Raw genomic sequence first — 115343 nt, 5'->3', positions numbered from 1 at the left:
TTCCTGAAACCGAGCGCAAAGCAGGTTGGTGCAGCAAATCCCGTGGAGATTATCGGCTCACCATTCTTGCAGGATGCGCTTAGCGCTTCTCTTGCAGTTATGGATGCAAACGCAAATCGGGGAGTGGTTGTTGCTGCTCCAACAGCTGGAAGTTCTGGCATCGTACCAGGCACGCTATATTCCTTGAAACAACAAGGTGTTGATCGTGAAAGGATTATCGACGCCCTTCAAGTCACAGCACTTGTGGGAGCTGTTTTTGCTGAACACGGAAGTTTTGCCGCTGAAACGGGAGGATGCTCAGTGGAGACTGGTGCGTCAGCCGCGATGGTCTCAGCTGGATTGGTCCATCTGTTTGGAGGAACAGCACAACAAGCCTTTAATGCGGCATCACTTTGTCTGATGAATACGCTTGGTTTGGTTTGCGACCCAGTTGGTGGGGAAGTGGAAATTCCCTGTCATGCGCGCAATATCGCTGGGATCGCGCATGCGCAATCGTCTGCGGTTGCTAGCCTTTCTGGTTTTGACGCTGTTTTGCCATTTGATGAGATGGTCATCAGCACACAAAAAGTAGGCAAACAGATGAACTCTGACTTGCGCTGTACAGCTCGCGGTGGATGTGCGGCAACACCGACCGCCTGTGCAATGTGCGGATGAGGTTGATCCATAGATATCAATTCCTTAACCGCTAATACTCCCCTCAACCGTCTACTTAGGAGCTTCATCATCTCAGCGTTGTCCAGGTTGCCACCTAAGACAGCTAGCGCATCAACCACCATCTGCCGGACGGCGCGTTAATCCGCGTCATTGACTTGCCAGCTCCACGCTCAACCGTGCCACCTTCGATAGCAAGAAGCTGGACACCCTCTACATCACCAGCGCCTGCCTATCCAAAGCTTCCCTCTCCGGCGATCTCTTCACCTACAAACCGGGTGAGAAGGACATTCATAGATCGGACTTTGAGGTGAAGAGGGAGCTCCTCTCACCCCTCTCAAACAAACCAGATCAGGCCAAGCCAGATCCAGAGGGGGGCTGGGACTATGGCCCAGATGAAGATGGCGGGGAGGTACTCGTAGATTTTCATGGGGCTCTTCCGATTTCTGTCAGATCAATTCAAATGCTTCTGCCAGTGTCACAACGCAGGCGACTGATATGCCGAGTGTTACGAAGATACGAATGTGTTTGAAGAAAGCTAGCTCTGCCTTGGGTTTCACGCCGGAGCCATATCCTCTGCCATCCAGGTAGATGCTTGTGATCATCGTCAAAAACAGTAGGAACCAGAGAGCAACCAATCCTTCTGCGATCAAGACAATGGCGGGCAACATAACAGATCTCCGTAGTTTAAAAGTTTCAGAGCAGGCGGTGGCACATCAGAGCAATCAGTGTTCTTTACGGGGAAGAAATTGACAGCTTAATTCGATGCCAAACACTGGTGAAACCGCCCCTGCCCTCTATCGTGACAACTTTCCGACTCATAATATCTATTTTATATATATCTTTATCATCGCACATAACAAAAGACATATATTATTTGCATCTTTTCTTAGAAAGAGCTGAGCTGGCGATAAATAATGTGTTATTTCATACACTTAAAATATACACAGCACCACATCGCTTTCGGTGTTCAGCACTCTCTGATTTTATGATATACGCACGATATATCTTTGGAGCATCACTATGCGTTTAAATCAGGCAAGCGATTTTGCTTTGCGGCTCGTTATGCAATGCGCCATGCAACCAGACATTCTTCAGCGCATCGATCAGGTCGTTCTGCAGCAAGGTTTCTCTCGAGGCCATGTAATGAAACTCGTCAACCAACTCTCCCGTGCCGGTATTCTGGAGACCATGCGTGGTCGTGGTGGAGGGTTTAAACTGGGCCGTCTCGCACAAGACATCAGCGTTGGAGATGTTGTTCGCGCGGTAGAGAATGATTTTGCCGTGGTCGAGTGCCTGCGACAGAGCGAATGTGGAGAAATCCAATGCTGCTTCCTCCCCTCTTGTCGCCTCAAACCATTGATGCAAAGAGCATCCAGCGCCTTCCTGAGCGTGCTCGATGAAATGACAATTGAGAGTGCAGTTATCGATTTGCCCGTACCAGCAGAATTTAAGTTCTGAAAGCTAGCAGGAAGAATACTTCTGAAACTCTATTGATCTTCTCATATGTATTTTTGACCAATCCTATATTGAGTTCACAATTAAATCTAATTTAACAAATAAAAACTCTATTAATGACTATATTCGATTCAGTTAATCTATAGCTCATGAGAAGAGTATTGCGTATCACTTCATAGCTCCTCAGTAGAATACAGCATAATTGTGTAGCGCGAAGAAATCTTAACGGATTACTAATGTGATTACTCACACTGAAGCTGCGTTTTGCTCTGCGCAACCTTCGGTAACGGCTGTGCTCGACTGAACAACTGTCTCAGAACTGCTGTAACTGGCAAATGTGTGAGGGTTGAAATGTGGTATAGTGAGCGTCTTCTGGGAACAACTGCACTTGCAGGCCTCGCGTTTGCCTGTCTGTTCAGCCTTCAGGTGGAACGGGCAGATGCACAGACGGTTATTACCGGTACTATTAACAACCCTCCCTTCACAATCAATGGCTCAAATGGTTTACGCATTGGCCAAAACGGCTCTGATGGAACATTGAATGTATTCGCTGGAACCACAGTCCCCATCGGGCAACTTGTAGAGATTGGCGTTGTGAACGCGAACGGCACATTGAATGTTTTTGATAGTGCTGTGGTTTTCCAATCAGGATCGTTCGCGTTCATAGAGGTTGCAAACGGCGTCAACGAGGGCACCATAAACCTTTACAATAACGGCCAAATTTTTGCTCCCACATCTGACATGGTTTTAGAAGGTAAAGGCACCATCAATATAGGTGGACAGGAAGGCGCTGGTGCTCTTGCCACCGGTTTCCTGGAAGTCGACGACCTTTACATGCTGAACGGCTCAAAAATTGTGATCAACACCACGAGCACGGGAGGCGATCATCTTGTCGCAGATCTAACTTCAGTCACGTCGGGTGCTGGCGAAGTCCTTTTTGAAAATGGCTCCACTCGCCTGATTGGAAACAACAGCCAGTTTTCAGGAAAAATGTTCTTTGATGAAGGTGCAACCGTCTCGTTCACAAGCACCAATGCGGTTGGAAATGCACAGCTGGACTTTATCGGCGGCACTTTTGTTTCAAATAGCAGCCTAACCGTAGAAGGCGACATTGAAGTCACCAATGTGGGCGCTACAAACGATGCAACCTTTGCAACCTCGTCAGGCAACCTCACCCTTGCAGGGGATATGTTTGGCAACGGCAAAGTCAGGTTTGAAGGCAATGGCGTAACCATTCTGTCGGGCAACAATTCCTGGACCGGCGGAACGGACATTAATGGCACAGAAGTTCAGTTTTCAAACGCGTCCAATCTGGGCAACAGCGCGATTGAACTGAACAGCGGCCACCTCACATTTACCGGCTCTTCAGCAACAATCAACAACCTCATCGATCTGGATGGAACCTCCTCAATTGAGGTTGGCACGAACGACACCCTCACTGTCAGCAATGATATCAGCGGGTCTGGTCGCTTAAAGAAACTGGGCAACGGAACGCTCGTTCTTGATGGAGCGGGTAGCAACTTCAGTGGTGGGCTGGATCTGGCAGACGGCACCGTAGAGTTTGGAGCAGCTGCCAACATCGGCAGCGGAAACATCATTTATTACGGTGGTGATCTGAGCTATATTTCTGGCTCGGATGCAACCATATCGAACACGTTTGAGATGCATAATAACGGCAATCTTGACGTGCAATCAGGTCGTACTTTGACGATTACAGGTGACATCGTTGATGGCGGCGGTTCACCCGGCAAACTGACCATCGGCTCCGGCGGCACAGTTGACCTGCAAGGCACCAACACATTCTCAGCCGGTCTGGTCGTTCACGAAAACAGCACAGTTGGCTTCTCTGACTCTGACGATCTTGGCAGTGGCACTGTTGAGCTCGACAACGGCAACCTCACCTTTAACGGAACCACTGCAACGATTACCAACCTGATTGATCTGGACGGCACATCATCCATGACAGTTGGGTCCGGTGACACGCTCACCGTCAGCAATGATATCAGCGGGTCTGGGCGGCTGAAAAAGTTTGGTGATGGAACGCTGGTTCTTGGTGGAGCGGGCAGCAGCTTCAGTGGTGGGCTGGATCTGGCGGATGGAACTGTGCAGTTTGGAGCGGCTGCCAACATCGGTAGCGGAAACATCATCTATTACGGTGGTGATCTGAGCTACGTGTCCGGCTCGGATGCAACCGTCTCAAATACGTTTGAAATGCACAATGACGGTACCCTTGACGTGCAATCAGGCCGCACCCTCTCAATCACCGGCAACATCGTTGACGGCGGCGGCTCACCCGGCACGCTGACCATCGGTTCCGGTGGGACAGTCAATCTGCAAGGGACCAACACATTCTCGGCAGGCCTTGTCATTCAGGAAAACAGCACTGTCGGTTTCTCAGATTCCAATGATCTGGGCACTGGCACAGTTGGACTCGACAACGGTAACCTCAACTTCACCGGAACCTCCGCAACAATCGCAAATACGATTGAACTGTATGATGATAGTAGTCTTGACCTGCAATCCGGGCGTACTCTGACAATCACAGGCAACATCGTTGACGGTGATGGCACACCGGGCTCCTTCACCATCGGCTCCGGCGGCACAGCCAATCTGCGAGGAACCAACACGTTCTCAGGCGGTCTGATCGTTCAGGAAAACAGCACAGTTGGCTTTGCAGACTCCGATGATCTGGGCACAGGCGCGATTGAACTCGACAGCGGTAACCTCAATTTCACCGGAACAACCACGACGATTGCCAATCTGATTGATCTGGATGGAACATCATCCGTGACGGTGGGCTCTGGTGATACCCTCACTGCCAGCAATGACATCAGTGGTACTGGGGTGCTGAAAAAACTCGGGGCAGGAACGCTGGTTCTGGGTGGCGCGGGCAGCAGTTTCAGCGGTGGTTTGGATCTGGCAGCCGGTACTGTGGAGTTTGGAGCGGCAGCCAGCATCGGCACAGGTGAAGTTCTCTTTTACGGTGGTGATTTGAGTTATATTTCTGGTGCAGATGCGACCATCGCCAACGATTTCAAGATGCATGATGATGGTACGCTTGATGTGCAAACCGGACGCACCTTGACACTGACTGGTGATATCACAGATGGAGGCAGTACACCGGGGACTCTCACCATTGGGTCTGGCGGCACGGTCAACCTGCAGGGCGACAACAGTTTCTCTGGTGGCCTCATTGTTCAGGAAAACAGTTCCATCGAGTTTACCGATCCGGACCGCCTTGGGCTTGGCACAACCATCCTCAGCAATGGTAACCTGTTCTATCAGGGTACCACAGACGTCAATCTCTCAAGGATTGCTATCGCCAGTGGCACAAGCAACACAATCGACATTGATGACAATACGGTCGATCTGGAAATCTCCTCCAACCTTTCCGGTTCAGGCAACTTATCTATCGATGGAGGTCAAACTGCTACCCTTACTGGTACCAACAGCTCATGGACTGGAGATCTTGGCGTAACCGATACCGAGTTGATCTTCAACGACGGCACCAACATCGGCAATGGTAACGTTGGCATCACGCTGAACTCCTCAACCCTGACCTACACCGGCGGCAGCACGGTCACCATCAATGAGCTGGCATTTTCCGGAGCCGGAAACGTAGTTGGAACGACTGACATCGTTGGCCAGATCAACATCATGTCCGGTTTGACAGGTTCTGATCAGATAGTCTTCACTGGCCCCGGCGAAGTCAACCTGCTTGGCGACAACTCAGGCTACACAGCAGATATTGAAATCGACACAGGCACAGTCGGTCTGGAAGGCTTCTCCACCTCGGCTATCGGGTCCGGCAACGTAATCGTAAACGGCGGAACTCTTTTCTATCTGGGCACAGGCAGCGAAACTGTCGATACGACCAAGCTGCAGGTAGATAGCAATGACAATACCATCGACATGGCAAACGCAGATGCAACCCTCACCTGGACAGGAGATGCCACTCCCGGTGGAGGTACCTTCCTAAAGAACGGCGCAGGTACGCTTATCCTATCAGACGGCACTAAATCGCTGGTCAGCTCCACCATCAACGGCGGCACCATGCGGATTGGTACGTCCTTAACGGATAGTTCTACTCTTTCAGGTGATCTGACCGTGAACGCGGATGGTCGGCTCGAAGGGTACGGTACAGCCAGCGGCAGTGTGACACTTAACGGCGGCATCATCGCACCCGGAGCATCCTTCGGCACAATTACGCTCGGCAGTCTGGATGCGACGGGCACTGGCGGCACGCTGGAGATGGAAATCGGCTCTGATCCGGTTTCTGGAATGGCAAACGCGGATCAGATCCAGATCCTCGCAGGTGGTAGTGTGGACCTGAATGATGTTGCGCTTGATCTCGTTAACGTTATGGGTCCAACACCGGTCAAAATCGGCGATGAGTTCGTCATTATCGACAATCTCTCCACTCCGGGGACAGAGCCACCGACTGGTACATTCAGTTCAGTCAGCCACGATATGTTTATGCTCGATGTGAACGTGCTCTACGGTATTCCCGGAGACGGTAACGATGTCGCGATCCAGTTCATCCGAAGTTCCAATGACTTCAATGACCTGGCAAATACGCGCAACGAACATGCAGTCACACAGACATTGGACTCCATTAATGAGAGTGGCGATCTCTTCACACAGCTCGCTCCCATGAACAACGCTCAGATTAAAGCTCTTCTCGATCCCCTCGCTGGTGAGATCAACGCTTCAACCCGTGCAATCCTTCTTGCCGACAGCCGCTTCCTGAGACAAGCGGTGAATGACCGCCTTTACAAGGCCCACAGCGCCTTCGCTGCAGACCTGGATGACGATACCGTTTCCCGCAAAGTTGGCCCCTTTGAGATGTGGGGACAGGTCTACGGCAGCTGGGGTCAATTCTTCTCCGATGGCAATGCCCGCACCACAGGCAGAAGCGTCGGCGGCGTTCTGGTTGGTGTTGATGCGACCTACTTTGACATGGTGCAGCTGGGTGTGGTTGCAGGTTTCGGCAGAACCTCCATCGACATCAGTTCCATCGACGCCTCATCTGACAGTGACAGCTACAGTGTCGGCGGCTACGCCAGCGCAAATCCAATTGACAAGGTCAAGCTGCGTGGAGGTGTTGCAGGTACATGGTACAACATTGCAACTGATCGCGATGTAAGCCTCTTCCCGGAAGAAACACTGTCATCTGACCAGTTCGCCGGTTCTGTTCAAGTGTTTGGTGAGCTTGGGTATACGTTGGAAAGCGCTTATGGCAATCTGGAGCCTTTCGCAGGGGTTGCCTATGCTTACCTGTCCGGCCCCGGCTTCAACGAAACCGGCGGTGCAGCAGCTCTCAAAGCAGATGGACAATCCAACTCCCTCACCTTTCTGACGCTGGGAACACGCGGCGAGTTTGATCTTTCCAACTACCTTTATGGGGACACAAGCTTTGTTGGCTTGGCAGCCTGGCAATACTCTTCCGCCGATACGCTCGACTACACCCAAAGCTTCATCGACAGCGGCAACCCTTTCACCGTCGCCAGCGTCCCAATCGCCCGCAACGTGGCCCTGATCGAAACCGGCCTTGAATCCCGGTTGGCCGAGCACATCCAACTCAACATCAACTACTACGGCCTCCTCGCCGACCAAACCCTAGACCACGGCGCCAACGCAAGACTATTCGTGCAGTATTGAGGGAAGAAGAAGGCTTAAGCAAAAAACGCGGCCCCGAAGAGCCGCGTTTTGCAAAATTCAAAGGATGTAAGAGCTTTAGCCCAGGGCAGCAAGGCGCTCCAGAGCGGCATCCATCTTTTCCTTGCGCTCAGCAAGTTCAGCCACTTTTTCTTTTTCAGCAGCAACAACGTCTTCCGGAGCTTTTGCAAGGAAACGTTCGTTTTCAAGCTTCTTGGAGATCTTGGTGAGCTCACCAACAATCTTATCCAAAGACTTGCCAAGACGAGCCTTTTCAGCATCCAGATCGATAACACCAGCAAGCGGCAGGCAAACGGTCGCTTCGCCGACAACAATCTGAGCAGAGCCCTGTGGGATCTCATCAGCAGTAGTGACCGTTTCAGCACGCGCGTTCTTCATGATCGCCGCTTCGTGGATTTCCAGACGAGCTTTGGTCTGCTCAGAAGCACCACACAGAACAACAGGAACCTTCGCCCCAGCCGGAACGTTCATTTCAGAACGAACAGAGCGGATCTGGACAATCATGTCGATCAGCCAGTTGATCTCAGCAGCAGCCTCGCCATCTTCACCAATGGAGGTCGGCCAAGCAGAAAGCGCCAGAAGCTTCTCACGCTTGTTCTCGCCATCTTCAACCGTACGCATCCAAAGCTCTTCCGTGATGAACGGCATGAACGGGTGCAGAAGCTTCAGGATCTCATCACGAGCCCAGGCTGTTGTGGCACGAACTTCTTCCTTAGCCGCTTCATCATCGCTGTAGAAGATCGGCTTGGTCAGCTCAACGTACCAGTCACAGAATGTGTTCCACACAAAGCGGTATGCACCACCAGCGGCATCGTTGAAGCGGTATGTATCAATCGCCTCAGAAACTTCGCGAATAGCACGGCTTGTTTCAGTCACGATCCAGCGGTTCACGGTTTGCTTAACAAGCGCAGGGTCAAAGCCGTCTACAGCATGACACTCGTTCATTTCCGCAAAGCGGCAAACGTTCCAGAGCTTGGTGGTAAAGTTGCGATAACCAGCAACGCGAGAGGTCGCCAGCTTGATATCGCGTCCCTGTGCCGCCATGGCAGCAAGCGTGAAGCGCAGAGCATCTGCACTGTATTCTTCAATCAGCGCCAGCGGATCGATCACATTGCCCTTGGACTTGGACATCTTCGCGCCCTTCTCGTCACGGACGAGGGCGTGAATGTAAACCGTGTCGAATGGCTCGGTCTTCATGTAGTGCTTGCCCATCATCATCATGCGGGCAACCCAGAAGAAGATGATGTCGAAGCCGGTAACCAGAACAGACGTTGGGTAGTAGCGTGCGAGCTCAGCGGTTTTATCTGGCCAGCCCATAGTCGAGAACGGCCACAACGCAGAAGAGAACCAGGTATCCAGAACGTCTTCATCGCGGTACATGGCAACAAAGTCAGCCTCGCCTGCATCATGCGCAGCAAGAGCATCGTTCTGTTCCATCAGCTTAACAGGCTTGCCGTAAAATTCTGCAGCAGCAGCCAAAGCTTCTTCTTCGCTCTTTTCAACGAAGAACTTACCTTCCGGGCCATACCACGCAGGAATACGGTGTCCCCACCACAACTGACGGGAAATACACCACGGCTGGATGTTTTCCATCCACTCGTAATAGGTCTTGTCCCAGTTGGCAGGAACGAACTTGGTGCGACCTTCACGGACGGATGCAATGGCAGGCTGTGCCATGGTCTTGGCATCAACATACCACTGGTCAGTCAGCATAGGCTCAATCGGAACGCCGCCACGGTCGCCATGTGGAACCATGTTGACGTGATCAACAACCTCATCCAGCAGACCGCGCTCTTCCAGCATGGAAACAATCAGTTTGCGTGCTGCAAAGCGCTCAACACCTTCAAGTGTTTCCAGTGTTTTGTTGAGCTCATCGGTCAGTTCCAGACCATCCATAAAGCCTTCTGCTTCACGCAGAACAATGTTGGCTTCACGGTCCATGATGGAAATCTGACGCAAGGAATGACGCTTACCAATGTCAAAGTCATTGAAATCGTGCGCAGGCGTAACCTTCATCGCGCCTGTGCCGGTTTCAAGATCAACATAGTCATCAGCAAGGATTGGAATACGACGGCCAACCAGCGGCAGGATAATATCTTTGCCCTGCAGCTCTTTAAAGCGCTCATCATCCGGATGAACAATAACAGCCGTATCACCCAGCATGGTTTCCGGGCGAGTGGTCGCAATCACGATGTAATCACGCGTCTCAAACTCGGTCGCCTTGCCGTCTTCATCAAACGCAACAGGGTGCTGGTACGTCACACCATCCGCCAGCGGATAGCGGAAATGCCACATGTTGCCCTGCATTTCCTTCTGCTCAACTTCCAGATCAGAAATCGCAGTCAGAAGTTTAGGATCCCAGTTCACAAGGCGCTTGTCCTTGTAAATCAGATCCTCTTTGTAAAGAGAAACAAACACTTCCAGAACAGCCTTGGAAAGGCCTTCGTCCATGGTGAAACGCTCACGGGACCAGTCACAAGACGCACCAAGGCGCTTAAGCTGGTTAAAGATCATCCCGCCGGACTCACCTTTCCATTTCCACACACGTTCAATAAACGCTTCACGGCCAAGGTCACGACGCGTGACATTGCCGCCGTCAGCAGCCATCTGGCGCTCAACGACCATTTGTGTCGCAATACCTGCGTGGTCCATACCCGGCTGCCACAAAACGTCGCGACCACGCATACGCTGGTAGCGAACCATAATGTCCTGCAAAGTGTTGTTGAGAGCATGGCCCATATGCAGAGAGCCTGTCACATTCGGCGGCGGAATCACGATTGAGTAGGTCGCAGCTCCATCTTCTGCGCCCGCACCTGCCTTAAAGGCCCCTGCCTGTTCCCAAGCGTCGTAAATCCGCGGCTCAACAGAGGCCGCCTCATATGTTTTATCCAGCATACCTAAAAGCTCTTCCACTTATGGAGTTTGTCTGGTGTAAATCGGATGCACTCGCCTAAGTCAACCTTTCATGCAGCTGAAGGACGCAAATTATGCATCAGACGCGTGTTGTTCACCGCTCCAGCAGGCCCAAACACAACTCAAGGACCTAAACCTGAGATTATTGAAAGTTGACACTTCCGCAGAGCGAGTGCTGATAGATAAACGCAAACTGTCGGTTAGGCAAAACTTATAGAATCCGTATATAAAGCTTTCCTGATCATTACGAATGAAACTAGGCATACGCCTGATCTTTACAAACATCAGCAGCCAACAAAAAACATCACGAGCGAAATGATATTTTGCAGAATGAGAGACGCAGCCTTTGGACACCAACAGAAAAAAGGTCAGAGAGCCTCCGACCTTTTTCTTTCAAGATCTGCCGCTTAACTTAACCGGCATCTTTTGCGTTTTTGAGGAGGAAGTCTAGGACTTGGGCTTTTTCTGTGTCTTCTAGTCCTGCGCGTGGGAACATGGATTGGGTGATGCCTTTCCACTGGAGCTGTGTGAATTGGGATGGGTCGCGAGGGCCGTGGCACACGGTGCAGCGTTGATAGAAGAGTTTTTCACCTTCACTCATGTCTGCGTAAAGAGCTTCCACAAGACCATCGATGCGATCAGAATTCACTGCTTCTTCTGTTACCGCGGAGAAAGTTACATCCTCGAGAATTGCAGGTGGTTCATAGGCACGGTTTGGACCTTCTGGGTCTTCACATTTGCGCAAAGATACCAGACAGGTGTTTGCCGTGGTTGCCTGACTGAGACCACTTGAGCGCCGGGACGAAGTTACGAAGTTGATTAAACCAGAGTTACAACGACCTTTGGAATCGACCTGCGGCCAGCCACCTTCATAGATTGAGACAACACCCGGCATAATTTCATCGGAAACCACCGCGCCCGCGATCACGGTTCCACGGTCATTGTAAAGCTCTACCAAGTCACCATCAGCAATACCGCGCTCTTCTGCATCCTTTGCGCTAATGCGGACAGGTTCGCGGCCTTGCACCATGTAAAGTTCACGCAGGCGCTCGGAGTTGCCCATCTGTGAGTGCAGGCGATACCATGGGTGCGGGCTCACTACATGCAGCTGGCCTTCCTTCGCGTTGCCAAGATACTCTGCAGGTTCCATCCACACAGGCATGCCAGGGCAGTCATCCAGCTCCATTTCAGCAATGCTCTTACAGAACATTTCCACCTTGCCAGACGTCGTGTGCAGTGGATGTCCTTCTGGATCCTCATAGAAGTCGCCATGACGAACCCACTTGCGAGCTTCTACAGGGACATCCATCCGCGCATAGCCTTTTTCCCAGAACTCTTCAAAGCTCTCGGTCGCAGAACTGCGTGCGTAGGCTGCTTTGATGTGATCCATGTATTCAAGGCTCTCAGTAAACTGAGTGTCGAGCACAAAGATTTCTGCGAGGCGAGCGAAAATCTCGTAATCGCTCAGGCTCTCACCAAGTGGCTCAATCACCTTTTTCATGGCGTAAACGCGATCATTTGAGTAAGTGCCGCCGGATGTGATGTCATCACGCTCAAGAGACGTAGATGCAGGCAACACAATGTCTGACCAACGTGTGGATGCGCACCACCAAGGGTCCTGACAAACAACTGTATTCACTGTCTGAAGTGCATTGATCAGTTCGTTTGTATCCTGCTGGTGAGACATGAAGTTGTTACCAGCGTTATAGATCATCTTAACAGTTGGGAACGTGCGCACAGAACCGTTGTGCGTGAACTCCTTGCCCGGGTTCTTCAGCATTTCAGAAATACGAGATGCCGGGCAAATTGCGCTGACTAAATTGCGGCCTTGAGCCAAGCCGGATGGTGTCGATTTACCAGAGGTTGGCATACCGCCATTGCCGTAATGCCAAGAGAAACCAACGCCTTGGCCTGGCTTACCGATTTTACCAGTCAGTGCTGCAAAATTAATGATTGCCCAGTGTGTCATTTCACCATGGTGAGCACGTTGGAGTGACCATGCACCGGCAATTTCGACTTTCTTGGAAGCGAAGAGTTCCGCAAGCTCTCTGATTTTATCAGCAGAAATACCTGTTATAGAGGAAGCCCATTCAGGTGATTTTTCAACGCCATCGTCTGTACCCATCAGGTAGTCGATGAACTTGTCTGAGCCTTCTGCGTATTTTGCAAGATAGGCTTTGTCGTGCATATCTTTTTTCACCACGTGGTAGGACATGGCGTTGAACAGGGCGACATCTGTGTTTGGAATGATCTTGAGCCATTCCGCATCGAAGAATTCATCAGATGCAGTGCGCTGCGGGTTGATGGAGATGAACTTCACACCGTTGTCGCGAATTTCTTCCCAATGTGCATACATGCCATGGTCAGCAACACGGAATTCAACACGGTTGTTTTTAATCGGATCACAGCCCACAAGCAGGAAGATCTCGGTTTCATCCCGAATGACTTCCCAGGAAGTTTGTGCGGAATACACTTCCATGTCGCCAATCACATGCGGCAGGCTGATCTGAGAGGCGCCACCGGAGTAATCGCCTGCGGTCATGGAACAACCACCGAACAGATTGAAGAAGCGACCTTGCAATACGTTTGGCCGCATTACGCCCGCATGAGACCAACCGCCGTAAGATGAAGAGAAGATACCTTCGTTGCCATAGTGCTCAATGGTGTCAAGAATAGCTTTGGAAGTGAGACGGAGAGCCGTGTCCCAATCTACACGGACAAACTCTTCCTTGCCGCGTAGCTCTGGTCTGATTTCGCCAGTCTCCCAGCCTTCCAGATAGGATTTACGCACCATTGGATAAAGAACTCGGGTCTTATCATAGGTCCGGTCAATCACACCGTATGTCAGCATTTCAGTGGGACGAGCATCCAGTTCGATCATTGGTGCCATGCCAGAGATCTTGCCATCTCTTACAATAGCCTCGAATGGACCGTAGTGCGTTGCATGGAACACGCGGCGGCTGTGAGAATTTGGGTCGATTGAAGCCAATGCGGAACTGCTGAGCAAGCTTGATGCAAACAGAGCAGAACCACCTTTGAGAACTGACCGGCGACTGACGTTGAAAGTAGTCATTTTTCTTCCCTACGATTTGAATGACTGTGTTTTCAAAAGCATCGCAAATTTGATTGAACAGGTCCCACGCAGCCCATGAACGGATGGTTCGATTTTGTAACAGAATGTAAATCCGCCTATCGTAATCAGGATGAGTTCGGTAAAGTCCTCTCATGAGTGACACTTTTCATATCGTGATTGTTGAAGATGATTTGGTGACCCGTAAGCGCCTGGGCGCGTTGTTACGCCAGCAGCGGTACACTGTGAGCGAAGCAGAAGACGCTGATCAGATGGAAAGGATTATCGAACGAGACAATCCAGACTTGCTGCTTGTTGATATCAACCTTGATGGAAAAGATGGCTTGCAGATTACGCGCGAGCAACGTGCCCAATCTGATATCGCGATAATTTTGCTGACAAGCCGCAGCGATCAGGTCGACCGGATTATCGGACTTGAGATGGGCGCGGATGATTATGTAACCAAGCCATTTGATGCACGCGAGTTGTTGGCCAGAGTGAAAGTGCTGCTTTATCGTGTGGGGCTGCATCGCAAAACACAGGCACAGCAACTTGAGCCATGTACGATGTTTGGAAACTGGACTTTTGATCCCAAACGCCGACGGGTCGTACAGGAAGATGGAACAGCTGTTGTTCTGACACGCGGCGAGTTTGAGCTGTTAAATGCCTTCACTCAGCATTCAGGGCAAGTCCTCTCCCGGTCACGTCTCCTCCAATCCGTGACGCATCGACAATTCGTGTCTGACACTCGTATCGTTGATGTGCTTGTTGGCCGCTTGAGGCGTAAAATAGAACAAGATCCACCTCACCCAGAGCATATTATTACCGTTCATGGAGAGGGTTACTTGTTCATCGGGGATGATCCATAAGCAATCAGAAGATCAGTCTTCAAAGGGTTTAAGTCCGAGATGTAAAGCCGTCTCCTGTAAATGGCTCAGCTCCTCATCCAGCATTGACAATACCGGAGTAAGCGTGATTTCATCGGCAGATAGGTCTCCGGCCATCACTTCAAGATCTCCAAGTAATTGCACGCTTCGAGTAAGATTGAAGTTGGAGACAGCTCCTTTCAAGCGGTGAGCGAGATGCGCTAACATCTTCATGTCACCAGCTGCGAAAGCCTGCTTTAGCTCTTCAACATCCTGGGGTGTCTTTGCGAAGAAGTCGGCAAGAATGGCCATAACATTGTCCTCGCCCATGTATCGAATGTCCTCAATCAGACCGGTTTTCACGGCATCGATAGAAGGAGCTGCGTCACCAATATCTTCTGAGAGCAGTTTATCCGCACTGACGTTTTGAAGAGCCGCAACAAGATTGCTCGGAGATATTGGTTTTTGAACAAACTGCGTGATGTTTGCTGCTTCCAGCGCACTCATATCTCTGAGTTTGTGAGCCGTAACCGCAATCAATCGAGGGAGTTTTTGATTGGCGCTTGTAAGCTCATGCATTCTGCGGGCGGTTTCAACACCAGTGATATCAGGCAGGTCCAGATCAAGCAGCACAGCATCAAACTGCTTTTCCTCATAAGCCTTCAAAGCTGCAGCTCCATCTTGCGCTTCGGTGACTTCACATCCCATCTTTTCCAGATAGCCACGAGCAACCATGCGACTGACAGAGTGGTCTTCCACGACCAGCACGCTCAGCCCCAAATTTTGCTCAATCTCATTCTCCTGATCACTGGCAATTTCTGAAAGTGCTCCTTCTTCAACAGGCACGATCAGTTTAAAACAAGACCCGACTTCAGGTTCGCTTTCAACGGTCAGAATACCCGAAAGCGCTTCGGTTAAACGGCGGCAAACTGTAAGCCCTAAACCTGCGCTGAAGCGTTTGCTACCGTAGCTGTTTGGTTGATGCTCATAAACATCGAAGATGTGCTCCAGCTGGTCCGCTGCAATGCCGATGCCAGTATCTGTAATTGAGAAGATGAGTAGGAATGTGCCTTCTTCTTCACTAGGTCGTTGATCTATCTCCCAAAAAACCCGGCCAGACTCAGTGTACTTGACTGCATTGGAAAGCAGGTTAATCAATATCTGCCTCAACTTGGATGCATCCCCAAAGACAACGCGTGGGACGAGCGGAGAGATTTTGATATCTAGGTGCAGGCCTTTCTCTATCGCATCCGTTTTTGCCAGATCAGCCACCTGCGCAATAAAGTCATCCAGTGAAAAGTGTAGTTTGTTGATATCAACGCGCTCTTCTCGGTATCGCTCGTAGTTCAGCAGATCATTAGCAATCGCCAGAAGATCTTGCGCAGATTTTCGTGCGATAGTCATGCGACCTTTGATTGGATCAGATACGTCATGTTCGATAAGGCGGAGCATGCCAATCACACCATTCAGCGGTGTTCGGATCTCATGGCTCATCACTGCAAGAAATTCAGATTTAGACCGTGTTGCCTGCTCCGCCTGCGCCCGGGCTTCATCACTTTGTCGAGCTTCCTCTAAGTATTGCTGGGTGCGTTCTTCAACTTTGTCTTCCAGCTCTCGTTTGCTCGTTTGCAGGTCTAACTTCAACTGATGGTTATGACGAACCTTGCCATAGAGAATTTCCACCGCACGCTCCAGTCCCCCAAGATCATCTCGGGAGGTTCTGTGAATCGCCTGCGTGAAATCATCTCTCGCAAGTGCAACCACCCCAGAAGCGATGGATCGCAAACGTGCAACAATTCTTCGATTGGCAAAAATGAATATGGAAGCTGCGATGCCAAGCACAATCAGCACAAGGCCCGAAAAGCCAATCAGGATCCATTCCACCTTATCGCTCAGGTTCTTTTGTTGGCTTTCTGCGTATTCCTGATTGAGAACAATCAGAGATCCCAAACTCCGAGTCAGCTCCTGAGACCTGATGCTCACGCTTCTACTTGTATCGAGCGCCTTTTGCCGCAAATCGATCTCACCCATCAGAATTTCTGTAAGTTCAGAGGGAGAGAAAATATCATTGAGTTCACTCAATCGTCGCCCAACCTGAGCGGTCCAATCCGGACCGCGAATGAGCAAGGCACGCCCTTCAAGCCGCTTCAATTGTGCAGTTGCGTCTTTCAGGAATTTTTCGCGTTCCTCTTTCGCAAAGGAAAAGCGTACGGTCTGCAAAAGGCTCTGAAGCGTGATTGCGGCCTGTCTGAATTCGATCATTCGTTCCAAAAGAAAGAAATCTTCATCAACCAGCTTATCAAGCTTCTGCTCTTTTTTTTCCTGACTTTGCTGGTCATAAAGAGACGTAATATCGATCGAAACACCCACTCGCGCATTGGAAACCAGATTATCACCAATGACTGTCAGTTCAGACAGTGCTTCAAGCCCCTCCCGGCTCAGGGTTTTTAACCGGACATCGAACGCTTTGATTTGGCGGGACAACCCAAGAAGGTTTTGTGTTTCTTTAACAAGAGCTAGTGCGTTATCACGAACAACCGTTGTATTGAACTTCGTCGCCTCCAAAGCAGAAACAGAGGTCAGATTTTGCTGTATGGTAACCGCTTCACTTTCAAGCTCACCGCCAAGGCGAATAATCTCACCTTCATGTTGTGCAAGAGAAAACTCGCGAGACAGCTGGGCCACTGTTTCTGATGAACGCCCCAATGCACCACTCGCCGTGGTCAGACGAATATTGCTTTGCATCAACGCCTGATAGGTTTGGCTCAGATACAGTACACTTCCAAATGCCAGAATGGCGGTAAGAAGGGAGAGGCCTGCAAGTGTTGAGAAGATCAGCTTAATCTGTCTATCAAATCTCACCTTAGGCTCCTGATATTCAATGAAGTTTCCAGTAACTCAATTTGGCCAGTGCATCATCGCGACTGCAACACTATTGCTGTGCCTCCTCTCATTTGTAGGCCAAAGTACAGCACAGGACTTTGATTTACCTATTGAAGCCCACAAAATACCGTTTGATTTTTCAAGCCCTGCCCAATCGGCTACATACAACCCCTCCAAGGCTTCTGGAAAAGGCTTCTCAGTTTGCGTTCTCGTCCCTCATATGAAAGATGAATACTGGATAAGCGTTCACTCTGGATTTCAGGAGAAGGCAAAACAACTACAGCTGAGCTTTGATTGGCATGAAGCAGGTGGCTACCTTAATCTAGACCGTCAGGTAGAACAGATCCGCACCTGTGTTTCCAAAGGACACGATGCAATCTTAATTGGTGCTGTCAGTGCAAATGCGCCTAAGCTTCTTAAAGCTGTTTCAAAGGCTGCCCAACAAGTACCGGTTATCGCCCTCGTGAACGATCTTGCCTCTCCTGATTTGAGTGCAAAAATAGCTGTCTCCTGGGAGCGTATGGGGCAGATGCTGGGAGAGAAGATCGTCAGCGACTTGCCAAAAGGACCAGACCGTCAGTTCACGGTCAGAATGGTGTCAGGCCCCTCATCTTCTGGTTGGGCTCCAATTTTAGAAAGAGGCCTTAGAGAAGGGTTGAAATCTGATCGCATCACCGTCATCAAAAACTTTGAAGCAGACAGCGACTACCACAATCAATTCCAGCAGGTAGAAGCTGCTGTTGCAGAGTGCGGCCCCAACGACATCCTCGTCGGCAGCGCCCCTGCCGCAGAAGCTGCCATGTCCCTCATCAACCTTATCCCCTGCGCATCAAAGCCAAAGATCTACGCAACCTATTACTCTCATGCCGTAAAACGCGGCCTCCGCTCGGGCAAAATCGCCGCATCAGTCGTAGACTTCCCCGTCCTCCAAGGCTGGCTCGCCGCCGACCAAGCAACAAAATTGCTGACTGGCTCTCTAAAAAACAAGCAAGTAGGCCCAAAAATTCAAATTACGACACCCAAAACACTTCCAACAGACAAGTGGGCCATTGTTTCGGAAGCTTTGAGGTAGTTTAGGTGTGCTATTAATGCCATTGACGTTAACTCATGATGCTTTTGCGCTCACCAAGACATTCACCTATCAAGTGATGGGTGGGCGGATGACTTTTCCTTTTTCGTTGATGACTTGGACGCTGGCCCATTGTTCTACGGAGAATAAGGCTTTCCATTTTTCTTCTATGCGTGCACGGTTTACGTTTGCTTGCGAGAAGTTTGCGTTGGTGAGGTCGGCGTCGTCGAAGACACTGTCCGTTAATAAGCAATAGCTCAGGTCGGGGCCATGTGTGCTTGATTTGCCAATCAGACCACCACTGTTCTTCATACCCCGGAAATATGCTCCGGTTAGATCCAGCTGAATGCTTCTGTCTTTCTTTCTGAGCAACTTTCTCAGCTCAGATACCTTTTGGACTGATGCAATCAGCTCCCCGCGGGCACGAGCATGTTCTTTGCCCGCCATCAAGTTTGAGCGTTGTGCAGAGCTTGTGCTGCGAATGTGAGCGGCCAGAAGTTGCAAGACGTCCTGAAAGTGTTCATTTGGATTGGACTTTGCGATTTCGGAAAGGATCACAACACCGGCTTCACGCAAAGCGCCATTCCCGGATTCAAGGAGTTCTGCGGCTTTGGTGAACTGCCCCAAAACGTAGTTTCGCCGTGTTGCCTTAACTGCTGCGAAAGCTGAACTGGCGATGTATGCGAGCAATAAAAACGCTGGAATTGCGACAAAAACAGTGAAGAGTGCACTCAGACCAGCTGCAACATTGTAAAATACCGATGTTTGCTCAATTGGGGTGTAAGGCACGCCTTTGGGGATGGGTAACTGACTTCTAAACGTTTCAATCTTACCACCCGCAAGTACGACAAGGTTGCGCACCATGGAATACTCATCAGGAATGAGATTGAGATAGTCGCAAATCAAATAGGCTGGAATTGTCAGAAACCCGAGGGTTACCAGTATCACAGCAATACGGAAACTATGCTTCATTGGAAAAATGCCTGTCTCAAAAAATCAAATTCCTACCAGTGACACGCCTTGCGAAGAGGCGGTAGCATGTCCTGAAGGTTTGCCAAGTCGAATAGGTAGGCACGCGAGCCATCATCTGACACAACATCAAGCTGCACCCGATCTACGTTGGCCCAACGATTAATGTGTGCGATGCTGGTCAATCCACGCGGGCTGATAAGAATGCGTTTGCTTTCCGCGCTCTGCCAGACATCGTTGTCGACACGCTGATCGCGCAGCATAACGCGGATTGGAACCCGGCGTTTAACGTGTGGCTCATTAAGCACCAAGGCAACTGTTGTGATGTCTTCAACACAGGATAGCAGCAAGATCGCAGGCTTTTTCTCGATACCAGCATCAACAGACTGCACAGCTTTCATACTGAGGTAGACATTGGTTTCACCTGGCTGAATGACCGGTTGCTGTCCTTGTTCAGTTTGCAGTGCCTGTGCCTTCTCAGGGATTGCCCCATCACGTTGCTCCAGTGGTTGAGCAGGCATGCTCTCTTCCTGGATCTCATCCCACCTGAATATCGCGGGATGTCCGACAGCCCCAAAGCGAAACTGCCAGGTTAAATCCCCTGAAGATCGCACTCGCTCCATCGTTTTCGCCTGTCGCTCCAAGCGGCCTGCAGGTGCATTCACATTCTCAACGAATTCTGGATTGGGTTCTCCTGCAGATAAGACCTCAAGCGGGGTCTTAAGCAACTGGTCAAAGCACGACAAACGATTAACCCGGCCAATGGTGAGAGTGCATTTTTCAACCACCTGTTTTTCCAAGGTGATCGTTTCTGCATAAGAGGTCGATGATAGAGAAATACTGCTAGGAGCCGCTATCAGGCCGGCCAGCGCTGTTGCAAAAATCGGGTGAGCAAACCTGCTAGTTCTCATGGTCGAATTCCATCGTTGGACAATTGAATTTGCTGAGTTTGTTGGCAAGGGTACGTTTTGGTATTTGTAGGAAATCCGCCATTTTGCTCCGATCCCCTTTGAACTGGGAATACGCGCTCCGTATCAAGTCTAGCTCGAAGTTTGAGACAACCGTGCGAAGTCCTTTTTCTGCCAGTAACAGATCATCGTATCCGTTCTCACCTGCAAAAGAATTACTCTGAGGCCCGGACACAACAGCAGTATCGAGTTGCTCATTCATGGCTTGTTTGAGAATACTTCCTGAAATTTCGTCAGTGTCATAAGCGAGAAAGACGGCCTTGATCATGCAGTTCTGCAGCTCACGGACATTGCCTTTCAGCTCTGCGGTTTCCAGCAGGGAGACGGCTTCTTCACTCAGTGCTTTGGAGGTGTCTGCGTTACTAACAGCAATCTCCTGCAGGAAGTGGCGTGCGAGATGAACTCTATCACCTTCGCGGTTGCGCAATGGTGGTACGTCTATGGTGAGCTGCGTGATACGGTAGAAAAGATCGGCCCGGAACTTTCCGTTCTCAATCGCTTTTTTCAGGTCAACATGGGTGGCACAGATGAGGCGGAAATCGACAGGCTCGTCTTTACTTCCTCCCAGCGGTCGAAGCTTTTTCTCCTGAAGAATACGAAGCAGTTTGACCTGAAGATCAATCGAGAGATCACCAATCTCATCAAGGAACAATGTCCCGCCAGAAGCTCTTTTTACAAGACCGTCTCTGTTTTCAGTTGCCCCGGTGAAAGCACCCTTTTTATAGCCAAACAACTCGCTCTCAATAAGGTTCTCTGGCAGAGCTGCAATATTTTCTGCAATGAAAGGTCCATCAGAAAATTGTGAGAGCCGGTGTAAGGATCGCGCAACGACTTCCTTGCCTGTTCCCGTCTCCCCGTGCACCAAAACCGCGTACTTGTTTTGTGCGTATTGGGCGATTTTCTCTCTAACCTGGGTTATCTGCGGTGAGCGTCCCACGAGGTTATCTGAGAGCATGGAGTCGACCTGCCCTTTTTGGTGCTTCGACTTTTCAACCTGCGTTTCTTCGGTTTTCAGCAGGTTCTCCAGAGAGACAAGCAAAGGGGACAGGTGGAAATATGAGCGCCACAACACATGCAGCGTGTGGTGCTCCTCCTGAAGTCTTGGAGTACTACCCGCTGAAGCGAGCAGGAAAACGTAGACTTGATTGTATGCGTTATGACCTTCTGACGTTTCCAGCAGTATCCGATGGGCAACGAGAGAGCCATGACGACAGAACAGAGCTGAGCTCAGATCTTGTGTCTTCGCAGAAGATGGCGTCTTCCCAAAATAGAATGGCTCAGTCTGCAAGACATCCAGCTCACGGAAGCGCTCGGTGCCGACTTCATTGTCAAGCTGTGGAAGGCGGGCTACCGGTAGCCCGCCATCACATGCAAAAGGTATCAACTTACGACCAGTAATATCTGGCAAGTAAACAGCGATAGCTTGTGCTCTGGTTGACGCCAACACAGTCTTCAACATCATGGCGCGCAGTTCATTTTCTGACCTGCACGTCATCAATGTCATCAGAGCGTCTGTTGTAGAAGATGCCTCCATATCAATACTAATGCGCCTCTTCCAAAGCGAGGCCTTCGGCTGGTTCCTCGTCAGCATCTGCCTCGTAGGCCGCTGCGAAAGTGAAGCCGTCTTCACCTTCCGGGCTGTCAATGGCAATCGCGGAAATCTGTTCACCGCGATGGCCAGCTTCTAACAGCTCAATAGACAACGTAGGCAATAGCTGGCGTTGAATAACCTGATCGACAAGCCGGGCACCATTAGAGGCCACTCGGCACATTTGCGTTACACGCTCATAGGCCTCTTCACTAATGGAAAGCGCAACCTTCTGTGTGTCCTTCAAGAGCTGGATGAGATCAGCAAGACGCATTTGCACAATGTCTGCCAGTACTTCTTCAGATAGTGGCAGGTAAACCAATGGTTCCATCCGCGCGAGGAGTGCGGGTTTAAAGTGCTGCGCAAAGAGCGGTGTAAGAGATTTCAGCATCGAGCCATGGCTTGGAACCTGACCATCTTCGGCACTTGCAACCCAGTTCTCAATCTGGTCTGAACCAAGATTACTGGTCAGGAAAAACACTACATTGCGGCAATCGATGAGGCGCCCTTCCCCATCAGCAAGCTCTCCCTTATCAAATGCCTGATAGAACAAGTTCAGCACGTTCGGGTCGGCTTTTTCCACTTCATCAAGCAGCACGACAGAGTAAGGCTTCTTACGAATGGCCTCTGTCAGCACACCACCCTCTCCATAACCGACGTAACCGGGAGGTGAGCCGATCAACCGGGAAACCGTGTGACGCTCCTGGTACTCAGACATGTTGATGGTGGTAATGAACTCTTCGCCACCGAATAATCGGCGCGAGACCTCAAGGGCTGTCTCTGTTTTTCCGACGCCGGAAGGTCCAGCAAGGAAGAACACACCAAGCGGTTGGCCTTTCTTGTGAAGATCAAGCCGCGATGCGCGCAAGCGAGCTTCAATGGCATCAATGGCGTGGTCCTGACCTTTGATTGCTTTCTTCATAGTTTCAGCAAGGGTCAGTAGACGATGGTAATCATCCTGCACCATGGAGTTGATCGGAATACCTGTCCAATCGCTTATGATTGCAGCAATCTCTGAAGGTCCAACCTCTACCGAAATCAGCGGCTCTGCCCCAGCTTCTGCGATCAGCGCATTCTTGTGGCTTGCAAGATTTGCTCGGACTTCATCCAAGGCGTCTTCGTCGAGTGTTTCAGGTTGCTTCTGAAACAGATCTTCGCGGGCAAAAATGAAGTTTTCAGCTAAGGAAACCTGCGTTTCCAGACGTTGCGAAAGCTCCGCCTTACGTGCTTCAAGCTCATTCAACTGGTCTGCGATGGCTTTGAGACGCTCTAATTGCTCAGGCTCCAATGGGCCTGTGTGCTGGTCGCGCTCCAGGCCTTCTCTTTCCCAGCTCAAGGTTTGGAGGCTTTGCTCAACATCTTGTAGTTCGACAGGAGGCGTATTGGCCCCAGCTCGCACACGCGCACAGGCTGTATCCAGCACATCAATCGCTTTGTCTGGAAGCTGGCGGCCAGTGATGTAACGCGCTGCAAGGCGAACAGAAGCGCCAATCGCTTCTTCGGTGATGTAAACACCGTGCGCATCTTCGTAGGCTTTTTTGAGCCCACGCATGATGATGATCGCTTCATCAATGGTCGGTTCATCCAACTTCACCAATTGGAAGCGACGGGTCAGTGCAGGGTCTTTCTCAAAGTATTTTTTGTACTCAGACCATGTTGTTGCGGCAATTGTTTTCAGCTCGCCTCTGGCCAGAGCAGGCTTCAGCAGGTTCGCAGCATCAGAACCACCTTGATCACCACCGGCTCCAATCAGAGTGTGTGCTTCATCAATAAACAGGATAATCGGTTCAGGACTGGAGCGGACTTCGTCGATAACACCTTTCAGGCGCTTTTCAAATTCACCCTTCATAGATGCGCCAGCTTGCAGCGCTCCGATATCCAGCCCCCAAAGGGAGACGTTGGCGAAATCTGCTGGGACTTCACCATTCGCAATGCGCAGGGCAAGACCTTCGGCCAGTGCGGTTTTACCTACACCAGCTTCACCAACACAAATTGGGTTGTTCTTACGGCGGCGGCACAAGATTTCGATAATCTGGCGGATCTCATTATCGCGGCAGAAGATCGGATCAATCTTTCCATCTTTCGCCAGCTGAGTGAAGTTGGTGCCGTATTTTTGAAGGAAACCGTCTGCCCCCTCTCCTGCACCTGATGCAGCCCCCGGCATGGCACGATGATCTTTTTCGAAAGAGCCAGCCGTCAACGCTTCGAAATCGCGCAGCAAAACATCAGATGAGACGCGTTCGAGCAGCGGATAATAGTCCATCTGCATATAACGGCCACGCTCATTGAGCAGGGCAATGAGAACAGCACCAGAGCGGACGGTTTTCTCACCTTGCTCAACGGAGGCAATCAACCATGCATCCTGCAAGAGATCCTGAAGCAGCGGTGAGAACGTTGGCGTGCGATCAGCTTCAACTCTGCGATATCGGTTGAACGTTGCACGAAGGGCCTCGTTCAACTTGTCTGCATCCACATTCTGGCTTTGTACCAGTAATCTAATATCCACCGCAGGTTGTGAAATAAGAGAAATGAGGAAATGCTCAATTGTCACTTCCTGATGCGAGTTCGAAACGCAAAGGCTGGCAGCTTCTTCAATTGCCTGACGACAGCATGGGTTGAGACGCTCAATCAGCGCCTTGATTTCCAGTCGAGCCATACTCGATCTCCAAAATTAAAGCATTTCACGCAGCTGAGTGACGACCCCATCGGTGTATTGGTCTATCTGCCAATAAAACCCGGCGTAGGTCAGCGCGCATAAAATAAAAAGGCTAATCCAAACAAGAGAAACAGGTGTATGCCAATGAACGACATGCGCTTTCTCAATCACTTTGTTCTCTGATTGACCAAGTTCGAAATTCCCCTCACCCCGCTCCTGCCGGATGACGTGGTGAACATCACGCATGATTTCTTCGAGCTGCAGCTTGCCATTGTGCATCACTCGATACTTGCCTTCGAAACCAAGCCCGAGCAGTAAATACAGGAACTCAATCAACTCAATGTAACGAACCGGATCCCTCATCAGACGACTGAGAACTATAAAAAATTTCTCACCGCCCCAGGTTTCGCTATGAAACAACGCCAGCAAACTGCGCTCGGACCAGTCGGAATTCTGCCCCCAGGGAGAGCACATCACCGCCTCATCAATTGCAGAACACAGGCAATAGCGGTGCGCCAGAATGGTGGCACGATCAAAACCCTCACGTTGAAGCTCCAGCTCAAGGGATTCAATCTCAGCCCGAACATCCTTGTGCAGGTAGTCCAACTTGTTGTTTTCAGAGACTTCCGGAATGCGTGAAATCAAGGCAAGTAAGGACTGGCTTGCATCAATGATTTTATTGATGCTGTGTCCACGCATGGGGAAACTGATGTGCTGCACTGGCCTTGGAGAAACATCCTTCAAATTCTGAGGCACTGTTTCAGCACTTGCAATTGGCGCGTCTTCAACAACTTCAGGATCACCAGAGTCAAACAGATTTGCAACTTCACTCATCATGTCGTCCTTTCATTGCGGATAGCCCAGAACTGCAGCTGCAAATCAGCAAATTCACCCGCGATGTGGAAGGCAAAACCACTCGCGTTTTCAATGTATTGCCAACCTGCTGAGTTAGCATCCAGCTGGAAGTAGGAGAACCCTGCATGATATGGCAGTTGCCGTGGCGGAGAAGGAAGCCTTTGAAGCACGACCCCGGGCAAATGCAGATGGATCAACTCGCGAATTCGCTCAATGGACGACACCTTGGTTTGCGCCGGGAACGACTTTGCCAGTTCTTCCAGCTCCATACTGGCTTTCACTGCAACAACAAAAATTGCTGAGTTTAAAAGAGACCGATCACTAAGCGGAGACGTGATGATGCCGTACTTCTGCTTGTTCAGCGGCAGTGCGATTGCGTTTGCTTCAAAGATGGTCGATAGCGACTGGCGTAAAGAGCTAATCACTGGATCGAAGCAAATCTGCGGTTCTTCATGATGGTAGGCTGGCCACGTTGTTGGCATGCGTTGTTCATGCGTAAACGTTGCCAACTCTCCGGCCGCCCCAGAGAACATCTTATAGAGCTCTTTTGGGTGCACGCCTTTGAGGGAGGACATGTGCCGGAATTCCGGCCATAAACGGTTGATCGTTTGCAGCATCAGGAAGTCAGAAACATCCGAGACACCTCGCTGACCCGGTGTACCCATGCGGCTTGAAATGTGAGAGGCACGCTGGCGCAGCAGTCCTACGAGATCATCAAGGGTTTTACGCAGGCGGGGTTGAGCATCAATGGTTGAGGCCATTGGTAGAAACTCATCATCCAGCACCACGCTACCGTCTGAGTTTTTGTTCCGGATACGCGTTAGAGGTAGACACGTGAAGGCAGAACGGTCTTCACGTTCGAGCATCAGTCGCAGGCGATACTGAGCCACATCCACCAGAAACGCTTCAGAATCTGAACTGGTGTTGTTGCGCACATCCTGAGAGAACGCACGCATTCGAGTCGCATCCTGAGGGTTGAGCGGGTCTTCTACTTCGGGAACACCATTTGAGCGCAATGGCAAAGCCAGATATACCGTCTGCCCGACTACATTTTCACCGCTCACATCCAAAGGCGCAGGCGCCATTGTTTCGCCAGGTACATCAATCGTTGTACCGTCAGGGAAAATTCCCAGCGCATAGTCAACCAGCAACTTACCGTGCAGCAGGCTTTCCTTATTGATCTCCAACCGGCTTACCCCGTGCTGATAAGGATCAATCGCCTCGCTGCGAGAGCGGATAAGATGTTCTAAATATCGTTGTTGCTGCTGAAAATGGTGGGGCTTCAAAAACAGGCCATCCCGCCAAATTACATGGTTTCGCAGTGACATAATCTAAATAAACCTATTTGCTCTCAAACCTACCGATGAAGGTTCGTGATAATTTTTTTTCTGCTGATGACAGCAAGCAGCTTGTAAGTTTCTCCCTTGGGCTTGACCTGCTCAACGACGCGCCAATCGACTTTCTCAGGCTTCGCGTAGCCGCCCACAAGGCCAATGAAGACCGTGTCTTCATCCAACTCAAGCTCACTCACGACCTTGGATTCACCGGGCATGACCTGAACCTCCTTCACATCAATGAAGGTGGTTCCAAGAGCGTTCTCGTAGTCTTCGGTTGCCTCTTCAAAAGAGGACTGCAGCAACTTGCCATCGTCACCCAGTTGGAAGACCCAAACATCAATCGGCACGCTCTCGCCCAGATCATTCTTGTTCGATCCTGGTTCTGAGAAGATGGTCACATCAATCAGTGTCGGCTGGTCCTTAGGCTCTCCAACCGGAATGCCTGGATCCATGACAACCTTGAAAACCTTCTCAGGAATTTTCTGTGCTTCGCATGCACTCAACGCCAGCAGAGCAGCTAGTGCAAAGGCAAGATGAGAGCTCTTTCGCAGGAGCGCGTTTAGTGTCCAACCCCAGTTCATCGTATGCCTACCGCCTCATTCTTCCCAAAGCTGGACACCTTCAAATCTTCGCTAGCCATCAAACGTCACTCAGCTGCATACAAGTGCTGGCTCCGCATTTCGCGGTCATAGACTTGCCGGAAGATCTCCCAGAACATGCGCGTCAATCCGCGTTGGCGACCAGAGCGCATTTCTTGGTAGTAATGCTCGTACATCTGCCAATTCCAGCAATCCAGATCGCCTGTCCGCGGGGCATGTCCTTTGTAGCGTGCAAACCGGTTTTTCAGGTTCTCAGGAGAAAGGCCGAGAAGAACCGCTTCCAGAGCTTCATCCGCCGCAATACGGCTTGCCTTCTCATGCAGTTCAATCTGCATCAGACTCTCTTCAATGGCAGAGGGAGCGTTCAAATGAACTGGGCTTTGAACAAGCAAAAGGTCCTCAATCGCCTGCTCAGGGCTTTGAGCCAGTCGGATCGGGTTATCTTCCACCGGATGCAGGTGAGTGTCGTTCATTGACGAACGGTCTTCCCACTGCTGCGTATGAATGGCCATCAACCCAGCAATTGCCGTTTTCAAGGCTGCGCCAACATCCTGAGTGATACGGTTTGCCTCAGGCAGACTCATGTTGCCAGCCGGTAGTCCCAGTGCTGTCAGAAGAGGTCGCAGCACCACATGATCTACCATGCCCTCTTCTCCGGATTCAGAAAGAGCAACAGAACCATGCCAACTTTCGGTCTCCTGAATATCGCTGACCAACATTTCTTGCCCGCCCGAGTTCGTCAGAGACTCAAGATAGCTGTCCATATCCGGATCAACCGGCTCTGTACCTGTATTGGTCATTGTATGGTTTCCTTTTGCTTGGGGCATGACCATCAAACGGTGATGTGCTTGAGGATCATCCACACCCAGTGCCTTACCGCTGTTTTCAGGCTGTAGCCCCAGAGTGCTCAATAAGTCCTCGTCCAACTCTTGTTGGTCGGGCTTGCTGTCATGATTTAATTGAGAGAGCGGGTCTTGATTGCCCGGCAGGCCTTCATCATCCTGCTGGTCAAGAACCTCTACAGGATCGCATGCAAGGGCCCCTGCCCGCTGATTGCCTGCGAAGAAATCCTCACTGAGGTCACTCTCCAACCGGTCCGCGAGGATGTATTCGATGTTATCTTGTGTGTGCTCGTCTTCGTCCTGCAAGCGTCCGGACACAATTGTGTCTATGGCTGCAAACCGGCCTGCCCACTGCTCGCTTTGGTCTTCCAGTTCGCTGCCTTCAGCAACCACATAAGTGGTCAACTTGAACGCCCCAACCTTCCAGACATCACCGTCAGAGACACGAAATCTCTGACCCGTTGGGATTGGCCGATTGGAACCATTTACGATGATGCCTTCATCACTCACGGCTTCCGCACAATAAACACCGTCTTGAAAAAACACGCGTACATGCTCACGAGAAACAGAGTTGCGGCGGTCCAGCAGCTGCCAGTGACACTGTTCACCAGAGCCGATGTTTCCACCTGCCTTGTCAAATGTGGCAGTGGCTTTACTGCCGTTTTCAAGCGTAGACGTGTTGTTGATGACCAGGACCAGTTTCATACCACCCTCCTACAACCGCGCAGAGATCAGGACTTCGCGCGAGCGTCCATCACCCTTGTCCAGAAAGGTTGACCAACCCAGTCGTCCTTCATATTCGTCAGTAAGCATGACCGGTGAAGCTTGGTTTTCCGCCAGTTCCAACTTGATGTCATAGGCATGTTGATCACGCAGCATGAATTCCACCAGATCTCGCAAGGCCTTGTAGTCTCGTCCATGAGGGAGGAAGTCCTGAAAACGTTCAAAGCTCAAATTCTTAATGAAGATATTGAATTTGCTGGAGATATCAGAAACGCTATCTCCAATAATGGTGTCTTCACCGAGCAACATGTTGTGCTGGCCCAGCTCAGAGCGTTGCCCTTCGGGAATATCCACTCTTCGTTGAACCCATTCCTCCACTTCCACTTCTTTATGAAAAAAGGCGTGAGACACGACACTTGCGATCGCAGCAGGTGAACGATTGCGAGACGCCAGAACGCCTGCGAACGTAAGCAAGCGTGCCCAGTTGATGGGTGATTTTTGCCGCGACTCCCGATCTGATAATCCAAAAACGCAGAACACCCATTGCGAGAATGGATCCAACGCACCCGGCTCATAACGCACATAGAAGCGGTACTTGCGCATGGAACGGTGTAAGAGGCCAACCAGACGATTATGGAAGAAATCAAAGAACCCCTTCATCAAGGAGCCTTGTGCATCATATTTGGCTATGACCTCTTGATAATAAGAGGGCAATGGCGAGCTTGAACCGTGCAGGCCGAGAAACGTCACTTCCATATTAAAATCGACATAGTCGACCGGTTCGACGTTCGTCTCCTGATCACCCTGTCTTTCAATGCTGGCGATATCAGACAGCGGAAAGCCAAGCGAATGCATGACGCTGAAGTTGATCTTCTCATCTTTCGGCAAAAGATGCGTACCAACTTCATTGCGCTCATCATAACAACGCTGGATCAGCTCAACAGCTTGGAAGAATGACCAGCTGCGAGCATTAAACTGTAGGTCGCCTCTTAAATCAGAGGTTGTCGCCCAATTTTCGCTGGCCATTGATAGACTTCATTGTTTTGTGTTCCATTTACGATGAGTTCGTGGAACGAATTGACACTTGAATAGAGAGAAAAGAATTCTGCGAGCACGCTGCAGAACAAGAACATTTCGCCCTCGCTCTGGAACGCGTCTTCGCTGAGGGACATGACAGTTTTCAAACCTCGAACGGCCTGTCCTCGAAATAACTTGTCGACTGGTTTGGTTTCGATAGAGATGATGCCATCAATACGCTGCTTACTGACACGCTCGTCCTGCCGGTTCAGGCGAGCCTGAAAATCATAGGTCGCAATCACGGTCTTCAGAGCTTCTTTTTCAAGCAATGAAACGTAATTAAGAGAAAGATTAGAGATCAGGTTCCAGTAAAGCGATCCATCCAGCGGTGGGTAGACTGGTGCACTGGGCTGGCTCAGGTTCTTAAATGTCACGAAGCTCGGCGTTTCACCTGTTGGCTCACGCACATCACCTGCGCCCAACTCCATGGCATGTTTGGGATGGAAGCACTTCAGATCAGCAGAGAGAACTTCATGTTCCGGGATAGCGCGCTCATTATCGTGGCGCACGAATGAAACCAGATGCTCCATACCGCGCTTGCCCAACGCTTCGCGAAGTCTCAAACGATAATAAATCTGAGTTAGACCATCCGCACGCTCGACCTCATGATGGAAAGATTCAAACGAGGGATACTCACGCAGATGAGAACCACTTGTTGGATCCTTCGCTGCACGCCAGCTCATAATCCGATCGATGGAAAAGATGTCTATGGCACCACGACCATTTGCTGTCGGTCGGATTGGATACCGCATCTGACTATGATCGATCTTCATCGGCTCAGCATCATAATCAAACAAATTCACTGCTGGAACACAGTAGAGGCGGAACGTTCCCGGACGCACTTTCACATCAGGTGGCAAAGGTCTGGAAAAAGTGAACTCTAATGAGAAATCTGTTTCTTCACGATTGCGGAAAAAGGGCTCTAATCCGTCAATATCATAACATTGGAATTTTGCAGGAAAGACAAAGTATTCCTGCAAGAGCCGGTAGCCTTCATAAGCAGAATTCTCATTGGGCAGCAACGCTTCAGAGCCGCCGAAACCACCTGGCTGCAGTGCTGAGGCTGGAAGCTTGTAACGGCTAACACCGTCTTCATTGTCCCCATCAGCACGAAAGCAAACCGTGACGTCTTTCAGGTATCGGCCCATCCACAAATAAAGCATCTGGGCGGCGACTTCATCGCCAGCAATCCATAGACGTAGGTCATTAAAACTCAGCCGGGACAGAGGCAGGCCCGACAATGTCTGGAACTGCAATGTCAGAACAGTGCTTTCGCGAGAACGCTGAACATCCTGATCGACAATATCGAGCGGATAGACCGTTACGTCTGCTGTTGTCTGAAAGGGACAGACAATACCATCCACTGGGCGAGACAAGATCTGCGAGCCTGACGGCAATACCTGACGCTCTGTAATCGCTTTTTCGACGGGGACCATCTGCATAAGTGTGGTTGATGGAAACGCCCGTAGGAAATTCGGAATAAGCAGCTGCACAAGTGAATGGGTAAGCTCTGGAAGCTCATCATCCAACTTTTCGCGCAATTTTGACGTTAAAAACGCAAAGCCTTCCAGCAGCCGTTCCACGTCTGGATCCGTGGAGGCATCAGACAAATATTTTGACAACCGCGGATTGCGTTCGGAAAAAAGCCGACCGCTCTCTCGCAGATAAGTCAATTCGTCTTGAAAGTATGAAGCTTTCACAGCTGGTTGCCTGCTTGACTAAACAATATGAGCGACATGCCCATCTTTCATAAGAATATCGATTTGCACCTGCTCCCCCTGGCTTAAGGCTGGCATGAGCAGAGTTGCCTTGAACCGCAGTTCTAATGGGCGGTCAGGATCACGAACGAAATGGACGGACCGCACCTGAACGCGCGGTTCATATTTTTCAATGCATTGGCGGATAGAGGCCGCAATATGTTGCGTAAGGTCGTTTGTCGCCACGCTGGACAAGTTGAAATCAACTAGTCCCAAATCTGGTGTAGCAGCAGAAGCCCCTGCTCTCGCATTCAACAGCTTGGCTAGATGACGCTTGATAGAGTTTACTTTTGCTTCCAACAGATCGATGTTCTGAGGAGGAGAAATCTCCTCCTCATCAGCAATCAAACGCTCGAACAAACTGCCACGCGCTGTACGAAGCCTGCTGTCCCAAACAACGGGTTCATCGCGCTTTCTCATGGGCAGCCCTTAGCTATCCTTGTCCAGCTTACCAACGAGCGACAATTCAAAATTCGCTCCCATGTATTTGAAGTGCGGACGTACTTTCAAAGACACCTGGTACCAACCCGGATCACCTTCTACATCAGAGACGATAACCTCTGCTGCTCGCAGTGGACGACGTGAACGTACATCTTGAGGTGGGTTTTCCTGATCAGCTACATACTGCCGGAGCCAGGTATTAAGCTCACGCTCCAGATCTTCACGCTCTTTCCATGACCCGATTTGTTCGCGCTGCAGCACTTTAATGTAGTGAGCAAGGCGGTTGACGATCATCATGTAAGGAAGCTGAGTGCCAAGCTTATAGTTGGTCTCCGCTTCTTTACCTTCCTTGGTGTTCTGGAAGATCTTTGGCTTCTGAGCAGAGTTTGCGGAGAAGAACGCCGCATTGTCAGAGCCTTTGCGCATCGTCAGTGAAATGAAACCTTCTTCGGCAAGCTCAAATTCACGGCGATCTGTAACCAGAACTTCCGTTGGAATTTTCTCTTCGAGCTGACCAAAGGCTTCAAACACATGTACCGGCAAGTCGTGAACAGCACCACCTGATTGCGGACCAATGATATTTGGACACCAACGATACTTGGCAAAACTCTCTGTCAGGCGGGTTGCCATCAGGAATGAAGTGTTACCCCACAGATAGCTCTCATGCTCTTCTGTCACATTCTCATTATAGACGAACGCATCAACCGGATTTTCTTCCGCATCATATGGCATGCGAAGCAAAAAGCGTGGGCATGTCAGGCCAACGTAACGGGAGTCTTCACTCTGACGGAAGCCCATCCATTTGCGGAAACGCGGTCCTTCATAGATGGAGAACAGATCTTTCTGCGCAGGCAGATCCACGTACTCATCAACGTCGAACATTTTCGGACCAGCTGCCGCAATAAACGGAGCATGGGCCATTGCGCCAACGGAGGCAGTAAACTGAAGCAGCTTTACATCGCGGGCACCAGGACCAAAGTCATAGTTGGCAATCATTGCGCCTACAGGCTCGCCACCAAACTGGCCATAGCCACTGGAGTAGACGTGTTTGTAAAGGCCAGATTGTACGACTTCCGGGCTGGTTTCAAAATCTTCCAGCAACTTGTCTTTAGAGACAGAAAGCACATCAATCTTGATGTTCTCACGAAAATCTGTCCGGTCAACCAGCAGTTTCAGACCGCGCCAGGCAGACTCGAGTTCCTGAAATTTTTCATCATGCAGAACTTCATCAAGCTGCGCTGATACTTTCAAGTCCAGCTCTGCAATCATACGGTCAACCAATACGCGGTTGATCCGTTGGTCAACTTCCTGGCTCGCAAGGAGGTCAGAAATAAACGCTTCAACGCCTTTACGCGCTATGGAATAGCTTTCTTCGTCTTCAGGGCGAATGCGGGTCTCTTCCATGATCTGGTCAAGAAGAGAAATCGCGGCCCCCGAACCGGCAACATCTGGCTGGCCGGTAGAAGCTGATACATCTACCATGTCATCACATCCATGTTTTTACTTTGAAATGTACTTGCGGATCAAAACGAACGAGCTCCGCAGTTGTGTATAAAATCTATTGATAATGACGTAGTGTCAGCTGTTCTCTTCCTGAGACGAAACCACTGCATCCAACTCTGAAAGAAGCTTCTCACGCTGCTCTTTATCTTGTAGCAGCTGCTCTAGTCGGTTGCGGAACGCAGGAATATTTCCAAGCGGCCCTTTAAGAGCAACAAGAGCCTCACGCAGATCGATTAGCTTTTTAAGCTCAGGAATTTGCTTCACGATAGAATCTGGCTCGAAGTCTTTTAGTCCTTCAAACTTCAGATTGACCGCAAGCTGTGCATCTTCTTCCTCAACAAGCGTATTTTTGACCGTTAGCTCACGCTCCAGCCCCGCTTCTTTCATCACCGATGCGAAGGTATTCTTATCAACTGAAAGCAATTCGCGCTCTTCAAGAGGCGTATCGTCTTCTTTGCCGTTGTAATCACCCAACATGACAAGACGCAACGGCAGTTCGACTTCTTCCTGTTGGTCACCAGTTGCAGGAACATAGCGAATGTTAATCCGCTCTTTGGGTGCAACAGAACCTTCCTTGCCAGCCATTAGCCTTCCCCACTCTTCTTAATAAAACTGAAAACATCTTAGAAACTACCTAAGATTGTACTTAAATTGAAAATTGAAAACTTTAGCGTCAATTCGACTCTAAATTTCCCTTAGGCCTATCGGAAAGAAAAACAGACGACAACCCAAAAGTAAAACTTCCGTTATTAGACTTTAGTAATATTGATTAGCAAAGTAAATATTTCGAGAAAAAAGATAATATTGCCTGAAAATGCGATTCGACCTGATTAATACAAACCAGAGAAACGTAATGATAATTAGAGCTCTCTCAATAATCAAAACTATACTATTATCGATTATTAAATTAACTACATCATATATATTTATAAGCTCGATATTTCTAATTTTACTCGTTTTAAGTGTATTTTTCTTCAGGGATTTAGTATTCTCCTTCGCAGGCTCAAGCGAAAGAAAATTAATCTACAGCGCCCTTGCAATGGCAGTGTTTTCCATCATTTGGGGTGCCAGTAACTTAATTTATGTAAGCATAAAGAAGAAGAAAGTTGATTTAAGTAAAAATAAAGATAAAAGAGAAAAACCTAAAACACCTGATCTATCCTATCTGAATGAGTTCGAGCGTGGCTTCAACCAAGCCCTGCAAACCATCAGCAGAAACTGGGCAGGCAAGGGTTCTCGCAGAAATGGAAAGAACCTTTACGCACTACCCTGGTTTGTGGTTTTGGGATCTCCAAGTTCGGGCAAGACATCCCTTATTGTTGAATCGAATTTAAAGTTTCCACTTGCACATCTTTTCTCTCAGGAAGACGCCAAGCATGTGCAACCGACAAAAGACGTTGATTGTTGGGTAACCGACGAGGCGGTTCTGTTTGATGTTGCTGGCCAGTTTGTTGAACATGTAAACGGAAAGCAATCTGACACTCATGAAACACATTACGCAGGTTTATGGCGCCGCTTTCTCAAACTCCTGCGTGACAACCGACCACGCAGACCTATCAACGGCGTTGTCTTATGTCTCGATCTATCAGAGCTTATTTCGCTCTCCTCTCAGGAGCGAAACACGAAAGCAGCACTTATTCATGCTCGCCTGAGCGAAATGACAGAAGTGCTGGGCACGCGCTACACCGTCCATGTCGTACTTACCAAGTTCGACCTCATCGATGGTTTCCATGAGTTCATTGGATGTCTGCCCACAGCAGAAAGGGCAAAGCCATTTGGCTTTACATTCGACCTTCATAGTGGTCGGGATCAAGACAAGTGGTTAGACGAGTTTAATGCAGCTTTTGCCAAACTGCTGGAAAACCTCAATCATACCACTGTCGATCGTATCTCAGATATTCGTTCAGCACACAAACGTCGCCAACTCTATCTGTTTACCCGTGAGATGGCTGGCTTGAGCACAATTTTGAGTGGGTTCCTCGGCAAAGCTCTGCATCAAGACAAGTTTTCAACCGCCCCTCATATTCGGGGCATTTTCTTCTCATCAGCCCGGCAGGAAGCCATCCCAACAAATCCTGTTTTGCAGGCAACCTCACAAAAGTACGAAATAGCGCCGCCAATCCTGCCCATTCACAGTGGCCCATCCAAGCAGTACTTCTCGTCTGCCCTGTTTGATCAGGTGGTCTTCAAAGAAGCGGGGCTTGCTGGCGACAATATCAAGATTGAACGCGCGAAGCGTTTCGCCCTCATCGGCTCAGGCCTTGCAGCTTCATTGTTGTATGTCGGCTTTTTCAGCGCTTACTGGATGGGCTACGAAAGCAACCGCGCACGGGCAGATCAGGTCGTTGATATCACTGAGAGCTTTGAAGAGCTGCTCCAGCAAGGACCAGCACAAAACTCTAACGCGTCCGGGCAAAATTATATTCGTTCTCTTGGAGCTCTTACATCGGCAAGCGACATTTTTGGCAATTACCGCAGTCGAAACTGGCTTATGTCTCAGCTTGAGCTTTATCAGGGGCACAAAATAGGCCCGGAAGTTGAGAAAGCATATGTAGACATGCTCGCACGCTACTTTCTCCCGGAAGTGGCAGCGTACGTGCGAGATGAGATCGCAAAACTCGGAGAAGACGAGACCGGTAGAGACAGCAATGAACGCCTTGAAGCTTTGCGCGTCTATCTCATGCTGGGAGATGCATCGAGACGAAATGAGCTGCTGGTCAAAGCCTGGATGGAACAGAAATGGCAAGAGCAGTTTGAAGGTGATCTAAAGCTGCAAAAAGCTCTTCGTGATCATCTGGTCTTTGCCATTGAGACTGCAGGGCTAGAAGCCGCACTCGACAAAGATCTGGTGGAAACCTCCCAAAGAGACTTAAGAGAAGTTCCGAGAGACCTTCGCCTTTACCGCAATATTGAACAGGTCAGCGACAGACAGCTGGCCTCATCAGTCAATTTCCGAAATGATATCGGACCTGCTTACAACATCGTTTTTGATGGCACCAGGAGCAGCAGCGGAAACGATCAGCCGATTGGGGTGAAAGAGTTTTTCACAAAAGACGCTTATCTGGACTATTTCGTAAAAATGAATGACGGCCTTTCTGTCGTCGCTGTTGAAGATGCATGGGTCGCAGATGAGCGCGATACGGTTGAGTATTCTCAAGCCGACCTGAAAGAATTCCGTCGCAAGATTGTGTCCCGCTATGCGACCAACTACATCTCCAGTTGGAACACCGCGTTGAACCGCCTGGAAATTACTGATTTCAGAAATCTGGATCATGCGGTTGATATTCTTGAAACCCTGACTGGCCCAGACCGACCGCTGAACCGGCTCATCAACCGCGTTAAAAGGGAAACTGAGATCTATGAAGGCAAGCTTATCGAGCTGAATGCAGAACAGGCTGTGGACTCTGACCTTCCCTTCGATATCTACCGCGAGCAAGGATTGCGTGTCCGTCGGGCATTTTCCAATCTGAACGGCTTGGTTGAAGCAGAGGAAGGCGAAAAAGCCTACCTGGAAGATCTGGATGCTGCACTCAACACACTCTACGAATACCTCAAAGACATCCGACAAGCAGGGGAGCGCTCTGGCGAGGTGGCCCTTGCACGCGCGAAGGCCAGGATTGACCTGCAGGGAGAGGACCCGATCTATACTCTCAAACGTATAGGTGTTGATCTGCCAAGTCCATTGAACCGCTTCTTCGCAAAATTAGCGGACCAAAGCTGGAAGGTTCTGCTGCAAGAAGCCAAGAAGGAACTACAGCGCAGCTGGAATGAAGAGATTTATGCGGATTATAATCTGAACTACGCTCAGCTCTATCCATTCAACAAACAAGCTGAGCAAGAAATACCACTTGAAGAGTTTGAGAGCTTTTTCGGTCCCGGCGGTAAAATCGAAACGTTCTATAAGAAAAACCTCATTGTATTTGTTGATGAAGCAACGGGCGAACCCAAAACCATTGATGGTCGCCACTTGGCCATCGAAAGAGATTTTCAGGACAACCTGAAGATCATTCTGGATCTGCGCAGAAGCTACTTTAACTCCGAAGGGCTCATTGGCGTTGAGTACAACATTCAGCCTGTGGCTCTTGCAGCCAAACTGCGTCGCGCCGTGATGAATATTGAAGGGCAGATCATTTCCTATTCACATGGGCCAAGGCGTCCAATCCGCGTGATTTGGCCTAACGTGCTTACGAATGAGGCAGAGAGCAGCCTTTCAGTCTTCCCTGCAGGAAGAGGGCGTCCACATACAGTTACGTTCAAAGGGCCTTGGTCTGGTTTCCGACTGCTGGACTTCGCTACAACCAAGGGCTTTGACAGCAATGGTGCACTGATCGAATTTAGTTTCGACGGTCAAAAAGCAACTTATTCACTGCTTCACAAAGGTGCTAGTTCGCTCGCGCGCAAGCAACCATTGTCCGGTCTTATCCTACCAGCAAAGATGTAACTCTCATGACCGCATCAGAAACAAAATCAGAAGAGGCAGCTCCGGCTGCTTCCTCTCTTTTCGTAACATCCTATGACGACCTCGCCAAAGCGGTCCTTTCCCCCATTTCAGATAGGTTTGAAGACGACATTGAAGATCATCCAGACTTTGATGCCGTTAGTGATGAGTTGATGAAACGCGGCACCCTCTCTCACGGCTCGATCGACTGGGGTCTGGTAGAGCGGGAAGCGCTGCAACTGCTGCAAAACACTCAAAAAAGCCTGGCAGTTTTGGAAGCTGTGCTGCTTGCCCGAATGACGCGGAAAACACGCGGGGCTTTGACCAGTTGCATCCGAGGCCTTGATGCCTGCTTAACAATGCCAAGAGCAGACCTCTGTCCAAAAGAAGATCGAAGATTTGATCTCATCCTACGCCGTATTTGCGGTTTGTTCAGCATGGATGCGTTACCCGGCAAGCCCGGCACAGAAGCTGAAAAACTGGATGAAAGCCTTGCTCGCCTGACCAAAAACGAACTCTTGCTTGAGCACGGCCTTGTAAAAGATTTTCGTGTGCTTCAGGAGAGACTTGAGCTTGAAAAGAAGCAGACGGAGAAAGAGAAAGCGCAGACCGCCGCAGGAGCCTCTGCATCAGGAGATGGAGCAAAGACGGGAAGTATCGGTTCCGCAACTCCGATGGATGCACGTTCCTTTAAACGCACCACCGCTGAGATATGCACACTCATCTTTCAGGAAGATCCATCCCTTCCCTTTATCTACCAGCTGCGCCGCCATGCATGCTGGCAAGAGATAACAGGTGCACCTCAGATAACATCTGAGTCCAAAACTATTATTCCTGCCGTATCAATAGATACCTGCGACAAGTATCGCGATGCGCTCAAGCAAAGCAATGCAGATATAGCAATCATTCACCAGTTAGAAACAACGCTGTTTTCTATGCCATTTTGGATTGAAGGCCAGTTCATTTCAGCTCAATTGGCTCTCAAAGCCGACCACATACAAGTCGCTAATGCCATCACAGAGAGCACCCAAGAGTTCATAGGCCGGCTCCCGGAACTTCGCGAACTGTCCTTCAACGATGGTACCCCCTTCATAGAAGGAGAAACGGCGGAATGGTTAAACTCAAAGCCCGCGCACTCAAACATGCCTGCACAGGCAGATAACCAGCAGGAAAGCAAAGGGCTCACAGATTTTGTTGGCAATCCAAGACTGGCCTCAAAATGGAACGGAGAGTACAAGTCACAACGCTCGCCACGCCAAAAGGCCTTCATGGAACTTGCTATGCTGGAAGACCTCGCAGGCTCCGGCTTCTCCGCCCTCGTCTCCGACCAAACACTGCGCTTACAAACATCCGTCGAAGAAACATCCATCACCGACTGGGACCCCGAATTCTTCAAAAGAGCCGCTGCCCTTACACGCAAGAGTCGAAAATGATGAATAACCCACCGACAACATTCATTACCGAATGCAAACTCGAACCAAAGTGCGGGCTTTGCACTCCAAAAACTAGAGACTACCATTTATCTCGAGTCCCCTAAGATATCTGGTGTGAACAAAACTATCTCATTTTCCCATCCATATTCAAATAGAGGAACTGAAGAAAGTTTCATTTAGAATTTAATTAATGTGTGAGCATGGTAATAACTGCATTTCATCTCATGAGTATAGATTGCTACACGCACAGGTCTTTTGGAATAGAAAAATTAAACCGTGATCTCCCTGCTTCTCATTCTGCGAGGAAGGAAACAGGGAGGTTGGGTGGGAACTGATTGTGGCTGATAGTTAGGCGTTAGCTGGGAGTTGGTCTTTTACGAGTTCGGTCCAGAAGCGCACTCCGGTCATGAGGATGTTGTCGTTGAAGTCGTAGAAGGGTTTGTGGAGGGCTGTGCCGCCTTTTTCGCCTACTTTTCCATTGCCGACGAGAATGTAGCAACTTGGGACTTTGCGTTGCATGTACGAAAAATCCTCTGAGATAGTGAAGGGAGGAGCTTCGCCGTCTACGTTTTCTTCTCCGGCGATTGCTTTGGCAACGCGAACGGCAACAGCTGTTTCCTTTGGCGTGTTGATCGTGGAGAGGAATGTGTTGGTGAACTTATATTTGTATTCAACGCCGGCTGAAACACACTGACCAGCAGCCACTCTTTCGATGGCAGCTTCAATCTTTGCCAGCGCTTCATCAGTAAAGCAGCGGGTGTCGCCTTTGATGGTTGCGGACGATGGAATAACGTTGGTTGTGCCGTTGGTAGTAAACTCCGTTACAGAGATCACGGCAGGTTCATGAATTGAACTCAAGTTACGGCTGGTGACCGTTTGTAGGGCCAAAATGATCTGTGCGCCAACCACGATTGGGTCAGTGCCCATATGAGGCATTGCAGCGTGACCGCCTGTCGCGAGGATCTCGATTTCAAAACCACTTTCCGATGCCATGATTGAGCCCGGATTGGTTACAAAATGGCCTTCCGGAACGCCCGGCAAGTTGTGCATGGCGTAGATGGCATCCATCTTGAAACGGTCAAACAGGCCATCTTCGATCATTGCTTTTGCGCCGACGCCGTGCTCTTCACCCGGCTGAAAGATGAAATAGACCGTGCCATCGAAATTCTTATGCCTGGCAAGCTCATGAGCTGCGCCCAATAGCATGGTGGTGTGTCCGTCATGACCACACGCATGCATCATCCCATCGGTTTGGGATTTATAGGCGAAGTCATTTTCCTCGGTGATTTTGAGGGCGTCCATGTCTGCACGTAGGCCAATTGTGCGATCGCTATCACCACATTTAAGCACGCCAACCAAGCCGGTGCGACCGATATTGCGGTGAACTTCAATGCCGAATTCTTCCAGCTTCTGGGCGATGAACTCGGATGTTTTCACTTCTTCAAAGCCAAATTCTGGCATTTGATGCAAGTGTTGGCGCCACGCAATGACTTGTTCATCGATTTTGCTCATTGAAGTTCCCTTACCTCCTTTAAGAAACTTACAAGGAGGCAGCCCTGGAGCGGCTGCCTCTTCGCTTTATTTGTTTTTATTCGGCAGCTTGTTTGATTGCTGGCACGTCTTCTTCCGCTTGCTTTTCATCAGCAAATTCTGCGCGGAACATCTTGAATGTACTGATCATTGCCACGAAGAGCACAAACATCAATGGCAGAGCGAAAATCAAACTGATGGACTGCAACAGATCGATACCAGATTTTGTTGCCAGCATCAGTGTCAAAGCCATAGCACCCTGTGCAATGGTCCACATAACCTTCTGCTTATTGCTTGGGTTCAGGGAGCCATCTTCACTCATGGAGCTGAGTGTGAAGGTTGAGCTGTTCATGGATGTGATGAAGCAAGTGAACAGAGCAATCACAACACCAATGGAGATGACGGTACCGAGCGGGAAGTCTTCCAGCACGATGAAGGTTGCAGCTTTAGACGACGCTGCTGCAGCTTCCAACGCCTCCGGAGAGGCTTCAAGGCCAATTGTGCCGAAGAACGCAACCCAGAGGAAGATACCGAGGCATGGCAGGATCATGGACCCAAGGATGAACTCACGGACTGTCCGGCCTTTGGAGACACGTGCAATGAACGGACCAACAAACGGCGCCCAGGCAATTGCCCATGCGTAGTAGTAGATTGGCCAGCCACCGATCCAGGAGGTCTCTTTATCAGCGGCAAAGGTTGGCAACATCAACGCATCAGTAAAGAAGTCGTTCATGTAGTTACCCATTGTATCAAAGTAAACATTGATCATCTGGGTGGTTGGGCCAAGCGCGCCGACGAGTACAATCAAACCAACAAGAAGGTAGGCGTTGTAATCGGAAAGGATCTTGATGCCTTTTTCAAGACCAGTGGTGGTGCACAAAATGGTGATGACTGTGATGGCACCCACAAGAATGATTTTTGTCAGAGGGCCATCTGGTGTGCCAATCAGATAAGAGGAGCTGATGGACAGGGAAAGGCCAGTTTGACCAAGAGAGGTAGAGATACCTGCAATGGCGCCAAACACACAGACCAAGTTGATCAGCTTGCCCCAGCCGCCGTTTGCTTTATCACGGCCCCATGGGAGCAAAATGTTACTGATCAGGCCGCTTTCGCCTTTACGGTACATCAGATAACCGAGGATCAGACCAACCACAGAGAATGCTGCCCAGGCCTGAATGCCCTGATGAATGAAGCTCTGCTTCATCGCAAACTCAGCTGCTGCAGGTGTTTGTGCAGCGATGCCGGTTGTCTCTAACGGGTTCATGTAGTGGTAAACTGGCTCTGCAACACCCCAGTAGAGCATTACGGTACCCATACCAGCGGAGAACAGCATCGCAATCCATGAGAAGGTGCTGAATTCTGGTCTGGAGTCATCCGACCCAAAGCGGATGTTACCGTATTTACTGAAGGCGAAGAAGAACATCACCATGACATAGGCAAAGGAGCCCGCCATGTAGATCCAACCGAATTTATCGGTCAGATAGTTCATGGTGCTTACACCGACATTAAACAGTTGATCCGGGAACAGGATGCCTGACAGAACCACGACAACAATGAATGTCATCGTGCTGGCAAAGAGCATCTTACCTTGTTTTAGTTGTTGTACAGCTTGGTTACTCATAACTCTCCCCTGAGTTAACCGCTACAGCGCTAAGGATAAGCAATGCCGAAGCAAATTATCCTGACTGCATAGGAGGGAAGCCGTCTCCCTGCCCCGAGGGGACGGCTCATGCTTGTTATTTAATGATGATCATTTCTGGCGCAGCACGCTCGGTAAGCCACTCTGCACCGTCTTCTGTGATGACGATATTTTCCTCATGAACCATCTGCTTTCCTGGCGCGTAGTTCATGCCCGGTTCCAAAGTCAGAACCATACCCGGCACAAGCAAAGTGTTGTCGGTTGCTGTGTGAGATGGGCGCTCTGTCAGCTCCATGCCAAGACCGTGGCCAATGCGGCCTACGTCATTGCCAAGAGCACCGGCAGCTTCCAGAACACTCCACATTGCATTGTAGATGTCTGTGGTCGTGTTGCCCGGTTTGGCGGCTTCAAAGCCTTTGGTTGTTGCTTCCCATGTTGCGCGATAAGCAGCAAGCGTCTCTTCACTTGCAGAGCCGAACGCCCAGTTGCGGTCAAAATCCGAAAAGTAACCATCTCTGACTGCACCTGTGTCGATGATGAGAACATCACCGTCATTCAGCACGCGGTCCGTTGGGCCCATGATGATGCTGTCATAGCCATCAGGACCGGACCCTGCGATAATGTAAGGGCACTCATCCGCACCTGCCGTGAGCATGTCAATTCTGAACTGCTTGCAGATTTCGCGCTCGGTCATTCCAGTTTTTGCGTAGTTTGGAATGAGGTCGAAGGCTTGATTGGTGATACGGCAGATTTGGCGGGTTTTGTTGATTTCAGCCGCAGACTTGATCTGGCGAAGATTGTGAATTGCAAGCGCAACGTCAACAAATTTTGACTCAACCTTATCGCGCAATTCCAGGAAGTTATTTGTTGGCATGCGTAGATAGGATTCAATGCCGAGCGTTGCACCCACACAACCGTACTTTTTAGGCAGGTCATTCATGGCTTTGGCAACCAGAGAGATGCCATCATCTTCAGGGCAAGGTGATGCCCAGGTACGGATATCATCAATCCATGTTGCCGCCATTCCAGTGGCGCCAATCTCTGGAATCACCGCGATTGGCTTGCCTTCAAGAGGCACAATCAGAAACCATGGACGTGTTGGACTATGCCAAAACTGAGTGAAAAAACCAGAGAAGTAGCGGACATTTGGTTCTGTCGTGAAAAGGACAGCGTCCACTTTTTGCTCATGCATCACCTTTTGCAGGCGTGCTGTCCGGCTTTCAAATTCTGAAACTTCAAAGCCCCTCAAAGAAAACTCTGACATGATGTGCTCCCGTTTTATGACAGAGTGGCCGGACCCGAAATTGCAAATTTTGAACGCAAATGGGTTCAACCAGTCTTTGAGTTACATATTTAATACAATATCATTTCAGTCAACAATATTAGACTGCAATAGGCGTTCATACATATATATTTCTGAATTTCCGTCCTCTTTAGTGGATAAAAAACCCGTATCACTACGTATTTTGGCTCAAAATCGGCTTTTACAGTTAAATGAAGTGAACTTTTCGTTGCAAACACCGGGAAACGTGGTTACCAACACAAGGAACCTATTACGCATTCAGGCGAGCCTTGAGAAAACAGTTATGATCGACCTCAATGACTTCACAAATGTAGAATGTCTCTTTGAAGATGATGATGATCGTCTTGCAAACTACTTCCGCATTGCAGAGACAGTCGCAGATTTGATCGGACCACACTGTGAGGTTGTGGTGCATTCTCTCAAAAACCTTGAAACGTCTGTCGCCAAGATCGTCAACGGGCACATGACGGGCCGAACAATCGGATCTCCCATAACAGACCTCGGTTTGAAAATGCTGCGGGTTTATCAGGAGACAGGCAATCTGACGCCGAAAGCCTACTTCACGCACAATGCTGAAGGGCAGTTGCTTAAATCAGCAACGACCATAATTCTTGGTGCTTCAGGCAAACCCATCGGTTTGTTCTGCCTGAACATCAATCTATCCCTGCCCTTCTCAGAGATCATCAGCACGTTCACTCCAGATGCTGCTGAGGTTGCAGAAAAAACCACACCAGAGCGCTTCAGCACCAACTCAACTGAGGTCATTTTGGGTGCTCTGGAACAGGCGATCAAAGATGTGGAGGCAGACCCATCGGTGACACAGAAAGCCAAAAACAAGGCTGTCACCAAATTGCTTCTTGAACGCGACATCTTTGAGTTCAAAGAAGCAACCGTACTTGTGGCGGAAAATCTCGGGATCACGCGACACGCCATCTACAAGTACATCCGAGAATCAAAAACTCAGATCACTAGCAAAGAGTAAGTAGAATGAAAAAATTAGTTGCGACAGAAAACGCTCCAGCTGCAATCGGACCGTATTCTCAGGGAACTGTTTTGGAAAACCTCGTTTTCACCTCTGGTCAATTGCCGCTTGATCCAAAAACAATGGCCTTTCCTGAAGGTGGCATCACTGAGCAGGCCAGAATGTCACTGGCCAACTTGAAGGCTGTGCTGGAAGAGGCTGGTGCTGGTATCGACAGCGTGGTGAAGACCACATGCTTCCTCGCTAAAATGGAAGATTTTGCAGCATTTAACGAAGTCTACACGGAAGTCTTTGGCACTGAAGGTGCACCTGCACGTTCTTGCATTCAGGCAGGCCGTCTGCCGAAAGACGCGCTGGTTGAAGTCGAAGCAATCGCGTACGTCAAATAAGCTGCACGACACAATTGTTGCTGCGCTCTTAGATTGAGTTCCCCCACTCTCTTCGAGCGCAGCTCTCCTCCCCCTGCCCAAGCTGTTGAAGAGATCAAGATGCTTAAGATACGCAGCAATCGTTTTCGCACAGGTGAAACCAGTCCACTGTTCACCAACCAGGTTGCAGAGAAAACACGTGAGTTTCATAGTCAGATTCAAGGCTATGAGCCAACTCCGCTCACCAGTCTTCCTGCCTTAGCTGAAGAACTGGGTGTGAAGGCGATTTACGTGAAGGATGAGTCTCATCGCTTCGGACTAAATGCCTTTAAGGTCCTGGGTGGCTCCTATGCCCTTGGCCGCTTGCTTGCGAAGAAGCTTGATCTCGATATTTCTGAGATCGACCTGCAGACTGTCTCGCAAAAGTTTGAGCGGCCGATGGTCTTTACAACAGCAACTGCTGGCAACCATGGCACCGGTGTCGCATGGGCTGCACGCGCTATGGGACAAAAGGCTGTTGTTTACATGCCCAAAGGCTCACCTCAGTCAGCTGTCGAGCGCATCCGAGGTTTGGGTGCAGACTGCATTGTGAGCGATGTGAACTACGATGACACCGTTCGACTAGCGAATAAAACAGCCGAAGAGAACGGCTGGGAGCTTGTTCAGGACACTGCCTGGGATGGCTACGAAGAGATACCAACCTGGATCTCCCAGGGTTACATGACGATGGCTGGAGAAGCAGCTGACCAACTCGCCAAGCTGGATGATGCTCACCCAACTCACGTTATGCTTCAGGCAGGTGTCGGAGCTATGGCAGGCGGTGTTCTGGGCTATCTTGCTGATGCGTACGGACCTGAGAACTTCACGTCTGTGATCAGCGAGCCGCGCGCTGCAGATTGCCTTTATCAATCTGTTTCCAGCGAAAATGGTGAGATGACTGCGGTTGAGGGTGACCTGACTTCCATTATGGCTGGTCTTGCCTGCGGCGAACCAAATCCAATCACATGGCCAATCCTAAGAGATTGCGGCGATCATTTCATCTCAGCAGAAGATAACATTGCCGCCACCGGCATGCGCATTCTTGGTAACCCACTCAAAGGGGACCCTGCGATCACAGGCGGCGAGTCCGGTGCTTTGAACATCGGCCTGCTTTACGCGATGAAGTCAAAAGCAGAGTACGCCGAACTGGCACAAAAAGCTGGTATCAACGAAGAGAGTGTTGTGTTGATCTTCAACACCGAGGGCGACACCAATCCTGAACGTTACAGAAAAATCATCTGGGAAGGCGCCTTGCCTCTTTAACCGTTTAAATTACCCAAACAGGGCATTGCTCTGTTTGGGTCTGTCTTCAAAGCGCTGCGAGCACCAGAACTTCGATTTTGTAGTGAGGTTTTGCCATGCGGGCCTCGACGCAAACTCGTGTTGGGGCTGCGTTGAGATCAGCGACCCACTCATCCCAGACGTTATTCATCCCATCATATTCACGCATGTCCGCTAGCCAGATCTGGACGGAAAACACGTTTTCACGAGTTGTCCCTGCCTCAGCAAGCAAGCTGTCAACTTTTGCAAAAACGTCTTTTGACTGTTCGGTGATGTCACCCTCAACCAGCTGAGACACCTGACCTGCCAAGTGAACAACATCATTGTGAATTGCGATTGCAGAAAAGCGCTTGGAACCGCCTAGTTTTTTGAGTTCTGAGCTCATTTTTACTCCAGTTTTTATCAGTCAGCGTGTTCATCAAACACCTGATCTCTTGCATCGGATTTCGTGATTTTGAGATTTAGGAGCAACGGCTGGTTAGTCGTTGTCTGTCAAACCAGCTCCAGCTCCACGTAGGCGGGATGTTTCTGTCGCCGGAGCAAAGGTTCGCTGTGCAAATGCTCCAAGCCGCATCCAACATGCATCCCCAACAACCGCTCGATGGATAGGTTTGCTTTGCGAGAGCATTTGTGCTGGCGCTGAGCATTCAACTCGTTTCGCGTGAGAAGATAAAATTGCCTCAGAATTGCCCTGAACGCAGAGTTCCTTGCCATTGGTAACCATGCGCGTACCTTCCCACTCCACAGCAACTGGCTGACCAAGACGAAGGGCTGCACCGGACGCGAAAGGAACAACCAGCAACGGGTAGTCAACTTCCAGCATTGTTATGATATTGCCCAGCTCCATTTTGATCGCACAGTCACTCATCGCTGCGCCTGCAATGAGTGGGCTTAGCCTGCCCGCTGGAGCACGCCAGATGCCTTGAAGTGCCACTGGAGACAGATCAACCGCTGGCAGCCTGTCATTCAACTCTAAGAGTGAGACCAGCAAATCCGGTCCAGGAAATCCAAAGGACGCGAGCCAGCGCGTTCCTTTGGCGGCCTCCTCACATAAGCCCCATGGCAATCCTGCACCGCGAGAAGCACGCTTGCACATCGCTTCGATTTCATTGAGAGAATAACTCATCTAGTTGCCCTTACGCAGTGCTGGATAGACCCAGAAATCATCGGTTTGTGACACCAACTCCTCCGGATAAGGCGCGTTCGCATACATGTTGATGCGCACCCAACGATCAGAGCGCGGATCGAATTGCACTGCACCGAAAAAGGCCAGTTTACATCTCAGCATATCGATAGGCAGGATATCACTGGCGATCGTGTTATCGCGGATTTCAGCATAGGGTGCCTGATTGACAATCTGAGCGCGGCGAACGATGTGACGGTATTCAGGATGCCTCAACAGAAATTGAGCGATGTTTTTGTCTTCTGGCCAGTGGCCCAGAGCTTGATAAAGCGCAGCTGCATCTCGCCCGGGCGCTAAAGGCTGCTCATATTCTTCAATCGGCTCTTCAAAGCGTTCACCCAGACGCGGCTCCAGCTTTTCCTCAGAGACGTACCAAGCCTTTGCTCTATTCTGCTGATCGCTCCAATCAATCTCCAACACCCAGCCATAGACACGCTCAAGAACCCCTCGCAGATCACCAAGTGTCATTGCGCCGGCTATGCGGAATGTTGGCGTGTTGTCAGCGGCCATGGTGTTTGCCAGATCATCAACAAGGGCGCCATAAGGTTCCAGCATCAAAGAAGTCAGGCACTCCTGCCCTTCCAGAGACAGTTCTTTTTCTGCCCAGGCATTTAGCTGGCTCCAGAGATGGTCACTGGTTTCAGAGAGTGTCCCAACTTGCTGCTGCAACACGACGAGATCACGCTTGAGCCCTTCAATCTTTTCAGACTGGACCTGATGGTCTGTTGTCCAGGTCTCCGTCAATAAAATGCTGCGTTCCAGCAACTCACGAAAGAGTTCAATCTCTTGTTCACTTGCCTGAGGGAGTGCACGTACGCGCGCAGCAGCTTGTTCCCTTGCGGCAATCCAGTTGTTAAACAGCACAGGGTGATTGAGCAGAAACGGTGCCATTCCCAGCCCGGTCGAGTTCCCGATGCCCATAGAACGAGCGATAGCAGGATCCAACTTTATAGCTTTGCTTCCCCCCTTCATCCGCGCCATATGCTCGACAAGGTCGCGTACAAACGCGCGTGTCAGAAAGACGGAAAGCATCTCCACCTGGAACGGACTTCGGAACTCAGGACGGTCCGCGATCATTTCGCGATCAGCCGCCCCAAACTTGCCTGACCCATAAACAGCGGTGGTGCGCATGAGATAGCCGACGGCTTCGATCTTCTCTAGATCCGGCTGCTCTCCCTCTGCCAGAGCCTCCACGATGTGTTCCCACAAACGCGTTGAGCGGTTGGCGCGTGACAGCGACAGTTCAGTCTCACAAATGCGCCCAGCCTCTTGCAAGGGTACGTTGCGAGAAAGACGTTCAATATCCTCAGGTGTCGGAGAGCCGTCAAAAAGAGTGAACGTTGCATCCCAAGCATCCGCAATCACGCGATCTGATCGCTTCTCGGCTGGCAGGTCATGCGAGAAGGCAACAAGAGAGTAGGTTCGGTCCGGACCATGAGCGCAATAGACAGCATGCCCGACACCACTTTCATCAATGTCAAAGACAGGTCGGTCAAATCGCCAGTTCTCATTCTGCATACGTCTTAAAAGAATACGCATGAAGGACAGGCGCGATTGATGGATTGAACCGAGCCGGCTCAACTTCATCACCTTATCTGGTGAACGCAGCTGGATTGCATCGGTTTCACAAACACTCATAATCATCTCATCCTCTGGACAATCCGAAGCTTAGATTGCCCGAGCTGTATTGGATATACGTGCTCGGGCAATTTGCTTAGCTGTCTCTTCCTTTCGCTATTGTGATGCGCAATGCATCCCAAAGTGACGGAATGAGTAGCAAGGATACTGGTACTGCAGTGATGACGATAAAGCTCTGCAACTTTGAAACCCCACCAGACCCGACAGAAATCAGGATTATTGCCATCATGCCCATTGCAATGCCCCAGAACACACGGACTGCCATAGATGGTGTACCGCTCTTGGACATAGTGACAGAGATGACGTAGGTCATGGAGTCACCCGTTGTGGCCACGAAAATCGTTGTCAAAACCAAGAAGAGGATAGAGACAAAGAAGCCAAGCGGAAGCTGCTGCGTGATCGCCAAGAGTGCAGCTGGAAGGTTGAAGCCTTCAAAAGCAGTCGCGATTGACCCAGCCTGCTGAAGTTCAAATGCAATTCCTGAACCGCCAACAATAGTGAACCAGAAGTTTGTAACAATTGGCGCGACAATGGACAGCATGATCACAATAGAGCGAATGGATCTGCCACGAGAGACACGCGCGATGAACATTGCCATCAACGGACCATATCCCATGAACCAGCCCCAGAAGAACACAGTCCACCAGCCAAGCCACCCCGGCTCACCAAAGACACCAGCTTCACCGCGATAGAGCGCCATGCCGAAGAAGTTGCCAAGATATGTTGCAAATCCTGAAAAGAAGCTGTTGAAGATGAAGGCTGTTGGGCCAGCGAGCAAGACGAAAAGCAGCAAACCAGCAGCCAGAATGACATTCAGGCGGCTTAGAAGCTGGATACCTCTGGAGAGACCCGAGATGGCTGAAATCGTATAGATTGCCACTAGGCCAGCAATCACGACAGCTTGTGTTGTAAACCCATCTGGAATGCCGAACAAATCACTCAGACCGTAGCTAACCTGCAACCCAAGGAAACCAATCGGACCCACGGTTCCAGCAACAACAGCAATGATACTTGATGCATCTGCTATGAGGCCAATTGGACCGTTGATCGCTTTGTCACCGAATACCGGGTAAAGCAATGTCCGGGGGGCGAGTGGTAATCCCTTTTCATAGTGATAATGCATCAGCATGACGGTGCTCAATGAACCAAGGATCGCCCAGGCCAAAAAGCCCCAATGCATAAAGCTTTGTGCCATGGCTGCATCCACGGCAGCATCCGTGCCGGCTTCTGCGCGAAACAGTGGAGGCGATGACAGGAAGTGCGCCATTGGCTCACCCGCAGCCCAGAAGACACCGCCACCAGCCAGCAGGGTGCACATGATCATTGCGCCCCACTGGAAGACAGTAAACTCTGGCTTTGCCAGGTTGCCCATAATTGCCTTGCCGCCCGGCAATACACAAAGGATCAAGCCCAATAGAAACGTCGACAGAAGTAATACCTGCCAAAACAAGCCGAAGTATGTTGCTGAAATATTGAAGCCCCAATCAACAAATGCCGATAATACATCGAGATTGATGAGTGCGACTAAGCAGAAGAGCACGATAAAGCCACCTGTAATCGCAAGCAGCGGCATATTGGTATCGTTAGCGTCCTCTACAGATTGCTTGGTAATGTCCGTCATGTTTCCCTCCCTGGTGACGGCAATGCAGCATGTTCAGTTAAGCTGAACAGTTCTTCTTCAACTCCGATGGGGGTGAGTTAAGCAACCTCTTTTCGGCTGGTGCTGCGTGAAAACTGCTTTCATAAAAGCAGTACCAATTTCGGCCCATGATCCCTGCAATTTCCTCCTCATTGAAACCGACAGTTCGCAAACCTCTTTCAAGGTTGCCAAAATCTTTGTTGCTCTCGAACCATGTAGGCATTGGCAGGAAACCCGGTGCGCTCGCCGAGCCCTCACCATAGTCCGTCTCTTTTGTCCAACGCCCCATGCGCATCCATTCCACGATGCTATCTGGCTGGTCCTGGCAAAGGTCAGAGCCTACTCCCAAATGCTGCGCACCAAACTTTTCTGCGGTCCGCGCAATCATCGTGCAGAAGCTTTCAAGCGTGCACGCCGATTTGTCTTTGAGGTGATGCGGATAAAGCGAGAAGCCCAGCATTCCGCCATTTTCTACGACAGCCCGAATGACATCATCTTTTTTGTTGCGCAGTGCAGGCGCCCAATCAAACGGATTGGCATGCGTGATTGCGATTGGCCTTTCAGAGTAATCCGCAGCCTCAATCGTTGACCGATCGGCAGAATGGCTCATATCCACAACAAGCCCGACCCGGTTCATCTCCCTGACAACCTGTTTGCCCATCCGGGTAAGGCCGGTATCTTCAGCTTCATAGCAACCTGTGGCAAGCAACGACTGGTTGTTGTATGTCAGCTGCATGAACCGCGCACCAAGGCGGTGCACAATCTCAACGAGGCCGATATCGTCTTCAATCGGGCTTGGGTTTTGGAACCCAAAGAGGATTGCTGTGCGGTTGGTTTCGCGTGCAACATCAATATCAGCGGCCACATAAGCGGGCATAATGAGGTCAGAGTATTGCTCAAACCAGCGGTTCCACTGCTCAAAATTGAGCACTGTCTCGCGAAAATTCTCATGATACGCGATCGTTACATGAACAGCGTCTAATCCCCCTGCCCGCATTTGCCGAAAGATTTTCTCAGACCAGTTGGCATATTGAAGATTGTCGATCCACATCACACAGGAACTCCGGATGAGATGTAGGAGGTTTTGACGATGGTGTAGAAATCCTTCGCGTGGGAGCCCTGCTCTCGTGGGCCGTATGAGCTGTCTCCACGACCACCAAATGGAACGTGATAGTCAGTACCAGCTGTCGGCAGATTAACCATCACACACCCTGTACGCGCGTTTCTGCGGAAATGGGTTGCCTTTGCAAGGTTTTGCGTCACGATGCCTGATGTCAGTCCGAAATTGGTGTCATTAACGGTCGCGAGCGCTTCATCATAACTGCCAACCTTGATGACTGCCGCCAATGGAGCAAACATCTCTTCACGGTTGATTTTCATGGAATTGTTCGAGTTCAGGAAGACACCGGGAGACATATAGAAACCCTGTGTCGGCATCTCCAGACGTTGTCCACCACATGCGAGCTCAGCACCTTCGGACTTACCAAGCTCAACATAAGCCAGATTTTCGTTGAGTTGCTGCTCAGAAACGACCGGACCAATCTGAGTTCCCGTCTGCAATGCATGGCCAACCTTCATGGTTTTTGTGCCAGCAATGAGCTTCTCAACAAACGCATCATGAACGGCTTCGTGGACAACCAGACGGGAAGAAGCGGTGCACTTCTGCCCGGTTCCGCCAAACGCCCCTCCGATTGCTAAAGATACAGCCAGATCAAGGTCAGCATCATCCATGACTGCAAGAGCGTTTTTGGAGCCCATTTCCATCTGAACACGTGTGAAATTCTGAACAGCTGCTGATGCAATGCCGCGGCCAACCGGAACAGAACCCGTGAAGGAAATCGCATCGACCTTTGGGCTCTCAACCAAACGTTGACCAACGTCACGACCAGAGCCCATGACCAGTGAGAAAAGGCCTTTGGGTATGTCTTGCCGCTCAATAATCTCTGCCAGAGCGACAGCAGAAGCAGGCGTCAAATTTGCCGGTTTCCAGACAACAGCATTTCCAAATGCAAGCGCTGGAGCAATCTTCCAGGACGCCGTTGCTGTTGGGAAGTTCCACGGAGAGATAACTGCAACAACACCGACCGCTTCTCGACGAACATCAACCTCAATTCGGTCCCGCACAGAATCTGCGTTTTCGCCAATCTGACGTAATGTTTCAGCTGCATAGTAGGTGAAGAACTGACCCGCTCGGTAAACCTCTCCCTTACCCTCCGCGAAAGGTTTGCCCTCTTCACGAGAAAGCAGCGTACCGAGTTCCTCCGCACGCGCCATCATCTCAGTCCCGATCGCATTCAGCACGTTGTATTTGCGCTCAATGCCATAAGCGGCCCATTGCACTTGAGCAATGTGTGCCTGATCTAAGGTCGCTTCCAACTGGTCAACAGACGCCTGAGCAAACAGACCAACAAGATCACTCAGATCCGATGGGTTCCGGTTTTCAACTTCGCTTGTGCCAGCGGTCCAGTTTCCTGCAATGAGGTTCAGTTTTGTGTCGACCATGTGATCTGCTGCCTATTCACCCGTAGAATTACTGAGCAGACTATGGACACATGATTCAATTTCAGTCAAAATCAAATTTCTGTAATTTGTTTCAGGAATATTGAAATGCAGATCAAGATTGAGATGCTTCGTTGCTTCGTCGCAGTTGCACGAACCGGCAACCTCAGTGATGCATCTGAGGTTCTTGGGCGCACCCCCTCTGCACTCTCCATGATGCTGAAACAACTGGAAGAAAACCTGGGGCAATCCTTGTTTGAGACCGACCGTAAGAACCGGCTCTCAGCGCTTGGATCTTTCGTTCTGGAGCAGGCAGAGCGGGAACTTTATCAATTTGACGGCATGGTTCAGGACATTGTGAACTTTGCAAAAGCTAAAAGCGGAAAAGTGCGACTGGCTGCCGTGCCATCCGTTGCAAACACAATCATGCCTGAAGTCATCGCCCAATTTCTATCTGCGCGCCCAGACGTTCACATCGAGCTCCGAGATATGGATTCTGCATCCATCCTCCGCGAACTGGCAAAAGACCGGATTGATCTAGGGATTGCATCCACACAAGGGCACGCCACTTCATTCCACACTCAAGCTCTCTTCTCAGATCGTTTCGGTATCCTGTGTCACAAGTCTTGTAAACTCTTGAAGTTAGGAGATAAATTGTGTTGGTCTGACCTTCAAGATGAACGTCTGATTGCCAACAACCTCTCTCAGTCCATCCAAATTCGCGACTGCCAGCAACTTCATACAAACGCAGGACTAAAAGTTCACAACATCACATCTTTGATAGCCATGGTCCGCAGCAAAGTCGGCATCACGATCCTCCCCGAAACCACAGTACAGATGCTCAACTCAGAAGAAATCAGCTTCATCCCCTTGCCTGAAACCAACATCCAACGCGAAATTCAACTCATCCGAAAATCCGACACCCCATCATCCCCCGCAGCACAAGAACTGGAGCGGGCAATTTTGACGTTTGTGAATGAGAGAGGATGAATGACCTTGACACTTAGAGTTCATCACTCAAATTATCCAAGTTCGCTCATTAGCAGCCGCAGCACACTGCAAAAGCTTAAACTTCGGCTTTGAGACTCGTGTGCCGGGAGCAACACTGCAGATACTCAAGCAAACATCCAAGTTCATCTCAGTATAAGATCTTGCTCTCAAAACATGAGTGAGAGACAACCGTTGGCTCTTGAAGGAAGAGTTACAAAAGGAATGCAATGGTCAGAGTGTACCCAAGCATTTCCCCATCACTGAAGAGCCTTCAGACTAGCTTATTCTCCTTAGAGGAAAACGCAAAAAGGCCGCAAAAGAGGCTGTAGTGACGCATTATCGAGGTTTCAGAGCCTCAACCTGATTGCGCAATAGATTGCTTAAACTGTCAGTGAAACAACCAGAAAAATCTTATAGACCCGTAGATGTTGAAATCATTTTTGAAAGAAAAGTAGCTACCTTCGTACGCATGAGACGAACGTAGCCACAGTTGATTTAGACAAACCGGAGGTTATGTGCGCGAAAATTGATGCTGGGATATTACCCCCGCCCTTCTCGTACGACCATAACCGAGCATGGAGCGTGGCGGACTATGCGGGCGGCGTTGGGGCCTAGCAGGTAGTCTTTTAGTTCCGGACGATGAGAAGCCAAGATAATGAGATCGGCATTTAGTGCTTCACGCATCTGCAAAATTTCATCGTAAACAGAGCTATGAGCGATCACGTGTTGCAGTTTGATATTGTCATCACTGACATACTTTGACGTGAAGGTGTGCAATCGCTCGTTGGCAGTTGCGCTGAGACTGGACTTATAGTCCTTAGGAAAATACGAGGCTATAAGTGGGCTGACCGGAGGAACCACACTGAGAAAATGTAGTACCGCCTTGTAATCCTTCGCTATCTGGCAAGTAGTGGCAACGGCTTTTTCACTTACTTCAGGGTGGTCAAGGTCTACAGGTACGAGGATATCGTTATACATAGCTCAAAGCCCCTTCCTTACCTTCATTTCTTTTGCGGCGGCGTAGTTGGAAAAGGACAAGAATACCCAAAATGAGCAGCGTTGGAATGTAGAACCACTCTTTCGCAAAGCGACTGTTAGGCTTGTGTAACTCCAAAACCTCCCAATCGAAATCTATACCCCATTTCTGCGCCGGACTATCAAACGCGACATTGTCCACCCAGACCTTGTCCCCTTCCTCACGGATCATTAGTCCAGTTTGCTCACTCAAGCGCTCTTCTCCGGAAAGACCTTGATCTCCAAGAGGGAAAGCGACAACTTTTTGGACAATATCACCGCTAAAGTTCTCACCTTCCACCAAAAGGCGAAGGTTAGCACCACCCTCAGCGCGCTCTGAGACTTGTAGTATCTGATTGGGGTTCAAGCTCTCAAAGGGTGGCTTGACCGTGTCGAGCAAGAAACCAGGGCGCAGCAAAATAAATGCAACCAATAGGAGTGCAAGCGATTCCCACCTGTAACTTTTCGCAAAGAAGTACCCCTGTGTAGCCGCAGCGAACACCAACATAGCGACTGTGGACATAGTGATGATCAGGATAGCGTAGGGAATGCTGTCCACACCAATCAGAAGCATTTGAGGGTTAAATACAAAGATGAATGGCAGGATAGCTGTGCGCAGACTGTAGTAAAATGATTGTACGCAGGTGCGCATAGGGTCAGAGCGGGCAACTGCAGCCCCGGCAAAAGCATCGACTGCAACAGGCGGCGTTGTGCCAGACATCAGACCGAAGTAAAAGACGAACAAGTGTACGGCGAACAGTGGGATTGTAAGCCCGTTTTGAGCAGCCAGCGTCACTAGGGGTTGGGCCATAACACTTGCCACAACGATGTAGTTTGCTGTTGTTGGCAGGCCCATTCCCAGGACAACACACATCACTGCCGTAAACACCAGCATCAGGACAACATTACCACCTGATACTGCATCGATAATTTGCGTCATCAGCAGACCGAGCCCGGTCAGAGAGACGACGCCAACGATAATGCCAGCAGCAGCCATAGCGATTGCGATGCCGACCATGTTGCGAGAACCGGCTGTCATCCCATCCAACAGGTCGCTGAAGCCTCTCGCAAAAGCATCATTTGATTTGCCTGCCGTTTGAGATCTGAAACGCTGCATTAATGGGCGTTGTGTCAGAATAACAGCAATCATAACGACAATTGCCCAAGAGACGGACAGGCCGGGAGAAAGGCGCTCTACCATTAAACACCAAATCAGAACTCCAATTGGAATGATGTAATAGAGGCCTGCCATGAGCGTAGGCTTTAGTTCCGGTATAGTGACAAGAGGGGCATTAGGGTCATCGATTTCAAGTTCAGGATAACGGGCGGCTATTTTCAAGAGAACAATGTAAAGGATGATCATTGAGACAGCAGCCAAAGGAATAGTTGCCTCGCCTGCGACCAGTTTCAGCAAAGTCGCGAAGCCATAGACAGCACCTGCTACAACAGCAATTGCGCCAAAGCCAAACAGGAAACTCCAAAGAGCCTGCCCTAGCGTGCTTTGATGAAGCTTAGCGAGCACTGGCATGTTGGCTTTTACGGCTTCTAGATGCACAATATAGAACAAGCCGATGTAGCTGATCACGGCAGGGACGAAGGCGTGCAGGACCACATCATAATAGGTGATGCCGACAAACTCCGTCATCAGGAATGCGGCTGCCCCCATAACTGGCGGCATGATCTGTCCATTTATCGAAGATGACACTTCAATCGCACCTGCTTTTTCTCCTGAAAAGCCAATGCGTTTCATCAATGGAATAGTAAATGTGCCCGTCGTGACAACGTTGGCAATCGCAGAGCCTGAAATCAAACCAGTCAGAGCAGACGAAACCACAGCGGCTTTAGCAGGACCGCCCCTTAAGTGCCCTAGGAGCGAAAAAGACAGCTTGATAAAATAGTTGCCCGCACCGGCTTTATCCAACAAAGCACCAAACAGTACGAACAGAAAGATAAACGAGTTTGAGACTCCGAGTGGAAGGCCAAAGACCCCCTCAGTTGTAAGCCACATGTGATCCACATAACGATTGAGACTAAAACCGCGATGCGAAATTAACTCCGGCAGTACAGGGCCCAAGAAAACATAGGAAGAGAAGACGAGTGCTACGACGACAAGCGACAATCCAAGAACACGTCGGGTGAGCTCCAGAAGCATTCCTATCCCGACAAGTGAAATCACCAATTCCTGTGTTGGGCGAATACCCCCAGAACCCTCTACAACGTCCCTGTAAAAAACAACGATGTACAAAGAACATGAGGCCGCAATGATGGCAAAGAGCCAGTCATAAAAGGGAATGTATTTGCGCGGAGATGTAACCAGCGCTGGAAATGTCGCAAACCCAAGAAAAAGCGCAAAAGCCAGATGGATGGCACGTTGCTGTGTGTCGTCAATAAGTCCGATACCAGTCGAAAATGGCAATGGGGATGCCATGTAAAGCTGGTAGAGAGGCCACAACAAGCCCACTGCAAAAATGAGGTATTTGGCAAGCCCGGATGGATCACGTGCACCTGTATCATTTTCAGCAATCAGGTCTTGCAGTTCATTTTGATGTTTTTGGTCCATTCGCCCCTCTCTGGACTAGATGAAAAGACGGGCAACATTCATTGCCCGCCTCTTGCTACTTGTATCGAGTTCAGCTGAGTTGCTGTTACTTGATCAGACCGACTTCACGAAAGTAGCGCTCTGCACCTGGGTGGAATGAAACGGAACGACCGTTCTTGACAGCCCCTTCACGAGTAACGCCGATGTAGAGAGTGGATTGCTTTTTGAAATCTTCGAAGTTATCGAACACAGCTTTGACCATGTTGTAGATCACTTCTTCGTCTGCATCTGCAGAAGCTACCAAGGTCGCAGGCAGCCCCCAGGTCGTACGATCACCTTCCTGGCCGCGATAAGTGCCATCCGGAACAATAGACACGCCGTAATACGGGAACTCTTCGATCATCTTAGCAGTGACTTCATCATTCCAGTTAAGCACTTCTGCATCACAGGTGTTTGTGGCTTCTGTAATTGAAGAAGCTGTGATGCCTGTCGTGTAGAAAAACGCGTCAATCTTACCGTCACACAAGGCTTGAGCCTGCTCGCGAGAGGTCAAACGTGTTGCCTGGCCATAATACTCATCAGCATTAGTTTCATAGCGACCCAAAGCAAAGTTCATAGTTGCTTCTGTGCCAGAACCTGCATTGCCAATGTTTACAACTTTCCCCTTAAGATCTGAGAAATCTTTTGCTTCAGAATCCTTGCGGGCTACAAGATGTGCTGTATCTAAGTGCAAGGAAAAGAGGAAACGTAACTTATCGTTGGCATCGTCTTTCTCAAACTTTGATGATCCCTTGGACGAATGGTACTGCCAATCTGCTTGCGCAATAGCGACGTCCATCTCTCCAGATTGAATTGAACGAAGATTAGCGACAGAGCCACCAGTGGATTCAACAGTACAACGAATGTTGTGATCTTGCGTCTTACGGCTTTTGTTCAGAATGTTACAAATGAAACCGCCCGTTGGATAATACCCGCCACCAATGCCAGCAGTCCCAATATTTACGAACTTACGTTCAGCTGCGATGGCTCCGGTTGCTATTGCAGCCAATGCCCCAGCTGCAACAGTTAGCTTGAAAAGATTTTTCATTGACGTCTCCTCATGATTATTTTTGCACTTGTGCAAGGACCCCTCCCATGGGCCCGTTTCAGAGTTACGCAGTGCGCCGACGAAGGTAGGCAGCGACTTCTTTTTGCGTAGTTTGAATGTGTTTTCGAAGCGTATTTACCGCAAAGGTGCTGTCTTCCCTCGCGCATGCTTCCAGGATCTCATGATGCTCTCGCATTGGGCGATCCAGGCCACTAGCCTCTGTCACCTGTAAGCGCATGTACGGACCAATGCGTTGTTCAAGATCAGAAATCATACCAAGCAAATGCTTGTTGCCGCATGGCTCATAAAGCAACCTATGGAACTGCAAATTGAAATCAGAACAGCGCTCGATGGCTGTTTCTGCGGCGTAGTCATCCAGCAGGGATCTTGCATGCTCCAAATCACGTTCAATCATGTTTGGGATTGCAAGTTCCAATGCCCGGCACTCAAGCGCCAGTCTGATATCAATAAATTGCAGCACATCTTCTGCAGAGAGCTTGCGGACAATCGCGCCTCTTTGAGGTCGAAATTCCACCAATCCTTCAATCTCAAGGCGACGCAATGCCTCTCGCACAGGAATCTTGCTAACTCCGTGTGCAGAGGCAATTTCGTCTTGCCTCAGCGGTCGCCCACCCTCGAGTGTTCCCTTCATGATTTTGAATTTCAAGTCACGATAGATAGGGTCAGCAGCACTACCAGCCTTGATAGGTGTGCTGAGCTCTTCTTGAGCTGAGTTCATCAAATGCTCCGAAATAATACGTATTAGATACTTGCAAAACGTATACGTTTTTGTCAACATCAAATACGTAATACCAATTATCAGGCCCATCCGGGACCTCCACTGCGGAGCACTCAGCAAGAAGAATGAATTACGATATCGTCATTATGGGCGGCGGAATTATGGGGTCTGCCGCTGCATATTTCTTGGCCCGCAGCGGACTAGCTGGGGCTGTCGCGGTTATAGAACCCGATCCTTCATACAAAGAAGCAACAACCCCACAAGGGGCAGGTGGAGTACGCCAGCAGTTCAGTTTGCCCGAAAATATTGCCATGTCGTCTTATAGTCTTGATTTTTATAAGAGATTTGAGTCAAAACTGGCAGATATTCCGGATGTGCAGTCCATCAGTTTTCGCGAGCAAGGATATCTGTTTGTTGTAGGAAAAGATGGCGAGGAAACACTACGCAAGAACGTTGATCTACAAAGTTCGATGGGCGTTACGATACAACTGATGGACAAAGCCGAAACGGCCAGAAAGTTTCCTAGCATCGATCGTCAGGACATCGCACTAACGTGTTACACTCCGGATGATGGTTGGATTGATCCATATGCTGCGCTGCAAGGTTTTCGAAGGGCAGCAGAACACATGGGTGTCACTTACATTTGCTCCAGTGTGACAGACATGCAATGTTCAGGAACAGAGGTTCATTCTGTTGCTCTCGCGGATGGATCTACCATTAACGGCAAGTATTTCATTAACACCGCCGGGCCCTGGGCCAATAAGCTGGCTGAGATGACGGGAGCATCCCTGCCGGTCGTACCGATGTGCCGTGTCCAGCACTTTTGGAAATGTGCCCATGAACTTGAGCCGCTTCCTTTGGTTAAAGATGAAAGCGGTATGTTCTTTAGGCCTGAGGGAGATGGATTTGCTGGCGGGCGACCAAGCTTTGATATTGCTCCAGGGTTTATTGATGACATTTACTCCGGCTTTTTCGCCAATTACTTTGAAGAGGTCATCTGGCCCATGATGGCCAGTCTTGTGCCCAAATTCGAAGCAATCAAGCTACAACGGAGCTGGGCAGGACATTACGCACAAAACCTGTTGGATGGAAACATGATCATAGGCAAGTATTCGCCTGGACATGAAAACCTCATTACGGCCTGCGGCTTTTCCGGACATGGCATTATGCATGCACCGGCGGTGGGAAGAGCCCTGGCTGAACTTGCTCTCAATGGCTCTTACCAAACGCTGGATTTGACGCGCATGGAGATGAGCCGAGTTCATAAGAATGAACCTTATGCCGAAGTCGGCATCAAATAGTCCATACGAAAAGAATTCAGAAAAATGACACAACACTCAGCAGAGGTCGCTATCATTGGTGCTGGCATCGCCGGTATCGCAACTGCTTATTATCTGGCCGAACACCACAACATCACCAACATGCTCTTAATCGAACAAGGCCAGCCAATGGCATTCACATCGGCTCAGTCAGGTGAGAACTATCGCAATTGGTGGCCGCATCCAAGCATGGTGGACTTCACCAACCATTCTATTGATTTGATGGAAAAAATCGCTCGCGATAGCAACAACCGCTTGCATATGAACCGACGCGGTTATGCGTTGGCGACCCGCCGAACTCAGGTAGACGATTTGGTAGAGCAAGTTCGTTATGGGTACGACAATAAACATGACGATTTGATCCGTTTCCATGGCTCCTCGGACAGTGTGTCCTACAAATTTGCTGAAAAGCCAGATTGGGAATCAGCTCCCGACGGCGTGGATGTAATGCAGAATCAGGACCTGATCCGCAGAGCATTCCCTTCCTTCTCGGAGGAGATTCAAACTGTTTTGCATATTCGTCGTGGTGGGGACATCTCCGGCCAACAGATGGGGATGTATATGCTGGAAAAATACAGAGCTCAGGGAGGACGGCGCCTCACTGGTATGGTCAAACAAATAAATCAGCAAGATGGGTTTGAGCTTGAGATCGAAACCGGTGAAGGCCTTACGCGTGTCAAAGCAGAGAAAATTGTCAATGCTGCAGGACCATTTGCGGGTAAGATTGCAGAAATGATCGGAGAGACTCTTCCTGTTTACAATACTTTCCAGCAAAAGATTGCATTTGAAGACGTAGAAAAAGCCATTCCCCGCAACCTGCCTTTTTCAATTGATCTGGATGAGCAATTTATCGACTGGTCTGAAGATGAAAAGGATTGGCTAGCTGGTGATGATGAGTACAAGTGGCTGACTGAGCAAATGCCCGGCGCTATCCATTGTCGACCGGATGGCGGTGACAATGGCAGTTGGTTGAAACTGGGCTGGGCCTACAATGAAACCCCTCAGAATGTAGCATGGGAACCAGTGTTGAATGATCAGTTTCCAGAAATTGTCTTGCGCGGGGCCGCCCGCCTCAACCCGTCGTTGAAGGCTTACTACGATAAGCTACCTCGAAACATGACCCATTATGGCGGTTGGTACACAATGACTGAAGAAAACTGGCCGCTGATAGGACCAATGGGAGAAAGCGGTGCTGAAAAAGGCGCATTCATGGTTGCTGCACTATCCGGATTTGGCACAATGGCAGCCTGCGCATCAGCGGACCTGGTCGCAAAGTGGGTAGCTGAGGACGGAAAACCCAAATACGCCAGTGATTTCTCGCTAGAACGCTACCAAAATGCACCGCTTTTGGCTGAGTTGAAAGAAGCTAGCAAAGGCGTTTTGTAGCCACATTACCATCAATAATGCGGGTGGGCTCCAAAGGTTTCCACTAGAGCCCCTTTTTGCTCGCTTTACAAGTTATCAGATGCTTTCAAAGCTGAAATTTCGCTGGAAGACACGGCTCGTGTTATTCCAACGATCCTGATGGTTCCAAAGTTTGACCACTGCCTGATTGATATTCTGTATCGCGTTCAAACCGGCAAACTGCCAATTGAGATCAAGGCCGTTGTTTCAAAACACTCCAACAGCCGTGCTGATGTTGAACGACTGGGTATTCCGTTTTACCTGTGGCCAGTCAATAAAGAAAGCAAAACTGAGCAGGAAGCCAAGCTTGATGAGCTGATTGAACGCACTGGAGCGGAGTTGGTGGTTCTGGCTCGTTACATGCAGATCCTGTCAGACCAGCTTAGCTCCAAACATTTTGGTAAGATCATCAATATTCACCACTCCTTCTTACCTGCGTTTAAAGGTGCGATGCATTATAACCTAACCGGGCATGAGAGCGTGGTGTGAAGCACATTGGTGCGACTGCGCACTACGTGACACCTGATCTGGACGAAGGTCCTATCATTGAACAAGATGCAGAGCGCATCAGCCATGCAGAAACCCCAGCAGAACTTATTCGTCGTGGGCAGGATATTGAAGCACGCGTCCTCGCTCGCGCCTTGAAGCTTCATGCTGAAGGTCGCGTGTTCATCCATGGCAATCACACAGTGATCTTCCAACAATGACTCAGGCACAAATCATCTGCGGCAAAACCCTTGCCGCAGTTATTGATGAGGAAGTTAAGGAGGCTGTTGCCTCCTTGTACACCAGCTTTGGCAAAACACCTAAGCTAACGGTAGTGGTTGTTGGAGATGATCCAGCAAGCACAATCTACGTCAACAACAAGGTCAAGCGTTGCCGTAAAGTTGGTATCGAAAGCCAGAAACTAGCGCTTGATGCCAACATCACTCTAGCTGACCTCACTCAAGTCATTCGTGACCTAAGTGCAGAGCCTGAAACCCATGGCATATTGTTGCAGCTGCCCTTGCCCAATGGCATGAATGCACGCAAAATCCTGCATGAAATTGCCCCTGAAAAGGATGTCGATGGCTTTCACCCACTTAATTTCGGAAACTTTATGGCGGGGGCACAGGATGCACTGGCTCCTTGCACACCTCAAGGCTGCCTGCGCCTCTTAAAGACGGTGATCGACGACTTTCATGGAAAGGATGCGACTGTTATTGGGTGCTCCAACATTGTTGGGAAACCTATGGCGGAGCTTTTGCTTCAGCAAGGCTGTAGCGTCACCTCAGTTCACCACCTTAGCCACGATATCGAAGGTAAAGTTCGCGCTGCAGACATTATCGTGGCCGCAGCAGGGTCTCCGCATTTGGTGAAAGCCAATTGGGTGAAGCCCGGTGCCGTAGTGATTGACGTTGGTATTAATCGCCTGCGTGATTTAGGTAACGGAAAATCTGGTATCGTCGGTGATGTGGATTTCGGTGCAGTAAGTAAAATTGCAAGCGCCATCACTCCTGTTCCAGGAGGCGTTGGGCCTTTAACGATCTCTTATTTGCTGGTCAATACTGTCCGAGCGTTTGCTCACCAAATCGGAGCCAATGAACTTCAGCTTTGATGTACAACACCGCACACTTTGGCGAATTTCGCCAAAGTGTGCGGTGTTGACCATTAGCCGTCATTCACTTCAAGTTTAGATGGTCTGATCAATGACATTGATAAACCTTAAGTTGATAGTGTCGATCTGTGTCGTCTGAAATTTGGCTATAGCAAGTTAAACGATCTCAGGGCTGCAAGAGACGAGCAGATTTTCTGCATACCAGTTGCCAAAATACTCGCTAATATTATGCGTCTGAAGTCCTTGGTGTTTTGGCTGTAATGAACTACCTGAGGTCAGCATCTCTAGATGTGTATCGGCTTATAAGTGCAGTTAACAATCTCCTATCCATTAAGCTTCGAGAGCCTTGCCTTTTTCTAGGCCTTGATAAACCAAAGCTAATGTATCTCGAGCTAGCAGATCTAAACCATTAGCGGCCTACCACGTTGGAAGGGGAAGTGGGATAACTCTGCATTTGCTTTCAGCATCTAATGCCCTCTAACCACTAGTTAACATCAGGCCTACCTCCCAAAATCAAAACTTAATATCCACATTGCATTTGTCGATATGTCTCAAATTCGGTCATTGCAAAGCCTTCATAGTTAACGACTTGTCTCAAGTGGTTAATCTCACTAACTCATTGTTTAATTGTAATAATTTACAACATACAATTTTAGCCAAAATGAATGTAACTCTAGGAAGAGATATTTCTCGTGAGAATTGCTCATTACGGCTATTTGAAGTGCTTTGTTCCATTATTTCAGCTTTTTTCGGCAGCTTTGCTATTGAGCGGTATATCTGTTCAGGCGGCGCCAATGGACACTTATGACTGGGTTCTGAACGTTAAGGACAATGCAGAGTCTGCCGGAGGAAGTACACCGAAAGCCGGCGACTACTTTTCATACGAAATAACCGTCACAAATGAGCCGACTGACAGCGAAAACAGAGCGGCACCTGTTACGCAAATTAATCTCACAGTTCCGACGGCGATACAACTTGTGGAAGTCTCGGGGTTAATCTGCGGGAGTACATTGCCGGTTGATGGACCGAATGTTGTTTCCTGTACTGTGCCCTCTCTGGTGGCTTTTGAAAGCAACTCATTTACTGCCACAATGCGTGCCAATGAGGCGTATAGCTCGTCACGTATCATCAATTTTTATTCTGAAATTCCTACCGTCAATGACCCTGTTGTAGATAACAACTCTCATTCGGAGCCGACAACAATCGCGGCGGGGCCCGGAATTGTCGTCCCTGATGAACCAGACCAAACCGATTTGGCACTCTCTGTGAGCGGGCCAGCTTCAGCCGCATCGACAACCGAAGTAAGTTATACCTTTACAACGACCAACAGAGGGCCTGATGCAGCGAATAAATGGGAACTCGCTGTTCCAATTGTAAACGGTTTACATTTCACGAGTTTGCCATCCGGCTGCGGTCTCGTGGCGGACAGATATAGTTGTACATTTTATAGCAATATTGTTCCCAGTACCGAAAGTGACCCAGATCCTTCCAAACATACGGCCGTGTTTACTGGGATTGTGACTCAAGCCGACGGTCCTGCTGGTTCAGAGCCGAGTATTACAATTTCTGGTACTGTTGAAGCGCCACGAGATGAAGATGTTGTTGATGGCAACAATACTGCTTCTACAACGACTGCCGTCTCATTGGGAACAGACGTTTCTGTATCTGCCTCTGCAAATGGCACAGCTGTATTGGGCCGTACCAATGAATTAACAATCACCTCTGCTTACAAGGGGGATAGTCCAGAAGGCCTCGAAATTCGAACCGTTATTCCAGAAGGCTATGGGATCTCAGGCACAGGCTGGACCAGCCCAACGGGAGGTTGGGCTTGCTCGTTATCTGGCAGGGAGTTTGCTTGTCAGAGACCTCACCTAGGTTTGTCGAGCAGTGTAACGAACATTGATTTGGGCTCAGTCGTGTTTGATCTTGAAGTACTCGATGATCCTTCCGCGCTGACATATAGGATCCAAGAGGATGTTGACACCAGCGTAACAATCACCTCAAGCGGCCCAGCAGATTTAGACACGACGAACAACACAGCCAGCATTCGCCAAGACTTGCAGCGGCCCAATGTTTCACTGTCAATCAGAAAATCTGCCTCAGATAACAGCGGTGTGCTTGCTGCGAATGACCATGTCGTGGTCAGCCAGCCGGGTAATGAGCTGGATTACACTTACAGCATATCTGTTAGGAACACTGGTAATATCGAGTTCATTGAAAATGCTGATTATACCGTTGGGGAAGTCTTCGAAGACAAGATTATCGTTACAGATAGCCTACCTGCAGGTGTGGAGTATCGTGGTTACACAGGTTCAGATTGGACATGCTCACCTGCGGCCTCTCCATCTGCGCCGCTAAATGCTCCAAACCTGACGTGTTCTATAGATTATTCTGGAGCGCCTCTTCCCAAAGGAGGATCCGCACCAACTCTGACGTTGGATGTGAGATTTACGCAGGAAGGTGACATCACTAATACCGCATCTGCTCACGCTCAAACCTGGCCGGACGGTGATGACACTGATGATGTTACAGTAGCAAGCTACATAGTCCCTAACACTGCTGACATAACCGTCGATACTCGCGTTCTAGTTAATCCGGTAGCGACCGGAGATGAGCAGACAGTTGTGCTGGAAGTTATCAATAACGGAAGTGGTACATCCAAAAATATACTTGTTACCGATACTTTCACCCACCTCTTGAATAGTGGTGTTGGAAATTCGGGAGATGGCCTTCAAAGCTTTGTTGTTACAAGCGGTCCTCATGCTACAGGCTTTGATGATGCTGACTGTAGTCTTACAAGTACGGGCACACGTTCTCAGCGACTTACGTGTACCATTGAAAGCTTGGCTCAGTGTACAGCTGGCGCAGATTGTCCTGTAATTACAGTAAAAATATTGCCAGGTGACGGGCCATCTGCATCCCCAAATACACTTAGTAATAATGTCAGTGCTGTGGGACGCGATGTTCCAGATACTGTACCAAACAATCAAGACGCGAGTGTAAATTACACAACGCTTGAGCGTACTGATATTGAGGTTGGTATTACAGCATCTGCCTCATCGCCGATTGCCGGGCGTGAGTATTTTTATCAAGTCAGCGTTAGGAATCCGACCTCCAGCAGGTACTTAAACGCAGCAGACCACTCCATTGTCACTCAAACACTCCCTGCTGGCGTGCTTTTCAAACGTGTATCTGGTGCAACGTGCAGCACAGCGCCTGCAGCCGATGAATTGATCTTGGCGGGAAGTAATGATCAGCTGGTGTGTGATCTTGGAACTATTCCAGCAGGAGCAACTGAGACCATAAATGTCTACTTTGAGACAATCGAAAAAACTTCCGACTTCAGCCTCGTAACATCTGCTTTGGTGACGACCAGTACTCTGGACCTGGATTCAGCCAATGACGAGACTTCTTTGACGACTACGCAGAAAGCCAATCCTGACTTTGATCTGATTGTAAACAGTCAGGATGACGTCGATCCGATCGACATCGGTAGTACAATGCACTTTGATGTAACTGTTCGCAATGCCGGTCCGTCCTTTGCTGAAAATGTGACAATAACTTATGCGCTTCCAGCGGATCATTTGACCTATCAAGCAGTTGATCCAGACGGCGCATCCTGCCCGACGCCACCTGCCATCGGCTCCAAAGGGCAAAATTTGATTTGTACATTCGAGCGTATCAATAGCGGAGAGACAAAGCTTCTCAAGATTACGGCAGAAGCGGTTTCAAAAGGGCAAACGTCCAGTACTGCAACACTTTCATCAACTGCTATTTCAAATGGGGTTGATCGGCTTGCAGGTAACAATACAGAAGATGAAACAACAACTGTGCGCACCCGTGTTGATGGTGAAGTGTTCAGTAAAACTCCAAGTCTTGCGAAAGTAGATCTACGCGAACCGTTTGATTATACGATTATCATGAAGTTTGCCTCGGCAGCCCAATTTCAGGAAGCCGATGATGTAGTGATCAAAGATACACTTCCATCTAATATGTACTTTGTGGGTGGCAACGCTGTTACCCCTATCATCTCTGTTACCTCCGGGACTGCAAGCAACAATAGCTGTGTAGTGGCCTCGAATGCCAGATCCTTTGAATGTTCGTTGGGCACCGTTCAAAAAGGATCTGAAATCGCGATTACTTTCCCAGTCTACGCTGATAACATTTCATCCTTCCCAAAGACGTTGACTAACACCGCTAAGCTCGAGACAAGTTCTCGCGATGTCGACAACAACAACAACACAAAAACAGGCAATGTTATCGTTGTTGGCTCATCAATTTCAGGCAATGTCTTCATGGACTTTGGGGATGATGGAGACAACTTTGATGACCCAGATCCTCGCAACGTAAATGATAAAGGTGCTGGTGGTATCACGATTACTTTGTCCGGCACCGCATTTGACGGCGAAGCTGTATCAAAGACGATAACGACCGATGCGAATGGTGATTACACGTTTAGTCATCTTCAACGAGGGACATACGCTGTAAGCAGGCAAGATGTTTCCGGAAGCAAGTTCCTGCTTGATAAGCTTTCCTTTGTCGGGGAAGTGCAGGAAAATGGTACCAGTACTCCAGTACATACATCTATACCTGCCGACAACGGGATTGCATCAGGAGTTCGCGAACTCTCAGTGATCAAACTGGCGAAAGACTCCAAAGCGGTAAACTACAATTTCTCGGTCTTGCCGCAGGCCCGTATTGGTATCGCACTGGACGAGTATTCGACATCCTATCCTCAAATAAGAGAAGATGGCTCTTTCGTAACTCGACTTGTCATGCGGTTGGAGAATTTTAGTGATGAACCTATTGAAAATGTTAGCATTTCATTGCCTCTCAACGGTGTAGAGCCACGATTTGGAAACCATACTGTTCTGGGAGCTCCACTAACAGACACACTTGCGGCGGGCAGTTTTACAATTACTGCAGCACCGCAAGATAGTCTCGTTTCCTCAAGTTCAGCGAGCGGTTGTGGTGGATATAATGCCGCTTACAATGGTCAGGGTGATGCATCTGTTCTCAGTGGCATTGCAATAGGAGCAAAGGCCCGTTGCGACGTGGAAGTTCAGGTGAGAGTTCAACCTATACGGCCAGGACCATCATCCTATCCCAATCCATATCAACTACAAGCAACGGTTGCTGCAGAAGGTCAGTTCTCTGATCAGATTGATACAACCTACAACTTGCTCACGGATTTAAGTGATAACGGTAGCAATCCTGATCCAGATAGTGACAACAACCCGACGGAAGACACCGAAAAAGACCCTACTCCTGTTGCTCCGAGTTATCGCTCAAAGCTTGCTTTGATTATGTCGGCGACACCAAGTTGGAACACCGGCACCGAAGTGGCAAAAGTTGGTGATACTATAACGTACGAGTATGAAATTTATTCCAGAAAGGGATCTAGCTCCAGTTCAAAAGGTAATATCAGCCTTCAGAACATTGCGATTGTAGACAGTAAAACCGGTCTGATTTTAACTGGTTCACCTCTGGCTCAAAAATTACCGGGTGATAGCGCGATAAACTCGGGATACACAGGCGTCTACACATTGACGCAGGATGATATCGAAGCAGGAGAAGTGGTTCATTCATCGAGTGTAACGGCGACTGATGTCTACGGTTTCACTCTTGATGATGTATCAGGTACAGCTGTTTCAAATAACACGCCATTGACGACACCTTTAACGCGCAGACCTGAAGTCGCGTTAGTTGCGGTTCCTGATGCCGGCTTGATTAAGAACCCAACTGAGGTGGGAGATAAAGTACTCTACACTTACAACATCAAAAACACTGGAAACGTGATTTTGAAAAATGTCCGTGTGACGGACACTCGATCTAATGTTGAAGGTCTGAGCTCAGTTGCAATTTTAGAAATTCAACCTGGTGCAGAAGTCCTTTCTGCATTCACCGCAAGTTACCCGGTCACACAAAGCGATCTGGATGCCCTTAAAATCATAAACACTGCACAAGTCGAAGCTGAGGCAGTGACTGCACCGAGTGTGACAGATGTCGTGGGAACCGCCTACACTAATGATGGCCCGGTTGAAACTCCGTTGTACATCGCACCAGAAATTGACCTTGTCCTAACAGCTGATACCTCTGAGTTAACACAGAGCATTGCAAAAGCAGGTGAGAAGCTTGTCTACCACTACGCAGTGACAAACAAGGGGAGTGTAACACTCACAAACGTTACTATCTCCAATGCACTAACTGGGGTTGCTCTGACTGGAGGCCCGATCACTCTCGCTCCTTTGCAGACAGATACAGGTAGCTTTAGAGGCGAATACTTGCTGACGAATGCAGATGTTGCAGCACAGTCAGTTACAAACTCTGCGACGACAACAGGCAGTTATGGCAGCCCGGTGTTAACGGTTGACGATACCGATACCAAGACGACTAGCATTGTCTTTATTGAAGCAAACTCAGAAGTTCCATGGTCGTTTACGACTGATGGTGGAACAACCTCAAGTGTTCTAGCTTCTGACCTGATCGGGACCGATCCTGCAACTTTGACCAATGCGAACTTGAGCATTGTTAGCAAGGCAGCAGAACTCACTCTCGATACAAGTAACGCCACCATTAAATTGGCATCAGGCAGTGCGGCTGGAACATATCAACTCACTTACCGTATCTGCCGAAAGGATAATCCGACTGTATGCGCAGAAGCGACAGAGACTGTTATTCAAGCACCAATTGATGCAATTGAAGCGACTGTAACCCATGAACTAATTGACGATGGCGATGGTTTTGATGGTCTTGGCGATACGGTTCATTACACCGTAACCATTGAGAACAAGGGAAATACAGAAGTACGCAACCTTTCGTTTTCTGACACGTTTAAAACGCTCGAGAATGAAGATGTACTGCTGCTTGATAGTGGGCCAACCTTTGAAAACGCATCGCTCGGTTCGGCAGTAGGTGTTTTGCAGCGTGGGGAGATTGCAACCTACAAAGCGACGTATGATCTGACGGTTCTTGCGATTGATGAAGGTGGCGTTTCTTATCAGGTACTCGCGACAGGACTACCGGTATATCCAGCAGGAGCAGGCACACCAGCTCATATAGATGACCTGTCTGATGATGGAGATGACGTTGATGGAAACATCGTTGATGACCCAACTCAGCTCCTGCTTGCACCCGTTGTTGATGAGAGTGGTCTGAGCCTGAGCAAAACCACATCCAGCAATGTGGTCATGCGTGGAGCTGTTGTTCCTTACACCTTGAAAATCATCAACCATCTGCCGGTTTCGGCAGGACCGATAGACTTGGTTGATATTTTGCCTGCGGACTTCGTGTTTGTGGAAGGTTCAGCGAAACTGGATGGGGTCAAGGCATTTCCTGATGTTGAAGGTCGGATCGTGACTTTCTCAGGCTTTAAGGTTTCGCCTAAAGCGACGGTTGTTGCCACGTTATCTGCCCGAGTTCTCGTAACTGCTGATGTGGGAGATCATACAAATGTTGGGCGATTAAGAAACTCTCAGACTGGTGAGCTTCTTGGAAGGCAGGCAGAGGCAACAGTCTCAATCCTTCCAGAGCATGTGTTTGACTGCGGTGATGTCTACGGCAAAGTGTTTGATGACATAAACCGCGACGGATATCAGAACCCACCTCAAGATGATGTCATTGAGTACGGGATACCTGCAGTAAAAGTCACGGGAGTTGATGGAACCGTCATTACGACAGATGAGCACGGTCGCTTCCACGTGGCCTGCGCTATGCTCCCGAAAGATCGTGGTTCAAACTTCATCTTGAAGCTGGACACACGAACACTTCCTGCCGGCTATCGCGTCACGACTGAAAACCCGCGAGTTGTACGTCTGACACCCGGTAAGATGACAGAGCTGAATTTTGGTGCAACACGCGCTCCTGTGAGCAAAATTGGATTGAATGCCGATGGTTTCATCAACGGGAAACCATCTAATCTACTCAAGAAAGCTTTAAGTGGATTGGCCGAAAACTTGGCTTACGGGCCTGTACATTTTGAACTCACTTATTTTCTGTCGGAAAAGAAGGACTCTCGGGAAACTGTTGAGGCTCTTGCTCATTTAAACCGCGTAGAGGCTTATCTGTCCGACCTTTGGACGGAACGCGGTGAAGAGACCCCGACCTTTGAACAATCACTTTCCCAAAAAAGCAATTGATGGCGGCCGATATGAGAATTGTAAATCAAGGCACAAGAGTGCCAAAACTAATTCAATCTGTGTCGGTTATAGCTGTAGCAACACTTCTTAGTAATGCAGCTTTTGCGCAAAATGCACTGGACGATGATCTGTCAGCCCAAGGCTTTTCAATTTCTATGGCGGGAGCAGAAGAGCCGAAACCAAACAAAAAAAATGATCGTGAGATTGATCTTCAAACAGTTGGAGTTCCGGCACGAATTCAGGTGAAATTCGAAGGTATTAATCCTGTTCGGACACTCGGTGCCAAGGTGCAGAGTAAGCACAATGAGAACCATGCAGGAGAGACAGTCGTCTTCTCTACTTCGGCTAATTATCCCGCTTTCATAAACAGAGCTGAAATTCGCATATTTGAAAGTACGTCGCGTCAAAACAAGTTGCTCGAGATTGTTCCGGCACCGGTCAATGGTACTGTCAGGTGGAAGCCTCCCATCGCCAGAAAGGATGCTCTGCGTTACGTTCTGCGAGTTTATGACGAGAAGGGGCGATATGACGAAAGCTATGCGCACTCAGTTTTTGAACCTGAAACTGCGCTTAAAACAACTAATGTGCCTTCTGAGAGCAAACGTGATGGAACCATCCGACAAAGGTACATACCTCTTCAGGGTGGCGTCGTAACCGTTTTTGGAACTGCTGATGCTGGTGAGCCAGTAACTGTAACGAATGAAAGTGTGCCTGCCAGTGAGAATGGCGCCTTCTCTGTTACAAGAAACCTTCCAGCTGGCACAGCTTTGGTTGAAGTGGGCTACAGCTCTCAAGGGAAACGAGAGTCATTGATCCGTCCCATTGAGATCCCTGCATCTCAGTGGCACTACGTTGGAATTCTTGATATTACCGCAGGACATCGGATTGAGGATCAGCAATCAAGCAACACACCTGATTTCGAACGAAACTATATAGATGGTCGTGTTGCTTATTATGTCTCTGGTAAGACACAAAGCGGTTGGTCAATCACGTCATCAGCTGATACTGGCGAAGGTGATATTGAGGAAATCTTCCAGCAATTGGATAAAAAAAATCCAACATCTGTGCTGGATCGCCTTTCAGATGATGACTTATATCCGACCTATGGTGATGATAGCAGCAGCTATGACGATACACCGACCTCGGGCAGAGTGTATTTGCGGGCTGAAAGAGGCGATACGCGTGCACTTTGGGGAGACTTTAAAACTGATGTATCGAGCGGTGGACTACTTTCCAATACCAGAAGTCTCTATGGTGCAGAGATTAGAACCGCTTTGCCTGCCCGCACCCAAAACGGTAAGTCCCGACTGAATGTCGTCACTTATGCTGCGCAACCAGAAACTCTGCCACAGACGGATATTCTGAGAGGAACTGGTGGCTCTGTTTACTTCCTCTCTCGTCAGGATGTGAATGGGCAATCAGAAACCGTCATAATTGAAGTGGTTGATCCCGATACCAGTCGTGTCATTGCAACAAAGGCGTTGCAGGTTGGTGAAGATTACCAGCTGGATTACCTGCAAGGTGTAATCACACTTTCTGAACCATTGAGCTCAGCTTCATCAGTGGGAAATCTTATTCCATCCGCAGGTGGTGATTACGACGTAAATCTGGTCGTGCAATATGAATATACTCCAACAACCGGTGATATTGACGGCTTCTCTCTAGGAGGTCGGGCAGAGGCTTGGTTGACCGATCAACTGCGATTCGGTGTAACAGGAATGAAAGAGAGCACTGGCACTGCTGATCAGAAAATGGTCAGCACGGATCTGCGATTCGAGTTTGCGCCACGCAGTTTTATCGAGGCTGAAGTCGCGCAAACAGAAGGACCTGGATTTGGTCGAACCGTCTCGTCGGATGGCGGATTGACACTTGCAGATGAGGTTGCTGCTAATGGAGATCAAGCAAACGCTTATCGTATTGATAGTCAAATAGACTTTGTAGACTTGAACCTGAAACAAAAAGGGGCGTTAGATCTTTACTTTGAGCGTATTGAGGCAGGTTTCACGACGTTGAATAAGAGCATTACCAAAGATCAGGTTTTGATTGGCGGGAAGCTATCTGTTGAACTGAGTGAGAGCAGTAAACTGAGTGCTGCTGCAGAAAACTTCCAGGAACATCGGGGTGACTACAAGCGAAGTGGTAAACTTGTTGTCTCGCATGAAATGAGCGCGCGTTGGTCTGTTGATGCTGGAATTGAATATCAAAACAAGAAAAGCATTGGAGACGAGGATGCAACAGGCAAACGCACAGACGCAAATGGTCGACTGACCTATCAACCAACAGAAACATTCAAAACCTGGTTGTTAGGACAAGCAACTGTGCACCAAAGCGGTGGTTTGTCGCGTGATGACCGCGTTGGCGCAGGTGCAGAGTGGCAAATCAGCGAAAAACTGACAGTTGCAGCAGAGCTCTCAGATGGAACGACTGGTCTGGGAGCAACATCCCGATTGACCTATGCGCCCACTAAGGACCAAGAGATTTATGTTGGTTACACGCTGGATCCAACGCGTAGCCTCGATGGTTATGATCTCCACGGACGTGATAATGGAAAGATTGTTGTTGGTTCCAAAACCAAGCACTCGGAGAAGCTCAGTTCTTATGGTGAGACAACTTTTGACTTGTTTGGTGAGCGTTATGCTTCAACCCGTACTACTGGTGTAACCTACAAGCCGACAGCACTTTGGAGTGTGAGCGGGACCGTTGAAAGCGGTGTAGTCCGCGATAAGCACAACGGTGATATTGATCGAGATGCATTCTCTTTGGGGGCTTCTTACAAGGAAGAGAAACAGTTCAGTTCTAATGCCCGGTTTGAATATCGGCGAGATCGCGGTGACGACCGGGATGAAGAGGCGGACACCTATGCTGTCAAAGCAGGTTTTGGCTACAGCAAAAATGTAAATGCGCGTTTGCTTGGAAATCTCAACGCATTAATCTCTGGAAGTCGGGGGGATAGCATTCGTGACGGAGAATACGTTAAAGGGACACTGGGATACGCTATACGCCCAACGCTGAGCGAGCAATTCAATTTACTGTTCAAGTATTCCTACCTTCATGACTTGCCGGGAGCAGACCAAGTTACCTTTAATGGCTCTGATGAGGGAGACGCACAGCGTAGTCACGTGGTTTCAGTCGATCTTGACTATGACTTAACCTCAAGCCTTACTCTTGGTGGCAAGTATGGCTACCGTATTTCTGAAGTTGCTCAAAGAGGAACAAATGATTTCGACGCTTCCTCTGCGCATTTGGGGATCGCACGTCTCAACTGGCATCTGGTGAAGAACTGGGACGCAATGCTTGAAGCCCGAGTTATGTATGGCGTTGAAACTGAGACAGTCGCTACAGGCGCACTGTTTGGTGCATATCGACACATAGGTGAGAATTTAAAGTTGGGGGTCGGTTACGAATGGGGGCAAGTCTCCGAAGATCTGACAGATTTGGATTATCGTAACTCCGGCGTTTTCGTAAACCTGATTGCAAAGCTCTGATGTAGTTGAAAAGTGAGTTTTGCAGCTCTGTAACCTGAAGTATTCAGAGCCCCTTTGTTGAAGAAAACAAACACGACATAGAGATAAATTTTCCGATAAATTAAATTAAAATTTGATTAATCGGAAAATTTCGCGATAGTAATGACCCATATGATTTTCTGGGTTTGAAAATTATTCCTACCAATTGATAGAATTATCGTTTTTCGGATTAAATGTCGTGATTGAAAAAATGCAAACACCATTTCGTTTGCTCTCGCATAGCACTCCTCAAAGCATAGGCTGGAACCACTGGGAAGAGTTCAGCGACAAAATTGCAGGTGCTGTGTTTTGTCGTTCCTCGGGCAAAAATCCTGTAAATTTCAAAGCAAATGTTTCAGCTACGTTGTTCGAAGGAGCTGTCTTAGGAGATATCCGTGCCAGCTCTCACGACTTCAAGCGCGATGCATTACGCGTTGGCCAGGATAATTTGGATTTCTTTTATTTCCAGCAGTTCCGAAAAGCAAAAACCACCAAGATCCATTCATTCAGAAACACTGAGCAGGTAAACTCAGGAGATTTAATTTTCCATAATATGACGGTTCCGTTTTCTGTTATTCACAATGATTACGAACTCACAACACTTGTGCTTAGAAGAGATGTCTTCTCTCAATTTCTTGATACGGAAGTAAGCTACCCTAGTTTTAAGATTTCGCGAAGTCGCGCTGAGTTTTCGATTCTGTCCAGCATAATTGAAGAGCTGCGTGTCAATGCATTGACGTTTGATCAGAAGATTTCTTCTCGGCTACTCAGTTGTGTTGTTGATCTCGTCGGCAGCATAGTTGGGTCTACACGTGATAAGGATCATCGTCTGACAACTGAGAACCGAAAATTCCTACAATTTCGGCAAGCACAACAGCTTCTTGTTGCACAAATAGCGAACTCTGCTGCGACCAGCGACAGTTTAGTCGAAGCAATCAGGCTGTCCCGTGCCTCAGCCTATCGCCTGTTTGAAGAGCATGGCGGTGTCATGCAAAACTTAAAAGGTCTCAGGCTTTCCAAATCCAAACAACTCATTGCAAGCGATCCAACGATTAAGATCCAGAAAGTAGCAGCTGCCTGCGGTTTTAAAAGCGCGAACCACTTCTCAAGGGCCTTCCGCGAAGAGTTCGAAATCTCCCCCCGTGATTACAAAGCGACCCAACGCCAACAACACTCATTCCCGACATCACGTTATATTTCTTGGGCATTGAGTTAGATTGTTGATATGGATAGAGAAGCCGTTAAGTAATGATTGCAATACTTTATTAGTTAGTGAATTATGTAGTAAAACCAAATATAGTTGTATCGATATACAATCATGGCCTCACTTGGACATAAAGCCCAATATATGTCAGCAGCAAAAATGTTGATACTCTCGACCATCTAAAGGATTCCAGCAAAGCGAGATTTCAGCTGCTGATTAATCTCCTTAAGCGCGCGATGGAAGAAAGATAAAGGCTAGCAATCAGACTATATCAATTGTTGATGGAAGTACGCAAATGTCCGGTTTTGACCCTGATTACAGACATGTTGCTGTGTGACCAGTGCGACATTTGGCAAAACTTAGGCAGCCCTAGTCAATGCTCGACTTCAACCTCGGAGCAATCTCACCCAACTTACGCCTGTAGACGCCGGTCTGTTGAGATTGCGATACGTGCCTTTGCGGGTAAACCTGCTATTCACCCAAACATCCCCAACGTTCCCGTAGCTTGCGGCAGGGAACGGAAGGCATTGTTTAGAATTACCTTCCGTAGAATAAAGTTGATCCAATTTCTGATCAGTTTAACGCATTAAAAATCTGCAAGCCTAGATGTTTTGTAGGGCGGCCAATACAATTTGTTTTGCTCTGTCTTGCGTTGAAACTTTCGAACTTCTCATGTCTATGTAGATAGAGACAGCATTTGCAGCGGCAAGCTTCAGTTGTTCCTTTTCAGGTTGGCATACGGTTGAAAGAAGCTGCATAGCAAACTTGGGTAGTAAGAATTCAATTTTCCTTACTCCTCTTGGCTCGTAGCCAGCCTGTTGCAAAGCTAATGGCCCAAGAACTTGCACTCGTATGAAGCTTAGGAAATCCAAGGCTTCAAAGTACTCGCCTCGACAAATTTTTCCCGCACAATAATGCATCCAAGTCCAGAATCTGTCTTCGACCCACTGCTCATCAAGCCTAGGGTAGGCACCATGTCCCTTAGCCCAAGCCTCGGAGAGTTGGTCGGTTCGTTCCCACAAAATTGTTGGCTCATCCACGCGGTCGGAGATATCGTTCACTTTGGCAAACTTAAAATCGATATGCAGTCCATCTGGGCCATAAAGTGCAATTACAAGTCTAGGTTCTCCGACATGATCTCCTGAGAAGGCAGACACAAGGTCGCCGAGCTCGGCGATCATTTCAAATCGCTTTGTGAATACTTCTTCGTAATGGAGAGGGTCGACGGCGACGACAAAATCTAAATCGCTATACTCATCTAGGGTGTTATCGCTGTATGAGCCAGAACATGCCAAGCCTACAATGCGATTGTCGCTTTTGAACTTGAGAATGGCCTGTGAAATAAAGCTACGATGTTGTGGAAGTGCTGAGCTAGGGAATTCCATTTTGTGGTCCTACATACTGGTTCGATTCTTCGTCTTAAAAAAATCGTCCGCTGGAACGCAGCATTTCCGAATATCAGCCTCATCTGGAAATGCAAGTACAAAGGTGCTTGAGTTTAGAAATACTGCGGCAGGTGGTGCAAGCACAGGAACTAACTTTACGTCTTGCATAGTAGTCAAATACATCCATGAAAGATCGTTCTCACAGTGTATCTGCTTTGCGAACAGCTTCAACTCTTGATGGAAGCATTCGTATATCTGATAATGGAATGGACCGCCTGCTCCCCCAAGACGCAGGCTCTTTAGTGATCCTGTTCTTATCAAACCGGAGCAGTCCCATGACCACAAAACTTCTCACAGTCGGCATCGATATTGGCAAAGACACATTGTACATCGTTGGGTTCAATGACGATGGTAGCTACGCTTTTCAAAAAAAGATCAGGCGTCTGTCCCTCGTGGATACGTTCGAGAGGTTGCCGCGCTGTATTGTGGGCATGGAAGCGTGCATGAGTGCACATTTTGTTAGCCGAACATTGCGCAAACTGGGGTTCGATCCGCGTATCATCGCCGCCAAATACACCAAACCCTTTGTCAAAGGCCAGAAGAACGATTACAACGATGCTGAAGCTGCGGCCTAACTTGAATTACGTTCAGGAAAAGAGCCAGGATCAACTTGATCTGCAGGCCCTGCATCGAGTTCGGTCCCTATTGGTCTCGCGTCGTACCGCCACCATCAACCAGATCCAGGCCTTCCTGTTAGAGCAAGGAATTGCGGTGCGCGCGGGCAGCAGCAGCTTGAGAAATTCTCTGTTCGCCATTCTCGACAATGAGATTTCTTCGCTCATGCACGACATCCTGATCGGCCTTTATGAAGACTGGCTGTGGTTAGACGAACGCATCGATGCGACTAGTACCGAGATTTAACAGATCAGCAAATATGACGGTGGCTGCCAACTGCTGATGAGTCTCCCCGGCATCGGACCCATCATCTCCACCGCGCTGGTGGCCGCCATCGGCAACGGATCTGCTTTTGAACGCGGACGAGACCTTGGTGCCTGGTTGGGTCTGGTCCCTCGCCAGTACAGCACAGGAGACAAGCCCATCCTCGGCAAAATATCGAAAGCCGGAAATCGCTATTTATGCATGTTGTTGGTTCAAGCGGCACACGTTTTGATGATGCGCCCGAAACTTTGGCAAAACTTGAGCTTTGGAGATTGGCTGGAGCGGGCATCCAAGCGAATGCATAAGAATAAATTGGCCGTCGCCCTGGCCAATAAGCTGGCAAGGATCGCCTGGAGCGTATTGTACAATTGCACGGAGTTTGACAGCCATACAGCTGACATGGAGGCGATCTAACCAGAATCTCCTTAAAAGTTTGCGACAGAGCATAAGCATGGAACGGAAGAAAGAACGTACTCAAAGTCAGAGGGCCATAATGGTGCTAAGTAACCTGTCCGCTAATTAGACTGTAGGTACGTGCGTATTACCATCGAGGGCACGGCCCACGCCGATTAGTAGATCGGATACATAGTAGCGACTTCAAGCTTCCAAGTAAAAACTCTCTTGCGAAACGCAGGCGGTCCATACATTGGCACCGAACTTCTAGCCATTCCTGACGCGTAGCGGCGTGACCATTTGCGGATGGGATGGATGATTCATGCACCACCTGCGCTGCTGCATGCCATATAGCATCACTAGAAAATCAAATTTAACAGTCCAAATTCATGAAGATGCCACGATTATTTGCTTGTCTGAAAAGCTTTCGTTTTCCTCGTGAAGTTTTCGCCTATGCCGTATGGGCGTATTACCGATTTTCAATGAGCAATGCTAACGTTGAAGATCTTCTCGCCGAGCGTAATATCATTGTGATCCGGGAAACTATACGACTTTGGGTCAGCCGTTTCGGGACTCATTTTGCATATTGCATCCGCAAGGATCCTCCGAAGCCAAACAATAAATGGCACTTGGACAAAGTTGTGATCGCCATAAACGGAGTGAAATACTGGCTCTGGCGCGCAATTGGTGTCGATGGTGACATCCGTGACATTGTTGTCCAACAGTGTCGGAACACCAAGGCGGCCAAACGTTTTTTCAATAAACTTGTCAAGCAATTCGGCGAACCAAGGGTTGTCGTGATAGCCAAGCTGCGCAGTTACATCAAACCGATCAAAACTCTGGTCTCTGGTGCCGATTACTGGACTCGCATGGGCTTAAACGGTTGCATCGAAAACTCTCACGGAACGATAAAAAAGTTGGAGAAAAGAAAAGGGCGTTTCAATTCACTCCGGTATGCGCAGCGATCCCTCTCCAACCATGACCAGACCAACATCATCTTCCGTCCCAATCGTTACAAACTTTCCTCTCACTCTTATCGTTATGTAAGATCCGATGCCTTTGGGCTTTTGGGATGGCTATATAGCTGAAATGATTACATAAAGTCAGCTATATGAGTACTTAGCCAACCTATCTCAGATAACCTGGCAATCCCGAGCGGGCACTATCATATTTTGATTTGAATGCGCAGGCCAGCAAGTGTTACCATCTGGCATTGTTTAAAAGGTTGTTTTCGGGAGCTTGTTATGGGTGCAGATGTGATGTCACTACAGGATTTTCAGGATATCCGTACAAAATCATTTCATATCAGTCAGTTGGAGGATCCTATCGAGTTGGAATTGTTGGAGGCCACCAAGCTAAAATCAGGCGGATTGAACGAGAATGGCTTCTCACTTTTGTGGCAAGGTCCGCTCACACCAGCTCTCTCGCAGGCAACGTATACGCTTGATCACGCAGAACTTGGCGCGCGCCCTTATTTCATCGTCCCCATTGGCAAAACCGAGGCAGGCTACCAATATGAGGCGATCTTTACCTAAGGCAGCTTTGCGGAAAGTAAGTCTCGTTGTCAGACAAACAAATGTAAAAATAGAGAGCTAAACAGCTTATCCATATCCTCTTAGTTACGAACTGCTTTGGGCACAATCACATAGCAATAGCAACTTACCCTTTGCTGTGTGTCTCACAATAGCTCGCAAGGATTGGGTTAGATACTTCCGAGCGGGTGGGTGCCCATTTCAGAAGATCGTAAACGCCCTTATCCTCGCACAAGGCAAATCCCAATCTCTTGTAAAGAGACATTGCTGGGTTATTTTTCTCAACATGAATACCGACCTTTTTAACCTGTCGGTCACCCTGCCTTAGAATCTGGCGAATAAGTGCCGAACCAATACCTTGCCCGCGAATCTCAGGCACAATTGCGATGTCGATAATGCGAATTTCGCACTCCCAGTCCTCAATATACAGCCGCCCGATTGCCACCCCTTCCAGCTCCACGACAAGCCATTGCGCCTCTGGGTAGTGCTTGCGATAGTGGGTCTGCTGCGCCTTAAACTGCATCTCAACAAAGGCTTGCTTATCCTCTTCACGCCAGCCGGTTTGGGCAAGTTCATTCTCGCGTGTTGTTCTGTAAAGCTTTCTCAAAATGAGCTGATCAGCAGGCCTTTCATCACGGAATGAAACCTCGCGATTTTTTGCAAAACGTATTGGCAGCATTCAATCTTTCCTCCCGCAGACTATCACTGTCCCAAACGCAGGAAGGGTGTTTTTACCCCTCCTTTAAGATGGAATGTGCCAAGGCACCTGCACACACCAGCCCGAGCAAACTTAGGGTGTGACGTCTATGGTGAGGGCAAAACTCTCAATATTACTGGCCAGTTGCGTCCAGCTTGCCTGCCAAAAGTCCTCGGTAATTTGTCGTGTGTAGGCAAGGGATTGACTGTCTGTGCTGAGAGCAAATAAGTTCAAATCAGTGTTTGCACCGGGCTGAAGGACCAGTTGAGAGCTGTTCCTACTTGCGGCGATCAGAGTTAGGGGAGACCAGCGGTTCAGTAGCTCACCCGTTTGGTGGGTGGCGAACAGAGGGCCTTCACCTCTGTCTCCCACCTGTGCCACCACATAAAGACCGCCATTTTTGTAGGTTCCCAAAGCCAGAGTTGACAGGTTTGCCTTGAAGGAAGCGAACAAGACCCACGGCATGAATTCGCATTGGCCAAGTCTGCTTTGCTGCTTCATGTAGATGTTGTTCTCGCAGCGGGCAAACAGAAACAACAGGCCCTCCGTGTTGGCCGCAACTTCCATTTGTTGAAACGGGCCAAGGCCGTCTTGCAGGTTATGCCACTCTCCCCAGTCTTCCACTGCAAACGGGTCTTTGCCCTTTTGCGCGCAGATATAGGCCTGACCTTCCATATCAAGACCTGCGAGCAGTATTTTTCTTTCGGTTAGACTTGAAGTACTCATCTCTACCATGGCTTTGGGGAGGGCATGCCAATCAGACCAGGTGATGTCCGGCGGCTCTGCAACCTCAACCCGCACAGCAATGGGCTCGGTGGAGCCCGGGGGGATAACCTTTTCTTCCCTGGTCTTAATCTGGTTCGGGTTTTGAAACTTCCACCATGTTTTAGAATCATCACCTGCAGCTGAACCAAACACGTTAATGAGACCGTTGAGACCGTGATGCACGGCGGTTGCAGTAAACTTTGACAGACCTGAAGGCATGCCTAGCTGGGTTGGCCTTGCCCACCTGTGTGACCTCTCCTCGCGCTGGTCCTCGGTGATATAAAGCAGCTCTGCAGCGGTATTTTGCTGCGCCAGCAACGCAACATATCCGTCGCGTGTTGTGAATGCCTGAAAACCGGCTGGAGAATAGGTCAAATCAGTCAGTGTCTTGAACTCATCAGAAAACCCGCTGTTTTCTGATGTTTGCTCATTGTAAACCAATCTCCCTTCTGCTGTGATACCACCGACAAACACCCGATAAACACCGGGATGATTGCTCTTGAAAATTGAAAATTCATCGGGGCTGAATTCTTGAAGTGACATGATACCCACCTTCTGTTGGCCGGGACAGGATTGCGGTGAAATTTTGCCTAGCTTCTGGAAGGGAAAACCCCTTGCAGTGCGATAATGTAGTTTAGGGTCAGGTACGGCTGCATATTGTCATGCGGCTGTCCGCCCCCCGTAGTCCCTATGGCCGCACTTTCCATGTTTACAGAGAGTGTTAGTGGTGTCGCATTTTTATTTTTGTAATAAAATGGCGGCCCGCCGGATGAGGTAGCAAGCGATGCTTCGGGTTGCGGTTCACCGATCGTGCCCAGACTTGAGGAAGCGCGCAGCATGTGGGTATGTGCAGGAATTTGCGCCTCATAAAGCGCAACAGCGCCAATCCCAGTCCTTTGCCCCAGCATCCTGGTAGTTAACCCCGGACCTCGCCCCGGGTGCATCGGTACGCGTCCTTGCAGGTTTGGCAATGCGGTAGTGGTTCTGCCATCGCCCCCATAGGTAGTGCCTATGAGTGAGAACAGCGCCGTATTCTGAGGGATTGGCAACAACTGGCCATCACAAAACGCCCAAGAGCGCGGCGCGAAGTCGCCCGCAAAAATTTTAATTTCAGCAAGAAACGGTTCTGCCATAAGGCGCTCCTATTGTCTGCTTGGATAAATGCCGACAAGTGCTACGATGAAATTGATACACAAGGCAGGCATTAAGTTTGTGTGCGAACCTGTTCCACCCGTCATTCCGATGGAAGACGGCCCCATATTTGTGTTGGTCGCACTCGTGTTGAACACATTGAACATCTGCTTTCCGAGCAACCGGCTCTGCGGCGACGGACTGGTCGCCTCCGCATTGCTTGCATGGAAACTGTGGGAATGCGTGGGAATTTGACCCCTCATCAGTGTCACGTTCTCTGAACCAAATTTGGTTCCTAGCCGGCGATTTGAAAGCCCGGATCCCTGACCTGCGTGCATTGGTAGTCGGCCCCTAAGGTCAGGGAGGCCAAAAGTGATCCGACCATCGCCGCCATAAATTGTCCCAAATAAAGAAAAGAGAGCATCATTTTGACTGACAGCCAGTAACTGGCCATCACAGAATGCCCAACCGCGGGGTGCAAAGTTTCCCGCAAACATTTTGATTTCACCCACAAATGGTTCTGACATAATGAGGCTCCTTAATTGCGGGAGGGGAAAATCCCCTTAAGAGCTATGCAATAGTTCAGCGCCAATGAAGGCTGCATATTGTCATGCCCCTGACCGCCCCCGGCATTGCTTATGGAAGTTGCATTCATAGTGACGAGTGAGGCGGTATCCATTTCGACAAAAGAATTCAACCCAACAGCATCTTTCGCCAGATAATGGTCACTTAACGCTCCGGGGCCAAAGCTATCAGCAGGGTTATCCGTAGCTGTCAGAGCGTGCTTGTGACTTGCCAGCTGGGCCACGGAAAGCGTAACGCGCTCATATCCGCCTTTCTGGCCAAGTTGGTGGCCTTCCCCTTTATGGAGCGGACTGCGAGATCTGAGATCTGGCAGGGCAAAAGACGTTCGCCCATCACCGCCATAGTTAGTGCCCAGCAGCGCATAAAGAGACTGATTTTGCGTGATGGGCAAGATCTGACCATTGCAAAATGCCCACCCCCTGGGCGCAAAAGTGAAACCGATTATCCTAATCTCAGCAAGGAAGGGCTCTGCCATGAGAACTCCTATTGGTCTTTCAACTGGAAATCCAACTCAGTACAATCATCGGGTGATATCTGTAGTTATTGCCCATACCGTTCTATTTTCTAGTGTAGACGGACATATAAACATCGTAATTCTAATGGTTTTCATGCACTTCACTCTCAATTATTCCCTCCGCAGACTGGCCCTCTTGAGTCTAAATGCCAGACAGTCAATTGATACAATTATACAATTATACAATTCACCTAAGTAGGTGTTTACCTGTCAGCATCTTTCAACTGCATAAATATAATCTGATTAGCTACGAATAAAACGTGAGATGAATACTAGATAAAATTATCTCCTGCTCTTTAATTCATCGTCCTATACTTACTTAGATTCGGGTGTGATTTTTCAGTAGTAGTCAAATAAGAAAATCGTATTGGGTGTTATTGCTGCACTCTTGTTTAACCGGGTACCTTTACTGCTCAATCTATTCAGTTTTTGAGGATCCGATGCCTCACGTGAAGTGCATAATTCCCAAAACTGGCCTCAGTATACTGCTATTCTTTGGGGCTCTTCTTATTCTGCTTGCCTGCTTTGCTGATCCTGTCAGAGCGGGACCGATTACCTGCCCCAAAATGGCAGAGGGTGAGAGGGTTTATGCCCGGCTTGCTGATGAAACCTGCGGCAGCTCTTTTGATTTTTCAGCTCCAGTTTCAGTCGAAAACCACTTCAATAACAGTGATATGTTTAGAATTTTCGGCTTTCCAAACCGCCCTTCTAACGGAACCGGCGTCACCAGCCTGACAGTCACGCCCAATGCCTCCATTTCCATCTCGGACATCCCAGATGGTAAAGAAATTACGTGTGCATCAGGCTGTACTGTTGAGGTGAGTGGCACCTATGATAGTGGAGACGCATTTAGCTTCAAAGTTGTGAACGCTGGGGGCGGAAATACTGACCTTGAGATTGAAGATTTTGTTGTTGGCGCGGCTACCAGCCCAGAAGCAGACGTCTCCGTGCAGGGCGGATCAGCCGTTGCAGACGGGGGAGCAGATGATGTTGGCTCAGTAGCTGCAGCAACGCAGCACACGCGGATATACACTGTAACCAACAGTGGAACGGCTGACTTAACGCTTGGAACCATCAGCGACAGCTCGCCCACCAATGTGACTGTCGATTCACACAGTTTTGGCTCAACAACGGTCCTATCCGGCAACTTCACAACCCTGACCGTAAATTATACGCCGACATTTGCCGGTGACTTTGATTTCACTTTGTCCTTTGTGAACAACGACGATGATGAAAGTCCCTATAACTTCACAGCGAGTGGCACAGCAACAGGTGCGCCGGAGTTGGATGTGAACATTCAAGGCGGGCCTGCTGTTGCAAGTGGCGGGACTGATGATGTGGGGACGAAAGCAGCAAGTGCTCAGAACTCGCGCATTTACACGGTCAAAAACAATGGTACTGACGATCTGACGCTTGGAACCATTTCAGAGAGCAACCTCACCAATGTTTCGGTAGACTCTACAAGTTTTGGCAGCACGACAATAACCCCCAGCAACTCCACAACGCTTACGGTCATCTATACGCCCACCCTTGCCGGAGACTTCAGCTTTGATCTGTCCTTTGTCAATGATGACGGCAATGAGAACCCCTATTCAATCGCATTAGAGGGGACTGCGACAGGAGCTGCTGAAATCGCTCTGGAGGATTCTGATAGTAACGCCATTGCGGATGGGGGCTCGGAAAGCGTTGGAACGCAATCAGCTGCAAGCCAGCACACTGTTTCATTCACAGTGCTGGCACAAGGTACAGACACACTGACCCTTGGCAGTCTTTCATCGGATAATGAGAGCAATGTGAGTGTCGATTCCACCAGTTTCGGCTCCACATCGCTGACACCGGGTGACAACACGACCTTGACGATCAATTATAGCCCAACCCTGACAGGATCGTTCAGCTTCGACATCTCCTTTGTCAACAATGATAGTGATGAAAACCCTTTCAATATTACGGTAAGCGGCACCGCCTCTGGAGTGCCGGAAATTGATGTGGCTGTTCAAGGCGGGTCTGCTGTCGCTGATGGAGGCACCGACAGTGTTAGCTCCGCGACCGCCCTTGTCCAATCAACGCGCACCTACACCATCACCAACAATGGCACCGATGATCTGACGCTCGGCACCATTTCTGACGACAGCGCCAGCAATGTAAGCGTCGATTCCCATAGTTTTGGCAGCACAACAGTTTCTGCGGGCAACTCCACAACCCTGACCGTCAATTACACACCAACACTGGCCGGGACATTCAGCTTTGATATCTCGTTTGTCAATGATGATGGCAATGAGAACCCCTATGACTTTACGGTGAGCGGCAACGCTTCAGGAACCCCGGAAATTGCCGTTTCCGTTCAAGGCGGATCAGCTGTGGCAGATGGAGGCACGGACAGTGTGGGCACATCTACAGCGGGCGCACAGACCTCACGGGTCTACACAGTCCAAAACGCAGGCACGGGCGACCTGACGCTTGGAACGATCTCTGATGACAGCGCAAGCAATGTAAGCGTTGACTCCCACAATTTTGCCAGCACCACAGTCACTCCCGGCAACTCTACGACTCTTTCAGTCACTTACACGCCAACGCTCGACGGTGCCTTCAGCTTTGACATCTCCTTTGTCAATGATGATGGCGACGAGAACCCCTTTGATCTGACAGTAAGCGGAACGGGCAGCGGTGCGCCGGAAATTGCTGTTTCCATTCAAGGTGGATCAGCTGTGGTAGATGGGGGAACGGATAGTGTGGGCACATCCACAGCGGGCGCACAGACCTCACGGGTCTACACAGTCCAAAACACAGGCACGGACGATCTGACACTGGGAACCATCTCCGATGACAGTGCCAGCAATGTGAGCGTCGACACCCACAGCTTTGGCAACACAACAGTCACCCCCGGCAACTCCACGACCCTAACAGTCACCTACACGCCAACGCTGGCCGGTGCCTTCAGCTTTGACATCTCCTTTGTCAATGATGATGGCGATGAAAACCCTTTCGATCTGACAATAAGCGGAACGGGCAGCGGCTCGCCGGAAATTGCGGCCTCCTCATCAGAAAGTGGCATTATTTCCAGCGGCGGAACGGACACCATCCCAGCCACAAAAACCGTCGGTGTTGCCTCATCCATCACCTATACCATCACCAACAGTGGAACAGGCACGCTGACGCTCACCACGCCGGTCACGGGAATAAATGTCACCAGCACCTCAGAGGCGACCGTGGATAGTTTTTTGCTTGCAAGCGACAGCGTCGCTGCAAGCGGAGGCACAACCACGCTGACCGTCAATTACACCCCCACAAGCGCAAGGGCGTTTGGGTTCACGTTCTTTCTTGCGAGCAACGACAGTGATGAAAGCTCGTTTACTGTGGTGGTCAGTGGTACGGCGGGGTCCAAAACTATCGTAGTCACAAGTGGAGACAGTCAATCAACCACTGTAACAACCGGCTTTTCCAATGCGCTTGAAGTGACGGTGGAAGATGCAAACGGGGCAGCGTTAGCGGGAGAAACCATCACCTACACTGCTCCCTCGTCGGGAGCAAGCCTTGATACCACTTCCCAGTTTGCAACAACAAACGGGTCTGGTGTGGCCACGTTGAGCGTGATCAGCAATACTGTCTCCGGTTCTTTTATCGTCTCCGCCAGTGTGGATGGAGCGGCTGATCCTGCGGAGTTTAATTTGGTCAATCTGGCGGGCGCAGCAACGGGCTTCAGCGTGGTCTCTGGAACACCGCAATCGGTGCATACAGGGCAGGACTATGAGGACAGGCTCGTTGTCAGACTGGTGGATACCAATGGCAATGGCGTTCAGGGGGTTTCAATAGACTTTGCAGCCCCCACATCCGGGGCATCTGTTACATTCCAGTCCAGTGGCACGAACACTGAGACAATTACAACGGATTCAAACGGCAAGGCCACCAGCTCGGCTTTAACGGCAAACAATGTTGCCTCCCCCCAGCTGAGTTCCAATGCCTTTGAGACATATGCGGTAACGGCCAGCACCTCCGGATTTTCTGTGCTCAGTTTCTCGCTCTCCAACACCCGCAGTTCAGAGGAAGACATTCAGCGCACAAAAACAGTCATAGCTGCCTTTGTCGCCAATCGGATAGACAGCATCGTTGCTGAACAGCCCAGCATCGTTGCCCGCTTGAAAAACGGCAGTTATGGGCAACAGCGTGATTTGAACAGCTTCTTTTATGACGTTTCTGAAAACAACATTTCCGGCTCCTTCCAGTTCAGCTACATGGCGTTCCAAAGCCGCATGAACAAAATGGGCGTCCCCGCCGCTGATGCCATCACATCTCGAATTGATGATAGTTATAACGCGCTCTTTGCAGATAGCTCGAAACCGCTGAGTCACAACTTCAAACAGCCTTTTCGCTCAATGGAAGAGGGGCTTGGAACCGGCGACGAGGCTAGATGGGCTGAAGACGGCGGCGAGTTCGCGCAGTCTGGTTTTGATTTTTGGGTACAAGGTGTTTATGCCAAAGTGAACAATCAGGATTTTGAGAGCGAGAACGCCCTGATATTTGCAGGTGTTGATTATCGCTTCCAAAACTCCGCGCTGCTTGGCGTTATGGCTCAGCTAGACATTTCTGATCAGGATAACAACACGGCCAAAACCTCTGCCAGTGGGGTTGGCTGGATGTTTGGCCCCTACGGCGTGGCTCAACTGCACAATAATGTGTTCGTTGATGCCCGCATAACCTATGGCCGCTCAAGCAATGATGTGAATGCGCTTGGCCTATTCACGGATGGATTTGATACACAGCGCTTTCTCTTGCAGGGCGCTGTGACAGGTGATTTTCAAGTGGGTCTGATCACCCTAAATCCCTTTGCGCGCCTCACCTACTTCTATGAGAAACAGGAGAGTTACACTGATAGTCTGGCGAATGTGATCCCTTCCCAAGATTTCAATCTGGGGCGTCTGGAGTTTGGCCCCCAAGCCTCACTGGATTATCAGAGCGAAACAGGCCTCATTTTTGCGCCTTTCCTGTCTTTCTCAGGGATATATGATTTTGATAAGCTAAAAAACGATATCCCAACCGACGCCGTTCTCTCCTCCTCAACAGAGGATATTCGCGCCCGCATAGAAGCTGGTGCGGACATCTTCATCCCCTATGGCAACATATCCATCCGAGGCGAAGGATTTTACGACGGAATAGGTGTCTCAGACTTCGAAGCGTATGGCGGTAAACTGAACATTCTGGTTCCGTTTTAATTTATTGATGTTGCTAGATTTCTTTCGGAAACTCACGAAAATCAACATTCATAATCCAATAAAGTCACAACCTACCATCACTGCTTTAGTGTGATCCAGATGCCATGTTTAGGCGCTTCAGATGCATCAATCATAAAGTGCATTCGAGAACCATAAGGTCTCAGACCTTCGCTATTGCAGCTTAGAACTGAAGACCATGTTACGGACATTCGTACGAGGCTGAGGCATTCCCAACTAGAGCGAAGTTTCAACTGTAAGTCGGTGTCTCTAGGCTGAGGATGGAGGATGGAGGATGGAGGATGGAGGATGAAAATAAGGCCTCCTTAGTTGGACTTAGTTCAGTTTTGTGCAAAGCCTTTCGCCACTCTGAGCAAGATAGCCTTGTTATCGGTGTTGAGGGACGACAAGATCTCGGCGGTCTCCTCAATCTCAGGAAATACTGTTTCGCTGGAGATGATGTAACCAGGACAAACTCCAAAGGCTTCATAAAATGCAATAAAGTTGGGAGCCACTGTTTGTTTACATTCCAACAGCTAGAGAATGTATAACTCTCTTCTTCCGGTTGCTTCGACCAGCTTATGCTGAGAACGGTCATCATCGCTAATTGTTGTTAACGGCTTTGTTAGTTTGTTTAGCTTGACCTTGAGGAGGCTTCCCGCGGCTCTGTTTGTGGGCGTAATTCTGCTATGTAACCGTTCCATAGACTGAATGCACCAGCGCGTACATGGCTGTGAGTTGGCTGAAAGGCGGTGGCGTTTCAGAGGGAAAATAGCAGCAACCTGATGTGCGCGGATAGAAATCTCTGTGCTTGCCGTGCAGACTTAAAATGGCCCATGATCTTTTCCCGCCGTCGCGTATGACGATGCGAAGTCTCGCCCGGTTGTTCAAGCCTTTGTGCTAGCGGTTGCTCAAGACCTGGTGTGATTTCTTGTCTGGCTGCTCCGTAGGAGCCAAGCTTGTCCTTCATCAGAGCGTGCGGCATGCTCCAACGCCTGAAAACTTATAAAAGAATGGCTTGGCTGGCTTTTTTGTCACGACACGTTTGCGAAAGGATATCAAGAGTATCGCCATTCCCGTCGACAGCCCGCCACAGCCAATAGGTAACGCCGTTGAACTTGACGACACCTTCATCAAGGTGCAACTAACATTGGCTGCTGTCCGGTCCTTCTGGATTTTTCCAGCAAAAATGTGCTCAAACTTGTGCACTCAGTTCCAAATTGTCTCAAAGTTAAGCACTATTCCCCGCGCCGCCAGAAGATCTTCAACATCGCGCTGGCTTATGGCGAACGGATGATAGACCCAAACCGCTTTGCCAATGATACTGCGTGGGAAACGATAGCCTTTGAGACAAGGAAAAGCGTCAAGATCAATCATAGTTATCAAATACCCCAAGCAGCTAAAAGCAACAAGGTGGCAGTACCTAGCATGAAATCTGAAGAGCAAGCTTCTGCAATGGGCAGGCTCGCCACCTCACGTCCTTACACTTTTGAGTGTTCTCCAAGCCCCATTTTACCGCAACGAAGCTGACAAAATCCACCTACACGGCGTCCACTTGATATTGTGAAGCGTCAGAGCCTGCGCCAGGTTAAGCGTCTTTGTTGGGTTTGGAACTACAACGTATGACCGCCATCAACAGGTTCCAACAGTTCGATCATGTTTCCAAATGGGTCATGGACCTTCTTGCGGTAGTGGCCGAAGAGGATTGTGTCATCCGTTACCGTGGCACACGCTGCCCGTAGATTCTTCGCCAAAGCTGCCAGGTCATCGACAACAAGTCCTGGGTGACCAACTGTTACTGGCGCAAATGGTTCACTGCCGAGCAAATGCAAATTAACCGAACCTGATGAGAACCAACAACCGGCATGGCTACTAGCTTCTTGAGGGCGTTCTATTTCTTTAAACCCCAGTAAGGTACCATAAAACCGCCTCGCATCTTCAACACCATCGGGTGGGATCGGCAGCGCGAAATGCTGCATGAGCAGTACCGTCATATTCAGATCCTTTGCGTCTGCATCCACAACGACCTTCTTATCAAACTACAATATGAGTTAGCTTTCTAAATTGGCGATAATTTAAACAAGTGTGAGCTGAAAAGCCAAGTGCGCACGAAGAGCTTGCTTTGCTCATCAACTTATGTGGTTAGGGCTTTGTTACACGGCCAAATGAAAAGATTAACCCAGACATCTATGGAATGTCTGGGATACGTCGTCGTTCGTTTACCGGTTTGCGACTTGGCAAGCGGTAACCATCAAGGCCAGCAGTCATATTTGCCGTCTAAACACGCCGGACAGATGACCGCATATGATTATTGCTCAAATCAGATCAATATGCCTCGCAAGGTAGAAACCACTCACATGGAACACTCGCTCAGCCTCTCACTGCCGGTAACTAAGGTGCCCTTATAACCTCGCATGCGTTCATTTTAACATCAGGGTCTCTCAACTCAAACACTTGATAAAGCTTTGACAAGTGCCAAGATCTCATCGGCAAAGTTGTCAGCTTTTACTGGACGGTTATGGAAAACTGTTCGGTTGAGAAGTATTGCTGGGACGAGCTCTGCTAGCAGATCCAATTGAGGATGATCAGAACCCAATAGCCTGGCAAAAAGCTGACGAAGTGGTTTATCGTCATATCGATCACGAATAGCGTCAGCAATACCCTTATCTTCCCTCAATGCTGAGATTACTCCGGGTAGTAAATCTGGTTTTGAAGCATAAAACTCAGTTTTCTCCCGAATAACAGATGCCAAATCCGCTGCGGCGTCATCACTGGAAGGAAGTGGAGGGTCAGGAAAAGCGCGAATAGCGTCAGTTACTAAGGCTTCTTTTGTTTCCCACCTTCGGTATATCGTACCGAGCCCACTTCCGGCTTTTTCTGCCACATCCTGAACTCGAAGTTTATCAAACCCATGTTCGATAATTAACTCAGCCGTTGCAGCAAGAATAGCGTCGGTCCTGTTACGATCCCGCTTACGACCGCGGGTAAGCTCAGCTCGCTGGCCTGATCTCTTATTCATGAAGACTTCCTAATTACTGCAAAGGTTGATTTCCATGTCAAACTTCTATATCGATTATTCGGTAATTAACAATTCCGGAATTAGATATTTCCGAATGAGGGGGCCATGACTTCTAAAAATGCTTCAATTATCAAGCAAGCGAGTATGGTGCTCAACACTTTCACACCACAACGAAGGAAACCAAATCCCGTCTATGCAATCCCTGAAGAAGACAAGCACATATCAGGTAAGACAATTGTGTTTACGGGTGGAACTGATGGTATGGGGCGAGCCGCTGTTAGTACACTGCATAAGCTCGGGGCAAACCTGATCATCTTAGGTCGCAATGAAGAAAAAGGGATGGCAGTTGCACGCGAGCTAAATGCCGTTGATGGAGGGTTTGCGCAGTTTCTATCCTGTGATCTGGCATCAATGGAGAGCATTCGCTGTTGTGCTGAACGCATCATAGCCACTCACAAGCGCATAGACGTCCTAGTCAATTGCGCAGGTGCTCAAGTCCCAAAACGCACCATCACAGCAGATGGGTTGGAGAAGATGTGGGCGATTAATTATATTGGCCCCTTTTTGCTTACGAACCTTTTGCTAGAGCGTCTCAAAACCTCTGCGCCGTCAAGAATTGTGAATGTTTCCTCCGAAACGGAAGCACTAGGCCATATTAATTTTGAAGATCTCCAAACGAAACACGGCTTTGATGCGCTAAAACCCTATGCTCAGGCAAAGCTCGCGCTCAATGCGTTTACAGTTGAGCTGGCTGAGCAATTAGAAAGCTCAGGAGTCACTGTAAACGCGCTTAATCCCGGCTTCATTCGTTCCAACTTGCTGCGGGATCTAAAAGGCATTCCAGGTATTTTTCGGCTCATCATGCGAATTTTTGCCTCTCCACCGGAAGTAGGAGCTGATCGCATAGTAAGGCTCGCTATTTCGTCGCGATACAGCAGTGTAACTGGCACCTATACCGATGAAGACAAGATTTCTGAGCCCAATCCGGAAGCGAAAGACACAAGTATCAGAACAAAGCTTATGCAGATAAGTGATGCTTCAACGGCTAGATGGAGAGCATCTTTATCAGAAGCCTGCAAATGATCCGTCAATCTCTGCAGTGAAGTAGATATTAATTTTGTTATAATGCAGCAACTTATGCTGAGAATTCCGTGATAATTAGTAATATTATAGTATAAATCAAAATAAACAACTTGTGCAAGATGTACATATGAATATTGATAGTATGTAAATAGTGTATATCGTAATTCGATAATTTAATTTATCGGAATAGATTCGCATGTCGACCAACTATAACTCCAATAAATCTATATTAGTGGAAAAGGGAGATGCTCCTGCCCACTTTGATACTCCGTACACTCTCACCCCGAAGGATACTTTCTATGGGTCTTTGAAAAGAGGCGGAGATTCAGATTTTGTTGCGATTGTCCTTGAGGCGGGGGTTGAGTACACGATCTCCATGGACAGTGAGGGGTCCAATGGGCCATCGGACACAAGTTTGGTCTTGTTCGATCCCAACTCCAGGCCTGTCGCGTCGGACACTGAAAATGGGAATGGTAGTAAATCCGAAGTCACTTTCACACCTGAGAAACGCGGCACCTATTATGTTTTGGCTACCATTGGTGCAGAGGGAAATTCTTTTGGAGACTATCAGCTTAGTATAACCGAGGAAGCTGGCTCTACTGAAGTTCCGGTAGATCCAGACGCTTTTTCAAATGACCAGATTGCACATCAGTTGACTGATGCATATTGGGGATATCGCCGGGCATTTGATGTGGAACCTGGAGAGGCGATCTCGGTCAATATTTCTGGTTTGACAGATACCGGCCAATACCTGGCAAAGAATGCTCTTGACGCATGGTCAATGATGACTGGCATCAATTTCGAATTTACAGATACCTATGCAAAGATAAACTTCGACGACAATTATGGCGGAGCTTATGCAAGCTCCAACACCTTTTATGGTGAAATTGAGCGATCATTCGTCAATGTTAGCGCGGACTGGGTTGATCGATATGGAGCGGACTTAAACTCGTACTCCTATCAGACATATATTCACGAAATCGGACATGCGCTAGGGCTGGGGCATGCCGGCCATTATAACGGAGATGCTACATTCGGCGTAGACAATCATTATTCCAATGATTCCTGGCAAGCGACAGTCATGTCATATTTTAGTCAGCAGGGAAACACGAACATCGATGCCAGTTATGCGTATGTGGTCACGCCTATGATCGCCGACATTCTTGCTATGCAAGATCTTTATGGAACGGCAGGTAACTTGCGTACTGACGACACCATCTACGGCGAAAACTCCAATGCTGGAGGATATTACGATGATATCGCTGGCATGGTTCCGGTGACCTTCACCATTCTGGATGATGGTGGCAACGATAGCATCAACTTCAGCTCTGTGACTAGTGATCAGCGGATTTCTCTTGTCGAGGAAACCTATTCAGATGTTCAGGGCTTGAAGGGCAATCTTGCCATTATGCGTGGAACCGTGATTGAAAATGCATATACCGGTTCTGGGGATGACGAACTGATTGGCAACGACGCTCACAACAAGCTTTTTGCAAATGAAGGTCACGATTTGCTGGATGGTGGGCGTGGCAATGACTGGCTCTATGGCGGCAGCGGGATAGATCAGCTCAAAGGTGGCAAAGGCAAGGACAGGCTTTACGGCGAAGATGGTCGAGATACTCTGGATGGAGGAGTGGGCAACGATAGGCTCTACGGCGGGAAAGGCGATGATAACCTGCTTGGAGGCAATGGAAACGATCGCTTAGATGGCGGCATAGGCAATGACGAGCTTGATGGTGGAAAGAGGAGTGACCTCCTCACAGGAGGCATCGGTGATGACATACTTTCCGGTGGCAAAGGCAAAGACACTTTCATCTTTGCGGCTAACTCTGGAGATGACAGGATTACCGACTTTTCGAGCGGGCTAGATGTCATCAAGTTTATCAAGAATAGCGTCACCAGTCTTGAAGAACTCACTATTTTGGCTTCGGAGGATGGCGCGCTCATTTCCTACCAAGGTGGTTCCATCGTGTTGTCCGATATCGGTGCCGATCTAATCAGCGCTGATGACTTTATGTTCGTGTAAATAAAGTGTGCTCCAAGCGCTTGTTCTTCTTACAATTTTCTTGGAGCACAGTTCAACGTCAGGCTGTTATGCATAGAGTGCGGCAGCATCTGAGGAGCTACTGTCATGTCTGCGCTATTTTTGAGCAGATGAAGAGAGAAAACAGCTGGCTGCACGAGAGCTTCCGAGGTTAACGCAAAGCATTCAAGTAAAGCATTCAAGTAAAGCCGCCTACTCCAAATGCTAGGGCCCGGTAGCCTGTTCAAAATCCTGCTGCATTGCGTCAGTCATTAAACTTGCGCGGGATCGTAGCATCTTTGTTGCAGTCAAAATTAGCTCACAAGATATAGAATTGTGTTTTGAGGCATGGTGCTGGATGCCCCTCTATGATGACCATAAGGCTCTGAGATTTCACCGAACTCATTCGTAGCAATGATTGAAATGTCGCATGTAATTTTTGACAGTCCACCCATTATTAATGCAAGATTTTGGTCGCCTTCATCGAACGCTCTCAAACAAGCAGACTCGCGAACAAGTAATTTTCTTTTTAAATGCAAGCAGCTTGGAGGTACCTTAAGCTCTTAGAAACTGTCTTATTCACCAAAGTCCCCATTACACGCGGCTTGTGTCAGTATAGATACCGATAATTGGCTGTGACTTATAACAGCAATTCTTACTTGATTACGTTAGTCATCACATTCCCTTATGTAGTTAGTGAAGTGATCCATCTGTAACCAACTAAAAACAGAACGCACCTTAAAATGCGATTGGCGGCAACAGGAACGGAATGGCAGATTGCAAATCTTAAAGGTCTAGGATTTGCCTGTATTCAATGTGTCGTATTTCTGGCAATTCTAATCGGTAGCTTCTTCATTTTTGCGCTTTTTGCTACGAGCTACTGTAACGCCCAAACGGATCGGACCGCCCCACTTATCCGTATTGAAGGCGCTATAGGGCCGGCCACTGCTGACTATGTGACACGTGGCCTCCAATCCGCCCAGGAAGATGGAGCCACGCTTGTCATTCTCACCTTGAACACCCCTGGTGGTCTAGACACTGCAATGCGCACCATCGTCCATGCCATTTTGGCATCTCCGGTTCCAGTTGTTGGGTATGTTGCACCGAGCGGTGCCCGTGCGGCCAGTGCCGGAACCTATATTCTGTACGCATGCCATATTGCTGCCATGGCACCGGGAACCAATCTTGGCGCTGCGACACCGGTTCAGGTAGGTGGTGGTTTTCCCGGATCAGAAGGCTCTGACAACGACGAGGACGAAGAGACAAGTGCGGCCCCGTCCTCCTCCGACAAAGCTATCAGCGATGCGAAGGCTTATATCAAGAGCCTTGCCCAGTTGAGGCACCGAAACTCAGAGTGGGCGGAAAAGGCGGTCAGCGAAGCTGCCAGCCTAACGGCGGTCGATGCTCTTGAGGAAGGGGTCATCGACTTTATTGCCGATAGTCAAACCGATCTTCTTCAGCAATTAAATGGGAGGTCCGTAGAGTTGCCAGAAGGGCAGATTACGCTCAAAACTGATAATTTGACGATTATTCCGGTGGAACCAGATTGGCGGACCGAGTTTCTTTCTGTCATCACCAATCCGAGTGTTGCCTATATCCTGTTTCTTATCGGCATCTATGGCATCGTTCTGGAATTTTACAGCCCAGGTATTTTCATCGCAGGGATTACCGGTGTGATCTGCCTGCTTTTAGCGCTCTACGCCTTTCAGCTGTTGCCAGTAAACTATGCCGGTCTGGCTTTAATTCTTGTCGGGCTCGGCCTTATGATTGCTGAAGTATTTGCGCCCGGCTTCGGCGTGCTCGGACTGGGTGGTGCCGTCGCCTTTGTGCTGGGCTCAATCATGCTGATCGACAGTGACACTCCAGAGCTGGAGGTATCTCCTATGCTGATTGGGTCGATCGCAGCTGTTAGTGCAGGGGTTTTTCTCGTCATTCTTTATCTTCTTATGCGCTCCAAGGGCCGTGCCGTCGTAACAGGGCGGGAAGAAATGCTCAGCAGTAAAGCCGTGGTTTTGGACTGGAATGGAAGAGAGGGGCACGTCAGAGTTCATGGTGAAGTATGGCAAGCAACAAGTACAACGCCTTTAATGCCGGGCCACACCGTCGAAGTATCGGCTATTGAGGGGTTAACCCTCACCGTCTCTCCCCTTAAAAGTGAGGACCAGTCATGAACGAACTGCTTAATTATTCCTGGACTTTGACTGTACTGATTCCACTCTTGATTGTTTTCTCGTCATTGAAGATTTTGCGGGAGTATGAGCGAGGTGTGATCTTCCTGCTAGGGCGTTTCTGGAAAGTAAAGGGTCCAGGTTTGATCATCGTTCTTCCGGGTATCATGCAGATGGTTCGGGTGGATCTGCGCACACGCGTCTTAGACGTGCCTGAGCAGGACGTAATTTCGCGCGACAATGTTTCCGTCAAAGTCAATGCCGTCGTGTATTTTCGCGCCGTGGATGCTGAACGGGCGATTATACAGGTTGAAGACTTCCTTCAGGCGACCACCCAACTGGCTCAGACAACGCTGCGCTCGGTTGCAGGTCAGCATGAGCTTGACGAAATGCTCGCATCGAGAGATCGGTTAAACGCTGATATTCAGCGTATTTTGGATGAACAGACGGAAACCTGGGGTATTAAGGTGTCAAATGTGGAGTTAAAGCACATTGACCTTGATGACCGCATGATCCGGGCAATCGCAAAGCAGGCGGAAGCAGAGCGGCTACGCCGCGCCAAGGTCATCGACGCGCAGGGCGAACAGCAAGCGGCAGAAAAGTTTCTAGAAGCCGCCGGAATTCTCTCTCAGAACGATCAAGCTATGCAGCTGCGTTATCTGACAACCCTGCAGACAATCGCGAGCGATAGAAGTAATACGATTGTCTTTCCAATGCCAATGGAACTAATAGGCCGACCAATCGCAAAGGGTCCTGCCGAAGAGCAAAAATGAGGCAGTGTTTCTGAGTTGCACCGACAGGAATGTGTCTCTCAAGGGCTCTAATACAGTTGGTGGAAGGAGTTTTGCGTTCAGGTTCGACCCCAGAAGTAACTTTGGGATCTCTGATGGGTAAGGTGATGGCCTAGAATAGGGAGACTACAGGCACCCCGATAGTCAAGGGTGGAGCAGGTCAAGTGGTCGTAGCATTTGAAAAACGTATTGCAGAGCGCAATAAGGCAATGCGAGAAGATCCCCCGATCATTGATCGAGTTGAGAAGTAGAGATGTTGTGGCCTCGTACCAAGGACTGTATCTTGAAGAAGTCTCGTTTCAATGATTGCACAACATTTTACATAAGCTTTATTCAACCTCAGCTAGAAGTGCCCGAATAACCGCTTCTCTAATCGGGCGTTGAGGTCAAGCTCTTTTTCCTTTTCATTTAGATCATATCCATCTCCGGGTCACGCTTCTCTTCGCAGTCTGGGTCGCTCTTTACAGTGAGCGGCTGCAAGCATGTGCCGGAATGGTTGTAGAGAGCCCCGCTATTGGACGCGCTTTCATGGCGCAGCAGACATTTTCGGCTTCATCTACAAACCTCGTCCAGAGAGGACGATCCTGCCGTGATATTGAGGTCAGGCTATATTATGCAGCAACCTCCAAGCCATCACGACAGAACGATGTATCATTGACCCACATGCGATGCATGACAACCGCGAGCTTTCTGGCTACCGCGACAACAGCACGGCGGCGCTCTTTGGTCCGCATCAGGCGCATCCCCCAGCTCTTGATGCTGGATCCGCCAGTACAGCGGGTTAGCATTGCATTAGCAGTCGTATAAAGGGCAGAGCGGACCTCCATGTCTCCTGCTTTAGAGATCCGGCCAGGATTATCAGTTCTCCTGATTGAAAACGCCTCGGCGTTAAGCCGAAGTGGGCAGCAACCGTTCGCGAACTCCTGAACCGCGCCGGGTCATCCATGGCGGCGACAAATGAGAGCGCTGTTATTGGGCCAACGCCGGGGATTTCCATTAGTCGCAAGCAAACTGAGTTAGTGCTTGCAGCGTGTTTAACGCGCTTGTCCAGCTCTTGATACGTTTGCAGTAACGCAAGCCGCGGAACCAGAGCCAGGCTCAAATCCGGATTGGCTTCGATACACGGTCGCACTGTTGCATCAAAGTGTGTGTGTTTAATCCGTTCCGGCAGGCGTAGGCCGTAGACTTTCAAGAGCCCGCGTACCTCGTTTGCCAGATCTATGCACTTACGCAAACATGCCTTGCGACTGCTCATGAGCGTGCGCATTGCATGTGAACGGTGACTTTTCATATGCACTGGGCTATACCAGCCGGAACGCAGGACTTGCGCTATGCCGCGTGCATCATTCTTATCGGTCTTGTTACGCATGGCCGACAGAGCCGCATGCACTTGCCTTGCCTCCATGCAGACAACGTCAAAGCCATGTTGTTCTTTCAAACCGTAAAACAGAGGTAGGCTCATTGTTCCAGCTTCAAAGCCAAGACGGGTGATAGGCAACGACGCCTGGGCCAAGGTACTAACGATAACATCAACTTCGCAGGCAACCGAGCGTTCAAATACAATCTTGCCTTCGCCGTCAATCACACAGATCGAAACAGACCGTAAAGAAACATCCAAACCAGCATAGTATTCCATGGTGCTCTCCCATCCTCGCAGCAATATGCTGCAATCTTAACAAGAGCTGACCTCTCATGAAGGACGACCCCGATTACGCATGCTATTGTCCCACCGTTGGCATCAGCATCTCACTGAAAAGAGTTTTCACAGTCAGCGAAAGACCGGTTTGTCCGCATCTTACCAGCTCACACTCCGAGATACTAACGACAGTCACCCAGCATGTTCTTTAATTGTTCTGATTTTTGGCCACTTTTGCAGCTTAGGCCCCCACAGGCCTTTTATGTACGCGAAGTCAACGAATTACACAATCTGACAAAGTCGTTGATAGGGTCTAGCTGAATGCTAATGGATTTCATTAGAGCACGTTGCGATCTTTCTCAGTCTTGCCTCGTGCTCTAATTTTTTTGGTTGAGATAATTCTTGTTGCTTGATTGTATTCAATCGAGTGCCATAGTTTAACTGTAACTTAGGTTGCCTTTGACTGTTGCCTGAAGCATCTCGGCGATTGATTGAGCATCGTTAAATGTTCCTTTAGTCAGGAAGATAATTTCTTTATTTGTTGTGTCAATCTCCCGTTTTACTGCATTAGCAAACACTCTATTTGTAACAGGTCGCAGAACCTTTTCAGGACCAACAATATTGCTTCTGACATGAATCACACCATCGATAACCCTAAATTTAAGGGTTAACTGATTGCTGCTAACTGGTGCCCTTGATCTTGCTCGACCACTGCTGAGCTCATCGACATTTGGCAAAAAGCTATTTATGATTTTGCTCGCAGAATCTTTGGTCTCAAATGAGATCGTATCAAGTTCTGAGAACTTATCGCCAGATATGAGTGAGATCTCATTGTCATTGATTGGAACCGGTACGACTTCGCTATCCTTAAGGTTTACTTTGCGCCCGGCAAAATAACCTCCAGACGTTCCACCTACAACAATACTGATCAGGTTTTGCGACGAGAAAAAGGGTTGGTTATTTCCGATGGAGCTAACCGCACCTGCAGTTATTGCATCTGCAAGTCCTCCCAAAACCCCAGAGGTTACTCTGGCCTGCTTTTGGACGCTTATTGCTGTACTATTTGTTTCCAGAGCTGATCTTAAAGCACTAGTTGTCGATGCGTTTGCGACCTTCTCTGCAGCTGCAAATCCCGCAAATCCTGCAAGTATATCAACGATAATCTGTTTAGCTGTAATATCCTCGCCGATAATAAGTGAGTTTGTAACATCACCGCCTACAGAGCTTGCCGCTGCAATAGATGCTCGAGCCCAATAGCTTGCCTCCACGGCTTCAGCAGCCAAAGTACCAGCAAGTACAAACTCTCCTCCAACTACTATTAGAATGGCAACACCAATGCCAGCCAGCAGGCCTAACCATGCTTCATCGCTTAGCAAACCACTTGGATCACTCTTCATAATGGGGTTGCCATCGGCATAAGCATATCGGTTGATTGAGTAAACCGGGTCAAGTGAGAGAAAACGCATGGACTTTGGGCTGTACCAGCGTGTTCTTAGATAGGTGAGGCTGCTTTCCGGGTTGGTGTACTGCGCATTCCAGTTCAGACTGTTGGGTGGTGTTAAGGCAGTACTGCTTTTGATTGTGCCATAATCTGAGATTTGAATATCTGTTTTGGCATTGGAGGTGGTGTGCAGACGAACAGACCCGGCAGCACTTGAGAACAATGTTGTGCTTTCCGGGTTTACCTGCCCGACAAGCTGGGAGTTTGCCCAAAACAGACTATGATACTTTGGTGCATTTTCATCTGTACCGGTGGCAACACTGGCTACACAGCCCGCAATATTATAGAACTTTGAGGCATTGCTACCTGTTTTAACCTGATCGAGCAGGCCATCAAGACCATATGTATTCTGGACACTTTGCTCGCCCGGAGGTTGTGCAGCCAGCAACTGATTAGTAGTGCTGAAGGTATAAGTTGCACCATCAACATCCTGAATCATGTTGCCATTGGCATCATAGGTAGCACCTTGGCTGATCAGCTGATTGATTTCGTTATACTGGTAATTAGTGGTTTGCCCGTTTGAGCTATGCCTAAGAATATTACCAGCACCATCATAGCTGAAAGTGTTTGTTTTGGTCTCATTTGCAGTTCGCAGGGTGGAGGAAACAAGCTGGCCAATCCCATCGTAGACCATTGACTTATTAATTTCGACAAGCTCACCTGAAAGCAATGGGTAGCTTGAGGAAAGCGAACTTAGCTGGCCCTGAGGATTTCGAGGCATTTGGGCCCTATAGATTATCTGTCCGTTCTCATCTGTGGTTTCAACATGTTCAACTTCCCCGTAGCCGCCGTATTCATAGGAGATCTGTTGGGATAGAGGACCGGAAAACTGCTGGCTAATCAATACGCCTTGCATTCCATTTGCTGTTCCCCAGCCATTGTTCATGGTCAGATTACCGGCTGTTTGTTGAGAAATCTGATTTAAATGATTGTAGGTGTAGGTAAGTTGAGTTTCGTCAGGAAGCTGGCAGTGCGTAACACGGCTGTAAGCATCTTTTGTAAACTTTATGGATTTGCCATCAGGATAGTGAATAGCCAGCGCTGTTCCATCCAGAGAGTATTCATAGCTGGAACTTTCTGAGCCATTAGAAACCTCAGAAACCAGATCATTCAGCAAATAAGAATAAGTATAGGTCTCTTCTCCGGTTTGTGCGCTGATCAGCTCTCCGACAGCATTATAGCTGTACGTGGTTGTTGTGCCATCATACCGCCTGTAGCTTTCCAGTAAGCCACCGGGTGCATAAGTAAACTCCTCTGATTGTCCCAGAGCGTTTGTTGCGCTTATCAGATTTCCAAGTCCATCATAGCTTAAGATATCGCCGGATACGGTTGCTTGAGGAACGCCGTTGTAAGTAACTGTTTGGTGGGTCTGCCTTGGTTTCTGGAGTAGATTATAAGCTGTTTCCGTGGTTGCTTGTGCCTGCAAACCAGCCTCTTGAGACATCCCTGAAACAGTCTTTCGGGTCTGCATTGTATCAGCGTTGTATTCGTAAGTGACCGTTGAAATATCAGTTTTTTCTGCATCGGAAACGTTGAAAGTGTTTTGATGAGTAACCAGCCCAAAACCGTTGTAGGTCAATAGGGTTCCATTGTAATTTTCAGGAGTACCCTCCTCAGTGAACTGGTAGTTTCGAACTTCAACAACCTGGTTCAAACCATCATATCGACTTTGGGTACGCAAAGAGCCATTTAGGATACTCTCTGCTTTCCTGTTTACGTTATCACGATGAACTTCCAGAATATTTCCCAGTGGATCAGTTTGCTGGATTAACTGGCCCAGAGCGTCATAGGTATACTGTGCAGTTGCGCCGGTTATTGTGGTTTCGCTGGCCTTTAGCCCTAGTGCATTGTATGTGATAGTACGCAGTTGTCGGTCCAAAACAGGGGTAGTCTGGGTTGGATTACCGTTGTCTACAAGAAGGATGGCCCGCCCCAAAGCATCATAGGTTGTACGTAGTTCATACCCATTAGCATTATGTATCAAGGTCATATTCTCACCAGCGCTGTCACTTTCTGGCTCGCCTTGTGCCAGAGTATAGCTAAAGGTCTTTTCTCTACCCAAAGGATCAGTAGTGGAGGTAAGGTGCCCCAGTGCATCATAACGAAGCTGATAAGTGTCGCCTGATGGTGAAATCTGCCTTACACATGGCCCCATGGGCAGACGTAAATCATAGAAAAACTGACTTGTTTCACCAATGGCATTGGTAAGTGAAACAGACAGCTCCTGCGTTTCAGCGTTATATTGGGACAATATGGTATTGCTGACAGAACTAAGATCACCACGTTCACCGGTATACCCGTCCGCCCATGCCAATTCCCATCGAGTTTGCTGACCATCCTCATCATAGAAGTAGCTTTTTGTTTTGATGGGCAGGAACTCGGGTTGGCCTGACTTCATTTCTGAGGTTGTTACTGTGGCAATATTTTTCTGATCCTGCGTCAGAATAAAACTCAATTTGATTTGGTGATCACCTAATAAATCCTGCTGGTTTGTCTCCAATGGCATCTGACCACCCCAACTGGTTTGGGCAAAGCTATGGTCAAGCTGAGAAACAAGGAGAGCTTCCTCATTTGTCAGGTCATATGTCTTGTTTTGAGTAAGATTACCGAAGTCGTTGTATTTATTTTCAACTTTGGACTGATCAATCCATTTGTCTTCTGCTGGGTCATAAATACTACGAACCACAGTAGAAGGCTTGCCAATATTTACACTGCGGTCATGTAGATCTGTGATTTGTTCATAGCTGAAAAGGGTTCGGAGAGCGTTCACCCCATTATGGTTTTCATCCAGCAGATAGGCATACTCCTGCATCGGTGAATGCAGATAGTTATAAAATATGCTGGATGCAGATAGACGGGTTCCTGTTTCATCAAACCGTTGCACAAGAACATCATAAAGATACTCTGTGTCCTGACTATTCATCAATGTATCGCCACTGGTTGAGAGCTGATAACCTTGCGTGTAACCCGTGAAAGTGTTGCCTTGACTTTGGGTGCCATAGGAATACCTGGTTTCACCTAAAAAAACATCATTCAGGTTACTGTGCCTATGCAGTTCTACCGCAGGAAATGACTGTACCTGCCCTTCTTCATTAAGGTATTCAATAGCAGTGTATTGGTAGGTTGAGATAAGACCTGTTGCATATGCGATTTGCTGAACTACCGTAACATCAGATTGCGAGGTGTAAGTAAGTTCAGTCCTTGCACCAATCTGGTTGGTTATTCGATAAATGCCCTCATTGGAAAATTCTATAATTTGTGTAGAGCCATCTGGCAGTAAGACAACAACCTCTCCAGGTGCATACTGTAGCTGTATCACTTGCCCAAATGAGTCTGTAATGCTTGCCAGCTTATTTCCAAAAACATCCCCGAACGAGTCTGTGTAGTTGTAGGTAATTGAGTTACCGAACAAATCAGCCTGCAGAAGCAGCTTGCCGGTTGCATCAAAATAGCTTTTAGACCCGTTATCGTAGGTAAACAGGTAACGATAAGAACCCGGGGCAGAGGGAAGCGGCTGATCTACGACAAATTTCTGAAACTTACGACCGTGGTCATTTAGATACCTGAGTCCAGACTGGTATCCGGAGCTATCAGTCCAATTAGGATCAATAATATAGATTTTTCCCTGAAAGGTGAATGTTTCGTCGTTTGCCACAAATGGCAGGTTGAAGCCCCATCCTGATGGCAACCCCAATTGTCCCTTGGATCCTGCCGAATAAAATGCATTAAGGCCAACGCCGATAGCCTCTGTTTTTCCCCGCAGCTGTGCCAGTGGTATTTGGACAACAAGTGAGCCAGTGTTCTTGTTAACGTATTCCTGAGCCTGAAGTGACTGGTTGAATGCTTGCGAACCAGGATATTGTGAAATGGTCATCATATTCTCCCGTTTTCTTATTGAGGTTGGTTTGGTCGGGTCAAAGTGACATCTGCCCCGTAAGGGACAGGCCACTTTTTGCATTATCCGGTTGTTTGGAGGGGGCTTTAAGGAGCTTAGTCAATGTCAAAGATGATGTAGACCGGGCCTGTTGTGCCTTCATCCCAGCTAAGAGATTCAGCTTCACAATTTGCCTCAGTTGGACAAATGTGTGTTCCCTTTGAAGGGTCAATTAGCTGAATAGTGTTGCGGGAGTTGTCGTCACTCCAACTTGTTATTGTAGTTCCCGACTGCGCATAATTGTCTGTGTGGTAGCTTAATGACCAGACAGGAGCCCCGCCACTACATGAACTTTCCGCCTCGACATAACCAACGCTGACGCATTCAATTCCGGCATGATCAATTGTAAGGCTGCTATCGTTACCTACATCATTCATGCAAATATCGGTGTTTTCATCGGCGGTAAAGCTAACATTGATGGAATTTAACGGGGTTACATCGAGATTTACGCAGGCATGGATAACTGTTCCCGGACCAGCAGAAGCAGTTCCGGCATGCAATGAAAACGAAATAAGGCTAAGAATAAGAAGTAAGACGCGCATTGGTTTCTCCTGTTGTTATTGACGCGTATAAAATTAATGACAGAGGTGTCACCACAACTGTTCAACTAGGAGACGATTTGCTTGAAGTAATGTGAGATATGCGCTTCTAAAATTTTAGAGCTGGTGTTGTAATGCTTTGACAAAGAGTGGGCGATAAAAAAAACTGGCATAAGAATTCCTCCTCATGCCAATAAGATGCAAATAAAGTAAGTCGCTTAGTCTTCAATGAACTCCAATTGCTTGAACTGACTGATAGCGTCTTCATCAAGCTCGATACCCAGTCCGGGACCTTTCGGAATGTTGACGAATGGAGGCTCAAACTTGAGAGGGTTTTCAGCAGGTCATGCGAGCGGATGTTACGGCCGAAAATGTCACTTAGCCAGACGCAACTTTAGGTTGCGGCTGCCTGATGCACATACATCGCTTCCAAAATACCAAGGTCAAGTTCTGAGCCGTGCCAGAAATAGAAGTTGGTGCAATGGGCAACCTGTGCCAGACGGTGGAATGCAGCTAATTGTAGGGACTTGAAATCCAAATGTGGCGGGCTTGAGCTCCTCGCGATTTTGGGCTCAGATTATTTGAAATTGTGAATCCAGGCGGGCTCAAATAGTCTGAGAACGAAACCATATTATGTGAGACTGGCCCACATTCCTGAGACTGGACATAGCGCCATGAGACTGATGCCAATCAATTAATGCGCATCCGCCTCCGAGCCCACACAGGGCCACAAGAAAAGACCTGAGGCAGAAAGCAACTTTGCGGTGATATTCGCAACGGGTTTTCTTATGCTCAATCCGCGCTGTTCAGGCTTGCTTTTGGGCTGCAAGAAAAACGTAGGATTTTCTTGTTCAACGTTGGTGTGAGCTTACAGTCGAACCACAATTTTGACCATTTGCTGCCGTTCAACCTAAATCTAGGTACGTCGAGAATGCGCGTGACTTCAACCAGAGGTCGATTTTGGTCAGCTTTTTGCTGAGTGACCAAAGCTACTATTTTGACGCTTCTTGAATGAACCTTGCTAGACAGCCCTTTTTACCGGAGGTCGAATTCGGTAAGCTTGCGATGGGAGGAAGAAGGCTTTCTTAGTTAGAATTGATATACCATCGACACCTTATAGCCATATTGGACAAATTGAATAAGGGAGTGTTTTGGCCCATAATCACAAACTAAGGAAAAAGCCAAAACACACGAACTACTAATTCTACTTCTAAAGTTACTTGCTGGTTTGCATGTCGCAGACGATATTTCGTAACTGCACCAACTTGACCTCAAGAAACCCTCATAGCTCTGATTTCAGTTGAATGTTTCTTGAATCGAGAAAGTGATAAAAAGCAGTGCGAGAAACCCCCAGCGCGTCAGCTATTCGAGCACGAGTTAGTCCTTTCTCAAAAAGCAACTTAATCTCGGCTTCTCTCCCATCTAACCTAGAAACTCCAAGTTTACCGCGTGGCCGGCCTCTCGGATTTGCGTCTGCACGTATGATTTTAGCTCGAACATTAAGCATCTTAATTCTTTCCTGCTCGAGTAATGTTATGGCCTCTAGAAGTAAGGGTACTGAAATTTCTGAATTATTTTTCGACCTCAAGCGAATTCGTTCATCTATTATTACTATTTCTGCCCCCGTCTCATGAATGAGGCTGATTGTCTTGACGACATCTGCAATATCAAGACCTAAACGACTTAAATTTGGTACTAATACTAGTCCTGATTTAGAAGCCTGATCACACAATTGTTTTCGCTTCAACTCTGGGCTATCGCCTCTTCTGGGCATTTGAATGCAAAAGAGCGTGTTTACTTTTATTCTTTTTTCTTCAGCATATTTCAAAACTGTCCTTCTTTGGTTTGTCAGGCCTAGTCCATCTCTACTTGCTCTACAATATCCTACTGCAATACTCGAATTTGGAATCATTTTAATATATCCCCTGTATCGATATCTTAGCGTTACATACAATATTCGGGCACCACGTTCGCTGAAGTCCCCTTACTTGTGTGATACTTATTTGTAGCGAAAAAAAACATACCGCGTACAGTGGTATCTCAATCAGTAATAGTAATATTAATTTGAGGATATACTTACAAATTCGGATTTGATGAAAAAAATTTGAGATTAAATATTATATATACGTAAATTACTATGTTTATATAAAACAAGAAGATTCATTATACACGATTTATATTAAATTTGACATGATATATACGAAATAGCGTGCTTTGCCTACGTCAGTAGCTCACATCTATGAGTAGAAAGTTGAGGTTTATGTATGGGTACGAAGGGATTCAAGTCAGACGGAATCATTTCACACTTACAATAGATTACAGTAATTTTTGATCATGAAAACTCACGAGTAGACGTGCGCCCCAAAAGAGACCGAGCGTTTATATTGCGCAATCATCAGAGCGGATAATGTACGAGTTTATCCTCGCCGAAGTAATCAAGGGGTGCTTCTGTACCGCTATCGTCAGGAAACCTGCATCAATCATAATTGCTGTAAATGAGGACTACATAGTAGTGTGGTTGTCAGTTAGTTGAGTTTCATCCGCCCCACAGTACGGCTTACCAAACGACCGTGTCGATAACTATATACTAGGAGGAAATGGAGTTGGCTCAATGATGGGTTCTGAACTCAGCACTCGCTGGGAGGTCGCCAACACGTCTGGTTTTATGGCTTTGTGCATCATCACGTGGAAAATAGCAGAGGCATTGGACCGCTGAAATTTTTGAGTGAATATAGTCGGGGATGTTTCACTATCCGGTGACGCAAAAGCTGAGTTTGGCAAACTCATGGGTGGGTTGAGGCTGCTTTTTATTGTGCACGACTTACTTTTCTGTTTTAGCGTGTGCTAGGAGTAGGAGTCCTAAAGAGTAAACTTTCTTAGTCTGTTTCCGATCAATGCAATAGATGAGGAAGAGGATATCAAGCTGAAGAAGATGCTGGATATTGCGATGCCGAAAGAGGAGCTTGGGAATATTTCTGAAGCCCGGTTGCCAATGACGTGGGGTGGCGCGACTTACGGCACACAAAGACTACTCCCAATGCAAAGCCCGCGAACTAAATAGTATTGCCTCACGGTTTAATTCCTATTGATCTTGGCGAGATAATGACGCAGGACTTCGCAAGAGGCTTGTATAGTCGCACCTGAGTGACGGCGCTTTGGTTATCTTGTTCAAGTGGGAAAGATAGTATGTGAGCTGGAAAAAATCGAATCCGCTCTAAAAATTCGGAATGACAGAAGCAAGAGAGCAACCATCGTCGATATATCCCTCTCGGGCACCCGAGTGATCAGAGGACGAAACGTTCATACATGTTTCTCAATGATAACAGCATAGAGCTAAATTCAAACTCCATCCTGAATGGCAGGTTGGTCGACAGGTTGAATGGTAATTATCGCATCAAGTAAGAACGGCTTTGTCAAAAGTTTGGATAACCCCGCATGTGGGGCAGGTGCCGCAATGAAAATCAACCTCAAGCCCATCAGCGGTGAAAGACATGTTTGAGGAATGGTGATTTGATCATAACACCAATCGACCTCCTCCCCCTCACAGCGGACTACCTTCAATCCAGTTTATAAAACAATTCAAGCAGGATCAAAACTGAAACAGTATTCCCCAAAAGTCAGTACACTCGGTCACTCTATGTGCTTGAAAATAAGTCTACGCCAACCATTTTCAGAAATTTTTTGATGAATAGTAGGTCTTCCCCATCTCAATAAACCTGTCTGTTAGAATATGATAATGAATGCCCATAAGTGTTAACGTAAAACACCTTAGAATCTAAGAACTTCAGAACATCCTACAATTGGCATATGACTAATCTAATATATATATCAATATATTAGAGTTCCTTTGCTGTTTCATCTCACAAGAAGCGCTCTATGCTGACATTGTCTTCATTAATTGAAAAGGAACAAGACAATGCCAAATTTAATAGAAGAGCCAAATTTTATAGAGATGGAACCAGCAACAGAATGGGGTGATGATCCATCTGAAAGCCAGTCCGATGAAGAAAACACCAATGAGATTGATAGCGATGTTGATGAAGATATCGCGACCCTTAATGGTAATGAGCAAGAAATTGCTCAGGAGACTGTCCAGGCTCTCGATGGTGTAGAGCAGAATGAAGCAAGCACCGATGTTGAAGTTGAGGCTCAGCTTGGCTTAGATAGTCTAAACAACACCCGCCAAATCCCAGAAGGTGAGCAACTTACAGGGACTGACCAAACCGCTATGGACCGGCAAAACGCTCTACTTGAGCGCATTGCAGAGGCACTTGAGAAGAACAACCAAAACCGAAAAGGTCCACTTTATACCCGGGCAAAGTTTTGGATTCCTGTAGCTACGCTCGGCTTGACCGTTGTGACAACTATTGCACTCATCACGACTTCTGTGTTGCTTGCGTCAGATAAAGATCAAAGCAAAGATCAAGCGGATAAGTTGCCGGATCTAAGTAAATTTCCGAAAAAAGCAGTTGATACAGTTAGGTCTCAACTACAGTCAAGATTTTATGATGAGTCAGACAAGGTTGTCTGGAATCATGTCGCTACATTTTGTAAAGACTATAGTCCAAGCTGGCCGGCGCTCATTCTTGCAACAAATATCATGAAGGAAGCGTCCCCCGCTGCTGAGTTCAAATACTCGTTTACTGAAAAAATGCGACTTGTCGATGAACTCGAAGCTGTATGGAACAGCCAGCCAAAAGGCAATAAATACAGCCCGATTATTTTCACGACATTAGCTGATCTCAAAACCAAGGATGGTCAGCCTTTGCCCAGAATCATTGCAGCAGAAGTTGCTCAAATGGCCTGTGCCCAGATTCTGGATAAACTTAGCTAGCTTCCTCGATATTCCTGAAACTGAACAGGGCAGAGTCACGACTCTGCCTCCCCAACCAAAGGGTCTATTATGTCTACTACTCTGTTTGATACCCAACCAGCTGCTGCTCTTAAGGCCAAATTGATCATCCCACTTGATCAATTCGCATCTGATGCTGATGCGACTGCGTACGCTGATAGTGTTTTGAAGCTTGTTAGCGGGGATGATCTTCAACTGGTATCCTATGATGCAAGTTCATATGTTGGTCAGGCCAAACCGCCATTTACCCCTGAGCAAGCTGTTGACGAAAAACTCCTCGATCCTAATACATTGGAAGATGAAGATCTCAAACAACTGTTTGAAATGCAGATTGATAATGTCAAGGCAGCGGCACGGGAATCCCATCCTTTTCAGCCTGACGAAACCATCAGTAATGAACTCGTGGGTATCATTGACGCCAGTGAAGGATTCCCAGCAGGCACCGTCAGATACTACCGTGTAACTGATAAAGGTGCGCTGAGCATCACTTACAGGCATCTCACAGTTTCCCCAAATGGTGAGTTGAACATCAACACAATACCGATTGAGCCTGTGACCTTCTCAAGTGAGGTGACCTCCACTGAAGAGTACATTGAAAAGTTAGCCGAGGGGGCTCTAAACGTCGGCTCAATGCTTGCATTTGGAATTGGTGGGCCAATCGGAATCGGAGCGGCGGCCGGCTTGTCACTCCTCAGCACCCTGCTAAGCGTCTTTCTTCCGAAACCTAAAAATAATGAAGTAAATCTAATTCTGCAAGGTGTCACAGATATTGTAGAAGCTGCTGTACAGGATGCAGAGATTCGAGAAGCTAATGGGCATATTGAAAATGCCTCTATGACGTTTAACGAGCTTTATAGTTCACTTAAAGGTTCGAATATTGAGATTCCGAAGTCTATCACGGAAGCAGACGCTGACCCCGATGTCTGGCGGCTTTACAGTAACCTCCTTGATTTGACTAGTGCTGATTCAAATTTTGGTGCCGCTGTCGATGAGTTAAGTTCTACTACAGCTCCTTCCAAAGATGGCGCTGTTACGTTTCAAATGCGATCATTTGCGCTCTGGCTCTTTGCTGCTCATTTGAAGCTTCTGTTCTATAAGACACTGCTTTTGATGGACGCCCTACCACAAGGAAAGCTAGAAGGTTTCTATTTGCATAGCATTGTAGATGAGGCAAAGAACTTTCATGCTTACGGGCAGAATGCGCTTACTAATATGACTAATGCAATTGGTGAGCGTCTCGCGAAAATTACCCCTCTAGAGTACAGTCAGCCGGATGATGATGGTGTAATATGGATTAGCTTTACAGATCATGAAACGGGGAAAAAGCATACAGTTAGCCCCATTCAAAGTGGAAGTTGCCACAAATGTCATCCGTATCATCCAAATCCACACTATCAGCAAGATTATCAAGATTACCGGGACGAGGTAAATCAGGAGGCTGAGAAAAAGTTCTTCCGAACTTCTGCAGATAAACTTGGTAAGGCTGTAGATGATTTTAAATCTACACAAGAAAAGTATTCGAAGTATCTTTCGAACTAGGACCCAATAAAAGCTATATGGGTGTGCATGTAAACAATAATATATCGTGCACACCTGTATGAATAAATGCAGAAATTACGGTGGTGATCCTTAAGGTTTATGTGAATGAGAGTAGGTGGATATGATTAAATATCATTAACATGTGGTGTTGCATGTTATATTACCTGTTTGCGTCAGATGATTACAGATATTGCTTTAAATAATATGGATATGTTACTTATAAGGGCAAATCTACGATTTCTCAATTACTCAACATAGCATGAGGCAAGGCACTAAATTACTTGGAAGGCAGACTGTTTGTCATGGTTACAAGTTACGACCCGGGAAAATCTTTTTATGATGCCGTGAGAGGGCCTGTATTTAGTGGCTCGATACCACAAGAGGCAATCGAAACTATTCAGTTCATACTTAAGTATGCGGCAGATGCAAGGGTGTCAAGCCTAAGTGAAGTTGCAGTCTTACTTGCGACCTCTGTGATTGAAGTTGGTCATAAAATGCAACCTGTCAGGGAAGGTTTTGCCAAGACAGATGCAGTAGCTCGCGCTCATGTTGCTCGGCTTTTCCAATCTGGACGCATATCTCGCGATTATGCAATTGAACATACCGAAACAGGTTTAAGTTATTATGGCCGCGGGATCGCACAAATCACTCATTATGAAAACTATGTGAAACTTGGCGAAGCTTTGAACATCAGACTGGAACTCGATCCAGATAGATTGCTTGAACTTCACTATAGTGTTCTCGCGCTCGTTATTGGTATGCGGGACGGCCTTTATACTGGGCATAAGCTATCAGACTACCATAGGGCAAATGGTGGATACAGCTGGCAGCAGTCTCGCAGAATCATTAATGGAGATGACCGGGCACAAGAACATGCGGAACTGTCAAAGGCATTCTATTCAGCACTCAAAGTTGTATACCCGAAAGGACTTCCCAATATGGCAACTACAAAGGACAATACGCCATTATCTCGCGTCGTAAATGGGCTTGCTGGAGCGATGGTTAGTGTTCCATTGGCCGAGGGTATCGACACGACAATTGATGACGATACAGTCCTTATGACAGTTGCCAACCTAATTTCTTCTATTATGGAACTCGAGAAGTTTGGTTACGGCAACGCTATGAGTGTCACTTTGGGAGTTCTTGTCTTATTCTGCGGCGGAAGGTGCCCAGCAATATTTGCGGCACTTAAAGCTGCAATAGCAGCTTATAAAAATACTGTTCGGTAAAAATAGAAAGCGCAATACAAACACCATTTCTGCGACAATTCTCTCCGATTGCTGCAGAAAGAGTGGTAACTGCTGACTTGTGTAGGCCTACATATATTGATTCAGAGCGTTGCCAGGCTTGCTCATTTGATCCTTAGGGGTGTCATGCAGCTCTTGAATTGGAGCTTTACCACTCTCATTGCATGAAGTCTAAATTAATGTTTGTCGGGCATTGGGGCTAAGAACACGACAATAGGCGCCAACAACCTTCGATAGAATCGGCTGAATGTCCGGTGTTGGCCCACGATGCTGGCAACAGCCTCTCACTTACCTCAGTTCACGCAGTGCAGTGAATGGAAGTAAAGTCTGGTGGGCTCAACTAATCGCTGCAATACATTCGGCAAACTTCTCAGCTACAAGGGGGACGTCGATCTGGAGGCAAAACTCAACCAGTGGGAGTGATTTTACAACCTTCACCGGCCGCTTACGAAGCAC

The 115343-nt window shown here is 48.7% G+C and carries 72 protein-coding genes and 2 pseudogenes (1 of these 74 running past the window's edge); 30 read left to right on the top strand and 44 right to left on the bottom strand.

Going from position 1 to position 115343, the window contains the following annotated elements:
* Positions 1–654: the end of an L-serine ammonia-lyase, iron-sulfur-dependent, subunit alpha gene (locus tag PsAD13_RS09870; RefSeq protein WP_063318030.1), read on the top strand. 906 nt of this gene lie to the left of the window's left edge; the window shows 654 of its 1560 coding nt (coding positions 907–1560); its start codon lies beyond the left edge, outside the window; its stop codon occupies positions 652–654.
* Between the two features lie 446 nt (positions 655–1100).
* Here the strand turns inward: PsAD13_RS09870 and PsAD13_RS09865 are convergent, their stop codons facing one another.
* Positions 1101–1322, bottom strand: a complete 222-nt coding sequence (locus PsAD13_RS09865; RefSeq protein ID WP_063318029.1) for a hypothetical protein — start codon at positions 1320–1322, stop codon at positions 1101–1103.
* A 352-nt stretch (positions 1323–1674) separates the two neighbouring features.
* Here PsAD13_RS09865 and PsAD13_RS27280 point away from each other — a divergent pair, with 352 nt between their 5' ends.
* Both PsAD13_RS27280 and PsAD13_RS09855 read left to right on the top strand, forming a co-directional pair.
* Positions 1675–2112: an Rrf2 family transcriptional regulator gene (locus PsAD13_RS27280; RefSeq protein WP_084404690.1), complete on the top strand. Its 438-nt coding sequence runs from the start codon at positions 1675–1677 to the stop codon at positions 2110–2112.
* Positions 2113–2460: 348 nt separating this feature from the next.
* A complete protein-coding gene (locus tag PsAD13_RS09855) occupies positions 2461–7770 on the top strand; it encodes an autotransporter domain-containing protein (RefSeq protein WP_063318027.1) in 5310 nt (1769 codons plus the stop codon).
* Positions 7771–7845: 75 nt separating this feature from the next.
* On the opposite strand, the gene PsAD13_RS09850 is transcribed toward PsAD13_RS09855, so the two are convergent.
* Together PsAD13_RS09850 and PsAD13_RS09845 are read right to left on the bottom strand one after the other, a co-directional pair.
* Positions 7846–10683, bottom strand: coding sequence for a valine--tRNA ligase (locus tag PsAD13_RS09850; protein ID WP_063318026.1), 2838 nt, complete (start codon positions 10681–10683; stop codon positions 7846–7848).
* Between the two features lie 430 nt (positions 10684–11113).
* Complete coding sequence (locus PsAD13_RS09845; RefSeq protein WP_063318025.1) at positions 11114–13774, bottom strand: molybdopterin-dependent oxidoreductase; 2661 nt, start codon at positions 13772–13774, stop codon at positions 11114–11116.
* 152 nt (positions 13775–13926) lie between these two features.
* Between PsAD13_RS09845 and PsAD13_RS09840 the strand changes: the two genes are divergently transcribed.
* Positions 13927–14640, top strand: a complete 714-nt coding sequence (locus PsAD13_RS09840) for a response regulator (protein ID WP_063318024.1) — start codon at positions 13927–13929, stop codon at positions 14638–14640.
* Positions 14641–14652: 12 nt separating this feature from the next.
* On the opposite strand, the gene PsAD13_RS09835 is transcribed toward PsAD13_RS09840, so the two are convergent.
* Positions 14653–17499 (bottom strand): ATP-binding protein, encoded by a 2847-nt coding sequence (locus tag PsAD13_RS09835; RefSeq protein ID WP_063318023.1) that lies wholly within the window; start codon positions 17497–17499, stop codon positions 14653–14655.
* A 19-nt stretch (positions 17500–17518) separates the two neighbouring features.
* On the opposite strand from PsAD13_RS09835, the gene torT reads away from it, so the two are divergent.
* Positions 17519–18592 (top strand): TMAO reductase system periplasmic protein TorT, encoded by a 1074-nt coding sequence (torT, locus tag PsAD13_RS09830; RefSeq protein ID WP_084404689.1) that lies wholly within the window; start codon positions 17519–17521, stop codon positions 18590–18592.
* Between the two features lie 69 nt (positions 18593–18661).
* On the opposite strand, the gene PsAD13_RS09825 is transcribed toward torT, so the two are convergent.
* The 13 genes from PsAD13_RS09825 to tssB form a co-directional block, all read right to left on the bottom strand.
* Complete coding sequence (locus PsAD13_RS09825; RefSeq protein ID WP_063318021.1) at positions 18662–19561, bottom strand: pentapeptide repeat-containing protein; 900 nt, start codon at positions 19559–19561, stop codon at positions 18662–18664.
* Between the two features lie 32 nt (positions 19562–19593).
* The gene (locus tag PsAD13_RS09820) at positions 19594–20469 is read right to left on the bottom strand and encodes a type VI secretion system-associated protein TagO (RefSeq protein WP_084404688.1); all 876 of its coding nucleotides are present in this window, start codon (positions 20467–20469) and stop codon (positions 19594–19596) included.
* On the bottom strand, positions 20459–22030 hold the full coding sequence (locus PsAD13_RS09815) for a sigma 54-interacting transcriptional regulator (protein WP_063292125.1): 1572 nt from the start codon (positions 22028–22030) through the stop codon (positions 20459–20461). Before PsAD13_RS09815 ends, PsAD13_RS09820 begins: the two co-directional genes overlap by 11 nt.
* A 37-nt stretch (positions 22031–22067) precedes the next feature.
* Positions 22068–24770, bottom strand: coding sequence for a type VI secretion system ATPase TssH (gene tssH, locus PsAD13_RS09810; RefSeq protein ID WP_063318020.1), 2703 nt, complete (start codon positions 24768–24770; stop codon positions 22068–22070).
* A 15-nt stretch (positions 24771–24785) separates the two neighbouring features.
* Positions 24786–25604 carry a type IVB secretion system protein IcmH/DotU gene (gene icmH, locus PsAD13_RS09805; RefSeq protein ID WP_208980635.1) on the bottom strand — a complete coding sequence of 273 codons (819 nt, stop codon included), beginning with the start codon at positions 25602–25604 and terminating at the stop codon, positions 24786–24788.
* Positions 25604–26953 carry a type VI secretion system baseplate subunit TssK gene (gene tssK / locus PsAD13_RS09800; RefSeq protein WP_082830588.1) on the bottom strand — a complete coding sequence of 450 codons (1350 nt, stop codon included), beginning with the start codon at positions 26951–26953 and terminating at the stop codon, positions 25604–25606. Before tssK ends, icmH begins: the two co-directional genes overlap by 1 nt.
* A 29-nt stretch (positions 26954–26982) precedes the next feature.
* Complete coding sequence (tssJ, locus tag PsAD13_RS09795; protein WP_063289819.1) at positions 26983–27543, bottom strand: type VI secretion system lipoprotein TssJ; 561 nt, start codon at positions 27541–27543, stop codon at positions 26983–26985.
* Positions 27544–27608: 65 nt separating this feature from the next.
* The gene (gene tagH, locus PsAD13_RS09790; RefSeq protein ID WP_063318019.1) at positions 27609–29108 is read right to left on the bottom strand and encodes a type VI secretion system-associated FHA domain protein TagH; all 1500 of its coding nucleotides are present in this window, start codon (positions 29106–29108) and stop codon (positions 27609–27611) included.
* A 9-nt stretch (positions 29109–29117) separates the two neighbouring features.
* Positions 29118–30152, bottom strand: a complete 1035-nt coding sequence (gene tssG / locus PsAD13_RS09785; RefSeq protein WP_063297241.1) for a type VI secretion system baseplate subunit TssG — start codon at positions 30150–30152, stop codon at positions 29118–29120.
* Positions 30116–31903 carry a type VI secretion system baseplate subunit TssF gene (gene tssF / locus PsAD13_RS09780; RefSeq protein ID WP_057462093.1) on the bottom strand — a complete coding sequence of 596 codons (1788 nt, stop codon included), beginning with the start codon at positions 31901–31903 and terminating at the stop codon, positions 30116–30118. Before tssF ends, tssG begins: the two co-directional genes overlap by 37 nt.
* Positions 31904–31921: 18 nt before the next feature.
* Positions 31922–32380 carry a type VI secretion system baseplate subunit TssE gene (tssE, locus tag PsAD13_RS09775; protein ID WP_208980636.1) on the bottom strand — a complete coding sequence of 153 codons (459 nt, stop codon included), beginning with the start codon at positions 32378–32380 and terminating at the stop codon, positions 31922–31924.
* Positions 32381–32389: 9 nt separating this feature from the next.
* Positions 32390–33883 (bottom strand): type VI secretion system contractile sheath large subunit, encoded by a 1494-nt coding sequence (tssC, locus tag PsAD13_RS09770; RefSeq protein WP_063289815.1) that lies wholly within the window; start codon positions 33881–33883, stop codon positions 32390–32392.
* A 96-nt stretch (positions 33884–33979) separates the two neighbouring features.
* Positions 33980–34489, bottom strand: a complete 510-nt coding sequence (gene tssB, locus PsAD13_RS09765; protein WP_057462095.1) for a type VI secretion system contractile sheath small subunit — start codon at positions 34487–34489, stop codon at positions 33980–33982.
* Between the two features lie 229 nt (positions 34490–34718).
* Here tssB and tssM point away from each other — a divergent pair, with 229 nt between their 5' ends.
* Both tssM and PsAD13_RS09755 read left to right on the top strand, forming a co-directional pair.
* On the top strand, positions 34719–38345 hold the full coding sequence (gene tssM, locus PsAD13_RS09760; protein ID WP_343228956.1) for a type VI secretion system membrane subunit TssM: 3627 nt from the start codon (positions 34719–34721) through the stop codon (positions 38343–38345).
* 5 nt (positions 38346–38350) lie between these two features.
* Entirely contained in the window at positions 38351–39775 is a 1425-nt protein-coding gene (locus tag PsAD13_RS09755; RefSeq protein ID WP_063318017.1) for a TssA family type VI secretion system protein, read from the top strand.
* 348 nt (positions 39776–40123) lie between these two features.
* Here the strand turns inward: PsAD13_RS09755 and PsAD13_RS09750 are convergent, their stop codons facing one another.
* From PsAD13_RS09750 to PsAD13_RS09740, 3 genes are all read right to left on the bottom strand, one after another.
* Positions 40124–41287 (bottom strand): M20 aminoacylase family protein, encoded by a 1164-nt coding sequence (locus PsAD13_RS09750; protein WP_063318016.1) that lies wholly within the window; start codon positions 41285–41287, stop codon positions 40124–40126.
* A gap of 76 nt (positions 41288–41363) precedes the next feature.
* Positions 41364–42926: a BCCT family transporter gene (locus tag PsAD13_RS09745; protein ID WP_208986515.1), complete on the bottom strand. Its 1563-nt coding sequence runs from the start codon at positions 42924–42926 to the stop codon at positions 41364–41366.
* A gap of 115 nt (positions 42927–43041) precedes the next feature.
* Positions 43042–44208: a Xaa-Pro peptidase family protein gene (locus PsAD13_RS09740; RefSeq protein WP_063318169.1), complete on the bottom strand. Its 1167-nt coding sequence runs from the start codon at positions 44206–44208 to the stop codon at positions 43042–43044.
* A 322-nt stretch (positions 44209–44530) separates the two neighbouring features.
* Here PsAD13_RS09740 and PsAD13_RS09735 point away from each other — a divergent pair, with 322 nt between their 5' ends.
* From PsAD13_RS09735 to dpaL, 3 genes are all read left to right on the top strand, one after another.
* Positions 44531–45229, top strand: a complete 699-nt coding sequence (locus PsAD13_RS09735) for a PAS domain-containing protein (protein WP_063318015.1) — start codon at positions 44531–44533, stop codon at positions 45227–45229.
* Between the two features lie 5 nt (positions 45230–45234).
* The gene (locus PsAD13_RS09730; protein WP_057464574.1) at positions 45235–45618 is read left to right on the top strand and encodes a RidA family protein; all 384 of its coding nucleotides are present in this window, start codon (positions 45235–45237) and stop codon (positions 45616–45618) included.
* Positions 45619–45717: 99 nt separating this feature from the next.
* Entirely contained in the window at positions 45718–46899 is a 1182-nt protein-coding gene (gene dpaL / locus PsAD13_RS09725; RefSeq protein ID WP_063318014.1) for a diaminopropionate ammonia-lyase, read from the top strand.
* A gap of 46 nt (positions 46900–46945) precedes the next feature.
* On the opposite strand, the gene PsAD13_RS09720 is transcribed toward dpaL, so the two are convergent.
* From PsAD13_RS09720 to PsAD13_RS09695, 6 genes are all read right to left on the bottom strand, one after another.
* Positions 46946–47302 carry a RidA family protein gene (locus PsAD13_RS09720; protein WP_057462235.1) on the bottom strand — a complete coding sequence of 119 codons (357 nt, stop codon included), beginning with the start codon at positions 47300–47302 and terminating at the stop codon, positions 46946–46948.
* 93 nt (positions 47303–47395) lie between these two features.
* The gene (locus PsAD13_RS09715) at positions 47396–48043 is read right to left on the bottom strand and encodes a DUF3726 domain-containing protein (RefSeq protein ID WP_063318013.1); all 648 of its coding nucleotides are present in this window, start codon (positions 48041–48043) and stop codon (positions 47396–47398) included.
* The gene (locus PsAD13_RS09710; RefSeq protein WP_244275133.1) at positions 48044–49738 is read right to left on the bottom strand and encodes a hypothetical protein; all 1695 of its coding nucleotides are present in this window, start codon (positions 49736–49738) and stop codon (positions 48044–48046) included.
* A gap of 76 nt (positions 49739–49814) precedes the next feature.
* Complete coding sequence (locus PsAD13_RS09705; RefSeq protein ID WP_063318011.1) at positions 49815–51359, bottom strand: BCCT family transporter; 1545 nt, start codon at positions 51357–51359, stop codon at positions 49815–49817.
* A 37-nt stretch (positions 51360–51396) separates the two neighbouring features.
* Positions 51397–52428, bottom strand: a complete 1032-nt coding sequence (locus PsAD13_RS09700) for a membrane dipeptidase (RefSeq protein WP_063318010.1) — start codon at positions 52426–52428, stop codon at positions 51397–51399.
* Positions 52428–53879 (bottom strand): aldehyde dehydrogenase family protein, encoded by a 1452-nt coding sequence (locus PsAD13_RS09695; RefSeq protein ID WP_063318009.1) that lies wholly within the window; start codon positions 53877–53879, stop codon positions 52428–52430. The genes PsAD13_RS09700 and PsAD13_RS09695 overlap by 1 nt, the downstream gene beginning before the upstream one ends.
* A gap of 105 nt (positions 53880–53984) precedes the next feature.
* Here PsAD13_RS09695 and PsAD13_RS09690 point away from each other — a divergent pair, with 105 nt between their 5' ends.
* The gene (locus tag PsAD13_RS09690; RefSeq protein ID WP_063318008.1) at positions 53985–54866 is read left to right on the top strand and encodes a LysR family transcriptional regulator; all 882 of its coding nucleotides are present in this window, start codon (positions 53985–53987) and stop codon (positions 54864–54866) included.
* Positions 54867–55406: 540 nt separating this feature from the next.
* On the opposite strand, the gene PsAD13_RS09685 is transcribed toward PsAD13_RS09690, so the two are convergent.
* The 4 genes from PsAD13_RS09685 to PsAD13_RS09670 all read right to left on the bottom strand — a co-directional run bounded on the left by PsAD13_RS09685 (position 55407) and on the right by PsAD13_RS09670 (position 60245).
* On the bottom strand, positions 55407–55844 hold the full coding sequence (locus PsAD13_RS09685; protein WP_063318007.1) for a universal stress protein: 438 nt from the start codon (positions 55842–55844) through the stop codon (positions 55407–55409).
* Positions 55837–58440 carry a TRAP transporter permease gene (locus PsAD13_RS09680; protein ID WP_063318006.1) on the bottom strand — a complete coding sequence of 868 codons (2604 nt, stop codon included), beginning with the start codon at positions 58438–58440 and terminating at the stop codon, positions 55837–55839. Before PsAD13_RS09680 ends, PsAD13_RS09685 begins: the two co-directional genes overlap by 8 nt.
* A gap of 85 nt (positions 58441–58525) precedes the next feature.
* A complete protein-coding gene (locus PsAD13_RS09675) occupies positions 58526–59506 on the bottom strand; it encodes a TAXI family TRAP transporter solute-binding subunit (protein ID WP_063318005.1) in 981 nt (326 codons plus the stop codon).
* Positions 59507–59570: 64 nt separating this feature from the next.
* The gene (locus PsAD13_RS09670; protein ID WP_063318004.1) at positions 59571–60245 is read right to left on the bottom strand and encodes a GntR family transcriptional regulator; all 675 of its coding nucleotides are present in this window, start codon (positions 60243–60245) and stop codon (positions 59571–59573) included.
* Positions 60246–60370: 125 nt separating this feature from the next.
* Here PsAD13_RS09670 and PsAD13_RS09665 point away from each other — a divergent pair, with 125 nt between their 5' ends.
* From PsAD13_RS09665 to PsAD13_RS09630, 8 genes are all read left to right on the top strand, one after another.
* The gene (locus PsAD13_RS09665) at positions 60371–61546 is read left to right on the top strand and encodes an FAD-binding oxidoreductase (RefSeq protein WP_063318003.1); all 1176 of its coding nucleotides are present in this window, start codon (positions 60371–60373) and stop codon (positions 61544–61546) included.
* Positions 61547–61570: 24 nt separating this feature from the next.
* Positions 61571–62950 (top strand): FAD-dependent oxidoreductase, encoded by a 1380-nt coding sequence (locus tag PsAD13_RS09660; RefSeq protein ID WP_063318002.1) that lies wholly within the window; start codon positions 61571–61573, stop codon positions 62948–62950.
* Positions 62951–63088: 138 nt separating this feature from the next.
* Entirely contained in the window at positions 63089–63457 is a 369-nt protein-coding gene (locus PsAD13_RS28490; protein ID WP_063318001.1) for a formyltransferase family protein, read from the top strand.
* Complete coding sequence (locus PsAD13_RS28485) at positions 63454–63675, top strand: formyltransferase family protein (RefSeq protein ID WP_063318000.1); 222 nt, start codon at positions 63454–63456, stop codon at positions 63673–63675. Before PsAD13_RS28490 ends, PsAD13_RS28485 begins: the two co-directional genes overlap by 4 nt.
* On the top strand, positions 63672–64565 hold the full coding sequence (locus tag PsAD13_RS09645; RefSeq protein WP_063317999.1) for a bifunctional 5,10-methylenetetrahydrofolate dehydrogenase/5,10-methenyltetrahydrofolate cyclohydrolase: 894 nt from the start codon (positions 63672–63674) through the stop codon (positions 64563–64565). The genes PsAD13_RS28485 and PsAD13_RS09645 overlap by 4 nt, the downstream gene beginning before the upstream one ends.
* Positions 64566–65359: 794 nt before the next feature.
* Positions 65360–72703: an SdrD B-like domain-containing protein gene (locus PsAD13_RS09640; RefSeq protein WP_063317998.1), complete on the top strand. Its 7344-nt coding sequence runs from the start codon at positions 65360–65362 to the stop codon at positions 72701–72703.
* 11 nt (positions 72704–72714) lie between these two features.
* Entirely contained in the window at positions 72715–76188 is a 3474-nt protein-coding gene (locus PsAD13_RS09635) for a hypothetical protein (RefSeq protein ID WP_153040869.1), read from the top strand.
* A 217-nt stretch (positions 76189–76405) separates the two neighbouring features.
* Positions 76406–77422 carry a helix-turn-helix domain-containing protein gene (locus tag PsAD13_RS09630; protein WP_153040868.1) on the top strand — a complete coding sequence of 339 codons (1017 nt, stop codon included), beginning with the start codon at positions 76406–76408 and terminating at the stop codon, positions 77420–77422.
* Positions 77423–78012: 590 nt separating this feature from the next.
* Here the strand turns inward: PsAD13_RS09630 and PsAD13_RS09625 are convergent.
* Positions 78013–78795, bottom strand: coding sequence for a nucleotidyltransferase domain-containing protein (locus PsAD13_RS09625; RefSeq protein WP_063317995.1), 783 nt, complete (start codon positions 78793–78795; stop codon positions 78013–78015).
* 335 nt (positions 78796–79130) lie between these two features.
* On the opposite strand from PsAD13_RS09625, the pseudogene PsAD13_RS09620 reads away from it, so the two are divergent.
* From PsAD13_RS09620 to PsAD13_RS09610, 3 genes and pseudogenes are all read left to right on the top strand, one after another.
* Positions 79131–80148: pseudogene (locus PsAD13_RS09620) on the top strand (IS110 family transposase).
* Positions 80149–80516: 368 nt separating this feature from the next.
* Positions 80517–81228: pseudogene (locus tag PsAD13_RS09615) on the top strand (IS6 family transposase).
* Positions 81229–81371: 143 nt separating this feature from the next.
* Positions 81372–81662: a hypothetical protein gene (locus PsAD13_RS09610; RefSeq protein ID WP_063317993.1), complete on the top strand. Its 291-nt coding sequence runs from the start codon at positions 81372–81374 to the stop codon at positions 81660–81662.
* A gap of 124 nt (positions 81663–81786) precedes the next feature.
* On the opposite strand, the gene PsAD13_RS09605 is transcribed toward PsAD13_RS09610, so the two are convergent.
* From PsAD13_RS09605 to PsAD13_RS09585, 5 genes are all read right to left on the bottom strand, one after another.
* Entirely contained in the window at positions 81787–82338 is a 552-nt protein-coding gene (locus PsAD13_RS09605; protein WP_063317992.1) for a GNAT family N-acetyltransferase, read from the bottom strand.
* Between the two features lie 111 nt (positions 82339–82449).
* Positions 82450–83664, bottom strand: coding sequence for a hypothetical protein (locus PsAD13_RS09600; RefSeq protein WP_063317991.1), 1215 nt, complete (start codon positions 83662–83664; stop codon positions 82450–82452).
* A gap of 47 nt (positions 83665–83711) precedes the next feature.
* Positions 83712–84254 carry a tail fiber protein gene (locus tag PsAD13_RS09595; protein WP_063317990.1) on the bottom strand — a complete coding sequence of 181 codons (543 nt, stop codon included), beginning with the start codon at positions 84252–84254 and terminating at the stop codon, positions 83712–83714.
* Between the two features lie 9 nt (positions 84255–84263).
* On the bottom strand, positions 84264–84779 hold the full coding sequence (locus tag PsAD13_RS09590; RefSeq protein WP_063317989.1) for a tail fiber protein: 516 nt from the start codon (positions 84777–84779) through the stop codon (positions 84264–84266).
* 11 nt (positions 84780–84790) lie between these two features.
* Positions 84791–85312 carry a tail fiber protein gene (locus PsAD13_RS09585; RefSeq protein WP_063317988.1) on the bottom strand — a complete coding sequence of 174 codons (522 nt, stop codon included), beginning with the start codon at positions 85310–85312 and terminating at the stop codon, positions 84791–84793.
* A gap of 479 nt (positions 85313–85791) precedes the next feature.
* On the opposite strand from PsAD13_RS09585, the gene PsAD13_RS09580 reads away from it, so the two are divergent.
* Positions 85792–90558 (top strand): choice-of-anchor D domain-containing protein, encoded by a 4767-nt coding sequence (locus tag PsAD13_RS09580; RefSeq protein WP_084404687.1) that lies wholly within the window; start codon positions 85792–85794, stop codon positions 90556–90558.
* A 1206-nt stretch (positions 90559–91764) separates the two neighbouring features.
* On the opposite strand, the gene PsAD13_RS27935 is transcribed toward PsAD13_RS09580, so the two are convergent.
* From PsAD13_RS27935 to PsAD13_RS09565, 3 genes are all read right to left on the bottom strand, one after another.
* Positions 91765–91932 carry an IS6 family transposase gene (locus tag PsAD13_RS27935; RefSeq protein ID WP_206599764.1) on the bottom strand — a complete coding sequence of 56 codons (168 nt, stop codon included), beginning with the start codon at positions 91930–91932 and terminating at the stop codon, positions 91765–91767.
* 236 nt (positions 91933–92168) lie between these two features.
* Positions 92169–92576 (bottom strand): VOC family protein, encoded by a 408-nt coding sequence (locus PsAD13_RS09570; protein WP_063317985.1) that lies wholly within the window; start codon positions 92574–92576, stop codon positions 92169–92171.
* Positions 92577–93001: 425 nt separating this feature from the next.
* Positions 93002–93574: a TetR/AcrR family transcriptional regulator gene (locus PsAD13_RS09565; protein WP_063317984.1), complete on the bottom strand. Its 573-nt coding sequence runs from the start codon at positions 93572–93574 to the stop codon at positions 93002–93004.
* A 105-nt stretch (positions 93575–93679) separates the two neighbouring features.
* On the opposite strand from PsAD13_RS09565, the gene PsAD13_RS09560 reads away from it, so the two are divergent.
* The 4 genes from PsAD13_RS09560 to PsAD13_RS09545 all read left to right on the top strand — a co-directional run bounded on the left by PsAD13_RS09560 (position 93680) and on the right by PsAD13_RS09545 (position 99621).
* Positions 93680–94657, top strand: a complete 978-nt coding sequence (locus PsAD13_RS09560; RefSeq protein WP_063317983.1) for an SDR family NAD(P)-dependent oxidoreductase — start codon at positions 93680–93682, stop codon at positions 94655–94657.
* 196 nt (positions 94658–94853) lie between these two features.
* Positions 94854–96683, top strand: coding sequence for a M10 family metallopeptidase C-terminal domain-containing protein (locus PsAD13_RS09555; RefSeq protein ID WP_063317982.1), 1830 nt, complete (start codon positions 94854–94856; stop codon positions 96681–96683).
* Between the two features lie 740 nt (positions 96684–97423).
* A complete protein-coding gene (locus tag PsAD13_RS09550; RefSeq protein WP_084404685.1) occupies positions 97424–98851 on the top strand; it encodes a nodulation protein NfeD in 1428 nt (475 codons plus the stop codon).
* Positions 98848–99621, top strand: a complete 774-nt coding sequence (locus PsAD13_RS09545; protein WP_063317981.1) for a slipin family protein — start codon at positions 98848–98850, stop codon at positions 99619–99621. The genes PsAD13_RS09550 and PsAD13_RS09545 overlap by 4 nt, the downstream gene beginning before the upstream one ends.
* Positions 99622–100250: 629 nt before the next feature.
* Here the strand turns inward: PsAD13_RS09545 and PsAD13_RS28480 are convergent.
* The 5 genes from PsAD13_RS28480 to PsAD13_RS09525 form a co-directional block, all read right to left on the bottom strand.
* Positions 100251–100373, bottom strand: a complete 123-nt coding sequence (locus PsAD13_RS28480; RefSeq protein ID WP_275496448.1) for a hypothetical protein — start codon at positions 100371–100373, stop codon at positions 100251–100253.
* Positions 100374–100420: 47 nt separating this feature from the next.
* Complete coding sequence (locus PsAD13_RS09540; protein WP_208986514.1) at positions 100421–101275, bottom strand: IS110 family transposase; 855 nt, start codon at positions 101273–101275, stop codon at positions 100421–100423.
* Positions 101276–101712: 437 nt separating this feature from the next.
* Entirely contained in the window at positions 101713–106650 is a 4938-nt protein-coding gene (locus PsAD13_RS09535; protein ID WP_063317980.1) for an RHS repeat-associated core domain-containing protein, read from the bottom strand.
* Between the two features lie 116 nt (positions 106651–106766).
* Positions 106767–107252: a hypothetical protein gene (locus PsAD13_RS09530; protein ID WP_063302624.1), complete on the bottom strand. Its 486-nt coding sequence runs from the start codon at positions 107250–107252 to the stop codon at positions 106767–106769.
* Positions 107253–108531: 1279 nt separating this feature from the next.
* Positions 108532–109161 (bottom strand): recombinase family protein, encoded by a 630-nt coding sequence (locus PsAD13_RS09525; protein ID WP_084404683.1) that lies wholly within the window; start codon positions 109159–109161, stop codon positions 108532–108534.
* A 2004-nt stretch (positions 109162–111165) separates the two neighbouring features.
* On the opposite strand from PsAD13_RS09525, the gene PsAD13_RS09520 reads away from it, so the two are divergent.
* The 3 genes from PsAD13_RS09520 (at position 111166) to PsAD13_RS09510 (ending at position 114869) form a co-directional block, all read left to right on the top strand.
* A complete protein-coding gene (locus PsAD13_RS09520) occupies positions 111166–112083 on the top strand; it encodes a hypothetical protein (protein WP_153040866.1) in 918 nt (305 codons plus the stop codon).
* A 69-nt stretch (positions 112084–112152) separates the two neighbouring features.
* A complete protein-coding gene (locus PsAD13_RS09515) occupies positions 112153–113640 on the top strand; it encodes a hypothetical protein (RefSeq protein WP_063317977.1) in 1488 nt (495 codons plus the stop codon).
* Between the two features lie 302 nt (positions 113641–113942).
* The gene (locus PsAD13_RS09510) at positions 113943–114869 is read left to right on the top strand and encodes a hypothetical protein (protein ID WP_063317976.1); all 927 of its coding nucleotides are present in this window, start codon (positions 113943–113945) and stop codon (positions 114867–114869) included.
* Positions 114870–115343 lie beyond the last annotated feature (474 nt).

Origin of the sequence: Pseudovibrio sp. Ad13 (genome assembly GCF_001623225.1) — a bacterium.
Taxonomy (GTDB): domain Bacteria; phylum Pseudomonadota; class Alphaproteobacteria; order Rhizobiales; family Stappiaceae; genus Pseudovibrio.
This window is presented reverse-complemented; position numbering and strand designations above follow the sequence as displayed.

What these genes read in the sequence shown, in the direction of transcription:
- icmH (WP_208980635.1), bottom strand. Translation starts at nt 25,604, where the DNA reads ATGAGTGAAGTTGCAAATCTGTTTGACTCTGGTGATCCTGAAGTTGTT.
- PsAD13_RS09645 (WP_063317999.1), top strand. Translation starts at nt 63,672, where the DNA reads ATGACTCAGGCACAAATCATCTGCGGCAAAACCCTTGCCGCAGTTATT.
- PsAD13_RS09605 (WP_063317992.1), bottom strand. Translation starts at nt 82,338, where the DNA reads ATGCTGCCAATACGTTTTGCAAAAAATCGCGAGGTTTCATTCCGTGAT.
- PsAD13_RS09565 (WP_063317984.1), bottom strand. Translation starts at nt 93,574, where the DNA reads ATGAATAAGAGATCAGGCCAGCGAGCTGAGCTTACCCGCGGTCGTAAG.
- PsAD13_RS27935 (WP_206599764.1), bottom strand. Translation starts at nt 91,932, where the DNA reads ATGATTGATCTTGACGCTTTTCCTTGTCTCAAAGGCTATCGTTTCCCA.
- PsAD13_RS09665 (WP_063318003.1), top strand. Translation starts at nt 60,371, where the DNA reads ATGAATTACGATATCGTCATTATGGGCGGCGGAATTATGGGGTCTGCC.
- PsAD13_RS09705 (WP_063318011.1), bottom strand. Translation starts at nt 51,359, where the DNA reads ATGACGGACATTACCAAGCAATCTGTAGAGGACGCTAACGATACCAAT.
- PsAD13_RS09735 (WP_063318015.1), top strand. Translation starts at nt 44,531, where the DNA reads ATGATCGACCTCAATGACTTCACAAATGTAGAATGTCTCTTTGAAGAT.
- PsAD13_RS09815 (WP_063292125.1), bottom strand. Translation starts at nt 22,030, where the DNA reads ATGACATTGATGACGTGCAGGTCAGAAAATGAACTGCGCGCCATGATG.
- PsAD13_RS09660 (WP_063318002.1), top strand. Translation starts at nt 61,571, where the DNA reads ATGACACAACACTCAGCAGAGGTCGCTATCATTGGTGCTGGCATCGCC.
- PsAD13_RS09690 (WP_063318008.1), top strand. Translation starts at nt 53,985, where the DNA reads ATGCAGATCAAGATTGAGATGCTTCGTTGCTTCGTCGCAGTTGCACGA.
- PsAD13_RS09700 (WP_063318010.1), bottom strand. Translation starts at nt 52,428, where the DNA reads ATGTGGATCGACAATCTTCAATATGCCAACTGGTCTGAGAAAATCTTT.
- PsAD13_RS09550 (WP_084404685.1), top strand. Translation starts at nt 97,424, where the DNA reads ATGCGATTGGCGGCAACAGGAACGGAATGGCAGATTGCAAATCTTAAA.
- PsAD13_RS09740 (WP_063318169.1), bottom strand. Translation starts at nt 44,208, where the DNA reads ATGTCAGAGTTTTCTTTGAGGGGCTTTGAAGTTTCAGAATTTGAAAGC.
- PsAD13_RS09720 (WP_057462235.1), bottom strand. Translation starts at nt 47,302, where the DNA reads ATGAGCTCAGAACTCAAAAAACTAGGCGGTTCCAAGCGCTTTTCTGCA.
- PsAD13_RS09510 (WP_063317976.1), top strand. Translation starts at nt 113,943, where the DNA reads ATGGTTACAAGTTACGACCCGGGAAAATCTTTTTATGATGCCGTGAGA.
- PsAD13_RS09845 (WP_063318025.1), bottom strand. Translation starts at nt 13,774, where the DNA reads ATGACTACTTTCAACGTCAGTCGCCGGTCAGTTCTCAAAGGTGGTTCT.
- PsAD13_RS09580 (WP_084404687.1), top strand. Translation starts at nt 85,792, where the DNA reads ATGCCTCACGTGAAGTGCATAATTCCCAAAACTGGCCTCAGTATACTG.
- PsAD13_RS09865 (WP_063318029.1), bottom strand. Translation starts at nt 1,322, where the DNA reads ATGTTGCCCGCCATTGTCTTGATCGCAGAAGGATTGGTTGCTCTCTGG.
- PsAD13_RS09515 (WP_063317977.1), top strand. Translation starts at nt 112,153, where the DNA reads ATGTCTACTACTCTGTTTGATACCCAACCAGCTGCTGCTCTTAAGGCC.
- tssM (WP_343228956.1), top strand. Translation starts at nt 34,719, where the DNA reads ATGCGATTCGACCTGATTAATACAAACCAGAGAAACGTAATGATAATT.
- PsAD13_RS09745 (WP_208986515.1), bottom strand. Translation starts at nt 42,926, where the DNA reads ATGAGTAACCAAGCTGTACAACAACTAAAACAAGGTAAGATGCTCTTT.
- PsAD13_RS09590 (WP_063317989.1), bottom strand. Translation starts at nt 84,779, where the DNA reads ATGTCAGAACCATTTGTGGGTGAAATCAAAATGTTTGCGGGAAACTTT.
- PsAD13_RS09730 (WP_057464574.1), top strand. Translation starts at nt 45,235, where the DNA reads ATGAAAAAATTAGTTGCGACAGAAAACGCTCCAGCTGCAATCGGACCG.
- tssE (WP_208980636.1), bottom strand. Translation starts at nt 32,380, where the DNA reads ATGAGAAAGCGCGATGAACCCGTTGTTTGGGACAGCAGGCTTCGTACA.
- PsAD13_RS09710 (WP_244275133.1), bottom strand. Translation starts at nt 49,738, where the DNA reads ATGAGTGTTTGTGAAACCGATGCAATCCAGCTGCGTTCACCAGATAAG.
- PsAD13_RS09535 (WP_063317980.1), bottom strand. Translation starts at nt 106,650, where the DNA reads ATGACCATTTCACAATATCCTGGTTCGCAAGCATTCAACCAGTCACTT.
- PsAD13_RS09555 (WP_063317982.1), top strand. Translation starts at nt 94,854, where the DNA reads ATGTCGACCAACTATAACTCCAATAAATCTATATTAGTGGAAAAGGGA.
- PsAD13_RS09560 (WP_063317983.1), top strand. Translation starts at nt 93,680, where the DNA reads ATGACTTCTAAAAATGCTTCAATTATCAAGCAAGCGAGTATGGTGCTC.
- PsAD13_RS09840 (WP_063318024.1), top strand. Translation starts at nt 13,927, where the DNA reads ATGAGTGACACTTTTCATATCGTGATTGTTGAAGATGATTTGGTGACC.
- tssG (WP_063297241.1), bottom strand. Translation starts at nt 30,152, where the DNA reads ATGGCCAGCGAAAATTGGGCGACAACCTCTGATTTAAGAGGCGACCTA.
- PsAD13_RS09850 (WP_063318026.1), bottom strand. Translation starts at nt 10,683, where the DNA reads ATGCTGGATAAAACATATGAGGCGGCCTCTGTTGAGCCGCGGATTTAC.
- PsAD13_RS28490 (WP_063318001.1), top strand. Translation starts at nt 63,089, where the DNA reads ATGGTTCCAAAGTTTGACCACTGCCTGATTGATATTCTGTATCGCGTT.
- tssH (WP_063318020.1), bottom strand. Translation starts at nt 24,770, where the DNA reads ATGGCTCGACTGGAAATCAAGGCGCTGATTGAGCGTCTCAACCCATGC.
- PsAD13_RS09635 (WP_153040869.1), top strand. Translation starts at nt 72,715, where the DNA reads ATGAGAATTGTAAATCAAGGCACAAGAGTGCCAAAACTAATTCAATCT.
- PsAD13_RS09695 (WP_063318009.1), bottom strand. Translation starts at nt 53,879, where the DNA reads ATGGTCGACACAAAACTGAACCTCATTGCAGGAAACTGGACCGCTGGC.
- PsAD13_RS09755 (WP_063318017.1), top strand. Translation starts at nt 38,351, where the DNA reads ATGACCGCATCAGAAACAAAATCAGAAGAGGCAGCTCCGGCTGCTTCC.
- PsAD13_RS09685 (WP_063318007.1), bottom strand. Translation starts at nt 55,844, where the DNA reads ATGTATAACGATATCCTCGTACCTGTAGACCTTGACCACCCTGAAGTA.
- PsAD13_RS09520 (WP_153040866.1), top strand. Translation starts at nt 111,166, where the DNA reads ATGCCAAATTTAATAGAAGAGCCAAATTTTATAGAGATGGAACCAGCA.
- PsAD13_RS09680 (WP_063318006.1), bottom strand. Translation starts at nt 58,440, where the DNA reads ATGGACCAAAAACATCAAAATGAACTGCAAGACCTGATTGCTGAAAAT.
- PsAD13_RS09670 (WP_063318004.1), bottom strand. Translation starts at nt 60,245, where the DNA reads ATGAACTCAGCTCAAGAAGAGCTCAGCACACCTATCAAGGCTGGTAGT.
- PsAD13_RS27280 (WP_084404690.1), top strand. Translation starts at nt 1,675, where the DNA reads ATGCGTTTAAATCAGGCAAGCGATTTTGCTTTGCGGCTCGTTATGCAA.
- PsAD13_RS28480 (WP_275496448.1), bottom strand. Translation starts at nt 100,373, where the DNA reads ATGCGGACCAAAGAGCGCCGCCGTGCTGTTGTCGCGGTAGCCAGAAAG.
- PsAD13_RS09750 (WP_063318016.1), bottom strand. Translation starts at nt 41,287, where the DNA reads ATGAGCAAAATCGATGAACAAGTCATTGCGTGGCGCCAACACTTGCAT.
- tssJ (WP_063289819.1), bottom strand. Translation starts at nt 27,543, where the DNA reads ATGAACTGGGGTTGGACACTAAACGCGCTCCTGCGAAAGAGCTCTCAT.
- PsAD13_RS09585 (WP_063317988.1), bottom strand. Translation starts at nt 85,312, where the DNA reads ATGGCAGAGCCCTTCCTTGCTGAGATTAGGATAATCGGTTTCACTTTT.
- PsAD13_RS09675 (WP_063318005.1), bottom strand. Translation starts at nt 59,506, where the DNA reads ATGAAAAATCTTTTCAAGCTAACTGTTGCAGCTGGGGCATTGGCTGCA.
- tssC (WP_063289815.1), bottom strand. Translation starts at nt 33,883, where the DNA reads ATGGTAGATGTATCAGCTTCTACCGGCCAGCCAGATGTTGCCGGTTCG.
- PsAD13_RS09525 (WP_084404683.1), bottom strand. Translation starts at nt 109,161, where the DNA reads ATGATTCCAAATTCGAGTATTGCAGTAGGATATTGTAGAGCAAGTAGA.
- PsAD13_RS09640 (WP_063317998.1), top strand. Translation starts at nt 65,360, where the DNA reads ATGGACACTTATGACTGGGTTCTGAACGTTAAGGACAATGCAGAGTCT.
- PsAD13_RS09855 (WP_063318027.1), top strand. Translation starts at nt 2,461, where the DNA reads ATGTGGTATAGTGAGCGTCTTCTGGGAACAACTGCACTTGCAGGCCTC.
- PsAD13_RS09715 (WP_063318013.1), bottom strand. Translation starts at nt 48,043, where the DNA reads ATGAGTTATTCTCTCAATGAAATCGAAGCGATGTGCAAGCGTGCTTCT.
- PsAD13_RS09820 (WP_084404688.1), bottom strand. Translation starts at nt 20,469, where the DNA reads ATGAGAACTAGCAGGTTTGCTCACCCGATTTTTGCAACAGCGCTGGCC.
- PsAD13_RS09540 (WP_208986514.1), bottom strand. Translation starts at nt 101,275, where the DNA reads ATGGAATACTATGCTGGTTTGGATGTTTCTTTACGGTCTGTTTCGATC.
- tssK (WP_082830588.1), bottom strand. Translation starts at nt 26,953, where the DNA reads ATGTCACTGCGAAACCATGTAATTTGGCGGGATGGCCTGTTTTTGAAG.
- tagH (WP_063318019.1), bottom strand. Translation starts at nt 29,108, where the DNA reads ATGAAACTGGTCCTGGTCATCAACAACACGTCTACGCTTGAAAACGGC.
- PsAD13_RS09625 (WP_063317995.1), bottom strand. Translation starts at nt 78,795, where the DNA reads ATGGAATTCCCTAGCTCAGCACTTCCACAACATCGTAGCTTTATTTCA.
- PsAD13_RS09600 (WP_063317991.1), bottom strand. Translation starts at nt 83,664, where the DNA reads ATGTCACTTCAAGAATTCAGCCCCGATGAATTTTCAATTTTCAAGAGC.
- PsAD13_RS09610 (WP_063317993.1), top strand. Translation starts at nt 81,372, where the DNA reads ATGGGTGCAGATGTGATGTCACTACAGGATTTTCAGGATATCCGTACA.
- PsAD13_RS09530 (WP_063302624.1), bottom strand. Translation starts at nt 107,252, where the DNA reads ATGCGCGTCTTACTTCTTATTCTTAGCCTTATTTCGTTTTCATTGCAT.
- PsAD13_RS09595 (WP_063317990.1), bottom strand. Translation starts at nt 84,254, where the DNA reads ATGGCAGAACCGTTTCTTGCTGAAATTAAAATTTTTGCGGGCGACTTC.
- torT (WP_084404689.1), top strand. Translation starts at nt 17,519, where the DNA reads ATGAAGTTTCCAGTAACTCAATTTGGCCAGTGCATCATCGCGACTGCA.
- PsAD13_RS09545 (WP_063317981.1), top strand. Translation starts at nt 98,848, where the DNA reads ATGAACGAACTGCTTAATTATTCCTGGACTTTGACTGTACTGATTCCA.
- PsAD13_RS09825 (WP_063318021.1), bottom strand. Translation starts at nt 19,561, where the DNA reads ATGAAGCATAGTTTCCGTATTGCTGTGATACTGGTAACCCTCGGGTTT.
- tssB (WP_057462095.1), bottom strand. Translation starts at nt 34,489, where the DNA reads ATGGCTGGCAAGGAAGGTTCTGTTGCACCCAAAGAGCGGATTAACATT.
- dpaL (WP_063318014.1), top strand. Translation starts at nt 45,718, where the DNA reads ATGCTTAAGATACGCAGCAATCGTTTTCGCACAGGTGAAACCAGTCCA.